The organism is Novosphingobium sp. PhB55, assembly GCF_004368805.1.
GTDB lineage: Bacteria > Pseudomonadota > Alphaproteobacteria > Sphingomonadales > Sphingomonadaceae > Novosphingobium.
The window spans coordinates 173,015-285,507 of sequence record NZ_SODQ01000006.1; the positions used below are offsets into that span (position 1 = coordinate 173,015).

107 protein-coding genes, 2 tRNA genes, 1 pseudogene and 1 riboswitch (2 of these 111 running past the window's edge) are annotated in these 112,493 nt (G+C 65.8%); of the genes and pseudogenes, 65 read left to right on the forward strand and 45 right to left on the reverse strand.

What is annotated here, in order from left to right; genetic code table 11:
* The 5 genes from EDF57_RS16105 to EDF57_RS16125 all read left to right on the forward strand — a co-directional run.
* Positions 1-299: the final stretch of an SPOR domain-containing protein gene (locus EDF57_RS16105; RefSeq protein WP_243841125.1), read on the forward strand. It extends 745 nt beyond the left edge of the window; 299 of the gene's 1,044 nt are visible here — the last part of the coding sequence; its start codon lies beyond the left edge, outside the window; the stop codon is at positions 297-299.
* Positions 300-458: 159 nt separating this feature from the next.
* Complete coding sequence (locus EDF57_RS16110; RefSeq protein ID WP_243841099.1) at positions 459-1,676, forward strand: DUF418 domain-containing protein; 1,218 nt, start codon at positions 459-461, stop codon at positions 1,674-1,676.
* 70 nt (positions 1,677-1,746) lie between these two features.
* Positions 1,747-1,941: a ferredoxin gene (locus tag EDF57_RS16115; protein WP_132264026.1), complete on the forward strand. Its 195-nt coding sequence runs from the start codon at positions 1,747-1,749 to the stop codon at positions 1,939-1,941.
* Between the two features lie 114 nt (positions 1,942-2,055).
* The gene (gene bfr, locus EDF57_RS16120) at positions 2,056-2,541 is read left to right on the forward strand and encodes a bacterioferritin (RefSeq protein WP_132262021.1); all 486 of its coding nucleotides are present in this window, start codon (positions 2,056-2,058) and stop codon (positions 2,539-2,541) included.
* A 23-nt stretch (positions 2,542-2,564) separates the two neighbouring features.
* Positions 2,565-3,623 (forward strand): nitronate monooxygenase, encoded by a 1,059-nt coding sequence (locus tag EDF57_RS16125; RefSeq protein ID WP_134095017.1) that lies wholly within the window; start codon positions 2,565-2,567, stop codon positions 3,621-3,623.
* Here EDF57_RS16125 and EDF57_RS16130 read toward each other — a convergent pair.
* A complete protein-coding gene (locus tag EDF57_RS16130; protein ID WP_243841100.1) occupies positions 3,610-5,757 on the reverse strand; it encodes a S9 family peptidase in 2,148 nt (715 codons plus the stop codon). The genes EDF57_RS16125 and EDF57_RS16130 overlap by 14 nt on opposite strands.
* 117 nt (positions 5,758-5,874) lie before the next feature.
* On the opposite strand from EDF57_RS16130, the gene EDF57_RS16135 reads away from it, so the two are divergent.
* On the forward strand, positions 5,875-7,029 hold the full coding sequence (locus tag EDF57_RS16135; protein WP_132262018.1) for an AI-2E family transporter: 1,155 nt from the start codon (positions 5,875-5,877) through the stop codon (positions 7,027-7,029).
* Between the two features lie 56 nt (positions 7,030-7,085).
* Here the strand turns inward: EDF57_RS16135 and der are convergent, their stop codons facing one another.
* Positions 7,086-8,462, reverse strand: a complete 1,377-nt coding sequence (der, locus tag EDF57_RS16140; protein ID WP_132262016.1) for a ribosome biogenesis GTPase Der — start codon at positions 8,460-8,462, stop codon at positions 7,086-7,088.
* Positions 8,463-8,640: 178 nt separating this feature from the next.
* On the opposite strand from der, the gene EDF57_RS16145 reads away from it, so the two are divergent.
* Positions 8,641-9,297 (forward strand): CHAP domain-containing protein, encoded by a 657-nt coding sequence (locus tag EDF57_RS16145; protein ID WP_134095183.1) that lies wholly within the window; start codon positions 8,641-8,643, stop codon positions 9,295-9,297.
* A gap of 104 nt (positions 9,298-9,401) precedes the next feature.
* Here the strand turns inward: EDF57_RS16145 and EDF57_RS16150 are convergent, their stop codons facing one another.
* Complete coding sequence (locus EDF57_RS16150; protein ID WP_134095018.1) at positions 9,402-9,689, reverse strand: DUF3297 family protein; 288 nt, start codon at positions 9,687-9,689, stop codon at positions 9,402-9,404.
* Between the two features lie 88 nt (positions 9,690-9,777).
* Here EDF57_RS16150 and EDF57_RS16155 point away from each other — a divergent pair.
* The 5 genes from EDF57_RS16155 to EDF57_RS16175 all read left to right on the forward strand — a co-directional run bounded on the left by EDF57_RS16155 (position 9,778) and on the right by EDF57_RS16175 (position 14,331).
* Positions 9,778-9,852 (forward strand) — tRNA-Val (locus tag EDF57_RS16155).
* A gap of 120 nt (positions 9,853-9,972) precedes the next feature.
* Positions 9,973-11,280, forward strand: coding sequence for a serine--tRNA ligase (serS, locus tag EDF57_RS16160; RefSeq protein WP_134095019.1), 1,308 nt, complete (start codon positions 9,973-9,975; stop codon positions 11,278-11,280).
* Positions 11,281-11,336: 56 nt separating this feature from the next.
* Entirely contained in the window at positions 11,337-12,101 is a 765-nt protein-coding gene (gene surE / locus EDF57_RS16165) for a 5'/3'-nucleotidase SurE (RefSeq protein WP_132262009.1), read from the forward strand.
* Positions 12,098-13,252, forward strand: coding sequence for a LysM peptidoglycan-binding domain-containing M23 family metallopeptidase (locus EDF57_RS16170; protein ID WP_134095020.1), 1,155 nt, complete (start codon positions 12,098-12,100; stop codon positions 13,250-13,252). The genes surE and EDF57_RS16170 overlap by 4 nt, the downstream gene beginning before the upstream one ends.
* Before the next feature lie 11 nt (positions 13,253-13,263).
* Positions 13,264-14,331 (forward strand): potassium channel family protein, encoded by a 1,068-nt coding sequence (locus EDF57_RS16175; protein WP_134095021.1) that lies wholly within the window; start codon positions 13,264-13,266, stop codon positions 14,329-14,331.
* Here EDF57_RS16175 and EDF57_RS16180 read toward each other — a convergent pair.
* Positions 14,323-14,715 (reverse strand): DUF1761 domain-containing protein, encoded by a 393-nt coding sequence (locus tag EDF57_RS16180; protein ID WP_132262004.1) that lies wholly within the window; start codon positions 14,713-14,715, stop codon positions 14,323-14,325. The genes EDF57_RS16175 and EDF57_RS16180 overlap by 9 nt on opposite strands.
* Positions 14,716-14,873: 158 nt before the next feature.
* On the opposite strand from EDF57_RS16180, the gene rimO reads away from it, so the two are divergent.
* The 3 genes from rimO (at position 14,874) to EDF57_RS16195 (ending at position 17,809) form a co-directional block, all read left to right on the forward strand.
* On the forward strand, positions 14,874-16,256 hold the full coding sequence (gene rimO, locus EDF57_RS16185) for a 30S ribosomal protein S12 methylthiotransferase RimO (protein ID WP_132262002.1): 1,383 nt from the start codon (positions 14,874-14,876) through the stop codon (positions 16,254-16,256).
* Positions 16,257-16,486: 230 nt separating this feature from the next.
* Positions 16,487-17,248, forward strand: a complete 762-nt coding sequence (locus EDF57_RS16190) for a molybdopterin-binding protein (protein WP_134095022.1) — start codon at positions 16,487-16,489, stop codon at positions 17,246-17,248.
* 3 nt (positions 17,249-17,251) lie between these two features.
* Positions 17,252-17,809 carry a hypothetical protein gene (locus EDF57_RS16195; RefSeq protein WP_134095023.1) on the forward strand — a complete coding sequence of 186 codons (558 nt, stop codon included), beginning with the start codon at positions 17,252-17,254 and terminating at the stop codon, positions 17,807-17,809.
* Positions 17,810-17,855: 46 nt separating this feature from the next.
* Here the strand turns inward: EDF57_RS16195 and EDF57_RS16200 are convergent, their stop codons facing one another.
* From EDF57_RS16200 to rplK, 3 genes are all read right to left on the reverse strand, one after another.
* Positions 17,856-18,704 carry a TauD/TfdA family dioxygenase gene (locus EDF57_RS16200; RefSeq protein ID WP_132261996.1) on the reverse strand — a complete coding sequence of 283 codons (849 nt, stop codon included), beginning with the start codon at positions 18,702-18,704 and terminating at the stop codon, positions 17,856-17,858.
* A 175-nt stretch (positions 18,705-18,879) separates the two neighbouring features.
* Complete coding sequence (gene rplA / locus EDF57_RS16205) at positions 18,880-19,581, reverse strand: 50S ribosomal protein L1 (RefSeq protein ID WP_132261994.1); 702 nt, start codon at positions 19,579-19,581, stop codon at positions 18,880-18,882.
* Positions 19,582-19,585: 4 nt separating this feature from the next.
* On the reverse strand, positions 19,586-20,017 hold the full coding sequence (rplK, locus tag EDF57_RS16210; RefSeq protein ID WP_021232774.1) for a 50S ribosomal protein L11: 432 nt from the start codon (positions 20,015-20,017) through the stop codon (positions 19,586-19,588).
* 250 nt (positions 20,018-20,267) lie between these two features.
* On the opposite strand from rplK, the gene EDF57_RS16215 reads away from it, so the two are divergent.
* Positions 20,268-20,981: a GNAT family N-acetyltransferase gene (locus EDF57_RS16215; protein WP_134095024.1), complete on the forward strand. Its 714-nt coding sequence runs from the start codon at positions 20,268-20,270 to the stop codon at positions 20,979-20,981.
* A 90-nt stretch (positions 20,982-21,071) separates the two neighbouring features.
* Here the strand turns inward: EDF57_RS16215 and nusG are convergent, their stop codons facing one another.
* From nusG to EDF57_RS16235, 4 genes are all read right to left on the reverse strand, one after another.
* Positions 21,072-21,608 carry a transcription termination/antitermination protein NusG gene (gene nusG, locus EDF57_RS16220; RefSeq protein WP_132261990.1) on the reverse strand — a complete coding sequence of 179 codons (537 nt, stop codon included), beginning with the start codon at positions 21,606-21,608 and terminating at the stop codon, positions 21,072-21,074.
* 30 nt (positions 21,609-21,638) lie between these two features.
* Entirely contained in the window at positions 21,639-21,833 is a 195-nt protein-coding gene (gene secE / locus EDF57_RS16225) for a preprotein translocase subunit SecE (RefSeq protein ID WP_086493495.1), read from the reverse strand.
* 184 nt (positions 21,834-22,017) lie between these two features.
* Complete coding sequence (locus EDF57_RS16230) at positions 22,018-23,547, reverse strand: hypothetical protein (protein WP_243841101.1); 1,530 nt, start codon at positions 23,545-23,547, stop codon at positions 22,018-22,020.
* Positions 23,548-23,800: 253 nt separating this feature from the next.
* Positions 23,801-23,876, reverse strand: a tRNA-Trp gene (locus tag EDF57_RS16235).
* Between the two features lie 222 nt (positions 23,877-24,098).
* Here EDF57_RS16235 and aat point away from each other — a divergent pair.
* On the forward strand, positions 24,099-24,935 hold the full coding sequence (aat, locus tag EDF57_RS16240; protein WP_208324887.1) for a leucyl/phenylalanyl-tRNA--protein transferase: 837 nt from the start codon (positions 24,099-24,101) through the stop codon (positions 24,933-24,935).
* Positions 24,936-24,970: 35 nt separating this feature from the next.
* Here the strand turns inward: aat and EDF57_RS26290 are convergent.
* From EDF57_RS26290 to EDF57_RS16260, 4 genes and pseudogenes are all read right to left on the reverse strand, one after another.
* A pseudogene (locus EDF57_RS26290) lies at positions 24,971-25,399 on the reverse strand (DUF2155 domain-containing protein); the annotation flags it as partial.
* 14 nt (positions 25,400-25,413) lie between these two features.
* Complete coding sequence (locus tag EDF57_RS16250; RefSeq protein WP_132261988.1) at positions 25,414-25,821, reverse strand: NADH:ubiquinone oxidoreductase subunit NDUFA12; 408 nt, start codon at positions 25,819-25,821, stop codon at positions 25,414-25,416.
* 52 nt (positions 25,822-25,873) lie between these two features.
* The gene (locus EDF57_RS16255; protein ID WP_243841102.1) at positions 25,874-26,392 is read right to left on the reverse strand and encodes a DUF192 domain-containing protein; all 519 of its coding nucleotides are present in this window, start codon (positions 26,390-26,392) and stop codon (positions 25,874-25,876) included.
* The gene (locus tag EDF57_RS16260) at positions 26,393-26,938 is read right to left on the reverse strand and encodes a RecX family transcriptional regulator (RefSeq protein ID WP_134095025.1); all 546 of its coding nucleotides are present in this window, start codon (positions 26,936-26,938) and stop codon (positions 26,393-26,395) included.
* A 151-nt stretch (positions 26,939-27,089) separates the two neighbouring features.
* Between EDF57_RS16260 and EDF57_RS16265 the strand changes: the two genes are divergently transcribed.
* Complete coding sequence (locus EDF57_RS16265; RefSeq protein WP_132261984.1) at positions 27,090-28,850, forward strand: fatty acyl-AMP ligase; 1,761 nt, start codon at positions 27,090-27,092, stop codon at positions 28,848-28,850.
* A gap of 111 nt (positions 28,851-28,961) precedes the next feature.
* On the opposite strand, the gene EDF57_RS16270 is transcribed toward EDF57_RS16265, so the two are convergent.
* The 5 genes from EDF57_RS16270 to EDF57_RS16290 form a co-directional block, all read right to left on the reverse strand.
* Positions 28,962-30,248: an MFS transporter gene (locus tag EDF57_RS16270; RefSeq protein WP_134095026.1), complete on the reverse strand. Its 1,287-nt coding sequence runs from the start codon at positions 30,246-30,248 to the stop codon at positions 28,962-28,964.
* A gap of 80 nt (positions 30,249-30,328) precedes the next feature.
* Positions 30,329-30,790 carry a DUF2721 domain-containing protein gene (locus tag EDF57_RS16275; protein ID WP_243654022.1) on the reverse strand — a complete coding sequence of 154 codons (462 nt, stop codon included), beginning with the start codon at positions 30,788-30,790 and terminating at the stop codon, positions 30,329-30,331.
* Between the two features lie 3 nt (positions 30,791-30,793).
* On the reverse strand, positions 30,794-31,609 hold the full coding sequence (locus EDF57_RS16280) for a class I mannose-6-phosphate isomerase (protein ID WP_134095027.1): 816 nt from the start codon (positions 31,607-31,609) through the stop codon (positions 30,794-30,796).
* A 10-nt stretch (positions 31,610-31,619) separates the two neighbouring features.
* Positions 31,620-32,669, reverse strand: coding sequence for a sugar phosphate nucleotidyltransferase (locus tag EDF57_RS16285; protein ID WP_134095028.1), 1,050 nt, complete (start codon positions 32,667-32,669; stop codon positions 31,620-31,622).
* A 161-nt stretch (positions 32,670-32,830) separates the two neighbouring features.
* A complete protein-coding gene (locus EDF57_RS16290; protein WP_134095029.1) occupies positions 32,831-33,685 on the reverse strand; it encodes a TonB family protein in 855 nt (284 codons plus the stop codon).
* 138 nt (positions 33,686-33,823) lie between these two features.
* Here EDF57_RS16290 and EDF57_RS16295 point away from each other — a divergent pair, with 138 nt between their 5' ends.
* Positions 33,824-34,546: a dienelactone hydrolase family protein gene (locus EDF57_RS16295; protein ID WP_134095030.1), complete on the forward strand. Its 723-nt coding sequence runs from the start codon at positions 33,824-33,826 to the stop codon at positions 34,544-34,546.
* A 12-nt stretch (positions 34,547-34,558) separates the two neighbouring features.
* Here the strand turns inward: EDF57_RS16295 and EDF57_RS16300 are convergent, their stop codons facing one another.
* Positions 34,559-35,611 carry an aminoglycoside phosphotransferase family protein gene (locus EDF57_RS16300; RefSeq protein ID WP_134095031.1) on the reverse strand — a complete coding sequence of 351 codons (1,053 nt, stop codon included), beginning with the start codon at positions 35,609-35,611 and terminating at the stop codon, positions 34,559-34,561.
* Between the two features lie 141 nt (positions 35,612-35,752).
* Here EDF57_RS16300 and EDF57_RS16305 point away from each other — a divergent pair, with 141 nt between their 5' ends.
* The 5 genes from EDF57_RS16305 to EDF57_RS16325 all read left to right on the forward strand — a co-directional run bounded on the left by EDF57_RS16305 (position 35,753) and on the right by EDF57_RS16325 (position 40,334).
* A complete protein-coding gene (locus tag EDF57_RS16305) occupies positions 35,753-36,967 on the forward strand; it encodes a CoA transferase (protein ID WP_134095032.1) in 1,215 nt (404 codons plus the stop codon).
* Between the two features lie 2 nt (positions 36,968-36,969).
* Positions 36,970-37,368, forward strand: a complete 399-nt coding sequence (locus tag EDF57_RS16310) for a zinc ribbon domain-containing protein (protein ID WP_243841103.1) — start codon at positions 36,970-36,972, stop codon at positions 37,366-37,368.
* On the forward strand, positions 37,365-38,549 hold the full coding sequence (locus tag EDF57_RS16315; RefSeq protein ID WP_134095034.1) for a thiolase family protein: 1,185 nt from the start codon (positions 37,365-37,367) through the stop codon (positions 38,547-38,549). Before EDF57_RS16310 ends, EDF57_RS16315 begins: the two co-directional genes overlap by 4 nt.
* 81 nt (positions 38,550-38,630) lie before the next feature.
* Positions 38,631-39,830 carry an amidohydrolase family protein gene (locus EDF57_RS16320; RefSeq protein ID WP_134095035.1) on the forward strand — a complete coding sequence of 400 codons (1,200 nt, stop codon included), beginning with the start codon at positions 38,631-38,633 and terminating at the stop codon, positions 39,828-39,830.
* A gap of 93 nt (positions 39,831-39,923) precedes the next feature.
* Complete coding sequence (locus tag EDF57_RS16325; protein ID WP_134095036.1) at positions 39,924-40,334, forward strand: GNAT family acetyltransferase; 411 nt, start codon at positions 39,924-39,926, stop codon at positions 40,332-40,334.
* 41 nt (positions 40,335-40,375) lie between these two features.
* Here EDF57_RS16325 and EDF57_RS16330 read toward each other — a convergent pair whose 3' ends face one another.
* From EDF57_RS16330 to EDF57_RS16345, 4 genes are all read right to left on the reverse strand, one after another.
* Positions 40,376-41,428 carry a phosphotransferase family protein gene (locus EDF57_RS16330; protein ID WP_134095037.1) on the reverse strand — a complete coding sequence of 351 codons (1,053 nt, stop codon included), beginning with the start codon at positions 41,426-41,428 and terminating at the stop codon, positions 40,376-40,378.
* A 127-nt stretch (positions 41,429-41,555) separates the two neighbouring features.
* The gene (locus tag EDF57_RS16335) at positions 41,556-42,392 is read right to left on the reverse strand and encodes a helix-turn-helix domain-containing protein (RefSeq protein WP_134095038.1); all 837 of its coding nucleotides are present in this window, start codon (positions 42,390-42,392) and stop codon (positions 41,556-41,558) included.
* Positions 42,393-42,482: 90 nt separating this feature from the next.
* Positions 42,483-44,027 (reverse strand): class I adenylate-forming enzyme family protein, encoded by a 1,545-nt coding sequence (locus EDF57_RS16340; protein WP_166675298.1) that lies wholly within the window; start codon positions 44,025-44,027, stop codon positions 42,483-42,485.
* 140 nt (positions 44,028-44,167) lie between these two features.
* Positions 44,168-45,556 (reverse strand): helix-turn-helix transcriptional regulator, encoded by a 1,389-nt coding sequence (locus EDF57_RS16345; protein ID WP_134095040.1) that lies wholly within the window; start codon positions 45,554-45,556, stop codon positions 44,168-44,170.
* A 149-nt stretch (positions 45,557-45,705) separates the two neighbouring features.
* On the opposite strand from EDF57_RS16345, the gene EDF57_RS16350 reads away from it, so the two are divergent.
* The 4 genes from EDF57_RS16350 (at position 45,706) to EDF57_RS16360 (ending at position 51,027) form a co-directional block, all read left to right on the forward strand.
* On the forward strand, positions 45,706-47,298 hold the full coding sequence (locus EDF57_RS16350) for an isocitrate lyase (protein ID WP_134095041.1): 1,593 nt from the start codon (positions 45,706-45,708) through the stop codon (positions 47,296-47,298).
* A gap of 148 nt (positions 47,299-47,446) precedes the next feature.
* Positions 47,447-47,617 (forward strand): hypothetical protein, encoded by a 171-nt coding sequence (locus EDF57_RS25540; protein WP_165921310.1) that lies wholly within the window; start codon positions 47,447-47,449, stop codon positions 47,615-47,617.
* 348 nt (positions 47,618-47,965) lie between these two features.
* Positions 47,966-50,035, forward strand: coding sequence for an EAL domain-containing protein (locus tag EDF57_RS16355; protein WP_243841104.1), 2,070 nt, complete (start codon positions 47,966-47,968; stop codon positions 50,033-50,035).
* A gap of 62 nt (positions 50,036-50,097) precedes the next feature.
* Positions 50,098-51,027, forward strand: coding sequence for a 1-phosphofructokinase family hexose kinase (locus EDF57_RS16360; protein ID WP_134095043.1), 930 nt, complete (start codon positions 50,098-50,100; stop codon positions 51,025-51,027).
* 45 nt (positions 51,028-51,072) lie between these two features.
* On the opposite strand, the gene EDF57_RS16365 is transcribed toward EDF57_RS16360, so the two are convergent.
* Entirely contained in the window at positions 51,073-51,744 is a 672-nt protein-coding gene (locus tag EDF57_RS16365; protein ID WP_134095044.1) for a TetR/AcrR family transcriptional regulator, read from the reverse strand.
* 134 nt (positions 51,745-51,878) lie between these two features.
* Here EDF57_RS16365 and EDF57_RS16370 point away from each other — a divergent pair, with 134 nt between their 5' ends.
* Together EDF57_RS16370 and EDF57_RS16375 are read left to right on the forward strand one after the other, a co-directional pair.
* Positions 51,879-52,205: a 2Fe-2S iron-sulfur cluster-binding protein gene (locus EDF57_RS16370; protein ID WP_132261947.1), complete on the forward strand. Its 327-nt coding sequence runs from the start codon at positions 51,879-51,881 to the stop codon at positions 52,203-52,205.
* 21 nt (positions 52,206-52,226) lie between these two features.
* The gene (locus tag EDF57_RS16375) at positions 52,227-53,486 is read left to right on the forward strand and encodes a cytochrome P450 (RefSeq protein WP_134095045.1); all 1,260 of its coding nucleotides are present in this window, start codon (positions 52,227-52,229) and stop codon (positions 53,484-53,486) included.
* A gap of 107 nt (positions 53,487-53,593) precedes the next feature.
* Here the strand turns inward: EDF57_RS16375 and EDF57_RS16380 are convergent, their stop codons facing one another.
* Positions 53,594-54,004 (reverse strand): hypothetical protein, encoded by a 411-nt coding sequence (locus EDF57_RS16380; RefSeq protein ID WP_134095046.1) that lies wholly within the window; start codon positions 54,002-54,004, stop codon positions 53,594-53,596.
* Here EDF57_RS16380 and EDF57_RS16385 point away from each other — a divergent pair.
* The gene (locus tag EDF57_RS16385) at positions 53,972-55,312 is read left to right on the forward strand and encodes an MATE family efflux transporter (RefSeq protein WP_243841105.1); all 1,341 of its coding nucleotides are present in this window, start codon (positions 53,972-53,974) and stop codon (positions 55,310-55,312) included. The genes EDF57_RS16380 and EDF57_RS16385 overlap by 33 nt on opposite strands.
* An 87-nt stretch (positions 55,313-55,399) precedes the next feature.
* Here the strand turns inward: EDF57_RS16385 and EDF57_RS16390 are convergent, their stop codons facing one another.
* From EDF57_RS16390 to EDF57_RS16400, 3 genes are read right to left on the reverse strand one after another with little or no spacing between them, the layout of a single operon-like run.
* A complete protein-coding gene (locus EDF57_RS16390) occupies positions 55,400-56,968 on the reverse strand; it encodes a DHA2 family efflux MFS transporter permease subunit (protein WP_132261942.1) in 1,569 nt (522 codons plus the stop codon).
* A complete protein-coding gene (locus EDF57_RS16395) occupies positions 56,968-58,107 on the reverse strand; it encodes an HlyD family efflux transporter periplasmic adaptor subunit (protein ID WP_132261940.1) in 1,140 nt (379 codons plus the stop codon). Before EDF57_RS16395 ends, EDF57_RS16390 begins: the two co-directional genes overlap by 1 nt.
* Positions 58,107-59,588 carry an efflux transporter outer membrane subunit gene (locus EDF57_RS16400; protein ID WP_134095047.1) on the reverse strand — a complete coding sequence of 494 codons (1,482 nt, stop codon included), beginning with the start codon at positions 59,586-59,588 and terminating at the stop codon, positions 58,107-58,109. The genes EDF57_RS16395 and EDF57_RS16400 overlap by 1 nt, the downstream gene beginning before the upstream one ends.
* A gap of 78 nt (positions 59,589-59,666) precedes the next feature.
* On the opposite strand from EDF57_RS16400, the gene EDF57_RS16405 reads away from it, so the two are divergent.
* The 7 genes from EDF57_RS16405 (at position 59,667) to EDF57_RS16435 (ending at position 66,835) form a co-directional block, all read left to right on the forward strand.
* Positions 59,667-60,272, forward strand: coding sequence for a TetR/AcrR family transcriptional regulator (locus tag EDF57_RS16405; protein WP_243841106.1), 606 nt, complete (start codon positions 59,667-59,669; stop codon positions 60,270-60,272).
* An 85-nt stretch (positions 60,273-60,357) separates the two neighbouring features.
* Complete coding sequence (locus EDF57_RS16410; RefSeq protein WP_132261934.1) at positions 60,358-60,861, forward strand: asparaginase domain-containing protein; 504 nt, start codon at positions 60,358-60,360, stop codon at positions 60,859-60,861.
* Positions 60,862-61,126: 265 nt separating this feature from the next.
* On the forward strand, positions 61,127-62,584 hold the full coding sequence (locus EDF57_RS16415) for a PAS domain S-box protein (protein WP_243841107.1): 1,458 nt from the start codon (positions 61,127-61,129) through the stop codon (positions 62,582-62,584).
* Positions 62,577-63,056 carry a response regulator gene (locus tag EDF57_RS16420; protein WP_134095048.1) on the forward strand — a complete coding sequence of 160 codons (480 nt, stop codon included), beginning with the start codon at positions 62,577-62,579 and terminating at the stop codon, positions 63,054-63,056. The genes EDF57_RS16415 and EDF57_RS16420 overlap by 8 nt, the downstream gene beginning before the upstream one ends.
* 91 nt (positions 63,057-63,147) lie before the next feature.
* Complete coding sequence (locus tag EDF57_RS16425) at positions 63,148-64,914, forward strand: GGDEF domain-containing response regulator (protein ID WP_134095049.1); 1,767 nt, start codon at positions 63,148-63,150, stop codon at positions 64,912-64,914.
* 184 nt (positions 64,915-65,098) lie between these two features.
* The gene (locus EDF57_RS16430; RefSeq protein WP_132261928.1) at positions 65,099-65,614 is read left to right on the forward strand and encodes a nitroreductase/quinone reductase family protein; all 516 of its coding nucleotides are present in this window, start codon (positions 65,099-65,101) and stop codon (positions 65,612-65,614) included.
* A gap of 48 nt (positions 65,615-65,662) precedes the next feature.
* Positions 65,663-66,835: a MaoC family dehydratase N-terminal domain-containing protein gene (locus EDF57_RS16435; RefSeq protein WP_134095050.1), complete on the forward strand. Its 1,173-nt coding sequence runs from the start codon at positions 65,663-65,665 to the stop codon at positions 66,833-66,835.
* Positions 66,836-66,875: 40 nt separating this feature from the next.
* Here EDF57_RS16435 and EDF57_RS16440 read toward each other — a convergent pair whose 3' ends face one another.
* Positions 66,876-67,721, reverse strand: a complete 846-nt coding sequence (locus tag EDF57_RS16440; protein WP_134095051.1) for a PhzF family phenazine biosynthesis protein — start codon at positions 67,719-67,721, stop codon at positions 66,876-66,878.
* A gap of 174 nt (positions 67,722-67,895) precedes the next feature.
* Between EDF57_RS16440 and EDF57_RS16445 the strand changes: the two genes are divergently transcribed.
* Positions 67,896-68,306, forward strand: coding sequence for a glycine zipper 2TM domain-containing protein (locus EDF57_RS16445; RefSeq protein WP_134095052.1), 411 nt, complete (start codon positions 67,896-67,898; stop codon positions 68,304-68,306).
* A gap of 82 nt (positions 68,307-68,388) precedes the next feature.
* Here the strand turns inward: EDF57_RS16445 and EDF57_RS16450 are convergent, their stop codons facing one another.
* Complete coding sequence (locus EDF57_RS16450) at positions 68,389-69,153, reverse strand: GGDEF domain-containing protein (protein ID WP_134095053.1); 765 nt, start codon at positions 69,151-69,153, stop codon at positions 68,389-68,391.
* Between the two features lie 269 nt (positions 69,154-69,422).
* On the opposite strand from EDF57_RS16450, the gene EDF57_RS16455 reads away from it, so the two are divergent.
* The 6 genes from EDF57_RS16455 (at position 69,423) to EDF57_RS16480 (ending at position 74,953) form a co-directional block, all read left to right on the forward strand.
* Positions 69,423-69,755, forward strand: coding sequence for a glycine zipper 2TM domain-containing protein (locus EDF57_RS16455; RefSeq protein ID WP_132261918.1), 333 nt, complete (start codon positions 69,423-69,425; stop codon positions 69,753-69,755).
* Between the two features lie 121 nt (positions 69,756-69,876).
* Complete coding sequence (locus EDF57_RS16460) at positions 69,877-70,662, forward strand: sulfotransferase family 2 domain-containing protein (protein WP_134095054.1); 786 nt, start codon at positions 69,877-69,879, stop codon at positions 70,660-70,662.
* A 225-nt stretch (positions 70,663-70,887) separates the two neighbouring features.
* Positions 70,888-71,625 carry an SDR family oxidoreductase gene (locus EDF57_RS16465; RefSeq protein WP_134095189.1) on the forward strand — a complete coding sequence of 246 codons (738 nt, stop codon included), beginning with the start codon at positions 70,888-70,890 and terminating at the stop codon, positions 71,623-71,625.
* Positions 71,626-71,723: 98 nt separating this feature from the next.
* Positions 71,724-72,971, forward strand: a complete 1,248-nt coding sequence (locus EDF57_RS16470) for a cyclopropane-fatty-acyl-phospholipid synthase family protein (protein ID WP_134095055.1) — start codon at positions 71,724-71,726, stop codon at positions 72,969-72,971.
* A gap of 88 nt (positions 72,972-73,059) precedes the next feature.
* Positions 73,060-74,280, forward strand: a complete 1,221-nt coding sequence (locus tag EDF57_RS16475; protein WP_134095056.1) for an argininosuccinate synthase — start codon at positions 73,060-73,062, stop codon at positions 74,278-74,280.
* A gap of 202 nt (positions 74,281-74,482) precedes the next feature.
* Complete coding sequence (locus EDF57_RS16480; RefSeq protein WP_134095057.1) at positions 74,483-74,953, forward strand: septal ring lytic transglycosylase RlpA family protein; 471 nt, start codon at positions 74,483-74,485, stop codon at positions 74,951-74,953.
* A gap of 112 nt (positions 74,954-75,065) precedes the next feature.
* Here the strand turns inward: EDF57_RS16480 and EDF57_RS16485 are convergent, their stop codons facing one another.
* The 4 genes from EDF57_RS16485 to uvrA form a co-directional block, all read right to left on the reverse strand.
* Positions 75,066-75,965, reverse strand: a complete 900-nt coding sequence (locus EDF57_RS16485; protein WP_134095058.1) for a hypothetical protein — start codon at positions 75,963-75,965, stop codon at positions 75,066-75,068.
* A 426-nt stretch (positions 75,966-76,391) separates the two neighbouring features.
* On the reverse strand, positions 76,392-76,904 hold the full coding sequence (locus EDF57_RS16490; protein ID WP_134095059.1) for a hypothetical protein: 513 nt from the start codon (positions 76,902-76,904) through the stop codon (positions 76,392-76,394).
* Positions 76,894-77,856 carry a hypothetical protein gene (locus EDF57_RS16495; RefSeq protein ID WP_134095060.1) on the reverse strand — a complete coding sequence of 321 codons (963 nt, stop codon included), beginning with the start codon at positions 77,854-77,856 and terminating at the stop codon, positions 76,894-76,896. Before EDF57_RS16495 ends, EDF57_RS16490 begins: the two co-directional genes overlap by 11 nt.
* A gap of 481 nt (positions 77,857-78,337) precedes the next feature.
* Positions 78,338-81,247 carry an excinuclease ABC subunit UvrA gene (gene uvrA / locus EDF57_RS16500; RefSeq protein ID WP_134095061.1) on the reverse strand — a complete coding sequence of 970 codons (2,910 nt, stop codon included), beginning with the start codon at positions 81,245-81,247 and terminating at the stop codon, positions 78,338-78,340.
* A gap of 499 nt (positions 81,248-81,746) precedes the next feature.
* On the opposite strand from uvrA, the gene EDF57_RS16505 reads away from it, so the two are divergent.
* The 5 genes from EDF57_RS16505 to EDF57_RS16525 all read left to right on the forward strand — a co-directional run bounded on the left by EDF57_RS16505 (position 81,747) and on the right by EDF57_RS16525 (position 85,924).
* On the forward strand, positions 81,747-82,148 hold the full coding sequence (locus EDF57_RS16505) for a UrcA family protein (protein ID WP_166675299.1): 402 nt from the start codon (positions 81,747-81,749) through the stop codon (positions 82,146-82,148).
* Between the two features lie 196 nt (positions 82,149-82,344).
* Positions 82,345-82,806, forward strand: coding sequence for a hypothetical protein (locus EDF57_RS16510; protein ID WP_134095063.1), 462 nt, complete (start codon positions 82,345-82,347; stop codon positions 82,804-82,806).
* A gap of 217 nt (positions 82,807-83,023) precedes the next feature.
* Positions 83,024-83,680 carry a TRIC cation channel family protein gene (locus EDF57_RS16515; protein WP_134095064.1) on the forward strand — a complete coding sequence of 219 codons (657 nt, stop codon included), beginning with the start codon at positions 83,024-83,026 and terminating at the stop codon, positions 83,678-83,680.
* Between the two features lie 67 nt (positions 83,681-83,747).
* The gene (locus EDF57_RS16520; RefSeq protein ID WP_134095065.1) at positions 83,748-84,215 is read left to right on the forward strand and encodes an SRPBCC family protein; all 468 of its coding nucleotides are present in this window, start codon (positions 83,748-83,750) and stop codon (positions 84,213-84,215) included.
* Between the two features lie 47 nt (positions 84,216-84,262).
* Positions 84,263-85,924 (forward strand): M28 family metallopeptidase, encoded by a 1,662-nt coding sequence (locus EDF57_RS16525; RefSeq protein WP_134095066.1) that lies wholly within the window; start codon positions 84,263-84,265, stop codon positions 85,922-85,924.
* 1 nt (position 85,925) lies between these two features.
* Here EDF57_RS16525 and EDF57_RS16530 read toward each other — a convergent pair whose 3' ends face one another.
* On the reverse strand, positions 85,926-87,488 hold the full coding sequence (locus EDF57_RS16530; RefSeq protein WP_134095067.1) for an AarF/UbiB family protein: 1,563 nt from the start codon (positions 87,486-87,488) through the stop codon (positions 85,926-85,928).
* A gap of 119 nt (positions 87,489-87,607) precedes the next feature.
* Between EDF57_RS16530 and EDF57_RS16535 the strand changes: the two genes are divergently transcribed.
* Positions 87,608-88,192, forward strand: a complete 585-nt coding sequence (locus EDF57_RS16535) for a septal ring lytic transglycosylase RlpA family protein (protein WP_132261890.1) — start codon at positions 87,608-87,610, stop codon at positions 88,190-88,192.
* Positions 88,193-88,234: 42 nt separating this feature from the next.
* Here the strand turns inward: EDF57_RS16535 and EDF57_RS16540 are convergent, their stop codons facing one another.
* Positions 88,235-88,684 carry a globin domain-containing protein gene (locus EDF57_RS16540; protein WP_134095068.1) on the reverse strand — a complete coding sequence of 150 codons (450 nt, stop codon included), beginning with the start codon at positions 88,682-88,684 and terminating at the stop codon, positions 88,235-88,237.
* Between the two features lie 95 nt (positions 88,685-88,779).
* Between EDF57_RS16540 and EDF57_RS16545 the strand changes: the two genes are divergently transcribed.
* The 3 genes from EDF57_RS16545 to EDF57_RS16550 all read left to right on the forward strand — a co-directional run bounded on the left by EDF57_RS16545 (position 88,780) and on the right by EDF57_RS16550 (position 91,949).
* Positions 88,780-89,205: an Rrf2 family transcriptional regulator gene (locus EDF57_RS16545; RefSeq protein ID WP_134095069.1), complete on the forward strand. Its 426-nt coding sequence runs from the start codon at positions 88,780-88,782 to the stop codon at positions 89,203-89,205.
* A gap of 111 nt (positions 89,206-89,316) precedes the next feature.
* Positions 89,317-89,475: a hypothetical protein gene (locus EDF57_RS25545; protein WP_165921306.1), complete on the forward strand. Its 159-nt coding sequence runs from the start codon at positions 89,317-89,319 to the stop codon at positions 89,473-89,475.
* Positions 89,476-89,765: 290 nt separating this feature from the next.
* On the forward strand, positions 89,766-91,949 hold the full coding sequence (locus EDF57_RS16550) for a M3 family metallopeptidase (protein WP_134095070.1): 2,184 nt from the start codon (positions 89,766-89,768) through the stop codon (positions 91,947-91,949).
* Positions 91,950-92,081: 132 nt separating this feature from the next.
* On the opposite strand, the gene EDF57_RS16555 is transcribed toward EDF57_RS16550, so the two are convergent.
* The 5 genes from EDF57_RS16555 to EDF57_RS16575 all read right to left on the reverse strand — a co-directional run bounded on the left by EDF57_RS16555 (position 92,082) and on the right by EDF57_RS16575 (position 97,151).
* On the reverse strand, positions 92,082-92,291 hold the full coding sequence (locus tag EDF57_RS16555) for a hypothetical protein (protein ID WP_132261883.1): 210 nt from the start codon (positions 92,289-92,291) through the stop codon (positions 92,082-92,084).
* 234 nt (positions 92,292-92,525) lie between these two features.
* Positions 92,526-93,305 (reverse strand): ABC transporter ATP-binding protein, encoded by a 780-nt coding sequence (locus tag EDF57_RS16560; protein WP_132261881.1) that lies wholly within the window; start codon positions 93,303-93,305, stop codon positions 92,526-92,528.
* The gene (locus EDF57_RS16565) at positions 93,302-94,270 is read right to left on the reverse strand and encodes an iron ABC transporter permease (protein WP_132261879.1); all 969 of its coding nucleotides are present in this window, start codon (positions 94,268-94,270) and stop codon (positions 93,302-93,304) included. Before EDF57_RS16565 ends, EDF57_RS16560 begins: the two co-directional genes overlap by 4 nt.
* Positions 94,267-95,334 (reverse strand): ABC transporter substrate-binding protein, encoded by a 1,068-nt coding sequence (locus EDF57_RS16570; protein WP_134095071.1) that lies wholly within the window; start codon positions 95,332-95,334, stop codon positions 94,267-94,269. The genes EDF57_RS16565 and EDF57_RS16570 overlap by 4 nt, the downstream gene beginning before the upstream one ends.
* Positions 95,331-97,151, reverse strand: coding sequence for a TonB-dependent receptor (locus EDF57_RS16575; RefSeq protein ID WP_134095072.1), 1,821 nt, complete (start codon positions 97,149-97,151; stop codon positions 95,331-95,333). Before EDF57_RS16575 ends, EDF57_RS16570 begins: the two co-directional genes overlap by 4 nt.
* A 98-nt stretch (positions 97,152-97,249) precedes the next feature.
* Positions 97,250-97,426: riboswitch (cobalamin riboswitch) on the reverse strand.
* A gap of 271 nt (positions 97,427-97,697) precedes the next feature.
* Between EDF57_RS16575 and EDF57_RS16580 the strand changes: the two genes are divergently transcribed.
* Positions 97,698-98,879 (forward strand): cell wall hydrolase, encoded by a 1,182-nt coding sequence (locus EDF57_RS16580; RefSeq protein ID WP_243841108.1) that lies wholly within the window; start codon positions 97,698-97,700, stop codon positions 98,877-98,879.
* A 167-nt stretch (positions 98,880-99,046) separates the two neighbouring features.
* On the forward strand, positions 99,047-99,403 hold the full coding sequence (locus EDF57_RS16585; RefSeq protein ID WP_134095074.1) for a hypothetical protein: 357 nt from the start codon (positions 99,047-99,049) through the stop codon (positions 99,401-99,403).
* 53 nt (positions 99,404-99,456) lie between these two features.
* Here the strand turns inward: EDF57_RS16585 and EDF57_RS16590 are convergent, their stop codons facing one another.
* The gene (locus EDF57_RS16590; RefSeq protein WP_243841109.1) at positions 99,457-99,858 is read right to left on the reverse strand and encodes a diacylglycerol kinase family protein; all 402 of its coding nucleotides are present in this window, start codon (positions 99,856-99,858) and stop codon (positions 99,457-99,459) included.
* 562 nt (positions 99,859-100,420) lie between these two features.
* Between EDF57_RS16590 and mdh the strand changes: the two genes are divergently transcribed.
* The 9 genes from mdh to EDF57_RS16635 all read left to right on the forward strand — a co-directional run bounded on the left by mdh (position 100,421) and on the right by EDF57_RS16635 (position 112,462).
* Positions 100,421-101,383 carry a malate dehydrogenase gene (mdh, locus tag EDF57_RS16595; RefSeq protein ID WP_132261870.1) on the forward strand — a complete coding sequence of 321 codons (963 nt, stop codon included), beginning with the start codon at positions 100,421-100,423 and terminating at the stop codon, positions 101,381-101,383.
* 167 nt (positions 101,384-101,550) lie between these two features.
* Positions 101,551-102,441: a succinate--CoA ligase subunit alpha gene (sucD, locus tag EDF57_RS16600; protein WP_132261868.1), complete on the forward strand. Its 891-nt coding sequence runs from the start codon at positions 101,551-101,553 to the stop codon at positions 102,439-102,441.
* A 185-nt stretch (positions 102,442-102,626) separates the two neighbouring features.
* A complete protein-coding gene (locus tag EDF57_RS16605; RefSeq protein ID WP_134095076.1) occupies positions 102,627-105,476 on the forward strand; it encodes a 2-oxoglutarate dehydrogenase E1 component in 2,850 nt (949 codons plus the stop codon).
* Positions 105,477-105,484: 8 nt separating this feature from the next.
* Positions 105,485-106,717, forward strand: a complete 1,233-nt coding sequence (gene odhB, locus EDF57_RS16610; RefSeq protein ID WP_134095077.1) for a 2-oxoglutarate dehydrogenase complex dihydrolipoyllysine-residue succinyltransferase — start codon at positions 105,485-105,487, stop codon at positions 106,715-106,717.
* A gap of 121 nt (positions 106,718-106,838) precedes the next feature.
* Positions 106,839-108,239, forward strand: a complete 1,401-nt coding sequence (gene lpdA / locus EDF57_RS16615; protein ID WP_134095078.1) for a dihydrolipoyl dehydrogenase — start codon at positions 106,839-106,841, stop codon at positions 108,237-108,239.
* Positions 108,240-108,468: 229 nt separating this feature from the next.
* Complete coding sequence (locus EDF57_RS16620) at positions 108,469-108,903, forward strand: hypothetical protein (RefSeq protein WP_134095079.1); 435 nt, start codon at positions 108,469-108,471, stop codon at positions 108,901-108,903.
* A 21-nt stretch (positions 108,904-108,924) separates the two neighbouring features.
* A complete protein-coding gene (locus EDF57_RS16625) occupies positions 108,925-109,701 on the forward strand; it encodes a TorF family putative porin (RefSeq protein WP_134095080.1) in 777 nt (258 codons plus the stop codon).
* A 107-nt stretch (positions 109,702-109,808) separates the two neighbouring features.
* On the forward strand, positions 109,809-111,347 hold the full coding sequence (locus tag EDF57_RS16630; RefSeq protein WP_243841110.1) for a DUF4403 family protein: 1,539 nt from the start codon (positions 109,809-109,811) through the stop codon (positions 111,345-111,347).
* Positions 111,348-111,526: 179 nt separating this feature from the next.
* Entirely contained in the window at positions 111,527-112,462 is a 936-nt protein-coding gene (locus tag EDF57_RS16635; RefSeq protein WP_134095081.1) for a zinc-binding alcohol dehydrogenase family protein, read from the forward strand.
* 26 nt (positions 112,463-112,488) lie between these two features.
* Here EDF57_RS16635 and EDF57_RS16640 read toward each other — a convergent pair whose 3' ends face one another.
* Positions 112,489-112,493, reverse strand: the 3' portion of a protein-coding gene (locus tag EDF57_RS16640; RefSeq protein WP_134095082.1) for a hypothetical protein. 1,648 nt of this gene lie beyond the right edge of the window; the window shows 5 of its 1,653 coding nt (coding positions 1,649-1,653); the start codon falls outside the window, past its right edge — the gene reads right to left on this strand; the stop codon is at positions 112,489-112,491.

The following is a 112,493-nucleotide window of genomic DNA, read 5'->3' on the forward strand; positions in this document are numbered from 1 at the left end:
CCGCTCCCCCGCCTGCGCCGAAACCTGTGGAACCGAAAGCCGCGCCGCGCCCTGCTCCGGCCGCGGCGAGCGGCGGCATCTGGCGCCTCCAACTCGGCGCCTTCGGCGTTCCCGGGAATGCGGAGAAGCTCTGGGCCTCCTTGTCGAAGCGCCCGGAAATGACGGGAAGCAAGCGCCAGCTCGTACCGGCCGGAAAGCTCACCAAGCTCTATGCCGCGGGCTTCGCCAGCAAGGCGCAGGCCGACCGCGCCTGCGGCGCGCTCAAAGCCTCCGGTCACGAATGCATCGTCACCTCGTAGTCATACCCCTACTTTGCAGGTCGTCGTGGACGCGCCACGGCTGATCGCCTAGTCTTCCTCTCAGGGAGACCAGGAATGCTGAAAGCCATCGCGGGCCGGAGTGCCCGGGCAGGTGCACGCGCGTCGATGCCACGGCCGCCGTCCGGGACAGGCGGCCGATTGGCCTCGCTCGACCTGGTGCGCGGCATTGCCGTCATGGGGATCCTCACCATCAACATATCCGGCTTCGCCGGACCCAGCCTCGGCGCGCTGACGCCCGATTTTCCCGGCCACGCCAGCATGGCCGACGAAGCCGCATGGGCCGTCGGCTTCCTGTTCTTCGAAGGCAAGATGCGCGCGCTCTTCGCCATGCTGTTCGGCGCGGGCATCGCCCTCCAGTGCGAACGCATGGACGCAGCCGGGCGCGAGGGCGACGTGCTGCAGGTCCGCCGCCTGGCCTGGCTCATGGTGTTCGGCACATTGCACTACTGGCTGCTGTGGTGGGGGGACATCCTGTTCGTCTACGGCTGCTGCGGCATAGCCGTGCTGTTCGTTCGCCGCCTGCCCTGCCCTTTGTTGCTGGGCCTGGCGGCGGGCGTGATCGTCACGGCCACCGTGATCGACTTATGGTCCATGCTTCCGCTGGTGCGCGCGGAAGAAGCCTTGCGAATCGGCACGGCTACGGCCGGCCAGCACCGCGAGGTGCTGGCGCGCCTGGACCTCTACAATGCCAACGACTTCGCCCAGGCGCAGCTTTACCACGGCGGTTTCCTGGACATCGCACTCGGCAAGCTGCGCGGCGACCCGTTCTGGCTTTTCACCATGACGGCCCACGCCTGGAGCGAAGTCCTGCCGCTGATGCTGGTCGGCGTCGTTTTGATGCGCAGCGGCTTCTTCAGCGGCGATTGGCCGGAGCCGTGGATGCGGCGGCTTCGGATCGGCGCGACGGCGGCCGGCCTGGCGCTTACCGTGCTGGTGCTCGCCTGGGCCTGGCCGCGCCATTTTCCGCCGATCGCGATGGCCATGCTGCTGGGCGCGGGACTCTGGCCCGCCCACCTGCTGACGGCTCTTGGTTACGCCGCAGCGATCGTATGGGCCACGCCGCGCCTGCTCGAAACCCGCGCGGGCCTGCGGATCATCGCGGCCGGGCAAGTGGCCTTCACCAATTACATCGGCACCAGCCTACTCATGTGTGCACTGTTCTACGGATGGGGCCTGGGCTTGTTCGGAAAGCTCGGCCCGGCAGACCAGTGGGCGCTGGTTCTTATCGGCTGGATGGTGATGCTGGCGTGGAGCGAACCCTGGCTGAGTCGCTATCGCAGAGGCCCTTTGGAACTGCTCTGGCGATCCCTGGTAGAACAAAAACGCCTTAAAAATCGCCGTAAGGCAATGGCTTGATAGGAAGTTGAAGAACGCTATTGCGATCCATTTGCAGTTGCATATTATGGTCCTCAAGAGGATTCGCACCATGTACGTTTGCATCTGCAATGCCATTCGTGAGACCGACCTGCGCACCGTAGCCCGCTGCTGCCGCGGCGATGCCACCGCGCTTTACGGTGCTCTCGGACATGCGCCGCAGTGCGGACAGTGCCTGGACGAAGCCGAAGACATTATCGCCGAGGAATCGGCAAGCGCCGACGCGCCCCTGAGCGCGGCAGCCTGACCCTGCAACAAGGCGGGTTACACCTGGCCTCGGCCGGGTGTTTTCGCGTGCCTGCTTGCCTTACAGGTCTGAAAGGGCCATAAACCCGCCCGAACAGATTCAGGAGCATCTCCCATGAAGGGCGACCAGCAGGTCATCGATTTTCTCAACAAGGCGCTCTTCAACGAGCTGACCGCGATCAACCAGTACTGGCTGCATTACCGCATGCTGGACAACTGGGGCATCAAGAAGCTCGCGGAATACGAACGCCACGAATCGATCGACGAAATGAAGCACGCCGACGTGCTGGCCGATCGTATCCTCTATCTCGAAGGTCTCCCGAACTTCCAGGCGCTGGGCAAGCTGCGCATCGGCGAAAGCGTCGAGGAAGTGCTCAAGGCTGACCTCGCCTTGGAATACGACGCGATTCCGCTGCTCAAGGACGCCATCGCCCACTGCGAGACCGTGCGTGACTTCGTCAGCCGCGAAATTTTCGCCCGCATCCTCGAAAGCGAGGAAGAGCACGTCGACTTCCTCGAAAAGCAGTTCGACATGATCGCCCGCATGGGCATCCAGAACTACTGCCAGCTGCAGAGCAAGCCGGCGGGCGAAGAAGAGTAAGCCCGGACGGCGCGCGAGCAGACATGGATTTTCTCGCGCGCCTCGGTCTCTCCCTTCCCCTGATACAGGCGCCGATGGCGGGCACTTCCACGCCCGCTCTCGCCGCCGACGTCTGCAACGCCGGGGCACTCGGCTCGCTCGCGCTAGGCGCCATCGGCCCCGATGAGGCACGACGGCAGATCGCGGACTTGCGCAGCCGCACGCAGCGGCCTTTCAATCTCAATCTCTTCGTTCACGAAACGCCCGCCGCCGAACCGGCGGTGGAAGCGGCATGGCTGGAGGCGCTCGCGCCCAGCTTTGCCGCCTTTGGCACAGCGCCGCCCGCGGGACTGGAGACCATCTACGAGAGCTTCGCCGGTAATGCCGCGATGCTCGAAGTTGTGCTGGGAGCGAAGCCCGCCGTGGTCAGCTGCCATTTCGGCCTGCCGGACGCCGCAACGATCCAAAAGCTCAAGCAGGCTGGCTGCCTGCTCGTCGGCAGCGTCACCAGTCTGGCGGAAGCCGAACTGTCGCGCAGCGCGGGGATCGACGTACTCGTGGCGCAAGGCTGGGAGGCCGGTGGCCATCGCGGCATGTTCGACCCCGCCGCGCCCGACGATCGGCTCGGCACTTTCGCGCTGGTCCGCCTGCTGGCCGCTTGGGGCAAGCTGCCCGTGGTCGCGGCTGGCGGCATCATGGACGGAGCGGGCATACGTGCCGCACTCGATCTCGGCGCGGTGGCCGCGCAGCTCGGCACGGCCTTCGTCGGCTGTCCGGAGAGCAACGCCGATGCCGGTTATCGCGCCCTGCTTGCTTCCGACGCGGCACGGCATACGGTGATGACGCGGGCGATCTCCGGCCGTCCGGCCCGGTGCCTTGCCAACCGCTTCACGGAACTCGGGGAGCGCGCGGACCTGCCGCCCGTCCCTGCCTATCCGCGCACCTATCACGCCGGTAAAGCGCTCAACACTGCCGCCAAGGCCCAGGGAGAACCCCTGTTCGGCGCGCAATGGGCGGGACAGGGCGCGCCGCTATCCCGCTCGATGCCGGCGGCGGAGCTGGTCGCCCAGCTCGCCGCCGAACTTTCCGCTACTCGCCCTTAGGCGCGCCGGCTTCCGGCGCGGCCGACTGCCCGTCGGTCCGATACTTGTCGAACCAGGCCAGGATCGCCGACGCCTTGGCTGCCGATTGCGAAGGCCGCGCGGCAATGCCGCCATGGCTGGCGCCCGGCACCTTGACGAGCGCGGTCGGCACCCCCCGGATCTGCAAGGCGGCGTAATACTGCTCCGCCTCGCTCACCGGGGTCCGGAAATCTTCCGAGCCCACCACCACCATCGTCGGCGTCTTGACGTTGCCCACCAGGCTCAGCGGCGAGCGGCGCCAGTACTCCATGGGGTCTTCCCAGGGCTTCTTGTCGAACCAGTAGCGCGAGGTGAACGGCGTGGCGTCCATCGTCAGCGCCTCGCTGATCCAGTTGATGACCGGCTTCTGCGTCACCGCCGCCTTGAACCGATCCGTCTTGCCGACGATCCAGGCCGTCAGCACGCCGCCGCCCGATCCGCCGGTGACGAAGAGGTTGTCCGGATCGGCCACCCCGTCGGCAATCGCCGCGTCGACCGAGGCCATGAGGTCGTCGTAATCGGTTCCCGGATAGGCCCGGTCGATCAGGTTGGCGAAGGCCTCGCCGTAGGACGTGCTGCCGCGCGGATTCGTATAGAGCACCGCGTAGCCGTGCGCCGCGTAGAGCTGGTAGTCGGTGGAGAAGCCCGGCGCATAAGCGGTGTTGGGGCCGCCATGGATTTCCAGGATCAGCGGCGCCTTCTGCCCTGCCGGCAGGCCCGGCGGCGTCACCAGCCAGGCGTCGATCGCGCGGCCGTCAGGCGCGGTCACCGCCAGCTTGCGCACGGGCGCCAGGGCCTTGGCGTCCATCCAGGTGCCGTTGAGGTCCGTCAGCTTGCGGCCGGTCCCGCCATTGCTGACCCAAAGGTCGGCAGGGCGCTGGGTTGTGCCGGAGGTATAGGCCACGCGGCCATTGGCGGAGACGCTGAACGCACCGCCCGTATAGGGCCGGTCGAAATGGTCTCCGGGGCTGAGCCCCTCGACCACGGTCTTCATCGAACCGTCCAGCCCGACGCGGGCCACATACGTCCTCGCATGATCGTCATACTGGATCATGATCGCGGAATTGCCGGACCAGTTCACCGCGTCGATCGAATGGTCGAACCCCTTGGTCAGCAGCCGCGATCCCGAACCGTCGCTGTTCATCAGGTAGAGGTCGGAATTCTCGTAGGACCGGTTGACGTCGTCATAGCCGAGGTAGGCGATATGCTTGCCGTCTGGCGAGACCATCGCGCCGGCATCGGGGCCGTTGCGGCTGGTCAGCGCCGTCACCGCACCGCTCGCGATGTCGAGCGCATAGACTTCGGAATTGTTGATGTCGCGCTGCCAGTTCTCGTGGCGGTTGGCGCTGAAGACCACGCGCTTGCCGTCCGGCGTCCACGACAGCGGGCCGCCGTCGTCGAAGTCTCCGAAAGTCAGCTGGCGCGGCGCGCCGCCGTCGGCCGATACGAGAAACAGGTGGTCGTAGCCGGGCTGGGCATAGCCGCCGCCGTCCGCACGGTATGTCACGCGGTCGATCACCTGCAGCGGCTCGGCCCATTGCGCGCCTTCGGGGCGCTGCGAGGGCTGCGCGCCCATCTTGGGCGCCTCTCCCGGAACCCGCATGGTATAGGCGATCTGGCGCCCGTCCGGCGACCAGGCCAGCGCGCCGGGGCTGTCAGGCAGCCCCGTCACTTTCACTTTGGCGTCGCCATCCAGCCAGAGCACGTAAAGCTGCGGCGCGCCCGTCCCGTCGCTGGAAACGAAGGCCAGGCGCTTGCCGTCCGGCGACCAGCGCGGCGAGAAATGGGCACCCGCCCCGGTCACGAGCGGCCGCTGCACGCCGCTTGCCGCATCGACCAGCCAGATCGAGGGTACGACCTTGTCGGTCATCACATCGGCCGCAGCCCGAACGTAGGCGATCCGGCTGCCGTCGGGCGAGATCTGCGGGTCGGTGACGCCCGAAAGCTTGAACAGGTCGTCAGGCGTGAAGCCGCGCTCCGGACCCTTGGAGGTCTTGGCGGCCTGTCCGGCCCCGGCTTCGTCCGCGGCGAAGGCCGAGGAGAGCGGAACGACGGCGCAGGAGAGCGCGAGAACGGCGGCGCGCAGGGCAAAGGCGCGCGAAAGGGTATGCGGCAAGATGGAATGCTCCTTCTCGAATGGGAGGATGCACCCTGTCTTGCCCAGACTTCGTGAAAAATCCAGTCACCTCGGCCGGCGACCTTGCCGCGGCGGGAATCATGCTAAGAGGCAGGCATGGAGCAACCGGAACGCCCCCCCTATACCATCGAGGACTACGGCTTCGGCGTTCTCGTCATCCTCGTTACCGCGGCCTTCGTCTGGCTGCTGCTGCCTTACTTCGGCGCCGTGCTCTGGGGCGTAGTGGCCGCGATCCTGTTTCAGCCGCTCACGGCGAAGCTGGCCACCCGGTTCGGCGGCCGCAAGAGCCTGGCGGCGGGCCTCATGCTGCTGCTGCTGCTCGCGCTCTTCATCATTCCCACCATCCTGCTCGGGGTCAGCCTCGTCCAGGAAGTCACGACGATCTACGAAAAGGTCCGCGGCGGCCAGATCGACATCCCGCACATGCTGGAGCAAGTCCGCGCCGCCCTGCCCGAATCGCTGGAGCGCCTGATCGACCGCTACGGCCTCACCGATTTCGAGAACCTGCGCCGCCAGTTCGGCGCCGGGATCGCCAACGGACTCCAAGGCCTTGCCGCCCGGCTCCTCTCGGTGGGACAGGGTGCGCTGAGCTTTCTCGCGGCCTTGGGCGTGATGCTCTACCTCACGTTCTTCCTGCTGCGCGACGGCGACCGCTATGGACGGTTGATCCGGGACGCCATGCCCTTGCGCCCGCACTTGCGCGACCGGCTGGTGAGCAATTTCGTGATCGTGGTGCGCGCGACGATGAAGGGGACGGTCGTGGTCGCCGTGGCGCAGGGCCTGGTCGGCGGCGTGATCTTCTCGCTGCTGGGGATCGACGGCTCGCTGCTCTGGGGCGTGATGATGGGCTTCTTCTCGTTACTGCCCGCCGTCGGCACCGGCCTCGTCTGGGTCCCCATGGCGGGCTATCTGCTGGCGACCGGCCACATGTGGCAAGGAGCGGTGCTGGCCTTCTGCGGCCTGTTCGTCATCGGCATGATCGACAATATCCTGCGTCCGATCCTGGTCGGCCGCGACACGCGCATGCCCGACTTCGTGGTGCTGATCGCCACTCTGGCCGGCCTGCAGATCTTCGGGCTCAACGGCTTCATCGTCGGCCCGGTGATCGCCGCGCTATTCATCGCCGTCTGGACGCTCATGCGCGAGATCAAGAACAGCGACGGCATGCTGGAGCCCGATGCCATCGAACAGCAGGAAGAGCGGGCGGAGGCGCCGGTTTCCGACGCCGAGGTGGCCGCGCACCCGTCCTGACACGCGAACGACGGTTCTGAAAAAGGCCGCTGGAGCAGTCTCCAGCGGCCTTTTCGTTACTTGGCGAAGGGGTTCTTCGGCATGCGCAGATTGAGACGGATCGGCACCGCATCGAACCCGAGTTCCCGGCGAATGCCGTTGATCAGGTAGCGGCGATAGCTTTCCGGCAGCAGGTCCAGACGCGTACCGAACAGTACGAAGCCCGGCGGGCGGGTCTTGGCCTGGGTGATGTAGCGCAGCTTGATGCGCTTGCCGCCCGGCGCCGGCGGCGGGTTGGCGGAGAGCGCATCGTCGAACCAGCGGTTGAGCGCGGCGGTCGGCACGCGCTTGCTCCAGGCCTCGCGAATCGAGAAGCCGGCGGCGATCAGCTCGTCCAGGCCCTTGCCGGTCCGTGCCGAAACGGCCAGCAGCGGCACGCCGCGAACTTGCGCCAGGCCGTCGTCGAGCGCCCCGCGAATGCCGTTGAACAGGGCCGAAGCGCCTTCGGCCACGTCCCACTTGTTGATCGCGATGATCAGCGCGCGGCCTTCTTCCAGCACCTTGGAGGCGATGGTGAGATCCTGGTGTTCCAGCCCGCGCGTGGCATCGAGCAGCAGCACCACCACTTCGGCGAAATCGATGGCATGGCGCGCATCGGCCACCGCCATGCGCTCCAGCTTTTCCGTCACGTTGGCACGCTTGCGCATGCCGGCCGTGTCGATCAGGCTGACCTGGCGGACTTCCTGCGTCTTGGGATCGGTCCACTCCCAGTCGACCGTGATCGAATCGCGCGTGATGCCCGCTTCCGGCCCGGTGAGCAGGCGATCCTCGCCCAGGATTCGATTGATCAGGGTAGACTTGCCGGCATTCGGGCGGCCGACGATGGCAAGCTTGAGAGGCCGGCGCAGCAGCGCTTCCTCGTCCACTTCCTCTTCGAATTCCGGCTCTTCGGGCTGAAGCGGATCGAGATGCGGCAGCAGCGACTCGAACAGATCCGCCATGCCCACGCCGTGCTCGGCCGAGAACGTGATCGGATCGCCAAGGCCCAGCGAATAGGCTTCAAGCACGCCGCCCTCGCCCGCGCGGCCCTCGGCCTTGTTGGCCAGAAGGACCACCGGCACCGGCGAAGCGCGCAGCCATTGGCCGATTTCCTCGTCCAGAGGCGTCAGCCCCGCGCGCGCGTCGACCACGAAGAGCGCCACGTCGGCCGTTTCCAGCGCAGCCTCGGTCTGCTTGCGCATGCGGCCGGGCAGAGTCTGGTCTTCTTCGTCTTCCCAACCCGCCGTGTCGACGATCTGGAATTTCAGGCCGAGCAACTCGGCATCGCCGAAGCGACGGTCACGCGTGACCCCCGGCTGATCGTCGACGAGCGCGAGCTTCTTGCCGACGAGCCGATTGAACAGCGTGGACTTGCCGACGTTGGGTCGGCCGATGATGATCACCTGAGGAAGCATGTTGATAACTCGATAAAGGATTCCGGCCCGTAGGGGAATTCCTTCGGAATGGAAACGCCTGCGTTCTCGCGGCGCGGTATTGAATAAAATAAGCCGGACGTCCGGGAACAAATTCCTAATTCGTCGTTAACCATGCCCTGAAGGAATCCCATAACCGTACCGGGCAGAATTGGAACACATGCAGGGTTACCGGATCGCAATCATACTGGGTCTGGCCGCCGCGACGATCGCGCCGGCCAGTGCCCGTTCCGCCATAGACGACGCCTTGGCGGGCGCAGATGACACCGTGGGCGCGGTGGCAAAGCCCGATTACCTGGAGTGCGTGCCTTATGCACGCCAGCTTTCCGGCATCCAGATCTTCGGCGATGCCCATACCTGGTGGAGCCAGGCCCAGGGCCGCTATGCCATCGGCCATACCCCGCGCATCGGCGCCGTCATGGCGATGGAGCCTTACGCCAATTCCCAGCTCGGCCATGTCGCCACGGTCAGCAAGGTCATCGATTCGCGCACGATCCTTGTGAGCCATGCCAACTGGTCCCCGATCGAGGGAAGCCGCGGCCGGATCGAGAAGAACGTCACCGTCCTCGACGTCTCGGCCCGGAACGACTGGAGCGAAGTGCGCGTGTGGTATGCGCCGATTCACAACCTCGGCAACACGCACTGGCCGGTTTCCGGCTTTATCTACAACGCGCGGCCCAATTCCGGTCCCGCAGGGGGCCAGGATCCAGCCCTGCAACGGCTGGACGACGTCTCGGCCGCGCCAGAGGCACCGAAGAAAAGGAAAAAGGGCCGCCGCAGCGACCCCATCGGCGAAATCATCGCCGGCCTCTACTGAGGCGCCCGGCCCGGCGGCCTGCCGAAACAGGCCGACCGTCCGGGTATAGCCCTATCGGGCCTTGCTGACCTCAGGCCCTGGCGGACCTCAGGCCCTTGCTGACCTCAGGCTTTGGCGACCGGCGCGTCTTCGCCGAGGTCTTCGTACCAGGCTTCCACCGGACCGGAGAGCTTGACCGTCAGGGGATTGCCCTTGCGATCCAGCGTCTTGCCGGCCTGAACGCGTACCCAGCCTTCGGAAATGCTGTATTCTTCCACATTGGTGCGCACGGTACCCTTGAAGCGGATACCGACGCCGCGCTGAAGCTTTGCCTCATCGAAGAACGGGCTCTTCGGGTTGATGGCGAGGTGATCGGGCGGCACGTCAGGGCCGTTCTGGGTCTCTTCAGTCATGCCCCGCGATTTAATTCCAGATGGGCGCTTGTCAATTCGATCCGACTCATCTAGAGGCGCGCTTCCGCAACGGACACAGTCCTTCTGCGGGCGCGTAGCTCAGTGGTAGAGCACACCCTTCACACGGGTGGGGTCGCAGGTTCAATCCCTGCCGCGCCCACCATCCCTTCTACGGGATGGCGTTTGCAAGGCGGACATTTTCCCCAAGATCACCATTTCTCGCAGGCCGAAACGAGCCTCTGGAATCTTGCGCCTGCGCGCATGAGGCGGCATAGCGCGCGCCATGCACGATATCCGCCTGATCCGCGAGAATCCCGAAGGATTCGACGCCGGCCTCGCCCGCCGTGGGGCTCTCCCCGTGGCTGCCGACATCCTCGCCCTCGACGAGCAGCGCCGCTCGGTGGCGACGCGCATGCAGGAAGGGCAGAACCGCCGCAACGAGGCATCGAAGGCGATCGGCAAGGCCATGGGCCAGGGCGACAGCGCCACGGCCGAAGTGCTGAAGGCCGAAGTCGCCCAGCTCAAGGACACCCTCCCGGCGCTCGAAGCCGAGGAGAAGGACCTCTCCGCCCAGCTTCACAATGCCCTGGCCGCCTTGCCCAACATCCCCGTCGCCGAAGTGCCGGACGGCGCGGACGAGAGCGAGAACGTCGAAGTCTCGAAATGGGGCACGCCGGGCACTTTCGCCTTCGAGCCCAAGGAACATGCCGATCTCGGCCCGGCACTCGGCCTCGATTTCGAGACCGGCGCCAAGATTTCCGGCGCGCGCTTCACGTTCCTGAAGGGCCAGATGGCGCGCCTGCACCGGGCGCTGGCGCAGTTCATGCTGGACACCCAGACCGCCTCCAACGGCTATATGGAATGCATCGTGCCGCTGCTGGTCAAGGACGAGGCCGTGTTCGGCACCGGCCAGCTTCCGAAGTTCTCCGAGGACCTGTTCCGGACCACGGACGGTCGCTGGCTCATCCCCACCGCCGAAGTCTCGCTGACCAATGCGGTCCAGGACGAGATCGTCGATACGGCCGCCCTGCCCCTGCGCATGACCGCCCTCACGCCCTGCTTCCGCTCGGAAGCGGGCGCTGCGGGCCGCGATACGCGCGGCTTCATCCGCCAGCACCAGTTCGAGAAAGTGGAACTCGTCACGATCTGCGCGCCCGAGCAGTCGGAAGCCGAGCACGAGCGCATGGTCGCGGCCGCCGAATCGATCCTCCAGGCGCTGGAACTGCCCTATCGTAAAGTGCTGCTCTGCACCGGCGACATGGGCGCGACGGCGCGCAAGACCTTCGACCTCGAGGTCTGGCTGCCCGGCCAGGCGGCCTACCGCGAGATCAGCTCGATCTCGAACTGCGGCGACTACCAGGCCCGCCGCATGAACGCGCGCTTCAAGCCGGAAGGTTCGAAGAAAACGGAGTTCCTGCACACACTCAACGGCTCGGGCCTCGCGGTCGGCCGTACGCTGGTGGCGGTTCTGGAGAACTACCAGCAGGAAGACGGCTCGGTGCGCGTTCCCGAAGCGCTCAAGCCCTGGATGGGCGGGATCGACAAGCTGACGGCCGGCCACGAAGCCGCTCTCGACTCGAAGCACACCTGAACTCCTCGTCGCCCTGAACCCGTTTCGGGGCGACGAATGAAAGCAGCAGAAAAATCATGCGTATCCTGCTCACCAATGACGACGGCATCAACGCCCCTGGTCTCTATGTCCTGGAAAAGATCGCCGCACAGCTTTCGGACGATATCTGGATCTGCGCGCCGAGCGAGGAACAGTCGGGCGCGGGCCATTCGCTGACGCTGGGCCGCCCGGTGCGCATGCGCGAGCATGCGCCCAAGCGCTTCTCGGTCACGGGCACGCCGACCGATTCGGTGACCCTGGGCCTCAAGAAAGCCCTGCCCGGCCCGCCGGACCTGATCCTTTCCGGCGTCAACCGCGGCGCCAACCTCGGTGACGACGTGACGTATTCGGGCACCGTCTCCGCGGCGATGGAAGGGGCCATGGCAGGCATTCCCTCGATCGCGCTCAGCCAGGTCTATGCGGGCGAAGGCCTCGGCAACAATGTCAGCTTCTCGGCGGCCGAGGAATGGGGCGCCAAAGTGCTGCGCCCCCTGCTGGACATGCCGTTCGCGCCGCGCACCCTCATCAACGTCAACTTCCCGCCCCTGGCCGGAGCTGACGTTAAGGGCATTCGCGTGGTCCGCCAGGGCTTCCACGACTATGCGCGCGGCTCGGTCGTGGAAGGCATGGACCCGCGTGGTTTCCCGTACTTCTGGTTCGGCCTGCACGGCATCGAGCACACGCCCGGCCACAACACCGATCTCGAAGCGATCTCCGAAGGCTATATCTCGGTGACCCCGCTCCAGATCGACCTCACGCATGACGCCGCGATAGCGCAGATCGCGAGCCGCTTCGAAGCATGATTCCCAAGTCCCTGTTCCTGCTTGCGGCGCTGGCGCTGCCGATCGCGCCTGCCGTCGCGGCACCGCGTGACGAGACCGTGCACGTCGTCGAATCGGGCGAGACGCTGAACGGCATCGCCAACCGCGCCGGCGTCTCTTCCGAGGCTCTGGCGAAAGCGAACGGCCTGAAAGCGCCCTACGTCGTCCGGCTGGGCCAGAAACTTGCCATTCCGCGCTCCCGGCCTGCGCCGGTGAAGACGGCGGCACCGAAACCGGACAATGCCGCGGCGCCAGCGCGCGCCTCCGGCGCCAGTGCGACGGCCAAGGCAGCAGCCGCAGCCAGTTCGACGGCGAAAGCCGCCATCGCCGCAGCGGGTCCGCCGGAGCAGGAAGCCGTGCACGTCGTCCAACCCGGCGAGACGCTGGGCGGCATCGCTGCCGCAGCGAAAGTTCCCCGCGTCCTGATCGCGGAAGCCAATGGTCTGCAGCCGCCCTATGCGGTGCGCTCCGGCCAGAAACTGCAGATCCCCCGCACGCGCCGGCATACGGTCAAGGCAGGCGACACCGGCTTTTCGATCTCGTACAAGTACGCGGTGCCCTGGGAGCAAGTCGCCCTGGCCAATGGTCTCGATCCGGCCGCGCCGGTCAAGCCAGGCCAGACGCTGCTGATCCCCACTTTGCTCGATCCGCCGTCCGCAAGCGGCGCTTCCGTGCCTGTCGCTGCGCCCACGTCTGCACCCACCGCCGCACCGCTGCTGGCCATCCCCGCTCCGCAGAGCACGCCGACCACCCGTAGCACGCGATTCGCCTGGCCTGTCAGCGGCCCGATCCGCCGCGGCTTCGCGACCGGCGCCAACCATCACGACGGCATCGACATCAAGGCCCCGGAAGCCACGATGGTCCGGGCCGCCGCGGCCGGCACCGTGCGTTTCGCGGGCATGGAAAAGGAGCAGTTCGGCAATCTCGTCGTGCTCGACCATGGCGACGGCTGGTTCACCGCCTACGCCTTCCTCAGCCGGGTGACCGTCAAGGAAGGCGCCAGGGTGGCGGCCGGAGAGCGCGTCGGGCTGGTCGGTAGCACCGGCCTTGCCAAGGGCAACGAGCTTCACTTCGAGGTGCGGCAGAACGGCAAGCCCGTCGATCCGCTGGACGAGTTGCCCAAGGCCCCCTAAGCTTGGGGGGCATGTCGAAGCGACACTCTGCTCGCGCCGTATTCAGGCCGCCTTCGTTCAAACCATTGCGTCGGTCGCTGGCGGTCCCGGTCTGGGCCGACGTGGCCTTGCGCCTGGGCGGTGCGTTCTTCCTGATCTTCGTGGTCATCATGGTTCACTGGAGCGACCGGGCCGGCCTCCACGATGTCCACGACGGGCAGGTCAGCTTCCTCGACGTCGTCTATTTCACGATGATCTCGATCACGACCACGGGCTTCGGCGACATAGCCCCCGTCAGCGACCGGGCGCGGCTGATAGAGGCGATCCTGGTCACGCCGATCCGGCTCGCCGTCATCACCATCTTCGTCGGCACGGCCTACAATTTCATCATCAAACGCAGCTGGGAGAGTTGGCGCATGAAGCGAATCCAGGAAAGGCTGGAGGACCACATCGTCGTGCTCGGCTTCGGCGTCAGTGGCTCGGAAGCGGTCAAGGAACTGGTCGAGCGCGGGATGGAACCGGCCTGCATCGTCGTGGTCGACCCGGTGGAGGCCCGTCTGGCTCACGCCGAGAAACTGGGCTGCAACGTGCTCCAGGGCGACGCCACGCGTGACGATATCCAGAACGCGGTCCGCGTGACGACGGCGCGGACGGTGCTGGTCTCTGCCGGGCGCGACGATACTTCGGTGCTGATCGTGCTCACCACCCGCCACCTCGCGCCCACAGTGCCCATCACGGTGGTCATTCGGGCCGACGACAACGAACTCCTCGCGCGGCAGGCCGGCGCCAACAACGTCATCAACCCGGTGCGCTTCACCGGCCTGCTCCTGGCAGGCTCGGCCGAGGGCCAGCACGTCGCGGACTATTTCTCCGACCTCGCCTCCGTGGCGGGCCGGGTGCAGCTGGTGGAACGGCCGGTGGCGCCTGAGGAGATCGGCCGACCGCTCGACCAGCTCGCCACGGGCGGCAAGGGGCTTCGCATCTACCGGGGAGAGCACACCATCGGCTTCTGGGAAGACGACGCCAGGATCCTGCAGCCCGGCGACATCGTGGTGGAAATCGCCCCCACCAAGGCTACCGACGAAGCCGGTTCAGCCTAGCACCCAGAACACCAGGCCCATCGCCAGATAGGCCACCAGCCAGAACAGGCAGTCCACCACGCGGCGCATCGGCTCGGTGCGCTGGCGAAGATGCGTCAGCCATACGGCGGGCATCACGAAGGCCACCGAGACGCCGCCCGTCTGCATGAAATAGAGCCAGGGCTTCGCGGCCAGCGTTTCCGCCCCGATCCGCGCGAAATTGTGGCCGAGCATGGCCGAAGACACCAGCATGACGAAGACGACCACGGCATAATTGGCCCCGCGCTGCGCGCGACCGGGAATCAGCTGCCGCCCGGTTCGGAACAGCGGACCGTGCCAGACAAGGCCCACCGCCACCGCAAGCGCCGCAGCCAGGAAGACCGCCAACCAGTTAACCGGACCCATCGACATCCCCTGTTTTCCAATAGCTTCTCTCTTGCAGGCCCGTGCCGAAGGCGCAAGACAAGTGCGCGTCGAAGGAAGGGATTCGCCTGCCACTCGGCCGGCACGATTCGTTTTTCGTGACTCTCGGGCGCAATAGGCGTATCGGGCGCGCCATCCCTATGGCTATTGAAATCCCCTCTCCGCCCAAGGTCGGCATGGTCAGCCTCGGCTGCCCCAAGGCGCTTGTCGACTCCGAACGCATCCTCACCCGCCTGCGCGCCGACGGCTATACGATGAGCCCGGACTATGCCGGGGCTGACGTCGTGCTCGTCAACACTTGCGGATTCCTCGATTCCGCGAAGGAAGAGAGCCTTTCCGCGATCGGCGAGGCCATTGCCGAAAACGGCCGCGTGATCGTCACCGGCTGCATGGGCAATGAGGCCGACGTGATCCGCGCCCGGTTCCCGGACGTGCTGGCCGTCACCGGCGCGCATCAGTACGAAGCCGTGGTCGAGGCCGTGCACGAAGCCGCGCCGCCCGAACTTTCGCCTTACGTCGATCTGATTCCCCAGATCTACGACGAAGCCGGCGTCAAGCTCACGCCGCGGCACTACAGCTATCTGAAGATCTCGGAAGGCTGCAACCACGCTTGCTCGTTCTGCATCATTCCCTCGCTGCGCGGGAAGCTGGCGAGCCGCCGCATCGACGCGGTGCTGCGCGAGGCGGAAAAGCTGGTCCAGGCCGGAACGCGCGAACTGCTGGTCATCAGCCAGGACACTTCGGCCTATGGCGTTGACGTGCGGCACGAGACGCGCATGTGGAAGGACCACGAGGTCCGCACGCACATGACGGACCTTGCCCGCGAACTCGGTCAGCTCAGCGATTCGCAGGGCCGCAAGCCCTGGGTCCGCCTGCACTACGTCTATCCCTATCCCCATGTCGACGCGGTGATTCCGCTTATGGCGGAAGGACTATTGACGCCTTACCTCGACATTCCGTTCCAGCACGCTGCGCCTTCGGTGCTCAAGTCGATGAAGCGACCTGCCAACGAGGCCAAGGTGCTCGACCGTCTGCGCAAGTGGCGCGAGATCTGCCCGGATATCGCGATTCGCTCCAGCTTCGTGGTCGGCTTCCCCGGTGAGACCGAGGCGGACTTCCAGTACCTGCTGGACTGGCTGGACGAGGCCCAGCTCGACCGCGTGGGTGCGTTCCGTTTCGAACCCGTCGAAGGCGCGAGCGCCAACGACCTGCCGAACGCCGTACCCGAAGAGGTCAAGGAAGAACGCTACGCTCGCATCATGGAGAAGACCGCCGCGATCAGCGCCGCCAAGCTTCAGGGCAAAGTTGGACGTATCCTCCCGGTCATCATCGATGAAGTCGGCGAAGTGGACGAGGACGGCGACATCGGTGCCACCGGCCGCTCGCAGGCCGACGCCCCTGAAATCGACGGCAATGTGTTTCTCCGCAATGCCGGAAAGAACCTGGAAGTCGGTGATATCGTTGATGTTCTTATCGAGGACGCCGACGAGCACGACCTCTACGGCGCCATCACCGAAGTCTGAGCGGGATCGGGCAGCAGTTGCACGCCTTGCAACGTTGCTCAATCTTTTCGCATTTGCAGCGAATCAGTGTCGGGAGCATATGGAACAGGCCTTTCAGGCATCCTCTCCCAAAAACTTTCGTAGGGCTGGTCCATCGGATCGGCCCTTTTTTTTGCGCATCTTCCAGGCGAAACGCCGTCCAGCGCCCCCATGTGCTGGCAGTCGGAGCCGCTTTGTCCTAGCCATGCTGCATGGCCGAATCGTTGCGAATCTATACCGCCGCCCTCGTCGTCATCGGTGACGAGATCCTTTCCGGTCGCACGCACGACAAGAACATCGCCCAAGTCGCCGCCTGGCTGCAGGTACAGGGGATCCGCCTCAAGGAAGTGCGCGTGGTCGCCGACGACACGGCCGCCATCGTCGAGGCCGTGAACACGCTGCGCGCGCGCAACGATTATCTCTTCACCACCGGCGGCATCGGACCGACCCATGACGACATCACCGTCGACGCCATCGCCGAAGCGCTGGGCGTGCCGGTGATCGTCCACCCGGAAGCCCGTGCGATCCTGGAAAGCTACTATGCCACGCGCGGGGGTCTGACGGATGCCCGCCTGCGCATGGCGCGCACGCCGGACGGCGCCAGCCTCATTCCGAATCGCTACACCGGCGCCCCCGGCATCCGCGCCGGAAACGTCTTTATCATGGCCGGCGTCCCCAGCATCACCGCCGGCATGCTCGACGCTCTTTCCGGCCAGCTTGAAGGCGGGGCTCCGCTGCTTTCAGAGACGGTCGGCTGCTGGGTGGGGGAGAGCGAAGTCGCCGAACTCCTGCGCGAAACCGAACGAACCCACGATGGCTGCCAGATCGGCTCCTATCCGTTCTGGGCCGAGGGCCGCACCGGCGCCAATTTCGTGATCCGCTCCGTCAACGCCCAGGATCTTGCCGCCTGCACGCGCGCTCTGTTGCAGGGCCTGGAAGCGATGGGACGTCCCGCGGTGCCCGGTGGCATTTGATCCATGGCATTCGAGACGGCCGTTGCGCTTGCCCTGATGGCGTCCTCCGCGCCAGTCGCCGTCCAGGCCCCAACGACGCTCGAAGCCTTCGAAGCCGCCCTGGGCCGCCATGACAGCGCCACGCTGGCGCTGGAGGAATGGTGCACCCTGCGCGGCTTTTCCGCCTCTGCGCGGGTAACGGCGCAGCTCGTGACCGGCAGCGACATCCCCCCGCCCCCCGACATCGAAAAGAAGCTGGCGCTGCAGCCCGGCGAGACGGCCGCTCTTCGCAACGTCCGGCTGAGCTGCGGTTCCCGGGTCCTGTCGGTGGCATGGAACTGGTACGTGCCCGAGCGCCTGACTGCGGACATGAACGAGGTGCTGCGCTCCAGCGACATGCCTTTCGGCAAGGCCGTGGCCGCCCTGCATTTCCGGCGCCTGCCGCTCTCGACGATTGCCGGCGCCGCTGCGAATTGCCCGGCAGGCACGATCTCCACCCATCGGGCCATGCTGGTGCTGCCGGACGAACGGCCGCTGGCCTATCTGGTGGAGTGTTACACCGCGGCCAATCTCCAACCCTGACGTCGCCCCGAACCCTGTCCAGCGCGACGCCCGACATCTTTCCGGATCAGGCCGCGACCGCCTCCGTCCCGGCAATCGAGGTTCGGTGCATCATGCGCCCGGTCGACTTGTCATAAGGGATCGCCCGGTGCATCGCGCCGGTATTGTCCCAGATGACGAAGTCGCCCTTGGTCCACTTGTGGCGCAGTGAGAACGCCGGCTGCGCCGCCCATTCCTGCAAGCGGATCAGCATGGCGCGGCCCGCCGGCACTTCCATGCCCACGATATGGTCGGCCGTAGTACCGATCACCATCGACTTGCGGCCGGACTCGTGAGTCCAGACCAGCGGATGTTCCTTGATCAGGCCAATCCCCAGAACCCGCTCGCGGTGCTTCTCGGGAATGGCATCGGCGATCGGGGAGAGGCTGGCGCGCACCGAGTGTACGGCCCGCAGCCCTTCCAATGCCTGCTTCTCTTCCTCCGGCAGCCCTTCGTAGGCGGCGTAAGTGCTGGCGAACTCCGTCTCTCCGCCGATGGCCGGGGCAATCCGGCACGACAGCAGCGTGGCGAATGGCGGAGGCATATCCACCGTGATCCCGTCCATGTGCCAGAAGAACGTCCCCAGCACATATTCGGGCTGCGGATTGATCTTCTCGTCCAGTGTGACCTGGTAGACGTTGTCGTCGTTCTGCTGGACGTTGTTCCGCGCCGTCAGCTTGACGGTCCCGCCCATCGCATCGGTGATGGCAAGCTGCTCGGCATCGGTAAGGTTGATCTCGGGAAAGACGACGACCGTGCGCTCTTCCACTTTCGCACGGATCGCGGCGGCCGCTTCGGGCGTGAAGATGTCTTCCCGGTCGTCCCACACGACACGCGAACCGATGTGTTCCTTGATGTCCTCGAATCGGATGGCCATGGCGGCACACTCTCCAGCTTATCGTTTTGAACAGTTGTTCAGCACGAAATACACCGGCCCGCCTCTCCGCGCAAGCGGGCGCGCGAGGCCGGGGATCGCCACAACGAAAAAGGGCCGGAGGTTTCCCTCCGGCCCTTCTATCCGTTTCGCATGATCCCGAAGGATCAGGTGCCTATCAGGCGCCGGCGATCTCGGTCGTGTCGATCTTCAGGCCGGGGCCCATCGACGACGAAAGCGAGATCTTGCGAACGTACTTGCCCTTGGAGCCCGAGGGCTTGGCCTTGACGATCGCATCGACGAACGCGCTGAAGTTGGTCAGCAGGTCGGCGTCCGAGAACGACATCTTGCCGATGCCGGCGTGGATGATGCCCTGCTTTTCGACGCGGAACTCGATCTGGCCGCCCTTGGCGTCCTTCACGGCCTGCGTGACGTTCGGGGTAACCGTGCCGAGCTTCGGGTTCGGCATCAGGCCCTTCGGACCCAGCAGCTTACCGAGACGGCCGACGACGCCCATCATGTCCGGGGTGGCAATGACGCGGTCGTAGTCGAGGTTGCCGGCCTGCATGTCGTCCATGAGGTCTTCCGCACCGACCTTGTCGGCGCCGGCGGCGAGCGCTTCCGCAGCCTTGTCGCCCTTGGCGAACACGGCGACGCGAACGGTCTTGCCGGTGCCGGCTGGAAGCGAAACCATGCCGCGAACCATCTGGTCGGCGTGACGCGGGTCAACGCCCAGGTTCATCGCGACTTCGACGGTTTCGTCGAACTTGGTCGTCTTCAGGTCGCGCAGCGTCTGCAGCGCGTCAGCGACGGGGTAGTGCTTGAGGTTGTCGCCGAGCTTTTCGGTCAGCGACTTCTGCTTCTTGGTCACCTTGGCCATGGAATCAGCCCTCCACCACTTCGAGGCCCATCGCGCGGGCCGAACCTTCGATGATCTTGGTGGCGGCATCAATGTCGTTGGCATTGAGGTCGGCCATCTTGACCTGGGCGATTTCGGCAAGCTGCGAGCGCTTGACGGTACCGGCGCTGATCTTGCCCGGCTCCTTGGAGCCCGACTTCAGGTTCACGGCCTTCTTGATGAGGAAGGTCGCCGGGGGGGTCTTGGTGACGAACGTGAAGCTGCGATCCGCATACACCGTGATGATGGTGGGGATCGGCATGCCCTTTTCGAGCTCCTGCGTGGCGGCATTGAACGCCTTGCAGAATTCCATGATGTTCACGCCGCGCTGACCCAGGGCAGGGCCGATCGGCGGGGACGGCGTGGCGCTGCCGGCCTTGACCTGCAGCTTGATGTAACCTTCGATCTTCTTGGCCATGTGGCCACTCCTTCACACTTTCGCACCTGCCGGGCAGATGCTCATGTTTAGCGGTTTTACGGGTGCCGGAGCATCCTCCCGCAGGGAATCGGGCGGCACGAGGCCAATCCGAAGGGCGCGCCCCTAAACCATATCGTTCGAAAAGGAAAGCGCCGGTTTCGGCAATTCGCCGCCCGATCTTGCTGGCGCCTGATCCTGCTGACGCCTGACCTTGCTGATGGCCGATCTTGCTCCCATAGGCTGCGACATCATGGCAGACAACGAACTCGACAATCTCATCTGGGCGGCACTGTCCGGTGAACAGGCCGGTTTCTCCATCGGCAACGACCGGGCAAAGCGCTTCCATCCCTCGATCGGCCCGCTTGCCGCACTTCGCGATCTTTCGCCGGAAAGCCTCGAAGCCTTTGGCGAACTGGTCCGCACCACCGGCCTCGCCGCACTCGGCCTTGTCGGCGTGGCCGAGGACCTCCCGGTTCCGGGCACCGAGATCCTTCGCAGCGCAGAGGGCGTGCAACTGCTGTTCGACGAAAGCAACGCCGCCGCCGTGGAGGAGATCGCCCGCGCCGAGAGCGATCCGCGCACCGTTCCGCTCGGCCAGAGCGACTACCCGGACATGCTGGAACTCGCGCTGCTGACCGAACCCGGCCCCTTTGCCGAGCGCACGGGCGACCTCGGTCGCTTCTGGGGCATTCGCGAGAACGGCCGCCTGCTGGCCATGGCCGGTCAGCGCGTACGCACGGCAGAGCATGTGGAAGTCAGCGGCGTCTGCACCCATCCCGACGGTCGCGGCAAGGGCTACGCCGCCCTGCTCTCTCGCCGCGTGGCCGGCGCGATTCGGGCTTCGGGACAGCGGCCCCTCCTCCACAGCTATGCCGATAACGAGACGGCCCTGGCGCTCTACGGCAGGCTGGGCTTCGCCGAACGCGCACGGGTTCGCTTCACGGTTTATGCGCCGCCAGGCTGAAACGGCGGCGCGTAGGCCAGATCGAAACCAGGCGGAGAAACGAAAAAGGCCGGGCGAGATGCCCGGCCTTTTTCGTTTTCTTACCGACGATTACTTGCTGAGTTCGACGTGTTCGAAGTCCAGCTCGACCGGGGTGGCGCGGCCGAAGATCGACACCGACACCTTGACCTTGTTCTTGTCGAAATCGAGTTCCTCGACGATGCCGTTGAAGCTGGCGAAGGGGCCATCGAGGACCTTCACCGAATCGCCGATCTCGTAATCGATGCTGACGGTCTTGCGCGGCGCGGCAGCGGCGGCTTCGGCGGCGCCGAAGTAACGAGCAGCCTCGGTCTCGCTGATTGCCTGCGGCTTGCCGCTGGAACCCAGGAAGCCGGTGACCTTCGGGGTGTTCTTGACGAGGTGGTAGACGTCGTCGTTCAGCGCGAGCTTGGCGAGCACATAGCCCGGCATGGTCTTGCGTTCGGTCTGAACCTTCTTGCCGCGCTTGACCTCAGTGATGGTCTCATGCGGAACCTGAACGTCCTCGACGAGCTGCGAAAGTCCCATCCGCTCGGCTTCCGAGAGGATGGATTCCTTTACCTTGTTCTCGAAGCCGGAATAAGCGTGGATGATGTACCAGCGGGCCATGGATCTCTCTTCGTAAGCTAGTTCAGGCGATCACAGCAGCGACAGGATCGAGCTGACGACCCAGCCGAACAGTGCGTCGATCCCCAGGAAGAACACCGCGAGAAAGACCGTCATGATGCCGACGAAGATTGCCGTCGTCACCGTCTCCTGGCGCGAAGGCCAGTAGATCTTGGAGGTTTCCGTACGCACCTGGCGGATGAATTCGCCGGGACTGGTCTTGGCCATGACTGTCGTTCTCGCGTCTCTTGCCTGCTGCCTGAGCAGAAAAATAAGTCTCGGCTTCCGGCTAGGGGCCATCGCCGCCCCGGCCGTGGCCGGGAGGGGCAGATGCGATCCTCATGTCGGAAGGAAACGCCGACTTAGCCCCGGCCCGCTCGATTTGCAAGGTCTGGCGAACCGCTCCGTAAACCTAGGACGAAGGGTCCGCGGGATCGGCCAGCCGGGCCAGGAACGAGTTCGGGCTGGAGTAGAGAATGCGCGCGCCGTCGGGCAGCGCCACCGGCTTGATCCGCCCGATATACCAGAGATACTCGGCATGGCGCGCAGGACCGAACTTGCGCAAGTCGATGTGCTGGCGCGGAGAATAGAGGATGCGCTGGCTCGGATCGGCAAAGCGGTAGGACAAGTCGCGCATAGAGAGCATGTGCACATTCGGCAGAGCGAAGTTGGAATTCTCCATCGCGCTGCGACGTACCACGGCATAGGAACCGAAGTGCTCGAACGGGCCGAACCGCCACTGGATACGCGGAATCGCCACGGCCGTGGCCACGCGGGCGCCTTCGGGCACCTGGTCGAGCGCGGCGATCAGCTGGCGGGCGGTCTGCGCGTCCTCGTACCAGACCACGGTCGTCACGGCCGTGCGGGACAGGAACAGCGAGGCCGCAGCCACGACCATCCAGCGCCGGATCGGCAGATCGATCGCAAGGCAGGCCACCAGCAGCGCCGTGGTGCTCAAACGGTAGTCAGCATAGTCGCCGCCGAAGATCTGGCGCGGCACCACGAGCGTCAGCATCAGCAGAATCAGCGCCGCCCAGCCGAAGCGTCCATCGATGCGCTTGCGCAGCAGCGCATAGCCCAGCGCCGCCAGCACGAGATCCAGGCTGATGATATCAAAGTAGAAATCGAAGCTGCGCATCGACTTGTAGAGGATGCCCCACTTGTAATCGAGCACGTAGCGCCCGTAGGACACCTTCGAATTCGCGCCCATGCCGATCAGCATCGGCAGCAGGGGGAAGATCAGCGGCCAGGGCTTGAGGAACGGGCGCCAGTCCAGCCAGCTGCTCCGGCGGCTCCATTCGTAGCCGAACAGGAGCACGCCCATCACTGCCCAGCCCGAAACGTGGCAAAGCCAGACCACGAAACCGATCGGCACCATGACCGCCCAGCGCCAGGGGCGGTCTTCCAGCTTCACCCAGAGGGCGAACGTGAACAGCCCCAGCGCCAGCGACAGTGAATAATTCAGAAAGCCCATCAGCAGCGAGGGCGACCAGATCATCGCGAAAGCCAGGATCGGCCCGACCCCGAGTTTGCGGCCCAGCGAACGGCAGGCCGCCACGATCGACAGGCCCGAAAGGAAGGGAATCATCGCCACGATGATTCGCCCGGCCTGTTCCAGCCCGAAGATCGGCGCCATCGGCACCATCAGCAGCTCGACGCCGAGATTGCCGGTCCATTCCCAGTTGAACACGAAATAGCGCGTCAGATAAGGGTCTGCGCCGTGGTCCAGCGCAACCTTGTAACCGGCCAGGTGCGAGGGATAATCCGTCATTTGCGGCGCCCAGGCGACCAGCGCCGGCAGGGCCGCAACAGCCGACAGGACAACGCCCAGGACAAGCGCCCTGTCCTGGCCCAGCAACTCGGCAAGGCGCTGCCAAAGGGCACGCCACCTGCCGTTGTTCAGTCCGATCTGTTCCGCCTGCGGTCGCGCGGTTCCGTGCATCAGCGCCTGTTTCTTTCTCGAGAAAGCCCCCGAACGTACTTGGCCGGAGCCGCCGATCGAAATCGTGCATGGGCTCGATTCGCCAAACGCGGCTGTCTAGTCGCAGCGACGCGAATGACAAGACCGCGTATGGGGCAGCACGCTATCGTGCTTTTCCGTTTATCGCAATTGCAGCATAATACGCGAAACGCCCGCCTCCGAAAATATCCGGAGCGGGCGCTTGGCAAGTGCCTCAACGCTTTTCGAAAAAAGCTGGCAGGAGTGCACGGACTCGAACCGTGGGCCCTCGGTTTTGGAGACCGATGCTCTACCAACTGAGCTACACTCCTGCGGGCGAAGGAGCCTCTAGAAGGAGAAGGAGAGGATTACAAGAGGGTTACAGGGCATGATGACAAGTTATTTCCCGCCCTTGCATTTTACGGGGCTGGGACCCCAGGTTACACGAGGATTCCCGGGATTTCGGGATGGGGGCAAAGCGCTCCGAACACGCGTTTTTCCGGTTGGCCCCGGATTTGGGATCGGCCTTCAGATCAGGAATTCACGGCAGGACCATGCACGCGCCCCGCTCACCCTCGATGATCGAGCCGGAACTCCTCATGCTCGCCTACCGCAGCGGGATCTTCCCCATGGCGGACAGCCGGGACGACCCGGAGATCTTCTGGATCGAGCCGCGTCTCCGCGCGATCCTGCCTCTCGGCGGATTCCACTTGTCCCACTCGCTGGCGAGGACGCTGCGCCGGGAGCGGTTTTCCGTAACCTGCAATGCGGCCTTCTCCGAAGTCATGGAAGCCTGCGCCGCACCGCGCCAGGTCGCTGAAAAGGCCGGCGAGGATGGTGAGGACGAAAGCGGCAGCTGGATCAGCCACCGCATCCAGGCCAGCTACGAAAACCTGCACTTCCTGGGGCACGCCCACTCGGTGGAGGTATGGCAGCACGATGTGGACGATCGCCGCCAACTGGTCGGGGGACTCTACGGCGTGGGATTCGACCGGGTGTTCTGCGGAGAAAGCATGTTCTCGCGCGCGACTGATTCGTCGAAAGTCGCGCTGGCCTATCTGGTCGCTTCGCTGCGCCGGGGCCGTGTCAGCCTGCTCGACTGCCAGTTCATGACGCCGCACCTGGCCTCGTTAGGTGCCGTGGAAATGCCGCAGAAGCGCTACCTGACGCTTCTCCAGGAGGCTCAGTCCTCGGGCGCGGCTTCGGGAATGGCCGCGGGCGCCGGCGCGGCGGACGATGTCGCACCGGGCGAAGGGGCCGCTGCAGACGAAGAGGCCGGGGCGCTGGCGCTGCCCGTGGCCTTTGCAGCGCTCCTGGCGGAAGGCGCCGAAGACGGCAGCGCTTCCTCGCCGGGGAAGTTCATCGCGCAGCTCTTGACCCAGACGTCGTAGACCGGGTGCTCGACGACGTTGAGCGCGGGCGAATTCTTGAACAGCCAGCCCGAGAAGACCTTGTGCCATCCCAGCTTCTCGGCCGCGCTGCGGCGCTCTTCGACGAAGGCCTGGACGAAGGCGCCCTCTTCCTGCGGCTGCTCCCAGGGAAGCGACTTCTCGCAAGTGGCCACCTTGACGACGAGGTTGCCTATACGGCGTGCCTCGCCCGGCTTCATGACCAGGTCCTGCGTGAGGTTGTTGCGCTTGTTGAGCACGCCGAGCGTGACGACGCGGTCCTTGTTCGGCGTACCGATCTGCTGCCCCTTGGCAGCCTGCGCCGGCCCCGCCTGCATCCCGGCGATCGCATCGGGAACGCTGGTGTCCTGCACTTCAGGCGCCGGCTCCCCCTTGCCGCATCCTGCAAGGAGCGACAGGACGAGCGCCGGCGCAAAAGCGACGGTCCGGCCGAAAGGAGCCCGCATCACCGCAGCGCCCCTCAGGCTTCCGGAGACCAGGCCTCGTAATCGCCGGTGGCGGGGGCACGCTTGCCGCCCCGCTCCAGCGCGCCCTGCGGGCGATAGGCGGTTGCGGTGCCGGTGGCGTTCGGGGTGTAGTCCACTTCCCAAATGCGCGCGGGAGCCAGGTGGCTTTCCGGCACGCCGTCATAGGAGTGATGCAGCCAGCCGTGCCATTCGGACGGCACGTTGCTGGCGTCGTTGGCGCCCGCATAGATCACCCAGCGGCGCTCGTACCCTTCGGTAGTCCGCACTTTGTCGGACTTCGAACGGAAGTACTTGTTGCCCTGCGCGTCGGTGCCGACGTGCTCGCCATTGCGCGAGCTCCAGAGCGAGGTGCCAATGGTGGCGCCGTCCCACCAGGTGAAGATCTTGGACAGGATTCCCATGAGCCGCGCGTTAGCGCTGTTCGCAGCCGATGCCAAGGGCCTTGCCGTCAACTTAAGGCGCTTTCCACGAGACCTCGTCGCCCGGCGCGATCCCCAACTGCGCCGCACGCCCCCCGTTCAGCTCGAGCACGGCGATCACCGGACCCGCGGAAGGCAGCGGCGTTTCGTCGTAAGGCCTGGCATTCGCGGCGATGTTCAAGATGCGGTGATCCGGCCCGATAAAGAGCAGATCGAGCGGAATCACCGTGTTACGCATCCAGAAGGCGGCCGGAGCCGGTGCCTTGCGGGGGAAGATCATGCCCTCGTCCACGCCCATTTCGGTGCGGAACATCAGCCCCTTGGCCTGCTCGGCCTCGCTGCGGGCCACTTCGACTTCGAAACCATGCGCCTTGCCCGAGACGCGAACGACCAGGGGAATCACCGGCAGGCCGGAAACCGGATGGATCGCCGTCTTGGTCTGAACGGCGCCGGCAGCCTCGCCCGCGCTCCGGGAGCACCCCGTCGCTGACAGGACCACGCCGGAAACCAGCATGCAGGCAAACAAGGCAGGCAGTTGGCGGATCGGACGCACTCAATAGTCTCCCGTGTCGGATTCGGCCCATTGCTCCGCATCCTCGGCATCGGAGGCATCGACGATACGCCGGGCAATGTCGAGCCGGTGCCCTGCCCGCAGCATCGCCGCCAGATGCTTTTCGCGCAGCGGCCGGTCCGGCGCCTCGGCCGCGAAAGGGCCGAAGCGCCGACGCCGCGCCAGCACCAGCGCCGCACGCCGCTCCGCCGCGGCATCGGGCCGCACTTCCGCGCGCAAGTCCTCCTCCAACCCGGCATGGCCCAGCGCCTCGCCCACCCGGCGCGCGCCATAACCGCGCCGCAACAGGCTGCCGGCCTTCATCCGCGCCCAGACCGCGTCGTCGACATAGCCCTTCTCTACGAAGCGGCCGATCATCGCCTCCAGATCGGGCCGCCCTTCCCCATCCCAGCCCCGTTCGCGGAGCTTGCGCTGCAGATAATCGCGCAGCTTCCCTTGCGTCGTGGCGAAACGCGCGACATAGGCCAGCGCCAATTCTTCCAGGCGGGCCTCGGTCAGGGGTTGCGGATTGCGACGGTTCTCGGACATCTTGCCCTATTCGTGCCACAGTCGGCTCGGATTGGGGAGAGCGCACGGAACCACGTCGTGCGGAATTGCTATGTCCGGTTCAGGTAAGACCGGATAATAGCGCGGGGTTCCGGTGAGAATAAACGGTATAACAACAACGGGTTAGAACGAAATGAACGACACCATCAACGTGGTGCCGCGAGCGAGCGAAGCACTTGTCGCCACCCCGAACCAGGATGCGCTTGCCCGCCGCTTTGCCGATTTCGACACCTTCGGCGATGCGCTGGACTATGCGGCGCAGGGTCAGCGCGGCTTCAATTTCCACGATCCGCGCGGCACGCTGAAACACGTCTATCCGTTCAGCGAACTGCGTACGGATTCGATCAAGGTGGCCCATGCGCTGATCGCGCGCGGCGTGAAGCCGAACGATCGCGTGGCCCTGATCGCGGAAACCGGCGCCGATTTCGCATCGCTTTTCTGCGGCGTGGTCTATGCGGGCGCCTGGCCCGTTCCCCTGCCGCTGCCCACCAGCTTCGGCGGCAAGGACAACTATATCGAGCAACTCTCGGTCCAGCTTTCCAGCTCGGACCCGATGCTCTTGGTCGGTCCGGACGAAATCGCCGAAATGACCGCCAAGGCCGCCGAGCGCCAGGGCTGCGACCATGCCACCTGGGCCGACTTCGCAGCAAAGGACGCGCCGGTCGTGGCGCTTCCCAAGGCCAGCCCGGACGACATCTGCTATCTGCAGTACTCCAGCGGCTCGACCCGCTTCCCCCACGGCGTGGCGGTCACGCACCGTTCGCTCATGTCGAACCTGGCCGCGCATAGCCACGGCATGGAACTGGCCGAAGGCGACCGCTGCATTTCGTGGCTGCCCTGGTACCATGACATGGGCCTGGTCGGCTGCTTCCTCTCGCTGATCGCCAACCAGGTCTCGGGCGACTACCTCAAGACGGAAGATTTCGCCCGCCGCCCGCTGGCATGGCTGGACATGATCACCCGCAACGAAGGCACGTCGATCTCGTATTCGCCCACGTTCGGCTACGACATCTGTGCCCGCCGCATCTCCAGCCAGAGCCCGGTCTCCGATCGCTTCGACCTGTCGCGCTGGCGCCTCGCCGGCAACGGCGCGGACATGATTCGTCCCGACGTGATGCAGAGCTTCGTGAACGCCTTTGCCGACGCGGGCTTCAAGGCTTCGGCCTTCCTGCCCAGCTACGGCCTGGCCGAAGCGACCCTGGCCGTGACCATCATGCCGCCGGGCGAAGGCATCCGCGTGGAACTGGTCGAGGAAGAACGCCTTTCGGGCAGCCCGCGCGACCTCAGTCGCCCGGCCCGCTACCGCGCGATCGTCAACTGCGGCAAGCCCGTGCTCGACATGGAAGTCGTGATCCGCGGCGAAAACGGCGAAAGCCTCTCGGACCACCAGATCGGCAAGGTCTGGTGCCGCGGCACCAGCGTGATGCACTCCTACTTCCGCGACCCCGAAGCGACCGAGGCCTGCCTCGTCGACGGATGGCTGGACACGGGCGACATGGGCTACATGGCCGATGGCTACCTGTTCATCGTCGGCCGGGCGAAGGACATGATCATCATCAACGGCAAGAACCACTGGCCCCAGGACATCGAATGGGCCGTGGAACAGCTGCCGGGCTTCAACCATGGTGACATCGCCGCCTTCTCGGTGGAAATGGACAATGGCGAAGAAGCGCCCGCCGTGCTGGTCCATTGCCGCGTTTCCGATCCGGTGAAGCGCGTGGAACTGCGCGACTTGATCCGCGACAAGGTGCGCTCGATCACCGGCATGAACTGCGTGGTGGAACTCGTTCCGCCCAAGAGCCTGCCCCGCACCAGTTCGGGCAAGCTCAGCCGCGCCAAGGCCAAGAAGCTCTACCTTTCGGGTGAAATCGAGCCCTTCAAGCTCGCCGCCTGAAGCCGGGGTTCAGCAATCGATCGAAGGGCCGGGAAGCGCATGCGTTTTCCGGCCCTTCTCGTTTCAGCCCGTCATCTGCTCAGCGCCTGTCCCGGGATCCGCGCCTTTCCGTCAGCGCGTCGTCATTCGGTCGCCTGAGCCGAGGTCCTCTCGGTCTGCCTCCGCCCAATTCGGATAAGCCGGAAGCGTGACGAGCAACGACCCACCCAGCAGGCATCCCACGGTTCCCGCCCAAAGAAAGGGCTCATAGCCCCCGAAGCCGTCGTAGATCGCCCCTGCCACGAGCGGCCCCAGTCCCGAAGCCAGGGCCACCAGCGCCGACATCAGCCCATAGATCGCGCCGAAATGGCGCATTCCGGCATAGCCGACCGTGAGATAGGCGCAGATCTGCATCTTGGTGCCTGCCGCGTAGCCGTTGACCAGCAAGGCGAAGACGATCGCCACGGTGGAATTCATCGCTACTGTCAGCAGGAAGAAAGTCACCGCGGTGACTCCCACCGTCAGCCCCCCGATCCAGTTGGGCCGGTAGCGGTCGAGCAGCGCCCCGGTCGCGAGCTTGCCGACGATGCCTGCCACGCCGGTCAATGAAGTAAGCCAGGCCGCGCTGCCTCGGCTGATGCCCGATTCGGTGAGGATCGGGAAAAGATGAATGCTGAGGCCGATCGTCAGCAGCATGATCACGAACGTCGAGATCGCCACTTGCCAGAGCGGCCGGCTGCGCAGCGCTTCCTGCCGCGTAAGCCCTGGCAGATGCGCGCTCGACCGAGGGCCGGGCGCCTTGCCGCTGCGTGTCGCGCGGTCGTGTGCGTCATAGAGAAACAGGAAGCAAAGCAGCAGCGAAACGCCGCCCCAGCCCAGTCCGAACCAGACGAAGGCCCCTCGCCAGCCCACTTCCTCGATCAGGAAGTTGCCCAGGGGCGGAACGATCGCCTGCGCCAGGGCCGTGCCAGAAACCGTGCAACCGAGCGCAAGCCCCCGGCCGCGCGTGAACACTCCGGCAACGGCAGCGGTCCAGATCGTCGACTTGATCGTGGTGATGAGAAGCCCGAAGACCAGCCACAGGGCAATCCACTGCGCCTGCGACCCATTGGCCAATGCAAAGGCGCAAGTCGAGCCCATGACGGCCACGATCCCCGGCAGCGCCAGCCGCCGCGAGCCGACCCGATCGATCAGGACCCCGTAGAACGGCGAAAGCACGGCACTGGTAAACGTGGCGATTCCCGGCCCCGCCGAAAGCAACGACCGGCTCCATCCGAACTCGCGCGAGAGCGGCTCCATGAACAGACCGGTCCCCGCAAGCAGCACGGAGAGGAAGGAAAACCCGATAGAGGCGGCCAGGACAAGGGTCCAGCCCGTCTTCCATTCCTGGGCCTGCGTCGGCTCTTTCGGCTCTTCCACGGCGTCTCTCCCTCGCCCTCCAGACTAGAGGGATCGGAAAAAACGCCAATCGCCAGGACGATAACCCTCGCCGCGGCGAGTCAGATCTTGCGGTGCAGTTCCAGATAATCGCGCGGAATGCTCAGCGCTTCCTTGGCGACCTGGGTTTCGCGCAGGAACAGCAGCAAGGCCACCAGCAGGAGCACGATCGAGGCTAGGAAGATGATCGCCGCTGCGCCGTGCATGTCCAGTCCCGCCAGCCCCTGAAGGAACAGCACGGCGACAGTCGTGCCGATGCACAGACCCGACAGCACCATGAAGCGGATGGCATTGGTGATGATCGAGATGCGCTTGTCTACCAGTCTGATCTCCAGCACGACCATGTCGTGTTCCGCGCCATCCGTCTGGTTATGGCGCTCCTGAAGATAGCGCGCACGGTCCACCACCCGGCCGAGCCGAGTGGACAGGATGTTCAGGATATTGCCTATGGCCACAAGCACGAAAACCGGCGTGAGGGCCAATTGAATGGTCTGGACGATCATGGCGTTGTCTGTTGTGAACACGCCTCAGCCTGCACAGGCCCTCGCCAGAAGGCAAACGCCGTCTTCCGGAAATTCCACAAGATCCAGCGACTTTGCCAGCGCGCAGCCACCCGGAGCGATCAAATCGCCGGCGACCGTGAATGTGCCCTCGCGCGGAATGACCAGAAGGGCATCGGGATAACGCGCGGCGATCTCGGCGGTCGGCCGTCCGTGGACCTGGTCGAGCAGGAACAGCGGGCCGTCCACCAGCACGGCACTGCCTTCGGCCGGAACGCGCTTGTGCCAGCGCGCCAGGTCATAGACCTCGCCCTTGGCGACGGCCATGCCGTCATCAAGATGAAGTTCGCGCGGCCGGCCATAGTCATAGAGCCGGTACGTGATGTCGCTGTTCTGCTGCACTTCGATCAGGCTGACGCCCACGCCGATGGCATGAACGGTATTGGCCGGGATGTAGAAGAAGTCCCCCGGCAGCACTTCGTGCCAGGTCATGAGTTCCTCGATCGAGCCGTCGAGAGAGGACTCGCGCATCTTGTCCGCGCCGATGGGGGCATCGAAGCCGATCCCCAGCGTGGCGCCGGGCTCTGCATCGACGATCAGCCAGCACTCTTCCTTGCCCTGCCGTCCCAGACCCTTTGCCTCAGTCTGCGCATCGGTGGGATGGACCTGCACGGAGAGCTTCTCGCTGGTGAAGATGTACTTCACCAGCAAGTCCGGCAGCCCGGCCGGAGGCTCGAACCAGATCTCTCCGATCCGCGCGCCCTCGGGCGCCTTGAACGGCGCCGGCAGCACATCCTTGCCCCAGGGCTTTTCAACCTGGCGGATCGGCAGTGCAGCAGTCATCGATAGTTCCTTACTGGTTCACGGCTCCGGAGAGCTTTCCGACCTTTTGCACACCGTCAACGGTCGTGACCAGCACATCGTTGCCGTCGATGACGACGATCACGTTTTCCAGCCCGATCACCGACACCCGCGGCCCGTCACTGTCGACCAGCACGTTGCGGCAATCGACCATCTCGACCGCGCCGCTGCCGCGTACGGAATTGCCGTGTTCGTCCCGCGCGAGCGCATCGTGCAGGGCCTGCCAGTTGCCGATGTCCGACCATTCCATGTCGGCCGGCACCAATGCGGCACGGCGGGTATTTTCCATGACCGCATAGTCCACCGAATCGCTTTCGACTTCAGCGAAAATGGCGGCGTCCGGGTGGAAGCGGTGGCCGTCCTCCGCGCCCTTCTCGACCGCTTCGCGCACTTTCGCCGCGATCTGCGGACGATGCGCGGCAAGCTCAGCCATGAAGTCGCCCACGCGGAAAGCGAAGATGCCTCCATTCCAGGCGTAGTTTCCTTCCGCAAGGAATGCCCTGGCGCGCTCGATATCCGGCTTCTCGACGAACTGGGCGGTACGGAAGGCCATCTCATGGCCTTCGATAGCCTCGCCGCGCTTGAGATAGCCGAAGCCCGTTTCCGGTGCCGTGGCTTCGATGCCGAAGGAGACCAACCAGCCTTCGGTGGCCAGCTGGGCGGCAGCGCAGGCCGCCTTTACGAAGACTTCGGGCCGGCCGATGTGGTGGTCGCTGGGGCAGACCAGCATCACGGCATCATCCGGCAAGCGGCAGGCGGCCAGCGCGATGGCCGCCGCGGTATTGCGCGCTGCCGGCTCAACGATCACCGAAGCGCCTTCGACGCCGCGAAGCTGGGCCTCGACATGTTCGAGATGCCGGGTCCCCGTGACCACGACCGGCGCCGAAAATCCACCGGCCGCAGGACAACGGGCAACGGTCGCCTCGAAAAGCGTGGAATCGCCCACCAGCGGCAGGAAAGGCTTTGGCATGGCAGCGCGGCTGCGCGGCCAGAGCCGGGTGCCACTGCCGCCGCAGAGAATGACGGGTACGATTTCGGGCATGAGGCTCGCAGTGTGAAAGGGGAGGGAATTTTCCGGCGCGCTATTAGCCGCACCTTCGACCAATGCAACAGGATCGATCCAGTCAGACTTCATCATTCACTCCTGCACGGGCGTATTCGGGCTTTGCCGCAAGCACGCCTTTTTGAACCGCGATCGATCGATCATGACCCATGCCGAACGTTAGCGCGAAGCCCGGCGCTCGTCTTCGCATAACGAGACCAACTGGACCAACACTGCGCCGCATGGAAAGATCCCCCGTTATATTCGCTTACGGCGGTCTTGAGGAACCATCGCTGCCGCCATCCATAATCCGCCTCGACCGGATTGCCGCTGGCGTCCTGCGCCGGTTTGAAGCGGAAACGCTCCGCCGCGAGCCGGCAGGTTATGCGATCGGCTTCGGCATCCGGGCTGGCCTGGACCACCCGGCACCCTTTCACCCGGCCATCCGTACCGACCCGAAGCGCGACGACGACTTGCGTTCCCAGGCGCAGGTCCCTGCTCTTGCGGGGATAGTCGCTGGCGGAATTGATGTCTCCGGCGATCTTCACCGGTTTGGTGGCAATTCCCCCGCCGCCTCCGGTTCCAGCACCGCTTGCCCCGGAACCGGGGCCAGCCCCGGCGCCCGAACCTCCCGTGCCGGCGCCTTCCAGTCCGGCGCCCGAAGCGTTCTGCGTCCCTTGACCGACCACCTGCGGCGCCTGGGTTGGCTTGACGGTCACGGCCGCCTTGGGAGCCGTCACGGCACGAGGTTCTGCGCGCTTGGCGGGCGCCCCGGCCGCGCCCTCTTCCCGGACGCGCGAGGTATGCGATGCCGGCGTCGTCGCCGGACTCGGGGGTGCGGAAGGCGGATCGAGCGGAACGTCGAACGTCCGGGTCAGCGACCCCATGATCGTCGTGGCCAATTGCGGCGTAAAAGCGCGGATCAGCACGAGGATCACCGCAATGTGGAGCGCCGCCACCAGCAGGATCGCCGCCAGCCGCGTTCGCCGCCCCGGCTCAAGATCGGCTCCGCTCATGCCGGTGGGATGCCACGGCGTTCAACGCCCTGACAACCCCGGCGAGCGTTTTGACAAGCCGGCGAAGATCGGGGCATTCTCCTTTGCGAACAACAATTCGCCCCGCCGACAAAGCTGGGCGTCGGGAGAGGAAACGACATGGGCTTCGAGGCAACGCAATGTCATCACGAGGGCACGGCGATGAACGGGCGCCTGACGAGGAGCTTGGGTTTGCCCAATGGCGGCACTGTCCTGATGTTTCCGGGCGCCACCGGCCCCAGCCCGAGTTTCGATGCGGCCATGGAGGAACTGGCCGATGCGGGCTATCTCGTGGTTCATGCCAATGTCTATGGCGAGGAGGTGGACATGGCCTCTTCGCAAACGGCAGGCCAGGGATTCGCGGCGCTCATGGCGGAACCGGCGCGGCTTCGCGGCCGGGTCCTGGCCTGGTTCGAACATGTTCGCGAGCTTGACGGAGTCGATCCATACCGCATGGCCGCGCTCGGATACTGCTTCGGTGGCAAGTGCGTTCTCGAACTCGCGCGCAGCGGGGCGGCCGTGCGGGCAGTGTCGAGTTTTCACGGGTTGCTGACCACCCATGCACCGGCGCAACCCGGGATCGTCAGTGCCCGCGTCGCAGTGTGGACCGGCGGCGACGATCCCTACGCGCCAAGGCCGGACGCGGACGCACTCCAGGCGGAAATGGATGCCGCGGGGGTCGACTACCAATTCACTCTTTTCGCCAAGGCGCGGCACGCCTTCATGGACCCCAACCACGACGGCTTCGCACCGGGCATCGTCTACGACCGGACGGCACACCGGATCGCCTGGGCAGGCACGCGGGCGCTCCTGTCGGAGACCATCGGCGGCCAGCCTGGTTAGCGCTGGAAAGTTCTACAGCCCCAACAGGGCATGGCTCTCGTGCCGTGCCACGGCTTTCCCGAGGCGATCGACGAACTCGACGATGATCGGCGGATCGACCCTTCGGGTGATGGACCAAAGATAGAATCCATAGATCGCCGCTTCCCGGTACTGGAGCCAGGCCTCGTCCTCGTCAGGCATGGTCAGGCCATGGCCGCGCATCATCGCCAGATATTCGCGGAGCAGTCGCCGTTCCTCGGCCTCGGCCAGCGCAGGGGGCAGTACGGCATTGATGTGATAGGCCACGTCCAGCGCCCAGCCGCCGCGCTGGAGCAATTGCCAGTCGATCAGCCCCATGCCCCCGTTCCAACGAAACACGTTCCCCGCATGAGCATCGCCATGAACAAGGAACTGCGGCCGTGACGCATCGCGCGCGGCCAGCGCCTTCAACGCCGCAATCAGACGCGGGGCATCGCGCACCGAACGCGGAAGGCCGTCTCCGCGCGGCCCGTCTAGAAGTTCCTGCAGGGTCTCGGGCGTAACATAGCGCATTTCGGCCAGTTGCGAGAGACGTGGGCGGATCCAGGTGAACTCCGTCAACACCGCGCTGCGAGCATGGAGATGCGCGATCTGGCCCAGGCTGGACAGCGCGTCGCCTGCCGAGAAGCTGTCGAGCGCGGAGCAGAACACCGCCCCCTGGACGATGAGATCGCGCATCACGGTCACCGCCTGCTGCCGCTCGCGATCGATCACGGTGGCGATGCAATCAGGCACGGTGCAATCGACGAGCTGGGCCAGCCTGCCGTAGAAATCGGCCTCGAGCACGCAAGTCGGCCCGCCCCGCGCCGTCATCTCGTCCACATCGAGCAAGCCTTTGAGGCAATAGGCGCCCTGCCCGCCGTCCTCGAATGTCACGGTAAAGCGGACTTTGGTGGCAACGGTGCGGATCACTTCCACCGCCTGGGCGCTGCGTACGGTCCGCCCCAGAACCTGGGTCAGCCACGCGGGCGCAAGTGCGGCCGCCAGCGTGGCCGGTACTTCGGCCGAGACCAGTCGGGGTGCTTCGCGTGTAAGAGCATCCGGCATGTCCTGTTCTCCCGCTGCCGGTCGAGTCCGGCTTGTCCAATTCTCTATTTCGGTACATAATTCGCAATAGAGAATTTATCGCGCCTGCGAAGTCCGGTCCAGTCGAGTCTGGCAGGGCGCGATGTCGGGAGAGTTGCAACGATGGGCAGGCCGCTGGAAGGCATCAAGGTCGTAGAAGTGGCGATGTGGGCTTTCGTGCCGGCATGCGGCGGAATGCTCGCCGACCTGGGCGCGGAAGTGATCAAGATCGAGCCGCCGAGCGGTGATCCGCTGCGCGGCCTCAAGATCGTCTCTCTCGGTGGCGGGGAAAGCGCGTTCGATTACTCCTGGGAGAGCTACAATCGCGGCAAACGCTCGGTAACGCTCGATCTCAAGCAGGAGGCTGGGCGCGCCGTGCTCGACCGGCTGCTGGAGGGGGCCGACGTGTTCCTCACCAACTTGCTCCCCCCGGCGCGCCGGTCCATGCGAATCGATGCGGAAACGCTGCGCGCCGCTTTTCCCAACCTGATCTATGCCAGCGGCAGCGCGCTTGGCCCCAACGGACCGGAGAGCGACAAGGGCGGCTATGATGCCATCACGTTCTGGGCGCGCGGCGGCATTGCCTCCTCGCTCACGGGGGAGGATGCCGTGCAACCTGTCGGCCCGCCTGGACCGGCCTTCGGCGATACCCTGTCCGGCGCCATGCTGGCCGGCGGAGTCTGCGCCGCGATCGCCCGGCGCGCGCTTACGGGCGAAGCGGGCGAAGTGGACGTTTCGCTGCTAGGCGCAGCGCTGTGGTCGCAGCAGCGGTCGATCTGCCAGGCCACCGCAGATGGCTTGCGCAAGTTCGCCCGGCCCGATCCGGCGCGGCCGCACAATGTGCTCGTCGCCAATTATCGCACGAGCGATGGGCGCTTCGTGGCGCTCTGCATGCTGCAGGCGGATCGCTACTGGGCGCGGTTCTGCGACGTGGCAGGCCGACCGGACCTGGCCGAAGACCTGCGCTTCGCCAACAGTGCGGCCAGACGCGAGAATCTGACGGACTGCCTTGCCGCCATGACCGCCCTCTTCGCTTCCAGACCGCTGGCGGAATGGAAGGAAATTCTCGCCCGGCAGGACGGCCAGTGGGACGTGGTGCAGGACGTGGGCGAAATCGCTGACGACCTGCAGGTCCAGGCAAACGGCTATCTCAAGCAGGTTCCCGCAGGCGATGGCATGAGCCTGCCGATGGTCTCGGTACCCATCCTGTTCGAAGGGGCGCCGCTGCCCTCCACCCGCTCGCCCGAACTGGGCGCCGACAGCGACACTGTCCTGGCTGGCCTCGGCTACGGCGAGGACGAGATCATCGACCTCAAGGTCCAGGGCGTGGTGTTCTGAGCGTGGCACCAAAGCTCCCCCGCCTCGAACCGGATACCGCCTTTTTCTGGACTTCGGGTGCCGATGGCAAACTGCGCATCCAGCACTGCGCCGATTGCGGGCAGTGGCAGCACCCGCCTCTGCCCCGCTGCGCCTCCTGCGGCAGCGAGGCGGTCTCACCGGAGCCGGTCTCAGGCAGAGGACGCATCGCCAGCTATACCGTCAACCGGGAGGCCTGGCTGCCCGATATGGCCGTTCCCTTCGTCTTCGCCGCGGTCGAACTGGCCGAACAGGCGGGGCTCTACGTCTTCACCAACCTCAAGGCCCCGATCGAGGAGGCACGGCGCGGGCTTCCGGTGACAGTCGCTTTCGAGCAGCAGGACGATGTCTGGCTGCCGATGTTCCGGCCGGAGGCGTCGTGATCCCGCTTCCCGAGAAGAGCGTCTGCATAACCGGCGCGGCCCAATCCGAAGTCGCGCGGCCATCGCAGCGCAGCGCCTTGCAACTCACCGCCGATGCCTGCCTTGCCGCCATTGCCGACGCCGGGCTGTCCGTTGCGGAGATCGACGGGATCGCCACTTATCCCGGCAAGTCCGCGGAAGGCGGCGGCATTGCCCCGGTCAGCCCCTCGGAAGCCGCCGAAGTTCTGGGCATCACGCCGCGCTGGATCCTCGCCTCCTCCGAAGGCTTCAGCCACATGGCGCCGATATTCAACGCCGTGACCGCAATCGCCTGCGGCCTGGCGCGCCATGTCGTGGTGTTTCGCACCGTCGCCCAGGCCAGCGCCCGGCGGCAGGCCCGCGCCTCCACGCTTCTGTCCGGCGGCAGGGACCGCGTGGAGGGCAACAATGCCTGGACCGTCCCATTCGACGCCGTTTCGCCCGTCAACACTTTCGCGCTCTATGCCCAGGCCTATTTCGACCGTTATGGCGCCAACGAAGCGCAGCTTGGCGCCATCGCCGTAACCAGCCGCGCTCATGCGGCGCTCAATCCCGCCGCCATATACCGCGAGCCGATCACGCTGGACGATTACCTCGCCTCGCGCGTGGTTTCTTCGCCGCTCCGGCTCTACGACTGCGATGCCCATGTCGACGGCGCTACCGCGCTGGTGCTCTCGCACCGCGATGCCGCCGCCGACTTGCGCAATCCACCTCTCCATGTCGAGGCCATGGGCATGGCGGTCGGGGGCCTGTGGACCGGACGGCATGAAGGCGACTTCACCAGCCTGCCCGCCGCCCATCGCGCCGGCGAAATGCTGTGGTCCCGCACCGACCTGACGCCGGACCGGATCGACTGCGCGCAGATCTACGACGGCTTCTCGATCTTCGTCTGGCTGTGGCTGGAGGCGTTGGGGCTGGTGCCAAGCGGAGAGGCCTGCCGGTTCACCGAAGGCGGTTCGCGGATCGGACTGGGCGGAGAACTGCCGCTCAACACCGGAGGCGGCCAGCTCTCCGCCGGGCGACTCCATGGCTATGGCCATATCCATGAAGCCTGCGTGCAACTCTGGCAGCGCGGCGGCGAACGGCAGGTAGCCGGTGCCCGCAACGCGATCGTTTCCAACGGGGGCTACGGATACGGCGCGATGCTCCTGCGACGGGACTGACGGGGCTGGCGATACTTGACTCTTAAGTTCGTTATATCGATACTTCATTCACAATAACGAATTCATGAGAGGAGTTGGGAGATGAGCGAGGCTGATCCAGCCATCGGCGCCAAGGCCGTGACCCATTGGCCTTACGGCCCGATCTTCGACGCCGATGCCCACATCGATCCGCCGCATGACATGTGGAAGGACTACCTCCCCACGCACCTCAAGGACCGCGCACCGTTCATCGAGCATGGCGAGGACGGAGACTACATCTGCTTCGAGGGCAATCGCCGGCCTTTCATGATGATCAACAACCAGGCGGGGCGCGAAGGACAGAACTTCAAGATGAAGGGCCGCCTTGCCGACCAGCGCAAGGTCTGGGATCCGGCCACGCGGCTTGCCGACATGGACGCCGACGGCATGGATGCCGCGCTGCTGTTCGGCGGCGGCCCGCTCGGCTCGTTCGACAACGAACTCTACATCGCCAGCTATGAAGCCTACCAGAACTGGGTGCTGGACTTCTGCTCCGCCGCGCCGGAGCGCCTCTTCCCCGTGGGCTACGTGCCGATGCGTGACGTGGACGAGACGGTGGAACATGTCCGCCGCCTGGCGGGCAAGGGCTTCCGGGCGATCAACCTTCCCGCCTTCCCGCAGAACCCCGATGCCTGGAACACCAGTTCGGGCGTTGCGGCGCTGAAATCCGGGCAGGTCTCCGCGCTAACCGGCGACCCCAGGGGGAGCCTGCAATATTACCAGCCGGAGTTCGACCGCCTCTGGGCCGCGCTCTGCGACCATGACCTTGTTGCCACGTTCCACCTCGGTGCGCGCGTTCCCCGCTTCGGGGAGAAGCAGTTCTTCCTGCCCGACATGCCGATGAGTAAGCTGGCCATGGCCGAGCCGATCGGCATCCTCATCTACAACGGCGTCTTCGACCGCTTCCCCGCGCTGCGGGTAGGATCGATGGAAAGCGGCGTGGGCTGGTTCGCATGGTATGCCGAATACAACGACCGGACCTGGGAGAAGCAACGTTTCTGGACCGAATCGCCCCTGAAGAACCCGCCAAGCTGGTACATGAATCGAAACCTGTTCGGCTCGTTCATCCAGGACCGGGCAGGCATTCTCAACCGCGACCTGCCGGGCGGACGCAACATCATGTGGTCCTCGGACTATCCCCATTCCGAAACAACCTTCCCCCGCTCGCGCGAGGTGATCCTGCGCGACTTCGAAGGTGTCCCGGAAGCGGATGTGCGGGCCATCGTCCATGACAACTGCCGGCGAATGCTGGCGCTTTCCTGAACGCTGGCGCGCGGGTCACCGGCGGTTCCCTCCTGCCGCTCGAACGGTCATAAGGGGCTTCGGCCGCTCTTGGCCGGCCGACGAGGAGCAGCCATGGAAATTCGGCCATACCGCGATGAGGACTTCTCCGGTGTGAAAGCCCTGTGGGAAGAGGCCTTCCCTCACGATCCGCCTGCGAACCGGGCGGAAATCGCCATTCCCGCGAAACTTGCCGTGCAAGGCGAACTGCTGTTCGTGGCCTGTGACGGTGAGAGCGTTACCGGCACCGTCATGGCCGGTTACGACGGGCATCGGGGATGGCTCTACTCGGTCGCGGTGCGCGGTGACAGCCGGCGCAGCGGCCTTGGCACCCGGCTTGTCCGCCATGCCGAGCAAGCCTTGCTGGCGATGGATTGCGCGAAGATAAACCTTCAGGTCAGGTCGACGAACGCGGCCGTAGTGGCCTTCTACGAGGCCCTCGGCTACGCGGTGGAGGACCGCATCAGTCTGGGCAAGCGGTTCTGACCCTGCCGACGCGCGGCGCCCGAAGACGGGCGCCGGACACCTTACGCGGCATGCACTTTCAGCCGCCGCGCCATGGCTGCCTCATCCATGATCCGGGTGCCGCGCAAATGGCCGAGGCGGATACCGGTGCAGGTCATCTTGAACCTGGCGAAATCCTCGTACCATTCGAGATCGGCCGCCGACTTGCCGGTAAGCTCTTCCCAGAGCACGACGGTTTCCTCGCGGCTGCCCATGCCTTCCAGCGGCGCGCCGTAAGTCGAGCCGGGACCATGCATGGTGTCGGCAATGACGCAAAACCAGGCCAAATCGTGAAGCGCGCCGCCCAGCGAAGGCTGCTCCCAATCCATGACGGCCACCACATCGAAGTTCGCGTCGAACATCATGTTGCCGATCCGCGCATCGCCCCAGACCAGGCCTTCGGGCCGGTTGGCCGGCCACAACGATCGCAACCGGTCCAGCGCCTCGGTGAGCACTGGAAGCGGCTCGACTTCCTGCAGCCAGCGGGCGAAGCGCAAGTATTTGTTCCACTCCTGCTCCAGCCCCCGCTCGCCCGCAGGTCCTGCCAGGAAATCCAGTCCCGCCAGCGGCACCCGCTGAACGGCAGCGAGTTGCTCCACGGCATTGCGCCAGAGCACGCGGCGCTGCTCCGGCGCCGCATCCCTGAGCCAACCCTCGCGCGCGTAAGGGGGGATCGAAACCGGCACTTGCCCGGACTTGCGCTCCATCACGAAGAACGGTCTGCCAAGCAGCGCCGCGTCTTCCTCGAACCAGAGCGGCCGGGCGACGCGCACGCTTTCGCCGCGCGCCAGGGTGTCCATCACCCGGTACTGCTGCACGAACAGGTCATCGGGAAAGACCGTGAAGCCGCCCGGCTTGATCCGGACGACGCAGCCCTGCTCCCGCGCCCGGCCCTGCTCGATCCAGCGTGCATCGAACAGGATCGTCTCGTGGCTTTGCCCCGCACCCCGCGGATAGGCGAGATTGTGGACTTCGACATCGCTCGCATCGGGCAACTTGCCGGCAAGCCATTCCGCCAGGAGGGTTCCCAGCTCCGCAAGGTCACGGGTTTCCGGCGCGACGATCACGTCCGACATCCAGCACTCTCCCCAATCGCTAAATTCTAAATAGCGAATTTATTTTCGCTAAAATTGATAGAGCGACAGGGGAAGAGGGTCAAGCGCCGGAACGGCCCTGCCTCGATGATACCGCCGGGACGGAAGCTCAGCTTTCTTCGGGTTGACCGATCAGGAACCGGGAAATGCGCGCGCAGGCATCGGCAAGCGCCCCCCCTGCCCGGCGCGCCTCGGCCCCGGTCATGGAGCCATTGAAACCGGCCAGGACAAGCGAGATCGAGACGCGGTCGCGAGCGTCGTAGATCGGGGCCATGATCGCCATGAGCGGGTAAGCGCGCGCGTCTTCCAGTTCCGTCTGCGGCACGACTGGCGGATCCTCCAGCCCCGATGTCGAGATCTCTGCTGTGCGTGAACTGTCGGCGCGGCGGATCAGCGCAATGAAACCGTGCTCGCGAACGAAGGCCATGCCGCCATGAAGCTGTTCCAGTTGCTCGGCCGAGGGCGACGGATTGATGCGGACTTGCGCCGCATCGGCCTCGCGCGGGTTGCGGGCGAAGAACGAAGTCGCCTGAACCCAGCGCAGCGGCATGCGCGTGCCCAGCGGGACCGGATAGCCGACATGGCTGGCCGAGGCGGCCCGTTCGCGCAAGTGGATCGTGTCGCCTTCCAGGAAGTAGGCGCCGCAGACCACGTCGAAATCGTCCGCCAGCTTGCGCATTTCCGGCTGCGCGACCTGGAGCGGCGAGAAGTGCTCCGCCGCCGTGCGCCCGATGGCCGCGAGCGCCGGGCCGAGCACGTAAGTCTTGTCGCTGGTGCGGTAGAGATAGCCCACGTCGACCAGCCCGGTCAGCAGGGCATGGCAGGTGGCCCGGCTCAGCTTCAATGCGCGCACCAGGTCGGTCAGGGCGAAGGACTGGCGCGGGTGATCGGCGATGAAATTGAGGATGGCGGCCATGCGGGCGACGCCGGGAGAGGAACGCGACATGGGCACTTTCGCTATTTCGAATTGCCTGTCGGGTTATTGGGCGTGAGAGCCTTCGTCAATGCCTACGAGCCCTCCCCCGGGGCGGGGGGCCTAGACGGCGTTCTCGCTCAGCCGCTCCGCCACGATCCGGGCGATCTCTTTGCGGGCGACCTTGTTGGAATGGAGCAACGGCACCTCGTCCCGCGCCAGTTCCACCCACGCCCGCGGGACCTTGTAGCCGGAAAGGCTGCCGCGCAGCCTGGCCTCTATCGCGGCCATATCGAGCACCGCGCCATCGCGCGGCACCAGCGCCGCCACGAGCAGCGCGCCGCGCTCCCGGTCCGGCAGGCCGACGACATAGGCGCTGTGCACGCCGTCGAGCGCCTGCAGTTCCATCTCCACTTCCGCAGGCGAAACGTTCGAACCGGAAACCTTGATCATGTCCCCGCCGCGCCCGACGAAATGGATACGGCGGCCGTCCGCACGATCCTCGACAAGGCAGAGGTCGCCAGTGCGCAGATAGCCGTCCGGCGTATAGTGTTCGGCGCGGTCGATCTTGTGGAGTCCGGTCGCGACGGCAGGTCCGCGCACCTGCATCTCGCCGATCTCGCCATCGCCGACCGCACGGCCATCCTCGTCGGCAATGCGGATGTCATAGCCGGGCGCGAAGTGGTCCATCGGCGCGCAGACCGGGCGGCCTGGCACCCGGAACTCGTCCCCCCAGCCATAAGGACCAAGCGTTTCGCTCATGCCCAAGCCCCACCACGGCTGCGGCCCCTTGATCCGTTCGAGATCCTCCTCCGCAAGCACCGAACCCATGGCGAAGCGGCTGTTGCTGAGCGTCCGCTCGGTACAAGTGGTGACGGCGCCGCGCTCCCATCCGGGCAGCAGGTACAACATCAGCCCGCCCACCCAGAACATCGGCAATTGCGCCGGGCGTTCCTCGCCCGCCTGCACGCCCAGCATCTCCGCCAGCCAATGGCTGCGCGCCATGACCGCACCGTGGAGATGGCGCACGCCCTTGGGCAGCGCCATCGAGCCGGACGTGTAGATCTCGATCATCTGGTCCGTCGGGTGAACTTCGGATTCGACCTCGAGCAGCAGGTCTTCGCCCAGTTCCGCCCCCGCATCGGTCAGCCACCCCATAGCCTCGGCGGCGGCGGGCAGGCCCTCGCCGCTGGAGACGATCCAGCGCAAGTAGGGCACGCGCGGCAGGCGCAGCGCGCCGCATGCCTGCCCGATGAGTTCGGGCAATGCCTCGGTGAGCCGGGCCACGAGGTCCTTGCCGAGCATGGTGCGCTGGACGATCAGGCCCTGTACGTCGCTCTGGCGCAGCACGCGGACCAGTTCGCCTGCGCGGAGCATCGTGCTGATCGGCACCGCGACTGCGCCGATACGGGCAATGGCCGCAAGCGCGATGGCAAAGCCCGGACCATTGCCGAAGATGAAGCCGACGCGCGCGCCCTTCCCCACTCCGCGCGCCAACAGCCCGCGCGCGAACGCGGCGGACTGGCGGTCAAGATCCGCGAAAGTGACGCTTTCCCGGCCGGCTTCGGTCTCCAGCGTGATCGCTACGGCATCGCCATGAGATGCAGCGGCGAAGCGGATCAGTTCGGGAAAGGTCCGGGCCGCACCCGGCGTGCCTGCGCTGCTCAATGCACTCATCCTCTCGCCGGGTTCTTGCCCTGTGAGGCTCGATCCTGCTTCGAGGGGGCCGCTTTCGCAACTCTTGCCGCCTCGCCATCGCCCCGGCGGAATCGTCACATTCGCGAATTACAATTCGCAATTGCGAAATATTAGCTTTCCGAGAAAGTATAGGGCTGTGCGGCGCGGCGATAGTCGTCGGCGAGCACATCGCGGCCGATCGGCGGCACCGAGCGGGCCGCACAATCGGCGCGCTGGCAGAGGCGGCAAGTGACGCCGATGGGCGTTGCGCCTGCTTCCGGCTCACCTCCATAAACCAGCTTATCCGCTTCTTCTGCCGCGCAGGCGAGGGCCACCGCGCGGGTGACTTTCATGCGGCCGTGACGCCCCTCACCCGAAGTGACGGTGCGCGCGATCGAGAAGAAGCGCTGGCCGTCCGGCAGTTCCAGCCACTGCGTGCGCACCTCGCCCGGCCAGCGGAACACCTGATGCACCGACCACAAAGGGCAGCCGCCGCCATGTGCAGCAAAGGGGAAGCCCGCGCCGTCCAGCCGCTTGGAGACATTGCCCGCCTCGTCCACGCGCAGGAAGAAGAACGGCACGCGCTCCTCACCCGGCCGGTGCAGCGTGGTGAGGCGATGGGCGACTTGCTCGAAACTGGTGCCGAACAGCGCGCAGAGCGCCTCGATATCGTAACGCCGCGCCTCCGCCGCGCGGGCGAACCGGGCGTAAGGCATCAGGATCGCTGCTGCCGCGTAACCGGCCAGCGCGCGGCGCACCAGCGTCGCCGTGGTGGCCTGCACGAAAGCTGCCGCGCGCACGACTGCAACGATATCGCTGCGCATCGCGGTATGCGCGATATGCGTGGCGATCTGGAACGCACGGCTTGAGGCCCCGAGCGTATCGTCGATCAGGAGCTGCTGGTTGTGCCGGTCGAAACGGCGCAGCGAATCGACCATGACGTCCGGCGGCAGGAAGCGCACGCGCACGCCCTTAGCGGCGAGCCATGCAGTGGCCCCGCCCGCCTGCTCGATCTCGGCGGCCAGTTCCTCCGCCCGCAGATCGATGGCGTGGAAGTAGTTGCGCGAAGCCCCGAGGAAGCGCTGCGCCTCGCGCACCGGCTCGTTCTCTTCGGCGGCGGGGCCGGAGGCGCGCTGCTCAGCCAGGGCCTGGCTTTCGCGGGTATAGGCACCGTGAAGCCGCAACAACGCCTCCGAAATGCCCGGAAAGCTCATGGCGAGGTCAGCGATTTCCAGCGATGGCAAGTCGATATCGGCGAACAGCGGATCGCGCAGCACATCCCCCACGCGGCGGGCATAGTCCTCGCCATCATCCCCGGCGATATCGGCGATGTCGAGCCGGTAGGTCCGCGCCAGACGCAACAGCATGTCCGCCGTCACCGGGCGCTGATTACGTTCCAGCAGCGCGACATAGCTGGGCGAAATCTCCAGATCCTCCGCCATCGCCTGCTGGGTAAGGCCCAATTCGCGGCGCAGACGGCGCAACCGGGGGCCGAGGTAGAGAGGTCGTGATTCCGCCATGACTTCCGCAGTTTGTCATGCCTGCACATCTTTACAAGGAATATCTGTAAAGTTTGACAACCGGACTTCGCAGCCCGTTCCGCACCGCACAAATCGGGATTAGCTCCAGGCCATCGCCCAATCACATTTTTCGACGGGGACTTTTGGCAGTGACCTACCAGAGCAAGATCACCGAAGCCGGCCAGACCATCGGCACCGAGCCCAATTGGAACGGCATCGAGCCGGAATCGGTCGCACGCATGCGCCTGCAGAACCGCTTCCGCACCGGGCTCGACATAGCCCGTTATACCGCGCGCATCATGCGTGAGGACATGGCCGCCTATGACCGCGACCCCGCCAACTACACCCAGTCGCTGGGCTGCTGGCACGGGTTCATCGGTCAGCAGAAGATGATCTCCATCAAGAAGCACTTCGGCACGACCAAGGGCCGCTACCTCTACCTCTCGGGCTGGATGGTCGCGGCGCTGCGCAGCGAGTTCGGACCCCTGCCCGACCAGTCGATGCACGAAAAGACTTCGGTTCCTGCGCTGGTCGAGGAACTCTACACGTTCCTGCGCCAGGCAGACGCCCGCGAAATGGGCATGCTGTTCCGCGATCTGGACAAGGCGCGCGAGTCGGGTGACGAGGTCGAAGCCAAGCGCCTTGAGCACGCGATCGACAACCACGAAACCCATGTCGTGCCGATCGTCGCCGATATCGACGCGGGCTTCGGCAATGCCGAGGCGACCTACCTGCTCGCCAGGAAGTTCATCGAGGCCGGCGCCTGCTGCATCCAGATCGAGAACCAGGTCTCGGACGAGAAGCAGTGCGGCCATCAGGACGGCAAAGTCACCGTCCCGCATGAGGACTTCATCGCGAAGATCCGCGCCGTCCGCTACGCCTTCATGGAACTGGGCGTGGACGAGGGCCTGATCGTGGCGCGCACAGACTCGCTGGGCGCGGGGCTGACCAAGCAGATCGCCTTCACCCGCGAGCCGGGCGACATCGGCGACCGCTACAACAGCTACCTCGACTGCGAGGAGATCGCAGCGGGCGATGTCGGCCACGGCGAAGTTCTCATCACCCGCGACGGCAAGCTGATGCGCCCGAAGCGGCTGCCCTCGAACCTCTACCAGTTCCGCAGCGGAACAGGCGAGGACCGCTGCGTGCTCGACTGCATCCACGCTTTGGAAAACGGCGCGGACTTGCTGTGGATCGAAACCGAAAAGCCGCACATCGGCCAGATCGGCGGAATGGTCAGCCGCATCCGCGAGGTGATCCCGAACGCGAAGCTGGTCTACAACAACTCGCCCAGCTTCAACTGGACGCTGAACTTCCGCCAACAGGTCTTCGATGCCTGGGCCGCGGAAGGCCGCGACACCAGCGCCTATGACCGGGCGAAGCTGATGAGCGTGGACTACGACGGCACCGAACTCGGCGCCGAAGCCGACGAGCGCATCCGCACCTTCCAGAAGGACGCAGCGCGCGAGGCGGGAGTCTTCCACCACCTCATCACCCTGCCGACCTACCACACCGCTGCGTTGTCGACCGACAATCTGGCGAAGGAGTACTTCGGCGAGGCGGGCATGCTCGGCTACGTCAAGGGCGTCCAGCGTCAGGAAATCCGCCAGGGCATCGCCTGCGTGAAGCACCAGAACATGGCCGGATCCGACATCGGCGACGACCATAAGGAATACTTCGCCGGCGAGGCCGCCCTCAAGGCCGGCGGCACGCACAACACGATGAACCAGTTCGCTGCCTGAGGCAGCGGGGGAACCAATTCGCTGCCTGAGGCAGCGGAGGGAACCAGTCCGCTGCCTGAGAGCGCGAAGAAACGAACTTCGAGAACGCCCGAGGACAGTCCTCGGGCGGATGGGGAAAGCCCCAGTGAAGCAAGGAAAGGAAGGTACTATGACCACCATGACCGCCGAACCGGCCCGCGCCCGCGCGGTGCTTTCGAACCAGGACTTCAAGCTGCTGCAGGAAGCCGTGCTCTATTACATGCGCGCGCATGAGGACGATCCGGTCAGTTCGACTTACTCGAACCTCTACCATCGCCTCGGAAGCGCTACGCGGCGCTGACCAGTCAAGGCGCAGCGCCACACGGCGCTGACCAACCAAGGCGCAGCGCCATGCGGCGCTGACGCAGCCACCGGAACGCCGGCGATGATAACGCCGGCGGCCAGAACGACCGGTCCTGCCAGGACCGGATAACCTCTCAAGCGCTTTCCTGGGGAGGAAGGCCAGGCCCGTCGCACCCCGGTGCGGCGGGTTTCTTTTGTGGTTAATTTCCTTTTCCGCGCGGCACTTCCTGTCGGCGCAAGAGCAGCACGATTGCGTTGGCGGAAAAATTAACGTCCTGTGTTATAACCCGAATCCGGGTTCGGGCTCGCTTGCTGGTTATGGAAAGTGCGGAAAGAGTACGAGGCCTTGGAAGGCGAAGCGCCACCTGAAACGCTCGATGCCGCGCTCGCGGCAGCCGACCGCGCGGAAAAACGCCTGCGCGAGGCTATCGAAGTGCTGCCGCAAGGCGTCGTCTTCCTCGACGAGGACGGGCGCTACATCCTGTGGAACCGCAAGTACGAGGAAATCTACTGCCGTTCCGCAGACCTGCTGGAGCCCGGCGCCCGCCTGGCCGATACCTTGCGGGTCGGCGTCGCGCGCGGTGACTATCCCGAGGCCGAGGGCCGCGAGGAGGAATGGCTCGCCGATCGCCTGCGGTTGATGCAGGAACCCGATGCCCGGCACGAACAGCGCCTCTCCAACGGCCGCTGCATCCTCATCGAGGAGCGCCGGACCGAAGATGGCGGTTCCATCGGCCTGCGCGTGGACATCACCGATCTCAAGCAACAGGAAGAGAGCTTCCGGCTGCTGTTCGATCGCAATCCCCTGGCCATGCTGGTCCACGATCCCGAAAGCGGCCTGATCGTGAATGCCAATGCCTCCGCCTGCCGCCTGCTGGGCTACGCACAGGAGGAACTGAACGGCCTCGCCACGCGCCGCCTCTTCGCGGCGCAGGCCTGGGCGATCGCCGCACCGATGCTCGATGCCGATCTGGCGACCAGCAACGCGAACTGGCAGATGCTGCGCCGGGACGGGGGCCGGGTGGAAACCCATGTCTCCACTCACGCCTCGACACTCGACGGCCGGCAGGTGACGATCGCCTCGATCTTCGACGTGACCGAACGCTGCCGCATCGAGCGCCGCATGGAATACATGGCGCGGCACGACGAGCTGACCGGGCTGGCGAACCGCTCGCATTGCCGCGAGACCTTGCGCGAACTGCTTCACGGCGCCGTCCCGGCAGGAACGGTGACTCTGGCGCTGATCGATCTCGACAACTTCAAGTCCGTGAACGACACTTATGGCTACCGCTTCGGCGATGCCCTGCTGATCGATGCCGCGCTGCGCATGCGGGACCTCATGCCGCCCGGCGCCCTGCTCTGCCGGATCGCCGGAGACGAATTCGCCATCATCTTCCGCAAGTCCAGCCTGACGCAGGCCGAACTGGTCATCAAGGCGATCATCGCCGTGCTCTGCGAACCCTTCCATGTCCACGGCAACACCCTGCATGTCGGCGCCACGGCCGGCATGGCCGGCGCTCCGTTCGACAGTGGCGATCACGAGACGCTGATGCGCTATGCCAATCTGGCGCTCTACGCCGCTAAGACCGAGCGACGCGGCAGTTGCCGAAGTTTCGAAGTGGCAATGGACGAGGCCGCGCAGGCCAGGAGCCGGTTGGAGACGGACTTGCGCAAGGCCGTGCGCGACGATGAACTGGAAGTCCATTACCAGCCCTTGCTCAACCTGGAGACCGGCGCCATCGAGTGCTGCGAGGCCCTGCTGCGCTGGAACCACGCAGAACGCGGGCAAGTCTCTCCCGAAGTCTTCGTGCCGCTGGCGGAAGAACTCGGCCTGATCGACAAGCTCGGCCGTTTCGTGCTGCAGACCGCCTGCCGCGAAGCGACCCGCTGGCCGGAGTCCGTGCGGCTTTCGGTCAATGTCTCACCCGTGCAGTTCCGCAACGGCAATCTGCTCAGCACCGTCATCAACGCGCTGTCCGGTTCAGGCCTCGGCGCGGAACGGCTCGAACTGGAAATCACCGAAGCCGTGCTGATGGAGCACGGCCCCCGCCCCGCCGCGATTATCCGCAACTTGCGGGCCTTCGGCATCGGCATCTCGCTCGACGACTTCGGCACGGGCTATTCGTCGCTCAGCTACCTGCTCAACTACCCCTTCACCAAGATCAAGATCGACAAGTCGTTCATTCTCAACCTCCATGAGGAAGCCAGTTCGCGGGCGGTGATCCGCGCGGTGATCGGGCTCGGTCGCAGCCTGGGGCTGACGGTGGCGGCGGAAGGGATCGAGAGCGACGTGGAGCGGGAATACTTGCGCGCAGAGGGCTGCACCCAGGGCCAGGGCTTCCTGTTCGGACGGCCCCAGCCGGGATCCATGCTGCAATTCCCCGGCGCCCAGCCGGATGCGCTGGACCCGGTCTAGCGCCGGCCCGCGATCGCGGGCATGAAGCGCTGCAAGAGACCGGCCGACCAGGAGCTGCCTTGATGAAGAGCATCGCCACGCTGACGATGAACCCGACGATCGACATCTCCTACGATGTCGGCAAAGTGCAGCACACCCACAAGATGCGCACCGACAACGAGCACTATGCTCCGGGAGGCGGCGGCATCAACGTGGCGCGGGTCTTCGTGCGGCTCGGCGGTCATGCGCGGTGCTTCTATCTTTCGGGCGGGGCCACCGGACCGGCGCTGGACGGGTTGATCGACCTGCATCAGCTTGTCCGTACGCGCATCGCCATCGAAGGTCCGACCCGGATCGCCGCCGACATTCTCGAACACGATACCGGCAAGGAATATCGCTTCACGCCCGCCGGCCCGCAAGTCAGCGAAAGCGAATGGCAGGACTGCCTCGACCAACTCGCCGAAGCCGACTGCGACGTGCTGGTGATGAGCGGATCGCTGCCGCCCGGCGTGCCCGACGACTACTATGCCCGCGTTGCCCGGCTGATGCGCAAGCGGGGATGCGACGTCGTGCTCGACAGTTCCGGAAAGGCGCTGGAGGCGGGGATCGCGGAAGGCGGATTGCTGCTGGTCAAGCCCAGCCAGGGCGAGTTGCAGCAGTATGCCGGCCGCAAGCTGGAGGATGTCGATGCCATCGGCGCGGCCGCCATGGAGATCGTCGAGGCGGGCAAGGCGCGGCTCGTCGCCGTGACGATGGGCCATGAAGGCGCGGTGCTGGCGCGGGCCGAAGGACCGGTGTTCCTGCCCGCGCTCAAGATCGACGCCGCCAGCGCGGTTGGCGCCGGCGACAGTTTCGTGGCCGCCATGGTCCACGCCCTGTGCCGGGGGGGCGACGAGCTGGAGGCTTTCCGCCGCGGCATGGCGGCAGGCTCGGCGGCGGTGCTGCGTGCGGGCACGGACCTGGCGCGGCCCGACGACATCGAGCAGATGCTGGAACGCATCGCCCCGCTCTAACCGGCCGCCCACACCCGGCAGCGATACCTGGCAGGCGTCAGCCCGTCAGGCGACGATGGCCCTTTGGCAGAAGTCCCAGATCGCCCCGGCCAGCGCCTCGCGCTCGGCAAGATCAGGCTCGCCGCCTTCCTCCTGGAGCAGGACGGTGTGCACGGTGGTGGAAACGAGGTTGTAAATCAGCCGCGCCTGCAATTGCGGTTCGGCGGGGCGGAACTCTCCCTTCTCGATACCGGCGGCGACATGGCCGGCCATGAGATCCAGCAAGGGCTGGAGCGCGGCCTGAAGCTCCGCCGGGCGCGACTGGGCCAGCCGCAAGTGTTCGCGGCTGAGCGCTGCGCTGCGCAGATGGGCGCCGCTCTCCACCGAATCGCCCTGGCCGAGCTGGCCGACGACGATGCTCGACACGATCAGCCGCAGGGCCTCCATCGGGCTTTCCACCTGCCGCGTCATTTCGCCGAACTGGAGCGCGGCCGAGCGCAGCGACGAATCGAAGACCGCCAGCACCAGGTCGTCCTTGCCCTGAAAACGCTCGTAAAAAGCGCGCCGTGCCAGGCGGGTGCGGGAAAGGACGGCGCGGATCGTCAGCCCTTCGAGACCCGCTTCGTCGAGCAGATTGTAGGCCGCGGTCACCAGCAGCCGCGTGCGATCCTGCTCGCCGTCGTCGAAAGCGGCGAAGGGCGTGTCGGAAGGGGCGGGGATCGGAAGCGATGATGCCATCCGCCATGGACTAGGCGCTCCGCCCCGCGCGGTCCAGCCAGTGCTTTCATTTGACCCCCTTCGAAGACCGCGCTACACGCCGTGAGAACAGCGTTCTCAGAAATGCGTCAACAGCCGAAGGACAGGAGAGTTCGATGCCCAAGGTCACTTACGTCGATCATGAAGGACACGCGTCCGACGTGGACGTCGAGGTCGGCGACAACGTCATGCATGGCGCCGTCTACAACGGGATCGAGGGGATTACCGGCGAGTGCGGCGGTGGGCTCTCCTGCGCTACCTGCCACTGCTATATCGACGCGGACTGGGTCGACACCGTTGGCGCCCCCTCCTCCCAGGCCGAAGAGGAACTGCTGGAATCGGCAGCGGCCGAAGTGCGTCCCAGCAGCCGGCTCTCGTGCCAGATCGAGATGACATCCGCGCTGGACGGCCTCGTCGTCCACATGCCCGAACATCAATTCTGAACCGCCAGGCAGGAGAGACCGATGCCCATCGACGCCGCCAACCCGGTTCCCCCCAGCTTCCCGCGCCACGTCGGCATGGACCAGGTGCCGGACCATGTCCCGGCAGAGCTGATCCGCCAGTCCGGCCTGACGTTCGGCCCCGAATTCCTCGCCGGCCCGCACGATTTCATGGCCGCGCTGCACGAGAAGCAGCCCCCGATCTATTACGACGTGAGCCCGATGGGCAACATGTGGCACCTCACCAAGCATGAGGACGCCCTGTTCGGCCTGCGCCATCCGGATATCTTCTCGAACGAAGGGGCCACGCCCTTCCCGCGCGATCCGAACGACTACTTCTACTTCATCCCGATCGAGATCGATCCGCCCCACCACCGCAAGTACCGCAACATCGTGGATCCGGTGTTCAGCCCCAAGGGCGTGCTCAAGCTGGAAGAGCTGATCCGCAGGCGCTCGAACGACCTGATCGACGAGATCGAGGCCAAAGTCGCGGCCGGGGGCACTTGCGAATTCACCGAGGATTTCGGCCGCCCGCTGCCGGTCTCGGTATTCCTCGATATCATGGGCCTTCCCCAGGCCATGCGCGACACTTTCGTCGAATGGGCGATGGAACTGCTCCATTCGAACGACCGCGCGATCATGGGCCAGGCGATGGCGAAGATCGGCGCCTATCTCAAGGAAGCCATCGCCGAGAAGAAGGCCAATCCGGACGACGGCGTGGTCAGCCTGATCGCCCATGCCGAGCCGGACGGCGTGCCGCTCTCCGAAAAGGAGATCTTCGGCTTCGTCTGCTTCCTGTTCATTGGCGGGCTCGACACGGTGTTCGCCACGCTCAACAACATCTGGCTCTGGCTGGCGCAGAACCCCGAACAGCGCCAGGAGATCATCGACCGCCCGCAGGACATCGACCGGATCGTCGAGGAACTTCTGCGACGCTGGTCGGTCACTTTCTCCGGACGCGTGCTCGACAAGGACTACGAGATGCGCGGCGTGCAGATGAAGAAGGGCGACCGTGTCACCTTCATCCTGCCCGCCTGCAATTTCGATCCCGAAGTCTTCCCCGATCCGAAGACCGTGGACTTCGACCGGCCTCGCAAGACGATCCTGGCCTTCACCGTCGGGGTACACAGCTGCATGGGCGGACATCTCGCCCGCCTGGAAGTGAAGATCGCGCTGCAGGAATGGCTGAGGCGCGTGCCCCAGTTCGAACTGCAGCCGGGAACGCACATCGAGTACCGCCCCGGCGGGGTGATCGGACCGGAAGCCGTGCCGCTGGTCTGGTAGCCGCCGCCCGCCTGCCGCATCGTCTTTGCTGCAAGGCCCTTGCGCCCGTTCCGCACGCGCCCCGTCGATCCCTGGTGGTTGTGGCCAAACAGCATCGGTTGGGACATTCAATAAGTCCCGATGCAATTCCGCTTTGAGATCGCGCGAAATTGTTGCAGAGTGCTTGGTGAAAGGCCGCTTGCGGCTTTACCGGTGTTGGGAGAGAGCGCGCCGGGTAGGAAGTTTACTTTCTGTCCGGCGCGCCGATTCTTCGCAAACGCAACATCATCTCGATCAACGGTTTTAGCGCACTTGAACTGCTTCAAGCAGAGCAGGTCGCGCACCGTTGTATCCGTGCCATCCTTCCAGTTAGCAGGTGCAGCAAAGCCCTGCCATCCTCCCGACGCAGCCGGATCGTCCCGATTCGCATCCTGCGATTCGCCGGCGCGATTGCCGGATCCAGGGCCCTCGGATAAGCGCAGAGGCATTCCAACCGCGAGAATGCCTTGAACCTTCGCCTCTCCCTGCGTGCCGACCATCAGGCGCGATTGCTCTGGTCGATCGCCCTGCCGGCGATGCTCACCAACGTCGCCACCGCGCTGTTCGGGCTGGCAGACATGTGGGCCATCGGGCGCCTGGGCGACGCGCCGGCGCAAGGCGCCGTGGAACTCGGCGCGAAGTACATGATGGCCATGCTCAACGTGTTCAACTTCCTGCGGACCAGCACGGTCGCCCTCACGGCGCAGGGTGCGGGACGCGGGGATCGCACCGCTTCCGCCGAGACGCTGGCGCGCGCCATGGCGGCGGCGATGGCCATCGGCGCGCTGCTGCTCTGCCTCATGCCCCTGGCGATCCCACTGGGGCTGGACCTGCTCGAGGCCAAGGGCACCCTGCGAGAGAGCGCCCGGCACTACATCGAAATCCGTTACTGGGCCGGTCCGCTCTGGCTGGGCAATTGCGTGCTGGTGGGCTGGCTGATCGGACAGAGACTGGTGCGCCATGTCCTGATGGTCGAAATCGCGACGAACGCCGTGCACATCGCGCTGGACCTGTTCCTCGTGCTCGTGGCGAAGTGGGGAGTTGCGGGCGTGGCCACTGCAACGCTGACCTCGGAACTGTTCAAGTTCGCCGTGCTTGCCGCGCTCGTGCTGCGCCGTCCCGAAGCACGCGCCGCCTTTTCCTCGGTGCGACGACGCGCGACATGGCGGCGCGCCGAACTGGCGCGGCTCTTCGCCCTCAATCGCGACCTGTTCCTGCGCACCCTGCTGCTCACCGCCGCCCTGCTCGCCTTCGCCCGAACCGGCGCGCAGGCCGGCCCGGTGACTCTGGCGGCGAACGGCATCCTGTTCCAGCTCTTCATGCTGGCAACGCTCCTGCTCGACGGCTTCGAAAGCGCCGCCCAAGTGCTCTGCGGAGAGGCTCTGGGTGCCGGTGACGCCCGGCGCTTCAGGGCCACGGTCCGCTCGGCGCTGCTTTGGGGCGGCGTGATGGGCCTGGTCCTGACCCTGGCCTATGCTTTCGGCGGAGCGTGGCTGGCTTCGGCCTTCAACACCGACCCGGCGGTGATCGCCGCCACCGCCGCATATGCGCCGTGGCTTACCGCGATGCCGCTGCTGGGCGTCTCGGCCTATGTGTTCGACGGGATCTTCGTGGGCGCCGGATGGACGCGGGCGATGATGGGGACGATGCTGGCGGCCATGGCGGTCTACGGCCTCTTGCTCTGGCTGCTCCACCCCTTCGGCAATCACGGCCTCTGGGCGGCGTTCACCTTGTTCTTCGTGCTGCGCGCGATCGGTCAGGCCCTGACGCTGCCGCGCCTGACCCGGCGCAGTTTCGCCGCGGACTGACACTGGCTCCCCCGGAAAAGAGAAAGCCGCCGACGCCGGAGGAGGAGTGGCATCGGCGGCTCGCTTGGCTTCAGGCAGGACGAGGGATCAGTGCCCGCCGGAAGCCGGCTTCGCACCGCGCGGGGGTCGCGGGGCGATCCAGATAGTGCATGCGGCGATGAACAGCAGCACGGCACAAAGCGCGAAGACATGCACCGTGCCCAGCGCCGTGCCCTGTGCCGCCACGAGATTGGCCAGCGTCTGGCGCGCCTGCTCCATGGAGAAGCCGGCGTTCTGCAACTGGGTCATGGTCTGCTGCGCACCGTTCATCGAGGCGGCCATGTCGGCGCCGTTGGCGCGTCCCATGTCCTCCCAGGTGGTGGTCACCAGCGCCGTGGCGATGGCGCTGGCCAGAGTGCGCCCGAAGTTGGCGATGCCGGCCGCGCCCGCCGTCTCGTCCGGCCGCACCGAGGCCAGGCTGATCGTGGTCAGCGGGACCATGAACAGCGAGACGCCGACACCCTGCACCAGCTGCGGCCAGGCGATGGTCCAGAACGGCACTTCGGTCGACCAGCTCGTACGGAAGATCGCGCAGATGCCGATCCAGGAAATGCCCAGGAACACCAGCATGCGCGGATCGAAGCGCTGCATCAGCTTGGGCACGAAGGGCGATGCGAACACCGCGAGCACGCCGGAGAAGGCCATCGCCTCGCCCGCCTGCGTCGCGGTATAGCCCATGGAAGTCTGGAGCCACTGCGGGATCACCACGACCGAGGCGAAGTAAGTGCCAAAGGCGATGGTGAGCGAGAATGTCGCCGCCGAGAAGCCGCGGTGCCGGAAGACCTTGAGGTCCACCACGGGATGTTCCTCGGTCAGTTCCCAGATCACGAAAGCGATGAAGAAGATCACCGCGATCACCGCCAGCGCGACGATGAAGGGCGAACCGAACCAGTCATGCTCGCGCCCAAGGTCCAGCATCATCTGGAAGGAAGCGACCCAGGCGATCAGCAGGGCCAGGCCCACGACATCGATCGGCAGCTTCCGCGTGGGCGTCTCGACCCCGCGCAGCATCGTGAACAGGCCGAAGAAGACCAGCGCCACGATCGGCACGTTGATGAAGAAGATCCACTCCCACGACCAGTTGTCGGAGATGTAGCCGCCGACGATCGGCCCCGCGATCGGCGCGGTAACGACCGTCATCGCCCACATGGCCATGGCGCGCGGATGCATGTGCTTGGGGAAGATGCGCAGCAGCAGCGTCTGCGTCAGCGGCATCAGCGGGCCGCCGCAGAAGCCCTGCCCCAGACGGAACAGCACCAGCAGCGGGAAAGTATGCGCGATACCGCAAAGCGCGGAAAACACGCCGAACCCGATCAGCGACATCAGGAACACCCGCAAGCTGCCGAAGCGCCCCGCGAGCCAGCCCGTGAGCGGCACGCAGATCGCTTCGGCAACCGCGTAGGAAGTGATCGCCCAGGTGCCGTTCGAGACCGAGACGCCAAGTCCGCCCGAAATGTGCGGGATCGAAACGTTGGCGATCGTCATGTCCAGCACGACGACGAAGTTGGCCATCGCCAGCAGGAAGCCGGCGATGAGCAGTTTCGCACCCGTGAAGGTGGTGCTGTCGGCGGCTCCCGTGCTTCCGGCCCCTGCCGCGGCGGGGGAAGCGCCGGCCATCAGTTGGCGTCCGTCAGTTCGATCTCGGCATCCATCGAGAGACCGATGCGCAGCGGGTGCTGCTGCAGTTCCTTGGCGTCAAGCTCGATGCGGACCGGCAGGCGCTGCACCACCTTGATCCAGTTGCCCGTCGCGTTCTGCGCCGGAATCAGCGAGAAGGCCGAGCCGGTGCCGCCCGCGAAGCCGATGACCTTGCCGTGATAGACCACGTCGCTGCCGTAGAAGTCGGCCTTGAGCGTGGCGTTCTGGCCGGGACGGACCTTGCCGAGCTGGGTTTCCTTGAAATTGGCATCGACATAGAGGTGGCCGACCGGAACCACGGTCATCGCCACGCCGCCGGCCTGGACCTTCTGGCCGACCTGGATGGCGCGCTTGGCGATCACGCCGTCGATCGGCGCGCGCACGATGGTGCGTTCGAGATCGAGCCGTGCCTGGTCCAGCTTGGCCTGGGCCTGGCGGATTTCCGGGGCCGTGGTGTCGGTGGTGCCCTTGGTCAGGGCGACCGAGGCTTCTTCCTGGCGGCGTGCGCTGACCGCCGAAGCCTGCATCTGGGCCAGCATGGCACGCGCCTCGCTGGCCGATGCCTGCGCCGCGGCAAGCTGCTGGCGGGCCGTGGTCAGTTCATCGCCGGAGACGGCGCCACTACCCACGAGCGCCTGGCGGCGGGCAAAGTCGGTCTTGGCCTTGGTCAAGGTCGCCTCGGCCGAAGCGACGCTGGCCTTGGCGGAATTGATTTGCGCATCGCTGGCGTCTGCCGTGGCGCCCAGCGCCCGGTTCTGGGCGAGGGACTGGCCGTAGCGGCGCTGCGCGGCGGCGAATTCGGCCTCTGCCTGCGCTAGGGCGATGCGCTGGTCGGAATCCTCGATGCGGAACAGCAACTGGCCCTTGCGGACGGGCTGGGTGTCAGTGACGAGCACTTCCACCACGCGGCCCGAGGTCAGCGGGGTCACCTGCGCATTGTCGCCGCCGACATAGGCGTTGTCGGTCGAGACCGACCGGCTGCCGACGAACAGGTCGTAGGCGAAATAGAGCACGCCAACCGCGGCCACGCCGATGGCGAGGCCGATCAGCAGCGGCTTGCGCCGGTTCTTGCCCAGCACGCTCCCGGAGCCGTGCTCATTGTTCTGGTCGTCACTCATTACTCGGGAGCCTTCTTGCTTGAATTGTCTTCGTAACCGCCGCCCAGCGCGCGCTTGAGCGCGACTTCGCTGGCGAGGGTCCGGAAATGGGCATCGACGGCCGCCTGCCGCGCATCGAGCGCGGTGGTCTCGGCGCTCAGCGCGTCGAGGTAGTTGCCCAGACCGCCCTTGTAGCGCTTCATGGCGATGTCGTAGGCGCGGGCCGACTTGTCCCGGGCGTCAGCCGAGGCCTGTTCCTGCTCGGCCGCGGCATTGCGCGAAGCCAGCGTATCGGCAACGTCCTGAAGCGCGCCGATCACTGCGGCGTTGTAGTCCGCCACCGCCAGATCGTAGGCGCCGCGCACTTTAGTATATTCGCCCTTGAGGCGCCCACCCTGGAAGATCGGCAGGCTGATCGCGCCGCCGGCGTTACCGTAAGTCGAACCGCTCTTGAACAAGTTCGAAAGGCCGAGCGACTGCAGGCCGAACAGCCCGCTGATCGAGATATCGGGCAGGAACGCGGCCTTGGCCGCGTCGATACGCTTGCCCGCGCCTTCCGCACGCAGGCGGGCGGCGACGATGTCGGGACGGCGGCCGACCAGGCCGATGCCCGCATCCGCCGGCACCGGCGTGACCGGCAGACTGGCGATCGCAGTCGGCGCGATGGCGAGGCCGCGGTCCGGTCCGGCACCGAGCAGCGCCGCAAGCGCATGGCGGCGCAGCAGGATCTGCTCGCTATTGGCCGACAGCGCGGCACGGGCCGAAGCTGCGAGCGATTCGGACTGGCGCAGCGGCAGTTCGCTGTCGAGCCCCTGCTGGTTGCGCTGGTCGCTGAGCGTGACCATCGACTGGCGCGCGTTCACCGCTTCCTTCAGCGCTTCCCCGCGCGCCACCAGGCGGGCGAGATCGAAGTAGGAAGACACCACGTTCGAGGAGAGCATCAGCTCGGCCTGATGAGCGTCGGCCTCGGCGGCCTTCTGCTCGGACGTCGCAGCGGCCAGCATCTTGCGGTACTTGCCCCAGAGGTCGAGGTCGAAATCGCCCGAAAGCGCGAGATCGCCGGTGCTTTTCCAGCCCTTGGGAACGAAGTCGGCCGGGATGCCGTTGTTATAGCTCTGCTTGGCCGCCCCGGCAGAGCCTTGCCCGTTCACCGTGGGCAGCGTGGAAGCCCCCGCCACCAGCGCGGCACCGCGCGCCTGAAGGATACGCGCCTGCGCCTCGGCTACGTCGGGTGAATTGGCCAGCGCCTCCGCCACCAGGGCGTCCAGCTGGGGGTCGCCATAAGCGGTCCACCACCGCTGCTGCGGCCAGGCGGCATCGGCGGAGGTATTCGGCGCCCCATCGCGGAAGGACTGGGCGCTCAGAGACCTGGAGCTGTCCAGGGTTGCAGGAGCCCGCATCTGCGGCTTCGGCCCAAGGTCGGGCACGGCGCAGGCGGACAGCGAAAGGCCTACGGCTAGCATCGAAGCCGCCGCGACTCGGGGGATAGTGATCGTACTCATCAGTACAGTTTTTATCGGAGTCCGGCTTGCGCCTGTCAATGGAAAAGTGTACTGCCTGGTACCACTATGACAGAGAATTTGGGCAAGAGAGAACTCAACAAGGCCAGGAAAAGGGCAGCCATCGTGGATGTGGCGACGCGTTCGTTCTTCGAGCGAGGCTATGCCGCCACCACGATGTCTTCGATCGCCGATGAACTGGGCGGCTCGAAGGCCACCCTCTGGGCGCACTTCGGCTCCAAGGAAGAGCTGTTCGCAGCCGTGGTGGACAACAAGGTCGACAGCTTCTCGCAGGACGTGAACGAAGTGCTCGCCGGGCAGACTTTTTCGTTCCCGGCCCTGCGACGGGCATGCCTGCGCTTCATCGACTGCCTGCTGCGCGAGAATTCGGTACAACTGTTCCGCCTCGTCATGAGCGAAGGCGAGCGCTTTCCCGAGATCAATGAGATGTTCTACGAACGCGGTCCCTCGCGTTTTCGCGGCTGCGTCACCGAATTCTATGCGACGACGTTCACCCCGGAAGAGGCCGAGCGGCTGACGCAAGTGACGGTCTCGGCGATGGTCGGCTATCGTTCGGACATTCTCATGCGCCCGAAGCGCCCCACCCTGAAGGAACGCGAGGCTTTCGTGGACACTCTGATCGGTGTGGTCGACTGGCCCCGCCGCCCCTGCCCGCAAGCGGCCTGAGCGGACGGCTAAAGAGCAGGCTCAAGGGCAGGTCCGGTGGCAGTAAAACCTTGACCCGAAGCTGCCGGCAGAGGAAATGGCGCGGATGGACAAGGCCCCCGCACTCTCTCCGATCCTCGTCGTCACCACTGGCGGCACGTTCGACAAGCAGTATTTCGACGCGCTCAGCGAATACCAGATCGCCGAAAGCGTGATCGAGAAGCTGCTAAAAGTCGCGCGCGTCGCCCATCCGGTGCGCGTGGTGGAGCTGATGCGCAAGGACAGTCTGGAACTGACCGACGAGGACCGTGCGGCCATCCGCGCCATCGTCGCGTCCGCGCCCGAGGCCCATGTGGTCATCACCCACGGCACCGACACGATGACGGACACTGCCAGGGTTCTGGCAGACGTACCCGGCAAGACCACCGTGCTCACCGGCGCGCTCGCCCCGGCCCGCTTTGCCGAAAGCGACGCGACCTTCAATCTCGGCATGGCCTTCGCCTGCTGCCAGTCCGCGCCCGAAGGCGTGTGGATCACGATGAACGGTTCGGTCTTCAACGGCCTCCAGGTCCGCAAGGACCGCGATGCCGGGAAGTTCGTCGCCCTGTAAACAGGCGTTTGGTGCGCATTCGGAAGCGCGCCTGAGGTGAAGCCGTAGTTCCAGGCGCCCCATTCGCGCCGATCCCTTGCCTCTCAAAATAAGCAGAAATCCGGAAACCTTCCTTCGTCAGACGCAAAGGGCCTGCCGCCTAGACGGAAACCCGGAAGGCCGATCGCCGCGTCGTCGAACGAACGCACACGACCTCCCGGTCGCACGGTAACGCCGCTTCCCCTTCCGGGAAGTCCCGGTGTCTTACGCTGCGAAGGGAGCTGTCGTGACGATTGCGCTTCAGGATCAGGCCGATGTCCACATCGCGCTCGGCCATGCACCGATCGGTGCGATGATCATCGATCAGGCCGGCGTCATTTCCTGGGCGAACCCGGCGCTTGCCGCGATCCTGGGCGAGTCCGATCCCGCCGCCCTGCGCCTCACCCTGGCCTTCGCCTGGCTGCCCGAGGACGATGCCGAAATCCTGCGGCAGATGCTGGAGGTGTTTTTCGCCGCCCCCCTGGAGGCCCGCCCCCCGTGGAGCCGCGCGGTCGCCATCCAGGGACTGGAAAGCAATCCGCAAACGGTCGAAGTGACGCTGGCCCCCTGCCCCGGCGACTTCGGCGCGCGCGCGATACTCTATTTCCAGAGCCTCACGCGCCAGGTCATCGCCGAGAAGCGCTTCTCGCAGATCTTCGAGAACCTGCCCCTCGGCGCGCTCGTCGTCGATACCCGCCAGCGCATCGTCCAGGTCAATTCCGCCCTCTCCGCCGAGTTCGGCTATCCGCGCGAGGAACTGGTCGGCCAGCCGCTGGAGACGCTGCTGCCCGCGCGCTACCGCGAACTCCACCGCGAGCACGTCGAGGGCTATGTCGCCGCCCCGGCCTCGCGCATGATGGGCTCCGGCCGCGACCTCACGGGGTTGCACCGCTCCGGACAGGAGATCCCGGTCGAGATCGCGCTGACCAAGCTCGAAAACGGCGCCCAGCCGATGTTCATGGCCATCGTCAGCGACATCTCGTCGCGCAAGCGGGCCGAGACAGCACTCCAGCAGACCAATTCGCAACTTGAGGAATTCACTTATGTGGCCAGCCACGATCTGCGCTCTCCGCTGCGGGGCATAGCCGACCTCGTCACCTGGATCCGCGAAGACCTGAGCGGCGTGGCGCTGCCCGAGGACGTCCAGCACAATTTCGACCGCATATCCCTGCGCATCGCCCGGGCCGAGCAGATGATCGACGACCTGCTCGACTATGCCCGCGCCGGCGTGCGCGACCGGCACATGGAGACGATCTCCCCCGCGGAACTGGTCGACGAAGCGCTGGGTCTCGCCCTCGTGCCGGACAGCTTCATGGTGGAGATCGACATGAACGGCAGCGACATCACCGCGCCCCGCGCGCCGCTGGCGACATCCTTGCGCAATCTCATCGGCAATGCCGTCAAGCACCATGGCGGGCGCTCGGGCCGGATCCGCATCGCCATGCGCGAGGAAGGCCGCTTCTCGGTTTTCACGATCGACGACGACGGCAAGGGCATCACCCCGGGCAACGAGGAGCGCATCTTCAAGCTGTTTCATCGGGCCTCGCCGGGTACGAGCGGCGACGGCGTCGGCCTCGCCTTCACCCGGCGCATGATCAATGCCCACGGCGGGATGGTGACCGTATGCTCGCCCGGCGCGCTCGGCGGCGCCACGTTCGAGATCCACTGGCCCCGCATCCTGCTGAAGGAATACGAGGATGAGTGAACGCCCGGGAGACAGCGCGGGCCGGGACCAGGCCACTCCCAGCCGCTCCGCCCTGTTCGACTATACCGTTCTGGTGGTGGATGATGATGACGTCGCGCTCGAAGGGGTGCTGCGCAGCTTCCGGCGGCACGGCGTGCCCTGCCGCAGCCAGACGGCGGGCGATGGGTGCGAGGCGCTGCAGATCCTGCGCGGACAGCATCCGGCCAAGCGGCTCGGCACGCCGGTGATCGTGCTGCTCGATCTCAACATGCCGAACATGGACGGCTTCCAGTTTCTGGAAACCCTGCGCGCCGATCCGGCGCTGCAGCGCACGGTCGTGTTCATCCTCAGCACCAGTTCGCGCGATCAGGACCGGTCGCGCGCCTACGACGAACACGTCGCCGGCTACATGGTGAAGTCCGCCGTCGGGCCGCAATTCGCCCAGCTCGCCCATTTCATAACGCAATACGCGACGACCCAGAACCTGCCCTGAAGCAGGCCCGATCCAGCCGAAAAACCCAGCGGGCAAAAAGCCCCAAGCCAGCCTCACGGTCGCCCAACCCAACCCGAAGGACCTGACGACGATGGAATATTTTCACAACGGCAAGACCGAAATCCAGGCCCTCGTGGTGGACGATGACGATGTCGACCGGGAACGCCTGATCCGCATGCTTCAGCGCGGCCCCCGTTCGATCAACGTGATAGAGGCCAGCTCGCAGGCGGAAGCCCTGCAGATCATCCGCCATGCCGAACCCTCGCTGGACATCGTCTTCCTCGATTTCGGCCTCTCGGACGGTGACGGTCGCGACCTCGTGCCGACGATCCGCGCCGAAGTGGACCAAGACTGCCCGATCGTGGCCGTAACCGGCAATGTCGATGAGCAAGTGGCGGCAGATTCGATCAAGGCCGGCATGACCGAATATCTCACCAAGCGCGCGCTCTCGCCCGAACGCGTCGCCGCATCGGTGGAAGAAGGCATTGCCTGGCGCAAATATCGGCAGGACTTGCGCCGCACCGAGGAAGAGCTGACCCATCGCAGCCTGCACGATCCGCTGACCGACCTGCCCAACCGCACGCTGCTGTTCGACCGGCTCGGCCAGGCTTGCGCCCGTGCGCGCCGCAACGGTTCCTCATTCGCCGTGATGATGATCGACCTCGACCGGTTCAAGGAGATCAACGACAGCTTCGGCCATGCCGCCGGCGACGTGGTGCTCACCACCATCGCCCGCCGCCTGCGCGGCCACTTGCGCGAAGTGGACACGGTCGCGCGCCTCGGCGGCGACGAATTCGCGCTGCTCCTGCAGGACGTGCCGGACTACGACACCGCAACCGGGCTGGCCGGCAAGCTGGCCCGGGTGATCGAGCAGCCGATCGTTCACGAAAACCGCATTCTCCACGTCGGCGCCTCGATCGGCATCGCCATGTGCCCGCAGCGCGGCTATGCGCCCACCGGCCTGCTCTCGGCAGCGGACGATGCGATGTATGCGGCCAAGCGCGGGATCGACAAGCTCGTCACCAGCCGCGAAAACCTGCCCGCGTCTCCCGCCTTCGATCCCAAGGACATGCTGGAGGAAATCGACCAGGCCATCGCGCACGACGCTCTGGAATGGCACTGGCAGCCGAAAGTGGACTTGCGTGACGGGCGCGTGCTGGGCTTCGAGGCACTCGTCCGCTGGCGCCATCCGCGCAGCGGCAATATTCCCGCAGACCAGCTCATCCGCACCGTGGAGCAATCTCCCTTGCTGGAGACCTTCACCAACCAGTGCCTGGACACCGTGCTCTCGCAGTTTGCGCGCATCCAGGACAAAGTGGACGGCGCCACGATCGCCATCAACGTCTCCGCCCGCATGCTGGAGCGCCCGACTTTCGTGGACAGCGTGGTCGAGCTGATCGAATGCCACCGCATAGCGCCCGAGCGGGTCACGCTGGAGCTGACCGAAACCGCGCTCATCACCAACCCTTCGCAGGCCAAGCGGGTGATCGAGCGGCTGCACGAGCACAAGATCCCGCTCTCCATCGATGACTTCGGCGCCGGGTTCACCTCCTTCGGTTACTTGCGCGATTTCGCGATCAGCGAAATCAAGATCGACCGCTCGTTCATCTCGCGCTTCACCGAGAGCCGCTTCGACCAGTCGCTGGTCAACAGCCTGGTGGTGCTCTGCGAAAGCCTGGGCATTCCGCTGGTGGCAGAGGGCGTGGAGACGCCGGAAACGCAGGAGCTGCTGGTCTCGCTCGGCTGCAATGCCGGGCAAGGCTACGGCATCTGCAAGCCGATGCCCTATGACGACGTGCTCGACTGGATGGACACCTGGCGCAGCCAGGCGCCGATGATCCGGCAGGTCAACGCCTGAAGACGTGAGAACCTGAGGACCTGAGGGCCTGAGGGCCGGATGCCCGCACCGCTGCCCGGTCGCAGCGGGGCGGGCAGACGCTCACACTACGCCCCGGTGATACCTCCACGCCCAGGCCCATCACTGCTGGACCCTGCCCGCGCCTTTCGCGATCCTGCGCCGCGAACAAGGAGAGGCACGCGTCATGAGCGACGAATCGGCAGCGGCAATCAGTGCCGTGCGGCGTGACTGGGTAACCGAGCACCGCGACATGTATTTGCAGTCAGGCGGCGTGCAGGGTCACATCATGGACATCACGCCGGTCGGCGGCCGCGCCTTCGCGACGCATTGCCTGGTCAAGTATGTCGGGCGCAAGAGCGGCAAGGTCTTCATAACCCCGCTCTGCTACGCCGATATCGGCGGCGAAGTGGTGATCTGCGGCTCCAAGGGCGGAGCGGATACCCATCCGCAGTGGTACCTCAACCTGGTCGACAGCCCCGACGTCGAATTCCAGATCGCCACCCAGGCCTTCAAGGGCACCTGGCGAGAACCGGAAGGTGCGGAACGGCAGAAAGTCTGGGACTTCTTCGTAGACTGCCATCCCTTCTACGCCGCCTACCAGACCTCCACCGAGCGGGTACTCCCGCTGGTGCTGATGAAGGCCGCCACGGAAATCCCGGTGTTCAAGGCCGAGGACGCCACCGGCACGCGCACCACCTGACCCTCCCCAATCATACCCCAGGGCCACATTTTCAGGACTTCCAAAGCGATGACCACCACCACGGGCACGATCGACTTCACCGACATCGACCAGTACCTCGGCAAGACCATGGACTTCTCGCCCATGCGCGAGCCTGTCGCCAACAATGACATCCGGCGCTGGGTCCATGCGATGCACTATGCCAACCTGCTGCACTTCGACCCCGCGACCTTCGAAGCCAGCCGCTGGGGCCGCCTCGTCGCGCCGCAGAGCTTCGCCATCGCCACGGACGACGGCCACGGCGCCGCTCCGGCCTGCGTCGGCTGCATCCCCAATTCGCACTTGCTGTTCGGCGGCGACGAATGGTGGTTCTACGGACCGCGCATCGAGGCCGGGGACGTGGTGACCAACACCCGCGTTCCCTTCGACTACAAGGTCAAAGAAACCGGCTTCGGCCCCACCTGCTTCCAGCGGGGCGACAACAACTATTCGAACCAGAAGGGCGAGGAAATTGCCCGGCAACGCTCCACGGCGATCCGGTATCTCGCCCATGCCGGCGGCGATTCGGTGAAGACCGAGGAATTCGACGAACCCGAATGGACCGACGAGGCCATCGCCGCGCTGGAGGACCGAAAGTTCGCGTGGGTGAAGATGCTCCACGACCTGGGCCACAAGGAGCGTTGGTGGGATGACGTCGCCGTGGGCGACCAGCTTCCCGAACGCGTCTTCGGCCCGCACTCGATCGCCAGCTTCGCCACCGAATGGCGCGCCTATATCGTCAACACCTGGGGGACGATGAACTTGCGCAAGAACGACCTGGAAGCGCTGGGCTTCACGCGCGAGATGGCCGGCTACGAGAACGACCCCGACATGATGCTGATTAACCCGGCGCTCACCGACGGCGCCTATTACGGCCCCTCGCGCGGGCACCTGTTCCCCAAATATGCCCGCCGCATCGGCATGCCGCGCGGCTATGGCTACGGCGCCTCGATGGGATCGTGGGTGACGGACTTCCTGTCAGGCTGGGCGGGCGAACACGGCATGGTCGTCCACTCCATCGCCAATTACCGCGGCCCCGCGCTCACCGGCGACGTGACGATCCAGACGGCCGAAGTAACCGAAAAATCGGTCGACGCGGAAGGGCGCCACCTCGTTCACGTCAAGCACCTGATGACCAATCAGAACGGCAAGACCATGTGCACCGGCACTGCAGAGGTCGCCCTGCCCAAGAAACCGGGCTGAACCGAATGTCGTCCCGGATCCGATCCGGGACGACGCAGCCTCAGAACGGGCCCGGCATCGCTCCCCCTGCCGATACCGTGGCCACCCTGCCCGCGATCCAGATCGCGCCGTCGGTGTCCTGGCGGCAATGGACATAGCCGTCCGCGCCGGTCATGCGCCCTTGCGCCGCGACATAGGCCCCGTTCGCCAGACCGCCTGCGAAGAGATATTGCGCCACGGCCGCATTGAGGCTGCCGGTCACCGGATCCTCGCAAAGGCGGCCACTCGCATCCGCGAAGAAAGCACGCAGTTCCCACTGGGGCCCGCCATCCGCCGCACGCGGACCGAGCAAGGCGACATCGGTATGCAGCGGCGCGCGCGCTGCCGGCTCCGCGGCAAGCACCGCATCGTCCGAAGCCATGTGCAGCACCTTCCAGCCCGGCCCGTTTGCGGCGTGGACGCCGGCAACGACGTCTCGCTCGTTCACACCGCACAGCCGGATCGTCTCGGCTAGATCCCCCGCGTCCAGCGCGCCGGATCGCAGCAGCGGCGGCGCGCGGAACGCCAGCATCCCGCTTTCCTGCCGCACATCGACAAGGCCGATCCCGCATTCCTGCACGATCGTGCCGGCCTGCTTCGGCACCCCGCCGGCTGCCAGCCAGGCATGGGCGGTTCCCAGGGTCGGATGGCCTGCAAAGGGCAGTTCCCCGGCCGGGTAGAAGATCCGTACCCGGTAGTCCGCGCCGGGATCGGTGGGCGGCAACAGGAAGGTCGTTTCCGAAAAGCCCAGCCAGCGCGTGATCCGCAGCATGTCCGCCGCTTCCAGCCCCTCGCCGCCATGCACGACCGCCAGCGGATTTCCCGTGAGCGGACCGGCCGCGAAAACGTCGACCAGATCGAGTTGCATCTTTCGTTTCCTTCTTGTTTCCGGCTACTTGGCGCTAATCCTGCAGCTCTGCAGCGACAAGTGGCCCGAAACGGCTCTCAGGGTTTTTCCCGTGGTTCATTCAGGGTTTTGGAGCAAGGGTCCATTCGGATCGTTATGCCGTTACAGAATTGCATTTCCAGGAAGGAAACCCCGATGAAGAAGACCCTGATGGCGCTGACCATGGCCGCCCTGGTGCTGCCCATGGCCACCCCCGCGGCGGCCCAGATGTGGCGCAACGACGATCGTCATGACAGCCGCGACCGTCACGACGGCCGTTATGACAATCGCGGCCGCAACGACCGCGATCGCTACGATTCGCGTGGCCGCTACCGCGAACCGCATCGCATGAGCCGCAACGATCGCGCCTGGCGCGGCCGCGATGGGCGCTACTATTGCAAGCGCGACAATGGCACGACCGGCCTGATCATCGGCGCTGGCGCCGGTGCGCTGGCCGGCCATGAGATTGCCGGCAATGGCGACCAGACGCTCGGCACGATCATCGGCGGCGTCGCCGGCGGCCTGCTCGGTCGCCAGATCGATAAGGGCGACGTGAAGTGCCGTTGAGCTGACGCGCTCGGCTCTGTCGCGAAAAGGCGCGCCGTCCCTGCGGACGGCGCGCCTTTTTCGTTTACGGTTCCAGCGGCTGTCAGCCCTGTATGGAGACCAGCCTCAGATGGTTCTCGATGGCCGGTTCCGGCGCCGAAACGGTGCAGTTGCGACCCTGCCTCTTGGCATCGTACAGTGCCTCGTCCGCCCGCCGCATGACTTCCGGCAGAGACAGCCCATGCGTGGCCGAAACGCCAAGACTGAGCGTGGGCACGACTTTGCCGCCCGCGAATGTCGAGACGGCCAAGTCCGCCACGGTGCGGCGCAGGCGCTCTGCCGCGGCATGGGCCTCGCGGCCGTTGCGGGCCTGCAGGAACAGGCCGAATTCCTCTCCGCCAAGCCGTCCGCACAGATCGCCGGCGCGCAAGTTGGACTGGATGGCATCGCCGATCGCCACCAGCACGCGGTCTCCCACGCCGTGGCCGAACCCGTCGTTGATCTGTTTGAAATGGTCGACGTCCGCCACGATCAGCCAGCCATCGCGGTCCGCCATGGCGTCGCGAGTCATCTCGATGAACACGTCGCGGTTGGTAAGGCCGGTCATCCCGTCCACCCGCGCCGTGCGCTCCAGCCGCTTGAAAGCCTGGGCCAGTTCGTCATGAAGCGCGGAAATCCGGGCCTGCTGGCGCAAGAGCACGATGCAGACCGGCGCGGACACGGCGAGCGCCACCATCACCCCCAGCACGACGAGCTGCACCGGCATGGCGAAACCAGGCACCAGAGCCACGACCTGCAGCAGCAGCGACGTCGCAGCCACTGACAGGCCGGTCCCGGCAGCGACATTGCGCAAGCCCTGGCTCTTCATGAAAACGAAACCCCAAACCCGTTGAACCCCGCAACTTTGTTAGACCATGATAGTTAACAGTTTGCTGATTTGGCGCCGACGTTGGTTAACTTTTTCCATGCCCGGCCGCGAGAGAGAAATGGCTTGACCAGTACCTAAGCCGTTCGTCGCGCGCGGCCTTCGCTTCGGCGCGTATCTCGCTGCGTGCAATAATGTTCATCGCAGGTTCTGGCGCGCAATGGAATTCGGGACGCCGGTCGTACAAGACATTCAACAAAGAAGGATTTCAGATGCGTAAAGCCATCGCAGCCGCCGCCCTGGCCGCTCTCACCATTCCCGCCACTTTCGCCGTTACCGAAGTGGCCGTCGCCCGCGATCACGGCCCGCGCTATCACCGCACCGACAACGGTGTCCGCTACTGGCGCGGTAACGATGGCCGCTATCGCTGCAAGAAGTCGAACGGCACCACCGGCCTGCTGATCGGCGGCGTTGCCGGCGCCCTGGCCGGTCGCGCCATCGACACCCGCGGCGATCGCGCCACCGGTACCGTGCTCGGCGCTGCCGGCGGCGCCCTGCTCGGCCGTCAGATCGACCGCAACAACTCGCGCCCCCGCTGCCGCTGATAGGGCGTTAATCCCTGAAAAACCACGACGCGCCGCCCCTCCGGACGGCGCGTCGCACGGGTGCCACGACTGAAATATTTCGAAATCGCAGGGCGACGGCAAGGCCCTAAGCCCCCGCCACATGGCACCAGAGCTTGAACGGACTACCGGTACCACCGGCGTCAACCGCATCGTCGCATCGGCCTTTGGCGTAAAGCTGGTCAGCGACGTTCCCGAACGGCTTTGCCGCCACGGACTACGCCCCTGGATCGACGGCAAACGCCGCCGCCGGATCGACCGTATCCGTGCCAGCCGCCTCCTGTTCATCCACGTTCCCAAGAACGCCGGCACTTCGATCTGCGACCGCCTTTACGGCGCCCAGATGAAGCATTGCTCCGCACTCTACTACGCCAGGGTCGCGCCCGATCTGCTGGCCCTGCCGAGCTTCGCGCTTGTCCGCGATCCGGTCGATCGCTTCCTGTCCGCCTTCCGCTATGCCCGCGCGGGAGGGACTCGCCACCGCACGATTTCCGAGCCGTTCCGCGGCCGCTACGGTAGCTTCCGCAGCATCGACGATGCCATCGAACACCTCGCATCGGCGCGGTCTCCTTTCGATGTCGATCACGTCTTCCGTCCCCAAAGCTGGTACCTTCTCGACGCCAGGGGCCGTCCGGCGGTGGACCGGCTGATCCCCTATGAGCGGATCGGCGAAATCGGTCGGCGGTTGGGGCGCGAGGAACTGGACTCTCTGCCCGAGTGGAACCGCAGCGGCGAAACGGGCGAACGGCCCACGGCGAGGCAACTCGACTTTCTATGCCGGTTCTATGAGGCGGATTTCGCCCTACGCCTTCAAGCCGTAACGGGCATTGCGGCGCCGCAGCGCACCGCCGGCCGCGCTCCCGCCCCGGTTCCCTCGCTGGCGGGCTGAAGGGTCTTGGAGAGCGGATACGTACAGAACCGCTCACAAGCCTTTCCTACAGGCCCAGTCTGTGCTCCTATGCACGCCGATGACCGCCTGCCTGCCCCCCCCTTGCCGTCCTGCCTTTCTCCGCACCGGACCGACCGTCGAGGGGGCCGCAGGAACTTCGCCTGAACCGTGTAAACCGTGTCAACCTGTCACGACGGCGGCCCTTCATTGAGCGAGCGGCCGACCATGCTGGTAACCGGCGGCGCCAAGCGAATCGGCGCCGCGATCGCCCGCAGGTTCGGAGCGGCTGGCTGGCATGTCGTCATCCACTACGGCCATTCGCGCGACCAGGCCGAAGCGCTCGCCGCGCAATTGCCCTCCGCCGAAGTGGTCAGCTGCGAACTGGACGACTGGGACGCCGGACCTGCGATGATCCGGGACCTCGCCAGCCGCTTTCCCGACTGGCGCGTTTTGGTCAATTGCGCGGGAATGTTCGACCTCGACACGGCGCAGGCGCTCGATCCCGCGACGTTCGACAAGGCCATGCGCGTGAACGCGGGAACGCCGGCCCGGCTGGCTCAGGCCTTCCTTGCCAGCGCGCGCTCCGCCGGCGGCCGGCGGGTCATCCACGTCACCGACCAGAAGCTGCTCAACCCGAACCCGGACTTCTTCTCCTACACGATGAGCAAGCACGCGCTCGCCGCCACGATCCCGATGCTGTCGATGGCGCGCCCGCAGGCCGAGGACAGGATCTACGGCCTGGCGCCGGGCGCCATACTCGCCAGCCACGACCAGACCGAAGCCGAAGCCGAAGTCTCGCACCGCATGAACCTGCTCGGCCGCAAGACCACGGCCGAGGACGTCGCTTCCGCGGCCCTGTTCCTGTCGGATGGCTGGCTGGAAAGCGGCGAGACGCTCTATGTCGATTCCGGCCAGCACCTTCTCGCGCAGCCGCGCGATGTCCTCTTCCTCGCCCGCCAGTGAAAGACACCTGGCGGACGTGAACCTGACTCGTCCTCGCTTGCGCAGATCGCACGCGAAACCCTCTTGCACCGGGCCTGAGCGCCCTTCACAAATGGTTGATGGCAATGGGAATTCTTGATCACTTCCTCCAGCGCGGCGTCCGCAAGGGTGTCCTGGAGGTCGTCCGCCCCGATGGCAGCGTCAAACGCTTCGGCACGTCCACCCCCGGCTTTCCCGAAGTCCGCATCCGCTTCACCGACGCGAAGGGCGAACGGCGCATCCTCACCGATCCCCGCCTTGGCGCAGCGGAAGCCTTCATGGATGGCCAGCTCGTCATCGAGCAAGGCGACATCATGGAGATGGTCGAACTGATCCGCGCCAATGCGAAATGGGACAAGGGCGGCGAACTGCATGAACATACGCCGTTCAAGAAGCTGAAGGGCAAAGTCGTCACGCTGGTCGACGGCATCAACAAGGCCGCGAGCGCCAAGAAGAACATCGCTCACCACTACGACATCGGCAACGATCTCTATAACCTGTTCCTCGACATCGAGCACATGCAGTATTCCTGCGCCTACTGGCCGGAACCCGGCATCACGCTCGAACAGGCGCAGACGGCGAAGCTGGCGCATATCGCCGCCAAGCTCGCGCTTGAACCCGGCCAGCGGGTGCTCGACATCGGCTGCGGCTGGGGCGGGATGGCGATCTACCTCGCAAAGCATGCTGGTGTCTCGGTACTTGGCATCACCCTCAGTGAGGAACAGCTTGCCCTCGCCCGCGAGCGTGCCGAACAGGCCGGCGTGGCGGACAAGGTCACTTTCGAACTCGTCGACTACCGCGATCTGGCCGCGCGCGGCGCGAAGTTCGACCGGATCGTCTCGGTCGGCATGTTCGAACATGTCGGGCAGGCGCAGTTCAGCCAGTTCTTCAAGGCCGTCGGCAACCTCCTCACCGACGACGGCGTCATGCTGCTGCACACCATCGGCCGCATGGGCGGCCCGGGTGCGACCGATGCCTTCACGCGCAAGTATATCTTCCCCGGCGGCTACATCCCCGCGCTCAGCGAGACCGTGGCAGCCAGCGAGAAGTTCCGCCTGATCGCCACCGATGTCGAGAACCTGCGCCTGCATTACGCGCTGACCCTGCGCGAATGGTACAAGCGCTGCGTCGCCAACAAGGAAGCCATCGTCAATCTGATGGACGAGCGCTTCTACCGGATGTGGATCTTCTACCTGGCGGGCGCCACCGCGGCCTTCGAAAGCGGCGGCATGTGCAATTACCAGATCCAGTATTCGCGCAGCCGTCTCGCCCTGCCGCTCACGCGGGACTACATCGCCGCGAACGAAACCGCACTGCTCGCCGGATAGCCCCGGGCCTTTCCTTCATTGCGCAGAGGGGCGCGTGCTGATAGGCGCGCGTCCCGAATCCACTGCCCTTTCTGCGGAGCCCGCGCCCATGTCCGACAGCATCAAGAAGGTCGTCCTCGCCTACTCCGGCGGCCTCGACACCAGCGTCATCCTGAAGTGGCTTCAGGTAACCTACAATTGCGAAGTCGTGACCTTCACGGCAGACCTGGGCCAGGGCGAGGAACTCGAACCCGCGCGCGCCAAGGCCAAGCTGATGGGCCTGCCTGACGAAAACATCTACATCGACGACCTGCGCGAGGAATTCGTGCGCGACTTCGTGTTCCCGATGATGCGCGCCAATGCCCGCTACGAAGGCGACTATCTCCTCGGCACCTCGATCGCTCGCCCGCTGATCTCCAAGCGCCTCATCGAAATCGCGCACGCGACCGGCGCCGACGCGGTTGCGCATGGTGCGACCGGCAAGGGCAACGACCAGGTTCGCTTCGAACTCTCGGCCTATGCCCTCGACCCGAACATCAAGGTCATCGCCCCCTGGCGCGAGTGGGACCTGACCAGCCGCACCGCCCTGATCGCCTGGGCCGAGCAGCACCAGATCCCCGTCCCCAAGGACAAGCGCGGCGAAAGCCCCTTCTCCACCGACGCGAACCTCCTCCACACTTCGTCCGAAGGCAAAGTGCTGGAAGATCCGTGGGAAGAGACCCCGGACTACGTCTACTCGCGCACCGTCAATCCGGAAGACGCGCCGGACGCGCCGGAATACATCACCATCGACTTCGAGAAGGGTGACGGCGTCGCTCTCAACGGCGTCGCGATGAGCCCCGCCTCGCTGCTGACCGCGCTCAACGAACTCGGCCGCAAGCACGGCATCGGCCGCCTCGACCTCGTCGAGAACCGCTTCGTCGGCATGAAGTCGCGCGGGATGTATGAGACGCCGGGCGGCGAGATCTACGCCCGCGCCCATCGCGGCATCGAGCAGATCACGCTCGACCGCGGCGCCGCGCACCTCAAGGACGAGCTGATGCCGAAGTATGCAGAGCTCATCTACAACGGCTTCTGGTTCGCACCGGAGCGCGAGATGCTTCAGGCCGCCATCGACCACTCGCAGCTGCGCGTGAACGGCACCGTTCGCCTCAAGCTCTACAAGGGCAATGCCTCGGTCGTCGGCCGCAAGTCGCCGGACTCGCTCTACTCCGAACGCCACGTCACGTTCGAGGACGATGCCGGCGCTTACGACCAGAAGGACGCTGCCGGTTTCATCAAGCTGAACGCCCTGCGACTCCGTCTCCTGGCCCAGCGCGACGCCAAGTAAGACCTGGGATTCGGCCTTCCGAATCCTTTCAATGCGTTAACGACATAGGGCGGCCCGTTGCGAAAGAGCGACGGGCCGCTTTTGCATGGGTCCCCTTGGCGACGAACTGCCTGTAGGACTCCTCCGCATGACGGGGAAGCACAACCAACCGCATAAAGCCCACCGAATTGCTCGGATCGGCTTTGCTCTTGCCACCGCTGCCATGCTGGTAGCTCCGGCCTCCTCGGCGGTTGCCGAGTCGAAGCTGGCGCCCGCAAAGGTGGTCGAGGCCCCGGCTTCTGCCGCCGTCATCCCTGCCCCCGCCATGCCCGCTCCCGTCGCCGCGCTTCCGCAGTCGCTTGAGCAGGATACGCAGGAATTCGAGGATATTCGCGGCGGCACCGCCAGCTTCTACGGCCACTCGCTTCGGGGAGCCCGCACCGCCAGCGGCGAGCGCTTCAACCCGGACGAACTGACCGCCGCACACCCTTCGCTGCCCTTCGGCACGCAAGTGCGCGTCACTAACGCCATGACCGGCGATTCCGTGATGGTCCGCATCAACGACCGCGGCCCATTCCATTCCAACCGCGTGATCGACCTCTCCGAGGCCGCCGCCAAGGAAATCGGCATCGCGCGCATGGGCTCCGGCAAAGTCGAGCTGGCCGTTCTTTCCGACGGTTCCGACAACGACTGATCCCGCCCGGCCGATACCGCCGACCAATGCTCCGAAGAAGCGCAGGCGCTCTGAAAAAGGGTAGGCCGACGCGGTAACGGAGGGGGTGGGGAAGCACCGCGCCGGCCTTCATTCACAATAACATCGTACCGCCTGCCGGGTTCCCGGACGAGCCGAACATTCTTCGCCGCCCCCGCACCCAGGCCCCCGTATCGGCCCGAGGTTGACACGGTTGACACGGTCCAGAGACCGAAAACGCACCCCCGGGCCTGGCCCCGTCCCCCGGCCTTCCGTCCAGCGACTTGAACTCAAGCGGCCCCTCCTGCCCGCCATCGCGCTCGCCCTCGCCGCCCTCGCCGCCCGAGACGCCGCACACCGCATCGACCGCCGCGAAAGCCCGGTCCTGCCAGACATCCCACGCCGCCCCCGCCAGCGACCGCCAGGCGCCCAAACCCTCGTCCGGCTCGTCCTCCGGCCCGGCCTCGCCCGCCGCCACCGCGCCCAGCCACGCCTCGTAAGCCGCCTCGGCATAAGGCTCGGCCATGCGATCGACATAGACCGCGCGCGCCACCGGCAGGACCGGATCGGGCCGCGACGCCGGCCGCGTCGCCGCCAGAGCCCGCGAACCCGCATCGGCCGAGCAGACCATGTCCGCCTCCGGAGCCTCGCCCGCCAGCAGCGCCAGCACCTCGTCGAACCGCCCGGCGAGATCCTCCACCCCCTCGCCCGAGACATCCGCCCCCGCCGCCCGGTCGAGCCGCGCCAGATGCGCCAGGAGCAACCGCGTATCGAACCGCCGCCGCACCGCCACCTGCTCGCCGTGATAGAACACCGGCTCCTCGACGCCATCGAGCGCCCGCGTCGCCAGCACTTCCTCGACATGCCGCCGCGCCAGCGCCAGCGCTGCCTCCCACCCCTGCCCGAAGACCCGGTCCCGCCGCCGCAACACATAAGCCGACTGCCGCGACATCCCTACCCGCGCCGCCGCCGCCCGCACGTCGCCCTTCTCGGAGAGATGATCGAGAAACCGCACCTTCCGCGCGGGCGTCCACCCGTTGTCGGAGCCTGTCGCCGAGGCGGAGTGCCTTGAAGAGGAACCGGCAGAAGAAGGACAAGTACGAGGGCCATCGCCCTCGCGCTCCCCGAATGCATCCGCCGCGCCCCACCGATCTGGAGCGGACGCCTTGAGAGCGTCGAACGAGGCGTCATCATTCGGCCACACGCCGGGATCGCCCTCGCCCTCACACCGGAGGCGCGCAAATCTCTCCCCCGGCAACCCGATATCCCGAGACGCCGGTATCCACCCCCGCCCGGCGGAAGTGGGATAGGAAGAGTTCGATCGGTCGGACATGGTTCACCCCCGGAATTGGAGCCAAAGCCCCGGCACGGTCGCGCCGGGATGAACCGGATCATTTATCGCATGTCTGGGGTTGTAGGAAAGTGGAATCCCAAAAACCACTTAGTTGTCAATTCGACTATTCAGTATCCCTAGCATATTAGAAAAATCTATTACTGACCAACAAGATCTAACAGACATTGATAACAAAAAATAAAGCCAAAATCCCGACACCAAGATTGACGTTTTTTCATTAATGAACGTTACATTTATTCCACCAACTGCCATAATTGAGATATAAACAACAGTTATCATTATCACCAAAAGTGACAATTGATAACCATATACATAATCTTCAAGGGGGCGATCATCATTCAATATTTTATCGCGAAACTTCTTGTCATTAATAACTGAGGACCCCCTTGCGGTCCAAGCTACGGACATGCTGACTAAAATCGATGCCGCAGGAAACAATGCCTTGGAAGCAAATTGAAATCCATCAACCTTAAGAAGAAGTACCGCCGTAACTGCAACCGCAGCATCAACAAAAATCCAACGACTGATAAGCAATGACAGCCCGGTTCGCCCCCGAGCTTGACGGCTAATCAACCACCTCCAAAATGTTTCAATCTCCATTAAATCGCCGCATACGATTGTAAGTGTCCCTCAAAGTGTGAAGCATAATCTCAAAGGGCGAAATTTTTTCGTTCGACCACATAAATTCACCGAACAATGGAGTTCCGCGGAGAAATACTTTTTTTAAGCGAGACTGCGGCTCTGCCCTCACCATCGCACTAGCCGCTTCACCAACTGACGCGACTCCCCTCGTCAGTTCTTCGAGGACTTGCCGATTTAGGTCATCGCCTTTAACTTCGACGGTCGTTTCTTTTCCGCCAACCAATTCGTTAAATTCTTCTGCGGGACGTTGTATAAGGCGGGATACATCAAAAGCATTTTCATATCGAGCAGTGAAACTAAACCTGACTACTTTATGAGCTGAAAATAAACTTTCAACAAAACTTTCGGGATCAGGAATGACCTCTACATATATTGTATATCCGGATTCCGCCGGAACGCCGCTCGCGTTTAGAAGTTGCTCCAATTTCGCCGCGATTTCGCTTGGATTGAGCGATACTCCGCTTTTCTTCAAAATCCCACAAGCTTGCGTCTTTTTATCAAATACACCCCAAGTAAATGGAGCAGTTTCACTATCTGCCTCGAAAAATGCGTGTCTTACATCATCAAATTGCGGGGCGTTAACCGACTGCACTCGCCCAAGCTGGAAGACAACTCCACCATCCTCAATATTCTCCGGCGCGCCTATATGCCACTCGACATTTCGACGGACAAATGCGCTCGGGCGCTTCATGATCGCTATACTGATCACCTCGGCCTGAGTGCGCTCAATCTCAAATAACTCTGATTGCGCCAGACGTTCGCATTGAATGCGAAGCACATGAAAGCGATTGCTAGCCATAACCCCCCTGAAAGCCCCACCGTTATACGCCCAATGATTGATGGTACGGCGCTGTATGCGGTTCTCAACAGAAATTAGATTTAGAAAAATACAAAGACTGTCATTTTTCAATTAGAAGCACGATACCCTGCGTTACCTTAGCCCTGCCTTCGCATCCGCGCGCGAAGCCCCTTCTTGGGTGCCTCATCCACCAAACCGGCACTCTAAGAAACATTTACGCGGAGCAAGGCTTTCAACAACCCAACATAGCCTCGTCATTGCGAGCGTAGCGAAGCAATCCAGGGCGGCTTTGCGCGACTCTGGATTGCTTCGCTACGCTCGCAATGACGATTTCAGGGGGAGGCTTTGAGGCGAGGTTTCACGCGGGAGCGGCTCGCGCTCGATCTGCAAGGTCTTCACACAGAGGCGCAGAGGGGCATTTCTGCACCACTCTTTTGCGTCTCTGCGTGCTTTAAATGAGGAAGCGGCGTCCCGCTGTCGCAGGGTTGCAATAGGGGCCGGGCCTGCCTGACAGTTCTGTCCAATAGGCCAGCGGTCCCGGATCAAGTCCGGGACGACGGATTTAACGGCGGCGCAACTACAGACAGCGCTTCTACTTCGCCCAGCTGGAAAGCAGCGGCTTCAGATAGTGCCCGGTGAAGGACGCCTTCACTTTGACGATATCCTCCGGCGTGCCCTCGGCGATGACCTGGCCGCCGCGGACGCCGCCTTCGGGGCCCATGTCGATGATCCAGTCGGCGGTCTTGATGACGTCGAGGTTGTGCTCGATCACCACGACCGAATTGCCCTGCTCGACCAGGCGGTGGAGCACTTCGAGGAGCTTGCGCACGTCCTCGAAATGGAGGCCGGTGGTGGGCTCGTCGAGGATGTAGAGCGTCTGCCCGGTGGAGCGGCGGGCGAGTTCCTTGGCGAGCTTGACGCGCTGCGCCTCGCCGCCCGACAGCGTGGTGGCCTGCTGGCCCACCTTGACGTAGCCGAGGCCGACTTCGTTCAGCATGTGCATCTTGTCGCGGATAGGGGGCACGGCCTTGAAGAACTCTTCCGCGTCCTCGATCGTCATGTCGAGCACGTCGGCGATGGAGTGGCCCTTGAACTTCACTTCCAGCGTTTCGCGGTTGTAGCGCTTGCCGTGGCATTCCTCGCAGGTGACGTAGACGTCGGGCAGGAAGTGCATCTCGATCTTGATCAGGCCGTCGCCCTGGCACGCCTCGCAGCGGCCGCCCTTGACGTTGAAGCTGAAGCGCCCGGCCTTGTAGCCGCGCGCCTGGGATTCCGACAGGCCCGCGAACCAGTCGCGGATCTGGGTGAAGGCGCCGGTATACGTGGCGGGGTTGGAGCGCGGGGTGCGGCCGATCGGGGACTGGTCGATCTCGATCACCTTGTCGCAGTTTTCGAGGCCGGTGATGCGGTCGTGCGCGCCTGCCACCACGCGCGCGCCGTTGAGCTGGCGCGAGGCGCCGGCCTGCAGGGTGTCGATGGTGAGCGAGCTTTTGCCCGAGCCGGACACGCCGGTGACGCAGCAGAACGTGCCGAGCGGGAACGCCGCCGTGACGCCCCGCAGGTTGTTGGCGCGGGCGTTCTCGACCACGATCTTCTTGCCGTTGCCCTTGCGGCGCTCGGTCGGCACCTCGATCTTGCGGGTGCCGTTGAGGTAGGCGGCGGTGAGGCTGTTCTTGCTCTTGAGCACTTGCTTCAGCGTGCCTTCGGCCACGACTTCGCCGCCGTGGACACCGGCGCCGGGGCCGAGGTCGACGATATGGTCGGCGGTGCGGATGGCGTCCTCGTCATGCTCGACGACGATCACGGTATTGCCCAGGTCGCGCAGGCGCTTCAGCGTTTCCAGCAGCATGTCGTTGTCGCGCTGGTGGAGGCCGATCGAGGGTTCATCGAGCACGTAGAGCACGCCCGACAGCCCCGAGCCGATCTGGCTGGCCAGGCGGATGCGCTGGCTCTCGCCGCCCGAGAGGGTGCCGCTGGTGCGGTCGAGGTTGAGGTAATCGAGCCCGACGTTGTTGAGGAAGCCCAGCCGCTCGTTGATTTCCTTGAGGATGGCCTTGGCGATCTGCTGCTGCTGGCTGGTGAGTTTGCCCTCAAGCTCCCCGAACCATGCGAACCCGTCCGACACGGAAAGGCGCGCGGCATCGGCGATGTCGCTGCCGGCGATCTTCACCGAGAGCGCCTCGGGCTTGAGGCGCTTGCCCTCGCACGTTTCGCAGGGCTGCGCGGTCTGGAACTTGGACAGCTCCTCGCGCATCCAGGCGCTGTCGGTCTGGATCATGCGGCGGTTAAGGTTGCCGATCACGCCTTCGAACGGCTTGTTGACGGTGTATTCCTTGCGCCCGTCCTTGAAGGTGAGCGGCACGGCCTTGCCCGCGGTGCCGTAGAGGATGACGATCTTCACCTCGGGCGAGAGCGCGTCCCACGGCGTGGTAAGGTCGAACCCGAAGTGCGCGGCCAGGCTGGAGAGCACCTGCATGTAGTAAGGCGAAGGCGGGTTGGACTTGGCCCAGGGCACGATCGCGCCCTGCTTGAGGCTGAGATGCTCGTTCGGCACCACCAGCTGCGGGTCGAACAGCAGCTTCTCACCCAGGCCATCGCAGGCCGGGCACGCACCCTGCGGCGCGTTGAACGAGAACAGGCGCGGTTCGATCTCCTCGATCGTGAAGCCGCTGACCGGGCAGGCGAACTTCTCGGAGAAGACGATGCGGTTGGGCGGCAGGCCGGTGCCCTTGAGCGTCTTCTTGCTGCCCTTCCCCTCGTCCTCACGGCCCGGCACCACACCGTCGGCAAGGTCGATATAGGCCAGCCCCTCGGCCAGCTTGAGCGCCTGTTCGAAGCTGTCGGCAAGGCGGGTCTGGATGCCGTCCTTAACGGCGATGCGGTCCACCACGACTTCGATGTCGTGCTTGTACTTCTTGTCGAGCGCGGGGGCGTCTTCGATGGCGTAGAGTTCGCCGTCGATGCGCACGCGGGTGTAGCCCGCCTTCTGCCACTCGGCGAGTTCCTTGCGGTACTCGCCCTTGCGGCCGCGCACGACGGGGGCGAGCAGGTAGGCGCGGGTGCCCTCGGGCAGTTCCATCACCCGGTCTACCATGTTGGAGACGGTCTGCGCCTCGATCGGCAGGCCCGTGGCGGGCGAATAGGGAATGCCCACGCGCGCCCAGAGCAGGCGCATGTAGTCCCAGATCTCGGTCACCGTCGCCACGGTGGAGCGCGGGTTGCGGCTGGTGGTCTTCTGCTCGATCGAGATGGCGGGGCTGAGGCCGTCGATATGCTCGACATCCGGCTTCTGCATCATCTCCAGGAACTGGCGTGCATAAGCCGAGAGGCTCTCGACATAGCGACGCTGCCCCTCGGCATAGATCGTGTCGAAAGCGAGGCTGGATTTCCCCGAGCCGGAAAGCCCGGTGATGACGATCAGCTTCTCGCGCGGAAGCTCGATGTCGAAGCCCTTGAGGTTGTGCTCGCGCGCACCGCGCACCGTGATGTGGGAGAGACTCATGGAGGTGACGTGTTCCAGATTTGTTCGCAAAGCGCAAGCAGCCGCGACCAGAGCTTTTGCTGCAGGGACGGGACCTCATGTGGGAACCGGCTGCCGGATTGCAACGGTTTGCCCTGCGCATCGCGGCGGCCGCCCGGCCGGCGATGTCATCCGTCGGCCGAACTATGCCGTTCGACGATCCGACCCAATGGATGACTTGAATACGACGAGGTTAAGAGTAATAGAGAAGTTGCCCGGTAATAATAACCGACTCACCTTTTGCCGCATGGTCAACAAGACATACAAGTAAATGTCCAGACATTGCTCAAAAGCCAAGGCGGGATCGAAGGGGCAAGACTAAAGTATATACATGTTCAATGGAGTCGACACACTCCCCGCGACGTTACCGTTGTTTGGGAACGACTTTTCTCATCGATTGAGGTCGCGTTGCAGTTCGCGTTTCGCGGGCCGTGGGGGCTTGCGTGCGGAGATCTGCACTCTTGAGCAACAGGAGAATGCAATGACCAGGATTCACACCGCTTTCGCCGCCATCGGCATGCTGTTCGTGGCGACCTCGGGGCTTGTCGCCCCGGCCCTTGCCGACGTGGTCGTCAAGGACGGCTCGCTCCGCGACGTTCCGCATCGTGAGGTGCGTTACGGCGACCTCAACCTCGATACCCAGGCGGGTATCGATACGCTCAATACCCGGCTGGAAGTTGCCGTTCGCGCCGTTTGCGGACCGATGCTGACCCATCAACTTGAAGAAGTGGCGTCGGTCCACGACTGCCGCGATGCCTCGCTCGACCGAGCCTTTGCGGCCCGCGATGAAATGATGGCGACGCGGATGGCCGCCCGCGAAAACCCAGGCCAGCTGGCGGCAGCCACCCCCAGCCTCGCCGTCGTGGCGCGCCGGGGGAAGTAGGCACACCTTAGTCTCGGACTCCGCCGAGGAAGCCGCCGACGGGAAAGTTCCTGTCGGCGGCTTCTTTTTGCCGCCATCCGGCGCACGCCTCGCGCGCCTCATCGTGCGCGCCTGCCGCTCGTCGCATATCGAATTGCCTCCGGCCCCGCGCCTCGCCAGGGATCGCCTGGATCATCCAGGGACGGAGACGAGAACAATGAGGGGCCGCAAGACGGGTACGCGTATCCTGCTGGCGCTGGGCACGCTGGCGCTTTGTGCGCCGGGCTTTTCGGGTACCGCGCGGGCCGACGATCCCAACGACCGCATGAGCGCCGAGGACATTGCCCGCGACGCCGCGATCATCCGCAAGCTCAATCGTGACCAGCTAGACTATGTGCGCAAGCGCGATGCGCAATACGCTTCCGGCTGGAAAGCCTATCGTGCGCGCCAGGGCGGCGGGGACGAGCAGGACGACGAGGCGACCGGGCAATATGCACGCGGCGACTATGCCGGCGACGAGGACGGCGAGCCTTATGCGCGCCGGGACGAACGCCGGGCCTCTTCCAGCCCTTCGCGCGCTTATGCCCAGGCCCGCCGCGACTACGAGGCCGATCTGGCGCAGTGGCGCCGCGACGTCTCGGCCTGCCGCGCGGGCGACTATTCGCGCTGCGAGCGCTGACACATACCAGGGACCGGCGCCGAAACACCGTTTCGGTCGCCGTGCCGTCATCGTCCCCTGCCTGAGCGCGCCTTCTTAAGCGCCCTTCCTTGAGCAATGGCCCAGCCGTGTTAGACTTGCCGTGAGAAGACCGCGCACGGCATGGCGGGCGCACACTCCCAGGGGGCAGTCATGATGCCGACAGACGCTGCGGATTTCCTGTGATCGGCCGCTGCCCGTGACGCCTGCGGCACCCGCCAACGCCCGCATCCGCGACAGGATGCTGACCGCCGTCGACCTCGCCGCCACTTTCGTGCTCGCGGCCGAATGCGCGCTGACCGGGGTGCAGGCCGATCTCGACCTCTTCGGCATCCTGGTGCTGGCATTCGTCGGTTCCGTCGGCGGCGGCGTGATCCGCGATCTCCTGCTGGGCGAACATCCCCCGGCGCCGCTGCGCGACTGGCGCTATGCCGCCCTTGCCCTGGCCGCGACCGCGGGGGTGATCGCGGCATCCGTGATGCTGGGGCCGGTGGCGAATGTCACCCCGCCGCTCGCCATCGACATGTTCGAGGGCGTGGGCCTGGCGCTCGCCGCCGTGGCCGGCACCCGCAAGTGCCTGGACTACGGCCTGGACGGCGCGCCGGTCGTCGTGATCGCCACGATCAACGGATGCGGCGGCGGCATCCTGCGCGACGTGCTGATTGCGCGGGTCCCGCATGTCCTGCATGAAGACTTCTACGCCACGGCCGTGCTGGCGGGCGCGACGCTGATGGTGGTCCTGATCCAGCGCTTCGGCCTGCGCCGGGACGCTGCCGGCATCGTCGCCGGCATCGCCATCTTCTCATTGCGCGCGGCGGCGCTGCTGGAGGCCTGGCGCCTGCCGCATCTGCGTTAGGACAGGCCCGGAAGACCCCGCCGAGCCGGCGGAATGCGCCGGAAAGGCGCTGCATGGGAGACGAGTCATGATACCGAAGTTCACCGTTCGGGGCCGGATCGCCAGGCCCGTCGCGGACGTATTCGAGGCCGTTGCCGATCCTGCCGTTCTGTCCGAGTTCTTCACCACCGGCGGCGCCAGGGGGCGGCTGGAGACAGGCGCCGTCGTCACCTGGGACTTCCACGACTTTCCCGGCGCCTTCCCGGTCCATGTCGTCGAAGCCGAACCGCCCCGCCACATCCTCCTGCGTTGGGGCGGGGACGAGGCCGCCGTTCTGGCCGATGCCGAGGGCGAGCACCGCACCCTCGTCACCCTGGCCTTCGAGCCGCTCGAGGATGGCCGCACGCTCGTGCAGATCAGCGAGGAAGGATGGTCGGAAACGCCGGAGGGGCTCAAGGCGTCCTATGGAAATTGCGAAGGCTGGACGGGCATGCTGGCGGCGATGAAGGCCTGGCTGGAACACGGCGTCCGCCTGCGGGAGGGGTTCTACAAGTAGCCCGGCGCCGCTTGCCTCTCCCGTCCCGCGCCCTAAAAGCGCAGGACATGAACAAGCCTCTCCTCGCGCTCTCCACCGCGCTGCTCGCTGCCGTGTCCCATCCCGCCATCGCCCGGGAGGCCATCGATGCCGACCGGATCGTCGCCGATGTCAAGACGCTCGCATCCGATACTTTCGAGGGCCGCGCGCCCGGCACGGTGGGCGAGGAAAGGACCATCGGCTACCTGATCGCGCGCTTCCAGGACATCGGCCTCCAGCCCGCCGGACCTGACGGACAGTGGGTCCAGAAAGTGCCGCTGCTCCACACCCGCCTTGCCGCGCCGAAGACGCTGGCGTTCTCCGGGCCGAAGGGTGCCATGCCGGTGACCGTCGCCAAGGACATCTACATCTCCACCGTCCGCCCCGACGACTCCGCGCGCATCGCGGGCGCGCCGGTGGTCTTCGTCGGCTACGGCGTGAACGCGCCGGAGCGTGGCTGGGACGACTTCAAGGGCATGGACCTCAAGGGCAAGGTCGTGGTCTTCCTCATCAACGATCCGGACTTCCACGCAAAGAAGGGCGAGCCCGCCGCCGGCAAGTTCGGCGACCGGACGATGACCTACTACGGCCGCTGGACCTACAAGTTCGAGGAAGCCGCAAGGCAGGGTGCGGTCGGCGCGCTGATCGTCCACGAGACGGAGGGCGCCGGCTATGGCTGGAACGTCGTCACCAGCCCCGGCGGCGAGAACTACGATATCGTGCGGAGCCCCGACAAGCTCACCAGCCTGGCGCTGCAGGGCTGGCTCTCGGGCGAGGCGGCCAACCGCCTGTTCGGCTCCGCCGGGCTGGACCTCGCCAAGCTCTCGGCCGCCGCGCGCCGCCCGGACTTCAAGCCGGTGCCGCTGAAAGGCGTGACCTTCGATGCGGACGTGCCCGTCGCGCATGAAGAAGTCATGAGCCACAACGTGCTGGCCCAGATCCCCGGCACCACGCGCAAGGACGAAGTGGTGATGTTCGGTGCCCACTGGGACGCCTACGGCAAGGGCGCGCCCGACGCGCAGGGCCGCATCTACCGTGCCGGCGCCAATGACGACGGCGTCGGCATCGCCGCCCTCTTCGACATCGCCCGCGTCATGAAGAGCGAGCCCGCCCCGCAGCGCAGCGTCGTCTTCGCGGCCTGGACGGCGGAGGAGCGCGGTCTGCTCGGCTCGGAATTCTATGCCGCCAGCCCGGTCTTCCCGATGGAGAAGACCGTCGCCAACCTCACCATCGACGTGCTCCAGACGGCGGGCGCCGCCAAGGACGTGACGCTGATCGGCAAGGGCCAGGATACCCTGGAGGACGACATGGCCCGCGTCGCCGCAGCCCAGGGCCGCCGCGTCACCCCGGAAGGCCTGCCGGAGCGCGGCCTGTTCTACCGCGCGGACCATTTCTCCTTCGCGAAGCGCGGCGTGCCGGTCATGCTGATGATGGGCATTGCCGGGGCCTCCGACCTCAAGCAGGGCGGCGTCAAGGCGGGCCAGGCCTGGATCGATGCCTATACCGGCCAGTGCTACCACCAGGCCTGCGACGCCTGGTCGCCCGAGTGGAAGATGGAAGGCGCCGTGCAGGACGTCGAACTCGTCCGCACGATCGGCACGGACCTCGCCAATTCCGACAAGTGGCCGCAGTGGAAGGCCGGCTCGGAATTCAAGGCCGCGCGCGACAAGTCCGAAGCGGCCCGCCGATAATTCAGGTCCAGTGAACGAGCAGGTCGGCGGCGGCGTGGATCACCACGGCGCCGCCGATCAGCCATCCGGCCCGGCTCACCGCTCTGGCCGTGCCCCCCTCTCGCCCGGAGTCTCGGCCGGATTCCCGTGCAGGCGGTGACGATGCCTCCATCCGGACCGTGGCCGCGCGCAGAAAGCGCGGGGCTTCCTCGGCCACGCGCGAGAGTTCGAGCAGCGCCGTCTCCAGCTTGTCCGGCGCGGCAAGACGCGACAGCCGCGAAGCGACCAGCCGCCCGCGCATCCGGCCCAGCGCTTCGGACAAGTCGAAGTCCGGCGCGATCCCGGAAAGCACGCCGTCCATCGTCACCATGGCCTTGAAGATCAGCACCAGGTCGGGCGGCAGCACCAGCCCCTCCTGCCGCAGCAACGGGAAGAAATCCGCCACCATCGCATTGAGCACGAGCGCCCCGGTGCCGTGCCGCGACACCAGCCGTTCGGAGGCACGCAGCAGCTTTTCGCGCGGGACTTCGCCGTCCTGCGACCAGGTGGCCAGCATGTCCGCCACGCCGCCGGGGTCGCCGCTGCGCAGCGCCAGGATGAACGTCAGGAATTCGTGCTGCCGCCGCGGGCTGACGAAGCCGACCGAGCCCAGGTCCAGCAGCGCCAGTCCGTCACCGCCGGGCACTTGCGGCGGCAGGCAGAGCAGATTGCCCGGATGCGGATCGGCATGGAAGCGGCCGTTGACCAGCACCATCTCCAGCACCAGTTCCGCCCCCAGCGCGGCGATGCGGGAGGGATCGATCCCCGCCGCCTTCAGCACGGCCGGATCGCGCGGGGCGATGCCTTCGATATAGTCCATCACCAGCACCTGCGCGCCCGTCCACTCCCAGTGGATGCGCGGCACGGTGATCCGCTCCAGCGAAGCGAGGTCGGCGCGCAGCAAGTCGGCATTGCGCCCCTCGGCCGTGAAATCGAGTTCGTCCAGGATCTCGCGGCCAAGTTGCTCGATCATCGCCGCGGGCTTCATCCGGCGCACGGCGGCGCTGCGCGCTTCGGCCAGCGCGCCGAGGTGGCGCATGAGCCGCAAGTCCGCCTCCATCCGCGCGCGAATGCCCGGGCGGCGGATCTTCACCACCACTTCGGTGCCGTCGTGCAGCCGCGCCCGGTGCACTTGCGCGATCGAGGCGGCGGCCAGCGGCTCGGTGTCGAACCGGGCAAAGACGCTCTCCGGCGGCCCGCCCAGCGCCGCTTCCACTTCGCCGCGCAGCGTCTCGAAGGGCAAGCGCGGCGCATCGCTCTGCAATTGTTCGAAAGCGGCGATCCAAGGATCGGGCAGCAGGTCGCGCCGCGTCGCCAGGATCTGGCCGAGCTTCACGTAAGTCGGGCCGAGCGCTTCCAGCGCCTTGCGGGTGCGCGTGGGCAAGTCCCGCGGTTCCGCGCTCTCCTGCGCATCATCGCCCTCTTTCCCGTCGCCACCGATCCCGAGCCGGACCGCCAGCGAGTCCAGCCCGAAGCGGGCGATCACGGCCGAGACTTCCGCCATGCGGCCCCGATCGCGTGCGGCAACGGCTATCGACTTGAACATGCGTCACTCCTTCAGCGGGAGACAACCAGCCTCAAGGCCCGGAAGTTCCGTCGCCATCTCACTGGCCCTCACGCCGGGAGGCATGGACAGCGCCGCCCCGGGAAAGCTAGGAAGCCCGCATGAGCGAGAGTTTAACGGGGGTGCTCAAGCCCGCATTCGCAATCGTCCTCACCGCGGCCCTGGCGGCCTGCGGCGGCGGCACGAAGTTCCGGCCGGTCAGCGACGCGCCGGTGCGCATCGGCCCGCCCTACAAGGTCCGAGGAAATACTTATACGCCCGCCGCCCAGCCCGGCTACGACGTGCTGGGCTATGCCACCTGGTACGGCAGCGAATCCGGTAACCGCGCCGCCAATGGCGAGCGCTTCCGCCCGGACTGGATCACGGCCGCGCATACCACCCTGCCGCTTCCGAGCTATGTCGAAGTGACCGCCCTCGATACCGGCCGCCGCATCCTGGTACGCGTCAACGACCGCGGCCCTTTCGGCGAAAGCGCCCGCGTCATCGACCTTTCGCGGGGCGCCGCCGAAGCGCTGGGGGTGCGAAACAAGGGCAAGGCCGCCGTGCGCGTGCGTGTGGTGGAACCGGCGGAAAAGGACCGTGCCGCCCTGCGCAAGGGCAAGGCGGCGAAGGAACTGCCGCCGGTCTCGCCCACGGCGCTGGCAAACCTCCAGTCGCAGTTCGAGACGGGCGTGGGCACGCGCTGAAGCGGGATGCTTCGCGGAACCGGTGCCCTGCCCCCCTGAAGGTCAGGCCTCTTCCAGTTCCGCGTAAGCCGCGGTTTCCTTGCCGATCAGGATATCGGCCAGGAACCAGTAAGCCTCTCCCCAGGCCGCCAGCACCTCGTCGGTCGCCGCCGCGCCCAGGACGTCGCGGATGGCGGGCAGCAGCGCTTCGGCCACAGGCGGGTAATGCTCCGCCTTCACGCCGGTATCGACATGGCGCTGCACCATGCGCGCGACCGCTCCGGTCAGGTTCTGCAGCTTGTCCACGTTCTGCGCATAGCCGAGGATCGCGGCGGCCAGGCGGCGCGGCTGCTCGCCGGAATCCTGCGCGGCCTGGTCGAACATGGCGCGGACCTCCTCGTTACGGAACAGCCGCTCGTACATGCGGGTGGTGATTTCCACCCCGTGCTGCTGAAGCGCGGGTGCAGTCGCCTTGATCGTGGCGACGGTCTGTTCGCTGAGCGGAGCGGCCATTTCGATTCGTCCTCTTAAATGATGCACAATGGATGCATCTATACGCCGATCCAAAAAGATGTAAATGAGGAGCATCATTTTTCCGGAGACCCGCCTTGCGCCTTACCGCGCACACCGACTACGCCTTGCGCATCCTGCTCCACGCTGCGGTCGATCCCGCGGGGCTGTTCTCGATCGCCGAAGTGGCGCAGGCCCACGCGATCTCGCGCAACCATGCGATGAAAGTGGTGAACCTGCTGGGCAATGCCGGCCTGCTGGAAACGGTGCGCGGCCGAAACGGCGGTTTTCGCCTGGGCCGTCCCGCGCACGCGATCACGCTGGGCGAAGTGGTCCGGCTCACCGAGCCGAACATGAGCCCCGCCGATTGCGGGAACTGCCTGCTCCAGGGCGCCTGCGGGCTGACGGCGATCCTGCGCCAGGCGATGGCGGCCTTCCTCGCCGAACTCGACGCCCACACTTTGGCGGATGCCGCTTCAGCGACCCGGCTGCCTTTCGGCCTTCTGGCGGATCGGGCAGGTTAACGCGCCCCGGCCTTCGCAGCACTCGCCACGCCATGGCGGTGCGACACCCCGCTTCCTTCGGGAACTTTTCACCCTGCAGCGGCGTTGCTCCTCGAAAGAGGAGAGCCTGAAATGAATATCGGAGCCGAAATTCCGTTTCGCCGCAGCCAGTTCGCGCGGAAGACGGGATCCTTGATCCTGGATCGCCAGCGCGAGGAACATCGCCGCGACCACGACGAAGGCACCGAACCCATGTTGGTGTGGACCAAAGGTCGCTTCCGGTCGAGCTGACCGGACCGATTCCCCCTGTCGGAGCGACCTGACGGCGCGCCGGAGCGCAACTTGATTGCGCTCCGGCGCGTATTCCTTTCCGCGAATAAACGTCGCATGCGTCATTTGCGCAATGGCGTTCCTGCCTGCGCTCCAGCCCTTGCACCCCTCGGTTTTCTCCGCTTCAACCCCGTGTGTTGACCACTTTTCGGCACCCGCCCGCGACCCCGCAGGGAGGCCTTCCCTGCTTATTTCGGGCTGCATCTTTCGAGCTGTATCTTTCGGGTTGCCGAAGCCAGGAGAAAAGACCGATGAAGACCCGGCTCATGGCCGCCGCCGCCCCGCTCGTGCTCGGCGCCGGCCTGCTTGGAGGATTTTCCGTGACGGCTGCCGCAAAGACAGACGCCAGGAGCGCCGCCACGGCGCCCGCCTATAACGGCCCCTTCGCCAAGCCCAGCGCCCTGCCGCTCCACGCGCCGGACTTCACCCAGTACAAGGACAGCGACTGGCAGCCCGCCATCGAAGCCGGCATCGCCGCCAAGCGCGCCGAGATCAAGGCCATCGCCGGCAGCAAGGCCAAGCCGACTTTCGAGAACACCATCGTCTCGATGGAGCGCGCCGGCACGCTGTACGACCGCGTCTACAACGTGTTCAGCCAGCTCACCTCGGCCAATACCAGCGATGCGCTGGATGCCATCGATACGGCCGTCAGCCCGCAGATTTCCGAGCTGAACGACGATATCTACCTTGACGATGCGCTCTTCGCCCGCGTCAAGGCCGTGCATGACAGCGCCTCAGGAAAGGCCCTGACCGGCGAGGACGCCATGCTGCTGGCGACCACTTACGACAAGTTCGTCCACCGCGGCGCCCTGCTCTCGGCCGCGCAGAAGGTCGAGCTGAAGGCGATGAACCTCGAAATCGCCAAGCTGGAAACCGCCTTCTCGCAGAAGCTGACCACGGCCACGGCCGCCAAGGCGCCGATCTTCGACACGGCCGCGCAGCTGGACGGCCTTTCGCAGGCCGAAATCGCCGCCGCCGGCAAGCTCGCCGCCGAAAAGGGCAATGCGGGCAAGTTCATGCTGGCGCTGGGCAACACCACCCAGCAGGCCGCGCTCGCCAGCCTCACCAACCGCGACAGCCGCAAGAAGCTCTGGGACGCGAGCATCAACCGCACCTCGGGCGGCGACGAATACGACACGACCGCCATGGTCACCCAGATGGCGACCCTGCGCGCGAAGAAGGCCAAACTGCTGGGCGCGCCCGACTTCGCGACGTACCAGATGTACGACCGCATGGTGAAGACGCCCGCCAAGGCGATGGAGTTCATGAAGGGCTTCGTCCCCGCGCTGCGCGCCACGCAGGACCGCGAAGCCGCCATGCTCGAAGCCGCCATGAAGGCAGAGGGCACCAAGGCCGGCGGCCAGAACGCCACGCTGGCACCGTGGGACTGGTCTTACTACGCCGAGAAGGTCCGCAAGGCGAAGTACGAACTCGACGAAAGCCAGATCAAGCCCTACTTCGAAGTCTGGCGCACGCTGGAAGACGGCGTGTTCTATGCCGCCAACCAGACTTACGGCCTGACCTTCAAGCGCCGCACCGACCTGCCGGTCTACCACCCGACCATGCGCGCCTACGAAGTGTTCGATGCCGACGGCAAGCAGCTGGCGATCTTCTATTACGATCCCTTCGCCCGCTCCAACAAGAAGGGCGGCGCCTGGATGAGCAACTTCGTCGAGCAATCATACCTGCTCGGTGAAAAGCCCGTCGTCAGCAACACCCTGAACATCGCCCCGCCCGCCGACGGCCAGCCCGCGCTCGCCAGCTTCGACGATGTGGAAACCATGTTCCACGAATTCGGTCACGCGCTTCACGGCTTCTTCGCCAGCCAGAAGTATCCCTCGCTCTCGGGCACGAACACCGCGCGCGACTTCGTGGAGTTCCCCAGCCAGTTCAACGAAAACTTCGCGACCATTCCGGCCGTGCTCAACCACTACGCCAAGCACTACCAGACCGGCGCGACGATCCCGGCCGACCTGATCGCCAAGATCAAGGCCGCGCACACCTTCAACCAGGGCCTCGGCCTGGGCGAGACGCTGTCGGCAGCGATGCTCGACATCCAGTGGCACCAGCTCTCGCCGGAAGAAGCCGCGCAGCCGCCGATGGCCTTCGAAGCCAAGGCACTGGCCGCCACCGGGCTCAACACCGACCTGATCCCGCCGCGCTACAAGACGCCGTACTTCCGCCATATCTGGGACAACGGCTATGCTGCGGGCTATTACTCGTACATCTGGACCGAGATGCTCGCTCACGACGGTTGGGACTGGGTGGAGAAGCACGGCGGCATGACGCGCGCCAATGGCGACCACATCCGCAAGACCTTCCTCGGCCAGGGCCACACGAAGGACTTCGCGCAGCTCTACCGCGACTTCACCGGGCATGACCCCGAAGTCGAACCGATGCTGGAAGCCCGCGGCCTGGCGCCGAAGGCTCAGTAAGGATCGGGTCCCGGGCAGGCGCTCGACGCGCCGGCCCTGCCCGAACGAAGCCGCCGCTCCGGAAACGGGGCGGCGGTCTTGCATGGAGCACGGTGAGCCGCGCCCGGCGGCACAGGCTCGGCCGGCCGCGCCTTACTTCGTGGCGTATTCGCCGGGCTGGGCATTGAAGTTCTCGCGCGCGAAGGCCCGCGCGGCGTTGGCCGTCTTGAACGCGCCGTCCTGAAGCGTGGCCGTCACCAGCGGATAGCCGCGCGAATTGTACCTCGTCGTTCTCACGGTAAGGCGGAAGGCCCCATCCTCATCCTTGGTGATGAGGAAAGGACGAGTGCTCGGATCGGTCATGGAATGAATCCCGTTTAGCCGTAGGCCCCCAAGGGCAGGAAAAGCGCTCTGGACGTTCTCGTCCGGCGCATCGCGGCATGCACGTCTCGGCGCATTCCGGCGTCATGAGGCTCGTAAGGGACAAGGGGGGAGCAATGGCTGCCCGATGGTCCGTCGCACGCGACGTCAGCGTGGACGGTGATAGACGATATTTGCGGAAAATGCAATTACAACCCGCAGCCGCATTCCCTCGCGCTAGAACTGCTGCCGGAAATCCACGGCGAGCGGCGCCGGGGCGCCGATCGAGAGGGCGCGTTCGCCGGGATCGCCCAGCCAGTGCGCGGGGCAGTTCCACACGCGGGTGATGACCTCGCGCGAGAGGGCCATTTCCGGCGGGCCTTCCGCCTCCACCCGGCCTTTCGCCAGCACCAGCACCTGGTCCGCATGGTTCATCGCCGTCGCCAGGTCGTGCAGCACCAGGACGACGCCGCGCCCCGCCCGCGCCTGCTGGCGAAAGCGGTGCATCAGCGCCGCACCATGGGCCAGGTCGAGGTTCGCGAAAGGCTCGTCCGCCAGCAGCCAGCCGGGCTGGGTCGCCAGGACGCGGGCCATCAGCGCCCGCGCGCGTTCGCCGCCGGACAGGGTCGAGACCGGGCGGTGGCGCAGTTCCTGAAGGTCCATGGCGGCGATGGCGTCCTCGATGGCGTCCTGCGTTTCGGCGGCGGGCGCACCGCGCCAGGGCAGGCGGCCGAGCGAGATCAGCACTTCCACCGAGACGTCCCAGGCCACTTCCGGCGTCTGGGGCAGATAGCCGATCCACTGCGCGCGCTGGGCCAGCGAGACCGCCGCCAGCGCCCGGCCGCCCATGACCGCCCTGCCCGCATCGGGCTTGAGCAATCCGGCGATCACCGAAAGCAGCGTCGATTTGCCCGCACCGTTGGGCCCGCAGATCGCCGTGATCATGCCGCGGCGGCAATTGAGGGATACCCCGTCGAGCCGCCCGGCGACCGTGACGTTGTCGGCGCCGAAGCTCATGCCACCATGCCCCGGCGCATCTTCAGCAGCAGGCGCAGGAAGAACGGCGCGCCCAGCAGGCTGAGCGCGATGCCCAGCCGCAGTTCGCCGCCGGACAGCGGCATGATCCGGCAGATGCAGTCCGCCACCAGCAGCAGCAGCGCCCCCGCCAGCGCCGAAGGCACGATCAGCGACGAGGGTTTGCGGTCGGTCATCGGGCGCACGAGGTGCGGCACCATCAGGCCGACGAAGCCGATGATGCCGGCTACCGCCACCCCCGAACCGACGACGAGGCCCACGCCCAGGATCAGCAGGGCCTGGAGCCGCAGCGGCTCCACGCCCAGCGAGCGCGCGGCCATTTCGCCCAGGGTCATCGCGTCGAGATCGCGTCCCGCCGCCAGGATGACGCCGATCCCGGCCAGCGTCAGCGGCGTGGCGATCCAGACCTCGCGCCAGGAGCGGTCGGCCAGCGAGCCCATCATCCAGGTGACGATCTCGCTCATGGCGAAAGGCGACGGCGTCAGGCTGATCGCCAGGCTCATCAGCGCGCCGGCGAGACTGGAGACCATGAGGCCGGCCAGGGTGAACAGCGCCACGCCGCCGCCGCGTCCCGCGATCAGCGCCAGCAGTGCCATGGCGCCGCCCGCGCCGATCAGCGCGAAGAGCGGCAGCATCCACGGCGCCGAAGCATAGCCGGTCCAGAAACTCAGCACGGCACCCAGCGCCGCGCCGGGCGCGATGCCGAACAGGCCGGGATCCGCCAGGGGGTTGCGCAAATACCCCTGCATGGCCGCACCCGCCGCGCCCAGCCCGGCGCCCAGCACCAGCGCCAGGACCGCGCGCGGCAGGCGAAGCTGAAGCAGGATGACCGAGGCGCTGTGCAGTTCCGGGGCGAAGGGATTGATCCACACCCGCCCGGCCAGCAGGGACAGCGGCACCGCGACGACGAGCGCGAGGACCAGCAGCAGGACGAAACGCAGGTTCATGGTCTTGCGGAAACGATCCGCCCGGTGGCTTTTGCGGGGGCCGATGCGGTGCCTGTTGCGGTGCCTGTCGCGGGGCCTGTCGCGGGGCCTGTCGCGGGGCCTGTTGCGGCGCGTGCCCCGTGGGCCGGCGTCATCTCCGTTTCCGCAAGCGCGCGGCGCGCGGCGGCCAGTTCGTCCAGCGCACGCGGGATGGTCGCCCCGCCGCACCAGAGAATGGAGCGGCTGAGCAGGAAACGCCGGGTACTGGTCAGCGCGGAGAGCGCCGGATGATGCAACATTCGGTCCTCCTCGGCGAGCGGATCGCCCACCGCGAAGACCACGCGCGGAGGGTCCGCCAGCACGTGCTCCAGAGGCAGGTAATCGGCCTGGGAAAGGCCCCGCGCGCCGGCAATATTCGTAAAGCCGGTGTGCTTCATCATGTCAACGATCAGGGTCTGGTCGCCCGCCACCAGTCCACCGGATTCCCACACTATTGCCGGAAGAAGCGCTGAGCCCGGCGGCGGCGCATCGCGGCGCACGGCGGCGTCGATGCGGGCCACCAGCCTTTCGCCCAGCGCGGCATGACCCGCCAGCCGTGCCAGCGTGCGGACCTGTTCGCGCGCGGCCCCCAGGTCCGACGCGATGGGCATCTTCACCAGCCGGTAGCCGAGGCGCCGGAATGCCGCCTCGCTCGCGGGGTCGAGGAACGCGCTGGCGACGACCACCCTGGGATGGATCGTCGCCACTTCCTCCACCGTCCCCGAGATCGCCCGGTACCGGCGCGCGCGGGCGATCGGCATCGAACTGCTCTCGGGATCCTGGCTATAGCTGGAGATCGCCAGCAACTGCCCCGGATCCGTCACTTCGGCCAGGATGGCGTCCGTGCAGGGGTTGAGCGAGACGATGGTGGGGCGCTCCGCCCCGCTTTCGCCGTGGCCCGGTACCGCGGGGGCGGCCTCGGTGGTGTCACCGCCCCCGCAGCCCGCCAGCGCCGCCGAGCCGGCCAGAGCCAGCACGACAAGGAACCGGCGGGCCTTGCGCCTGCCCCGTCCAACCGATGTCGTCAGGGCAGACGACAGGATCACATCTTCACCCGCACCCCGGCATAAGCCGCGCGGCCCGGGGTGCCATATGTCCGCACCACTTCGTAGTGCTCGTCGAACAGGTTCTCGACACGGCCGTAGACCTGGATGTTCTGCGTCACGTCGAAGGCGCCGCGCAGGCCGACGACGATATTGCCGCCGAGGTAGTAGGTATTGGCGATGTCGTCATAGCGACCGCCGCCCACGCGCAGGTCCGCACCGAGGCGGAAGCCGTCCGACCAGTGCTTGTCCAGGCTGGCATAGAGGTTCGTCTTGGGACGGCGAGCGAGACGCGTGCCGGTCACCTCGTTGGTAGCGTCGAGGTAAGTGGCCGAAAGGCTCATGTCGAAGCCTTCCCAGTCGCTCACCTGCATGCCCAGTTCCACGCCCTTCGCCCGCGCGCGGCCGACGTTGTAGTAGTTGAACGCGGTCAGGTCGTAGTCGATCAGGTTCTTCGTCTTGCGGTCGAAGTAAGTGACCGAGAACGTGCCGTGGCCTTGCGCAAAGGGCTGTTCCACGCCGACATCCCACGACTTCGACGTCTCGGGATCGAGCGCGCGGAAGCCGGAATTGGAATAGAGCTGGTAGAGCGACGGCGCCTTGAAGCCCTCTCCGTAGCTGGCGCGCAGGATCGGCGCTTCCTCGCTGCCGCCGATCACCCAGGCACCGTTGGCCGAGAAGGTGGTCTTGTGGCCGAAGTCCGAATTGTCGTCATAGCGCAGGCCGCCGTTCAGCGTCAGCCCGGTGACGGGGCGCAGGGTCAGCATGCCGAAGTAGCTGTCGATCGAGGTCGAATCCTTCGAGCCGTAATTGTCGGAGAACTTCTGCTTCTCCGTCTCGGCACCGACGAGAATGCTGGCCATGTCGATGGGGGTGTAGGAGACCTGACCCTCGAAACGGTCGGCGCGGCCATTGGTGGTATAGGGACCGAAGACGGCATCGTCCGAGATGCGGCGCGTATCGGTGAGGCCATAGCCCAGGCGCGCGCTGAGGCGGCCGTCCAGCTCCTTGTAGCGCAAGTTGGCATAGCCCACGGTGTCGCGCTTCATGCCCACGTTCAGGGCATCGGCGCCGGTGTTGTCGTAATCGTAATTGGCCTTGGTCCAGTACGTCCCGGCATCGGCGGTAAGACCGCTCACCAGCTCCACTTCGGCGCGGGCGTTGGCGCTCTTGCTCTCGAAGCCGTCCTTCTCCTGGCCGCCGAGGCGCTCGTCGAAAGCGGAGTAGCCGTCGCCCTTGAGCCAGTTGCCGCCCAGCGTCAGGCCCACCGGACCGACCTTGCCCGCCGCCGAGGCGCCGAGCTGCTTCTGGTCGCGCCAGCCGTATTCGGCTTGGCCGCGCGCGGTCCACTGCTCGGTCGGGCGCGCGGTGATGAGGTTGATGACGCCGCCGATCGCGCGGCTGCCCCAGAGCACGCCGGACGATCCGCGCACCACTTCGATGCGGTCGAACTGGCCGACGGTCAGGCTGCCGAAGTCGAAGCCGCCGCCCACGTCGCCGGGATCGTTGATGCGCACGCCGTCGATCAGCACGAGGCTCTGCGCGTTCTCGGCGCCGCGGATGAACACGCTGGCCGGCTGGCCGAAACCGCCCGACTGGGCAAAAGTCACACCCGGCAGGCGGGCCAGGATGTCGGTCGCGGTGACCGCCTGGGTGCGCTCGATATCCTCGCGGGTGATGACCGAGACGGACTGGCCGATCTCGCTGGTGGGGGTTTCGGTGCGCGTCGCGGTGACGACGATACTATCGATTGCGGCTTCATCCGCGAAAGCGGGGGTCGAGACGGCAAGGGCCGTCCCCAGCAGAAACAGGTACTTCACGCGTATTCCTCCAACCTGAACGACTTTGCCGTCCATGGCGGAGACGCGCGCTTTTCCTCATGCGCGTGCTCGCTGCATGCCGGGACACCCCGCCCGGCTGCGGAACGACCGTCAAAGGCAGGTCTCCTGGCTCCCGGATCTTCGCGCCGCCTGCCGCCTTCCCGGTGTGACCCAGTGGCATAGCGTGGCAGGGGCGCTCCCCGGTTACAGTTGCGGGGGCAGCTTCGGACTTGCGCCGAAATTCCCACCAGGGTTCCTTTTCACGAAACCCGGGGCCCGGCTCCGGGCCACCCATGACGTCGCGAGTGCCGATACTGGGCAGTGGGGGGATTGGCAAGCGGCGCAAAGGGCGGCGCGGCGGTATCGCCGGGGAAGATCGCAAACAAACTCTTAAGCGATTCAGCCTATCGCTGCCCGCTGTACCGCTTCGGGACGCGCCGATTTCCAGGGATGCCGCGCCCGGCAAAGCAGGTTAGGCGCAAGATGCGCGATGACCCGATGGAACGCGAAATCCGCGCTGGCCGACGATGCGCCGAAAGGACCCGAGTGACCGCTGCCGCCCTTCCTGCCTGCACCGAAACCTGGGAGCCGCGCCCGCGCGACTTCCAGGGCCATTTCGTGCGCGGCGGACGCAAGCGGCTGCAACGCAGGCGGCGGCGCTGGACGCTCGGCTCGGCCGCGCTCGTCGCCGTGGCCCTGCCTGCCTTCGCCGCGCCTTCCTTCGCCCCGGCCGAAGCCTGGGACCGCCTCACCGCCTCCGGGACGGAAACCGGCGGCGCCCCCGTTCTGCCCATGCCGTTCGAGCAGGCCGGCGCCAGCTTCCCCGGCTCTGCCTATTATTATCTCGAAGCCGAACAGCCCGTGCTCAAGATAGGCGAAGGCATCCATTCCGACGCGGATGACGGAACCGGCGGCCCCGGCCCGGTCGCCCGCGCCCTGCGGATCGACAATTCCGGGGTGGACCGCAGCCGCGCGCTCCAGTGCCTGACGGCGGCGATCTATTACGAAGCCGCCAGCGAGCCCGACGGCGGCCAGCGCGCCGTGGCCCAGGTCGTGCTCAACCGCGTGGCCCATCCGGCCTATCCCAAGACCGTCTGCGGCGTCGTCTATCAGGGTTCGGAGCGGCCGACCGGCTGCCAGTTCTCCTTCGCCTGCGACGGATCGCTGGCCCGCGCGCCGCAGCGCTTCTTCTGGCAGCGTGCCGAATCCGTCGCCCGCGCCGCGCTGTCCGGCGAAGTCTATACGCCGATCGGGCTGGCGACGCATTATCACACGATCCAGGTCAATCCCTACTGGGCCCCGAGCCTGCACTATCTGACCACGATCGGCGCCCATCGCTTCTATGCCTTCAACGGCGCCGCGGGCCGCCCTGCCGCGTTCCGCTTCGCCTATTTCGGCGGCGAGCCGCTGGCCGCCCCGCATCGCCGCGACGAGTCCGCCGCCTCGGCCCTCGCCACCGCCGCGCTGGACCCGCTGGCCGTGCAGCGCAGCTTCGGCACCGCCGAGGCGCTCCGCCCCGGGCAGGCCGCTGCGCCTTCGCCCGCCATGCCCTCCGCCACCCCTTCCACGGGTGCGGAGCGCGCGCCCGTCTATGCCAGCGACGTGCGGGAACGCGGGGGCGAGTCGCTCTACAAGGCCAGCAACTTGCCCGAGACCCAGGGCGTGCGCCCGGAATATGCCAATTCGGGCAAGTGGATCGCCCAGCCGCGTCAGGAGCAGGCCCGCTGACGGCAAGTTGGCGCCTTTAGCGATCCGGCGCTTTCATCAATTCGGCACGGGAACGACTGCAAGGTTTCAGCAACCATAGCCCCACACCAAGACTTAGCGGCTTCATCCTATAATACCGGGAGAGACGCCAAGCCCCCGAGCGTTTCCAACAAGAGGTTCGCTTTACCATGGCAATCCGCTTTTCCGCCGCCCGGGACGTCTCCTGCCCGGTGATGGTGCGAGCGCTGTGCCCGTCGGTTCCGCTCTGCGCGGTGAACGACAACGGCGCCGGCCTGCGCGGCGGCCTCCGCCGCGAGCCGGTCGCGACGGCGACCACGGACACGCCGCACCAGCGCATCCTGGCCGAAGCGCTGCGCCACTTCGCCCGCCATGGCCTGTCCGCCGCCGCCCACGCCCGCGCCCATGCCGCCGCCGCGCGCCTTGCGGGCAACGACGGCGAATGCACCCGCTGGATCGCCATCTGCCGCCAGCTCGACCGCCGCATGGCCGACGCCTTCGCCGGACGGATCGCCAGGAACGACTGAAACCGGCCAACCGCCTTCAGGCCCTGCCCCCCGCCTTCAGGCCCTGCCAGTCGCTAGAACAGGCGGGCCAGCAGCGGCGGTCCCAGGGTCAGCACCCCGATCAGGGCCGCGGCGATCGAAGCGACCAGCACGCCGCCGGCCCCCAGATCCTTGATCCGGCCAATGGCGGGGTCGAACTCCGGATGGATGCGGTCGCACAGCCCCTCGACCGCGGTGTTGAACGCCTCCGCCAGCCATACCAGCGCCATGGCCAGCACGAGCCAGCGCCAGTCGGCGGCGGAAATCTCCAGCCAGAACCCGGCGACCACCACGCCCAGCGAGGCCGCCAGGTGCAACCGGGCATTGTGCTCGTCCCGCACCAGCCAGCGCAGCCCGCGCCCCGCGAACAGGAAACTCCGCAGGCGCGCCCGCGGGCTGAAAGGGCTGGAGGTCGTCTTTCCGGGCGGTTTCAGCAAGCAAGTCAGTCCAGCGATTGCGCGACGAGGCCATGGCGGCCCGTCACGGAGGAGCGATCGGCACGAAGGCGGACAGTGTCCGCAACAGCGCGCCTCGGCAAGCGCCGCCCGCAGGATCTGCAAGCCGCAACATTTGGAAAAAGGCACGACACGGCCGGTACGCCTACGCTCCCTATAAGAAGCCATGCCGCGACCGCCCGCCCCTCATCCGGGCCGACTCGCACCCTGCGACGCTTGCCTGTCATCCGGACGTGCGAGACAGTGAGCCACCCTCGGGAGAGCATCCGGAGGATGCAATCTGCGCCCGGTCTGTTGCGTGAAACGTCCGCACCGCCCTGGCTCAGGGCGCCGTTTCCTGCGCATTTTCGCTCACTATTGCAATTGCGAACTATTATCAGTAAAAACTCGCCTGCCTGCCCTTCGCGCGGGCTTTTCCCGGTTGCAATGTCGGTTCGGGGGGCGTAGGCCGCCCTTCGTTGAACACCGGCACCTGCCTTAGCGGGACAAAGCAGGCCGCCTTTTCGTCCGTTGGTCCCGCCTTTGGGAAGGACAAGCAAGCATCATGGCTCGTAAGAAGATTGCCCTCATCGGCGCCGGCAACATCGGCGGCACTCTCGCGCACCTCGCCGCGCAGAAGGAACTGGGCGATATCGTCCTCTTCGACGTGGCTGAAGGCCTGCCCCAGGGCAAGGCTCTGGACCTGTCGCAGTGCGGCCCCGTTGAAGGCTTCGACGCCAAGATCACCGGCACCAACGACTATGCCGACATTGCCGGCGCAGACGTCATCATCGTCACCGCCGGTGTCGCCCGCAAGCCGGGCATGAGCCGCGACGACCTGCTGGGCATCAACCTCAAGGTGATGAAGTCGGTCGGCGAAGGCATCGCCGCCAACGCACCCGACGCTTTCGTGATCTGCATCACCAACCCGCTCGACGCGATGGTCTGGGCGCTGCGCGAGTTCTCGGGCCTGCCGCACAACAAGGTCGTCGGCATGGCCGGCGTGCTCGACTCGGCCCGCTTCTCGACCTTCCTCGCCTGGGAATTCGGCGTTTCGATCCGCGACGTGAACACGTTCGTGCTCGGCGGCCACGGCGACACCATGGTGCCGGTCGTGCAGTACTCGACCGTCAACGGCATTCCGGTTCCGGACCTCATCAAGCAGGGCCGCACCACCCAGGAAAAGATCGACGCGATCGTCCAGCGCACCCGTTCGGGCGGCGGCGAGATCGTCGGCCTGCTCAAGACCGGCTCGGCCTTCTACGCGCCGGCCGCCTCGGGCATCGCCATGGCCGAAGCCTACCTGAACGACCAGAAGCGCATCCTGCCGATCGCCGCTTATGTCGATGGCCAGTACGGCGTTGACGGTCTCTATGTCGGCGTGCCCGCCGTGATCGGCGCGAACGGCGTCGAAGAGATCATCGAAATCGAGCTGGACGGCGAAGCCAAGACCAACCTTCAGGTCTCGGTCGACGCGGTCAAGGAACTGCTGGTCGCCTGCAAGGGCATCGACAGCACTCTGGCCTGATCCAAGATAGACGCCCCGCCCGCCCCGTGGAACCACGGGGCGGGCGGGCTTCGGCCTATCCGGCCGTTGATTTTACGATCTGGACGGTTGCACTTCGCGGAATTTGCGCCAAGGCGCTTCCCAAGCCGGAATCGGCCTACACCAGGAACAGGAATTAGGATTCCCCTATGTCCATTCTCGTCAACAAGAACACCAAGGTCATTACCCAGGGTATGACCGGTGCCACCGGCACCTTCCACACCGAGCAGGCCCTTGCGTATGGTACGCAAATGGTCGCCGGCGTGACCCCCGGCAAGGGCGGCACGACCCACATCGGTCTGCCGAACTACAACACCGTCGCCGAAGCCAAGGCCGCGACCGGTGCGACCGCCACCTGCATCTACGTTCCGCCGCCGTTCGCGGCTGACTCGATCCTGGAAGCGATCGACGCCGAGATGGAACTGATCGTCGCGATCACCGAGGGTATCCCGGTTCTCGACATGGTCCGCGTGAAGCGCGCCCTCTCGGGCTCGAAGTCGCGCCTGATCGGTCCGAACTGCCCCGGCGTCCTGACCCCCGGCGAATGCAAGATCGGCATCATGCCCGGCAGCATCTTCTCCAAGGGTTCGGTGGGCGTCGTCTCGCGCTCGGGCACGCTGACCTATGAAGCCGTGTTCCAGACCACGAACGCCGGCCTCGGCCAGACCACCGCAGTCGGCATCGGCGGCGATCCGGTCAACGGCACCAACTTCATCGACGTCCTGGAACTGTTCCTGGCCGACGACGAGACCAAGTCGATCATCATGATCGGCGAAATCGGCGGCAGCGCCGAAGAAGAAGCGGCCCAGTTCCTCAAGGACGAAGCCAAGCGCGGCCGCAAGAAGCCCATGGCGGGCTTCATCGCCGGCCGTACGGCGCCTCCGGGCCGCCGCATGGGCCACGCCGGCGCGATCGTGTCGGGCGGCCAGGGCGGCGCCGAGGACAAGATCGCGGCGATGGAAGAAGCGGGCATCCGCGTCTCCGCCTCGCCGTCGCTCCTGGGTGAAACCCTTGTGGAAGTCCTCAAGGAACTCGCCTGACCCCAATCCCCCGCGGGCGGCGCGAATCTTCGGATTTGCGCCGCCCCGGGACCCACACGCGATCCGGCACGTTCGAGATGCCGGACGCCATGCGAACGAAACGGCCCCCTCTCCATCGGGACCATCGTTCCAGATCTAGCTTGGTAGCGCCGGCCGTTTTCCGGCGCGACAAAAGGTGACACCCGATGGGCGACGAAAGTTTCGACTTCACCCCCGATGATGCCCTCGACGGCCCGCAGGCCGGCCCGAGCTGGCAGCGCAAGAACTGGCCGCTCGTAGGAGCGGAGTTCGAGGACGACCTGACCCAGGGCCTCGACCCCAGCGCGCTCAAGGTCCAGATCGAGAAGGCAGCGGCAAAGGGCGGCCAGAAGGTCGACCAGTCCCGCATAGACGAAGCCGCGGCCGACGCAATCCGCGCCATGATGCTGATCCGCACATATCGCGTGCGCGGTCACCTGGCTGCCGATCTCGATCCGCTCGGCCTCAACCAGCGCCAGCTTCCCGCTGACCTCACGCCCGAATATCACGGCTTCGTAGGCGCCGCGCAGGACCGTTCGGTCTACGTCGGCGGCGCACTCGGCCTGGAGTGGACGACCGTTCGCGAGATCGTGCAGATCCTGCGCGCCAACTATTGCGGCAAGGTCGGCCTCGAGTACATGCACATCGCCGATGTCGAGGAACGCCGTTTCCTCCAGGAGCGCATGGAAGGGGCGAACAAGGAAATCGAGTTCACCCCCGAGGGCAAGAAGGCAATCCTCCAGGCCGTCGTGCGCGGCGAACAGTACGAGAAGTTCCTCGGCAAGAAGTACGTCGGCACCAAGCGCTTCGGCCTCGACGGCGGCGAAGCCATGATCCCGGCGCTCGAAGCCGTGATCAAGTACGGCGGCACGCTGGGCGTGAAGGAAATCGTGTACGGCATGGCCCACCGCGGCCGCCTGAACGTGCTCGCGAACGTCCTCGCCAAGCCCTACAAGGTGATCTTCCACGAATTCTCGGGCGGCACCGCCAACCCGGAAGACGTCGGCGGCTCGGGCGACGTGAAGTACCACCTCGGCACTTCGGCGGACCGCGAGTTCGACGGCATCAAGGTCCACATGAGCCTGATGCCCAACCCGTCGCACCTCGAAACCGTCGATCCGGTGGTGCTCGGCAAAGTCCGCGCCTACCAGACCATCGCCGACGACATCGGCGACGACATCGGCCCCGGCGCCAAGCACAAGCAGGTGCTGCCGGTCCTCATCCACGGTGACGCGGCCTTCGCCGGCCAGGGCATCATCTGGGAGTGCTTCGGCCTCTCGGGCGTGAAGGGCTACAACACCGGCGGTTGCATCCACTTCATCATCAACAACCAGATCGGCTTCACGACGAGCCCGCAGTTCGCGCGCAACTCGCCGTATCCGTCGGACGTGGCCAAGGGCGTCCAGGCGCCGATCCTGCACGTCAACGGCGACGATCCGGCTGCCGTGACCTTCGCCTGCAAGCTGGCGATCGACTATCGCCAGACGTTCGGCCGCGACATCGTGATCGACATGTGGTGCTATCGCCGCTTCGGCCACAACGAAGGCGACGAGCCCGGTTTCACGCAGCCGCTGATGTACCAGAAGATCCGCCAGCACCCGCCGGTCAGCAAGATCTATGGCGATCGCCTGAAGCAGGAAGGCGTCATCGACGACACGTTCCTGGCGCAGACGGAAGCGGACTTCACCGCCCACCTCGAAGACCAGTTCGAGGCGGCCAAGACCTACAAGGCCAACCAGGCCGACTGGTTCTCCGGCCAGTGGAGCGGCTTCCACAAGCCCGCCGACCCCGAAACCGCGCGCCGCAACGTCGATACCACGATCGAGAACAAGCTGTTCGACAGCCTCGGCCGTACCTTGACCACGGTTCCCGAAGGCCTGACCGTCCACAAGACGCTGGCCCGCGTGCTCTCGGCCAAGGAAGAGATGTTCAAGTCGGGCGAAGGCTTCGACTGGGCGACGGCGGAAGCGCTCGCTTTCGGCAGCCTCGTCACCGAGGGCTACAACGTGCGCCTCTCGGGCCAGGACTGCGAACGCGGCACCTTCTCGCAGCGTCACTCGGTCTGGGTCGACCAGACCGACGAGCGCAAATACACGCCGCTGACCACCCTGCCCCACGGCCGCTTCGAGGTTCTGAACTCGACGCTGTCGGAATACGGCGTGCTCGGCTTCGAGTACGGCTTCGCCAGTGCCGACCCCAAGACGCTGGTGCTCTGGGAAGCGCAGTTCGGTGATTTCGCCAACGGTGCGCAGATCATCATCGACCAGTACGTCGCCTCGGCCGAGTCCAAGTGGCTGCGCGCCAACGGCCTCGTCATGCTGCTGCCCCACGGCTACGAAGGCCAGGGGCCGGAGCACTCGTCGGCGCGTCTGGAACGGTACCTGCAGCTCTGCGCGCAGGACAACATCCAGGTCTGCAACATCACGACGCCCGCGAACTACTTCCACGTTCTGCGCCGTCAGATGCACCGTCCGTTCCGCAAGCCGCTGATCATCATGACCCCGAAGTCGCTGCTCCGCCACCCGCTGGCGAAGTCGGCCGCATCGGAGTTCACCGGCGGCACCTTCTCGCGCATCCTTTCCGATCCCAAGGGCTCGGAAGACGCCGCGACCAAGAAGGTCATCCTGTGCTCGGGCAAGGTCTTCTACGACCTGCTCGAAGCCCGCGATGCCGCCGAGATCGACGATACCCAGATCATCCGCATCGAGCAGCTCTACCCCTTCCCGGGCGAGCCGCTGGCCAAGCGCCTTGCGCGCATGCCGAACCTCGAAGAGGTCGTGTGGTGTCAGGAAGAACCGCAGAACAACGGTTCCTGGTTCTTCGTCGAATCGCAGATCGAGGCTGCCGCCAAGGAAGCCGGAGCGGCCCAGCCGCGTCCGCGCTACGCCGGACGCAATGCCTCGGCCTCGCCTGCCACCGGCCTCGCCAAGCGCCACGTTGCCGAACAGGCCGCGCTGGTTGCAGACGCGCTGCATCTTTCCGTTCGTTCCGAACTCCGTCGCAAGCAGAAGGCTTGAGATAAATCATGACCACCGAAGTCAAGGTCCCCGTCCTTGGGGAATCCGTCGCCGAAGCCACCATCGGCCAGTGGCTGAAGCAGCCCGGCGAAGCCGTTGCCGCTGACGAGCCCATTGCCAGCCTCGAAACCGACAAGGTCGCAATCGACGTCATGGCGCCCCACGCGGGCGTCATGGGCCAGCAGATCGCCAAGGAAGGCGATACCGTCGTCGTCGGCGCGCTGATCGCCACGATCGAGGAAGGCACCGGCGGAGCCGCCGCACCCAAGGCAGCAGCCGCTCCGGCCGCTGCTGCTCCGGCTCCGGCACCCGCTGCCGCCGCCGTCGCCCCGGCTGCTGCCGCGGCCGACGAAGGTTCGGCCGGTTCCTCGGTCCTCTCGCCGGCCGTGCGCCGCGCGATCCTGGAACACGGCATCGACCCGGCCACCATCAAGGGCACCGGCAAGGACGGCCGCATCACCAAGGACGACGTCCTCGAAGCGGCCAAGAACAAGCCCGCCTCGGCGCCTGTCTCGGCCTCGGCTGCCGCCGCTCCGGCCGCGCGCAGCGAGGAACGCGTCAAGATGACGCGCCTGCGCCAGACCATCGCCAAGCGCCTGAAGTCCGCACAGGACAACGCCGCGCTGCTCACCACCTTCAACGACGTCGACATGTCGGCCGTCATCGAGGCGCGTGAGAAGTACAAGGACGTGTTCCAGAAGAAGCACGGCATCAAGCTCGGCTTCATGTCGTTCTTCGCCAAGGCTTCGGTCCTGGCGCTCAAGGACATCCCGGCGGTCAACGCGCAGATCGACGGCGACCAGATCGTCTACCACGACTATGTGGATATCTCGATCGCGGTCTCGGCCCCGAACGGCCTGGTCGTTCCGGTCGTGAAGGACTGCGACAAGCTGGGCTTCGCCGGCATCGAGAAGGCGATCGCGAACTTCGGCAAGAAGGCCAAGGAAGGCACGCTGACCATGGCCGACATGGCCGGCGGCACCTTCACGATCTCCAACGGCGGCGTGTTCGGCGGCCTGATGTCGACCCCGATCATCAACCCCCCGCAGTCGGCCGTGCTCGGCCTGCACCGCATCGAGGACCGCGCCGTGGTTCGCAACGGTGAGATCGTGATCCGCCCGATGATGTACATCGCGCTGTCCTACGATCACCGCCTGATCGACGGCCGCGAAGCGGTCACCGCGCTCAAGACGATCAAGGAAGCGATCGAGGATCCCACCCGTCTCCTCATCGACCTCTGAGTTAAAAGCCCCGCCCGCCCCGAGAAACATCCGGACGGGCGGGGTTTTCACTTGAGCCGAAATGACTATTTTCCGCTCGTGCCCAAAATGTGCGAAGCACGAGCGTACGGAGGCCTGAACAATGGCTGATTACGATTACGACGTCCTTGTCATCGGTGCCGGCCCCGGCGGCTATGTCGCCGCGATCCGCGCCGCGCAGCTCGGTCTGAAGACTGCCTGCGCCGAAGGCCGCGAGACGCTGGGCGGCACTTGCCTCAACGTCGGCTGCATCCCCTCGAAGGCCCTGCTCCACGCTTCGGAATACTTCGAAGCGGCGAAGGAAGGCGGCTCGATGGCCAAGATGGGCATCAAGGTCACCCCCGAACTGGACCTCGACACCATGCAGGGCCAGCGCCTTGACGCGGTGAAGGGCCTGACCGGCGGCATCGAATTCCTGTTCAAGAAGAACAAGATCGACTGGCTGAAGGGCTACGCCCAGTTCAAGGACGCCCACAGCGTCGAAGTGGCCGGCAAGACCGTGACCGCCAAGAACATCGTGATCGCCACCGGCTCCTCGGTCACCCCGCTTCCGGGCGTGGAGATCGACAACGCGGGCGGCGTGGTGGTGGACTCCACCGGCGCGCTGGAACTTGCGGCCGTTCCCAAGAAGATGGTCGTCATCGGCGGCGGCGTGATCGGTCTGGAACTCGGTTCGGTCTGGCGCCGCCTCGGCGCGGAAGTGACCGTCGTCGAGTTCCTCGACCAGCTCCTGCCCGGCATGGACGGCGAAGTGCGCCGTGAAGCCGGCAAGATCTTCAAGAAGCAGGGCATGGCCCTGAAGCTCGGCACCAAGGTCACCGGCGTTTCGGTTGAAGGCAAGACCGCCAAGGTCACCGTCGAGCCCGCCAAGGGCGGTGACGCGGAAGTCATCGAAGCCGACGTCGTGCTCGTCTCGATCGGCCGCCGTCCCAACACCGAGGGCCTCGGCCTCGACAAGATCGGGCTGGAACTGAACCAGCGCGCCCAGATCGAGACCGACCACGACTTCGCGACCAAGGTCGACGGCGTCTGGGCCATCGGCGACGTGATCCCCGGCCCGATGCTCGCCCACAAGGCCGAGGACGAAGGCATCGCCGTGGCCGAGAACATCGCCGGCCTCACCGGCATCGTGAACCATGACGTGATCCCGGGCGTGGTCTACACCCAGCCGGAATTCGCGGGCGTCGGCCTCACCGAGGAAGCCGCCAAGGAACGCGGCGCCATCAAGGTCGGCAAGTTCCCGATGCTCGCCAACTCGCGCGCCAAGACCAACCACGAGCCCGACGGCTTCGTGAAGGTGATCGCCGATGCCGAGACCGACCGCGTCCTCGGCGTGTGGTGCATCGCCTCGGTGGCGGGCACGATGATCGGCCAGGCCGCGCAGGCCATGGAATTCGGCGCGACCTCGGAAGACATCGCCTACACCTGCCATGCGCACCCGACCCATTCGGAAGCGATCAAGGAAGCGGCCATGGCCGTGCTGGGCAAGCCGATCCACATCTGATCGGCCCCCACCTTCGAAGGCCAAGAAAGGCCGGCGGTGCGAAAGCATCGCCGGCCTTTTCGTTTCCAATCGTTTCGGAAACGCACCCTCGGCATCCAAGGACCGAGTGCGGCCAGACAGGGAACTTCAATCGCCAGAAACCAGCGGGACACGTTGGCCTGCTACCCCTCATGCTCAAGAATTAAGCAGAACATGCCTTGTTTTTAGGCACCATGAGAGGATGTAAGACGTGAGCCTCCTTGCCCTGACCGCCGCCGCCGCCCTCACCGCCGCTCCTGTCACGGCCCATAGTGTGCAGATCGACCACCACGGCGCCAGCTATGCGGTCGACTACGTCACGCACGTCGAAACCCGCTCCAAGGCCATCGGCATCTCGCCGCCCACCCGTCCCAGTTCGCGGCGCTGCATCGTCAGCGCGGACGTCTCGGTCGAGCGCCGCATCCAGCCTGCGGGCGGCGGCCGGGCGATCGCCACGCGCCTGCCGGAAACCCGCACGTTCACCCAGAACCATCCGGGCGACTGCCGTTCTGACGGCAAGGACGCGGCAAAGCTCGTTGCCGGCAAGTCCGACGCCATCGGCGCGCATGTCCGCAAACTCGCCTCGGCCGATCACCACGACACCCTGGCCGCCATCGACGCCGCCCGCGATTTCGCCGTGAACTGAAAACAGGCTACACGCCCGCGAATGAACCGTTATCTGATTCCGGCGGCCCTTTCGGCCGCCGCTGCCGCCACGATGGCCGCCTCCAGCGAGGCCCAGGCCCAGACTGCCTCCCCCACCTTCTCCCTCGAAGCCACCACCGACTTGCGCGAACGCGGCCTGAGTTGGAGCGACGGCAAGCCCGCCCTGTCAGCCGATGCCACCGTCCCCTTGTCCCAGAGCGTCACCCTCGACCTCGGTGCCGCAAGCCTGCGGGACAGCACGAGACATGGCGGCGCCGACATCGGCCTGACCGCGGCGCCGGAAATCTCGCTGCTGTCGCGCGGGGGCTGGACGCTGTCGGCAGGGGCCACAGGCCATGTCTTCGTAGGCGCCTCCGGCCTCAGCTACGGCGAATTGAACTCCACGCTGGCCTACGCCATCGGCCCGGCGCAACTGGCCTTCGGCGCCAGCTTCGCGCCCTCGCAGAAGGCCATCGGCGGCAGCGATCTCTACCTTGAGGGCAATGCCGCGCTGGGCGTTCCCGGCACGGCGCTTACCGTCTATGGCGGCGGCGGCTACAGCACCGGCGCGACCCGCGACGACGCCCTGGCGGCCGACCGCGTGCGCCGCCTGCGTCCGGGCGGCAGCTATTGGGACTACTATCTCGGCGTCGAGCACCAGATGGACCGGCTCGCGCTGGGCCTGCGCTATACCGGCACTTCGATCGGCGACGACCTGGCCGCCGGCAGCGGCACCGGCCGCTATCTCGATCGCGACACCGGCTCACGCCTGGCTGCCTACTTGCGCTTCACGCCCTGATCCGCTGACCCCGGCGCGCGAAAGCGCCGCGCCCGGTACCGATTGGAACCACGCCATGTCTCGGGTATTGTCCCAGTCCAAGGGGACATATCCGGGGCATCCACGCGATGAGGACAGGAAGAGCCCGCACAGCGGGCGGTGCGACCACGCTGACGCCGATCGTGCGAGCCATGGCGCTTGCCCTTTGCCTGCCGCTCGCGCTGGCGGGCTGCAAGCGCGGCATGGATGACAAGCCGCCGCCCCGGGCCAACGATGCGATCACCATCGAGCCTCAGGCCTCGCTCATCACCGTACCGATCCACGCCGACGTCACCGGACTTGCCGCCGCGCTGGAAAAGGAAATCCCCCGCCGGCTCTGGTCGATCGACCGCCCCGAAACGCCCTGCGTGCCCTCGAAGCGGGTGAAAGTGGTCTTCGTCAAGATCAAGACGCCCACGATCAAGTGCCGCATCGTCGGCGAAGTGAACCGCGGGCCGCTGCGCATGACGGGCAAGGGGCGCGACATCCTGCTCAGCATGCCGCTTCATGCCGTGGTGCGGGCCGAGGACATCGGCGGCGTGCTCAAGCGCGAGACCGCCACGGCCGACGCCAATGCCCATGCCACGATCCGGCTAAAGCTGGGATCGGACTGGACGCCGCGCGGCACCGTGGACATCCGCTATGACTGGACGAACGCACCCCACCTCGATTTCCTGGGCCAGCGCATCGAATTCACCGATCAGGCGGACAGCAAGCTCAAGCCGGTGATCGCCCGGCTGGAGCGCACCCTGCCCGGCCACCTGGCCCGTCTGGAACTGCGCCCCCAGATCGAGCGCGCCTGGGCCTCTGCCTTCACCTCGCTGCTGCTGAACGAGAAGAATCCGCCCGTATGGATGCGGGTGACGCCCGAGGAACTGCAGTACGGCGGCTACGAACTCCAGGGCAATCGCCTGCTGCTGCGGCTCGGCCTCAAGACACGGACGGAGACGTTCATCGGCGACCGGCCGGCAGACCCCACGCCGAAGCCCCTGCCCCCGGTGCGGCCGCTGGAAGACGAGGCCGGCAAGCTAGCCTTCTTCATTCCCGTCATTGCCGACTATCGCCAACTGGAGCCGGTGCTGATGCGCGCACTGCGCAAGCGCGCCCAGCGGCCTTTCGACGTGCCGCACCTCGGCCCGCTGATCGCGGATTTCCAGAAGGCGACGATCTACGGCACCAACGGCGGGCGCATTGCCGTGGGCGTCACGTTCAGCGCGCGCGACAAGGCCGGCCGCATGAAACCCGCGCACGGCACCGTCTGGATGACCGCCACCCCGGTCAACGCCGAGAATTCGCGCAAGGTGGACTTCGCCGACTTCCACGTCAGCGGCACCACCGACGCCGTGGGCGGAGACCTGTTGCTGCGGATCGCCAATGCTCCCGGCATGTCGGCCACGCTGGCGCTCGCCCTCGGCCAGAACTTCGAGCACGACTACCAGGAACTTCTCGGCAAGATCGCCCGCGCCATCGACGACAAGCGCGAAGGGGATTTCATGATCCGCGCGCAAGTCCGCCAGGCCCGCACCGGCCGGATCCAGGCCAGCGGCAAGGGGCTCTACCTGCCCGTGTCCGCCCAAGGCACCGCTTCGATCGTGCTGCGCCCGCAAGGCCATATCCCCAGGCCCTGACAGCGTCTCGATTCTGGACGGATCCGGGGGGATTTGCGCCAGAAAGGGACGGTTTCTCTTTACGACGCCCTTGACGTGCAAACGATTTTATACAGAGTTGTCTGACGAACCTAACGCAACCAGAAGAACACGGGGATCGCTTGCAGGCAGTACTTTGCTCCGGCCACGGAGGCAGCCCCTTGCTCACGTTCGGGGAAGCACCCGATCCGGACGTCGCGGCGGACATGGTCCTTATCCGCGTCGAACTCGTTTCCATCGAAGCCATCGATCTCGTCAAGCTGGCGCTCTACCGCCGCGGGCTGGTCGAGGTTCCCGGCTGCGGCGTCGTCGGCTGCCAGGCAAGCGGCACGATCGTGGCCGTCGGCACCGAAGTCAGCCGCTTCAGCGTCGGGGACCGCGTGGTGGCCTATCACGGCTGCGGCAGCCATGCCGAACTCTTCGCCGCTCCCGAAGCCTCGACCTGGCACTTGCCGGACGGGCTGGACCCGGGCATCGGCGCCGCCGCGCCCTTCACCCTGGCCGCCACGCACGACACGCTGAATGCACGCGGCCGGTTGCAGGCCGGCGAGACGATCCTCATCAACCACGTCACCAGCAGCCTGGGCATCATCGCCCTGCAACTGGCGCTGGCGGCCGGCGCGCGGGTGATCGGCATCGCCCGCGATCCGTTCTGCCACGAACGCCTGCGCAAGATCGGCCTGGTCGACATGCTCAGCGCGGGCCGGGACGACGTGATCGCCGGATGCCTGGAGCTGACCGAGGGCCGCGGCGTGGATTTCGTATTCGACGTCAGCGCGGGCGAGCGCTTTGCGCAGCTAGCGCGGCTGGTCGTGCCGGGCGGCCGCTATGCGGCGCTTTCGGCCACCGGGATGCTGACCGACATCGGCTACGGCATGGACGGCGCGGCGCCGGAACTCCATCGCCTGACGATCATGCCCGCCGCCCCGATGCGCGATCCCGAAGTCCACGCCCAGGTGGCGAGGATGCTGGAGCGCATCGCCGGCGGCGACCTGCTATTGCCGATCGAGCACGAATTCGCGCTCTGCGAGGCCGCCGAGGCCTATGAATTCATCCTCGGCGGGCGGCCGTTCGGGCACGTCGTCATGCGCCCCTGAGGGCCAGACCCCGTCAGGATGGATACTCAAA

What these genes read in the sequence shown, in the direction of transcription:
- der (WP_132262016.1), bottom strand. Translation starts at nt 8,462, where the DNA reads ATGCTTCCTCAGGTGATCATCATCGGCCGACCCAACGTCGGCAAGTCC.
- EDF57_RS16420 (WP_134095048.1), top strand. Translation starts at nt 62,577, where the DNA reads ATGAGTGAACGCCCGGGAGACAGCGCGGGCCGGGACCAGGCCACTCCC.
- EDF57_RS25545 (WP_165921306.1), top strand. Translation starts at nt 89,317, where the DNA reads ATGAATATCGGAGCCGAAATTCCGTTTCGCCGCAGCCAGTTCGCGCGG.
- EDF57_RS16290 (WP_134095029.1), bottom strand. Translation starts at nt 33,685, where the DNA reads ATGAGCGGAGCCGATCTTGAGCCGGGGCGGCGAACGCGGCTGGCGGCG.
- EDF57_RS16390 (WP_132261942.1), bottom strand. Translation starts at nt 56,968, where the DNA reads ATGGCCGGCGCTTCCCCCGCCGCGGCAGGGGCCGGAAGCACGGGAGCC.
- EDF57_RS16490 (WP_134095059.1), bottom strand. Translation starts at nt 76,904, where the DNA reads ATGGAGATTGAAACATTTTGGAGGTGGTTGATTAGCCGTCAAGCTCGG.
- odhB (WP_134095077.1), top strand. Translation starts at nt 105,485, where the DNA reads ATGACCACCGAAGTCAAGGTCCCCGTCCTTGGGGAATCCGTCGCCGAA.
- EDF57_RS16630 (WP_243841110.1), top strand. Translation starts at nt 109,809, where the DNA reads ATGAGGACAGGAAGAGCCCGCACAGCGGGCGGTGCGACCACGCTGACG.
- EDF57_RS16330 (WP_134095037.1), bottom strand. Translation starts at nt 41,428, where the DNA reads ATGTCGGACGTGATCGTCGCGCCGGAAACCCGTGACCTTGCGGAGCTG.
- serS (WP_134095019.1), top strand. Translation starts at nt 9,973, where the DNA reads ATGCACGATATCCGCCTGATCCGCGAGAATCCCGAAGGATTCGACGCC.
- surE (WP_132262009.1), top strand. Translation starts at nt 11,337, where the DNA reads ATGCGTATCCTGCTCACCAATGACGACGGCATCAACGCCCCTGGTCTC.
- EDF57_RS16460 (WP_134095054.1), top strand. Translation starts at nt 69,877, where the DNA reads ATGGCACCAGAGCTTGAACGGACTACCGGTACCACCGGCGTCAACCGC.
- EDF57_RS16135 (WP_132262018.1), top strand. Translation starts at nt 5,875, where the DNA reads ATGGAGCAACCGGAACGCCCCCCCTATACCATCGAGGACTACGGCTTC.
- EDF57_RS16215 (WP_134095024.1), top strand. Translation starts at nt 20,268, where the DNA reads ATGGCAGACAACGAACTCGACAATCTCATCTGGGCGGCACTGTCCGGT.
- EDF57_RS16535 (WP_132261890.1), top strand. Translation starts at nt 87,608, where the DNA reads ATGAGCGAGAGTTTAACGGGGGTGCTCAAGCCCGCATTCGCAATCGTC.
- EDF57_RS16325 (WP_134095036.1), top strand. Translation starts at nt 39,924, where the DNA reads ATGGAAATTCGGCCATACCGCGATGAGGACTTCTCCGGTGTGAAAGCC.
- EDF57_RS16510 (WP_134095063.1), top strand. Translation starts at nt 82,345, where the DNA reads ATGAGGGGCCGCAAGACGGGTACGCGTATCCTGCTGGCGCTGGGCACG.
- EDF57_RS16400 (WP_134095047.1), bottom strand. Translation starts at nt 59,588, where the DNA reads ATGAGTACGATCACTATCCCCCGAGTCGCGGCGGCTTCGATGCTAGCC.
- EDF57_RS16260 (WP_134095025.1), bottom strand. Translation starts at nt 26,938, where the DNA reads ATGTCCGAGAACCGTCGCAATCCGCAACCCCTGACCGAGGCCCGCCTG.
- EDF57_RS16170 (WP_134095020.1), top strand. Translation starts at nt 12,098, where the DNA reads ATGATTCCCAAGTCCCTGTTCCTGCTTGCGGCGCTGGCGCTGCCGATC.
- lpdA (WP_134095078.1), top strand. Translation starts at nt 106,839, where the DNA reads ATGGCTGATTACGATTACGACGTCCTTGTCATCGGTGCCGGCCCCGGC.
- rplK (WP_021232774.1), bottom strand. Translation starts at nt 20,017, where the DNA reads ATGGCCAAGAAGATCGAAGGTTACATCAAGCTGCAGGTCAAGGCCGGC.
- EDF57_RS16625 (WP_134095080.1), top strand. Translation starts at nt 108,925, where the DNA reads ATGAACCGTTATCTGATTCCGGCGGCCCTTTCGGCCGCCGCTGCCGCC.
- EDF57_RS16505 (WP_166675299.1), top strand. Translation starts at nt 81,747, where the DNA reads ATGACCAGGATTCACACCGCTTTCGCCGCCATCGGCATGCTGTTCGTG.
- sucD (WP_132261868.1), top strand. Translation starts at nt 101,551, where the DNA reads ATGTCCATTCTCGTCAACAAGAACACCAAGGTCATTACCCAGGGTATG.
- EDF57_RS16335 (WP_134095038.1), bottom strand. Translation starts at nt 42,392, where the DNA reads ATGTCGCGTTCCTCTCCCGGCGTCGCCCGCATGGCCGCCATCCTCAAT.
- EDF57_RS16320 (WP_134095035.1), top strand. Translation starts at nt 38,631, where the DNA reads ATGAGCGAGGCTGATCCAGCCATCGGCGCCAAGGCCGTGACCCATTGG.
- uvrA (WP_134095061.1), bottom strand. Translation starts at nt 81,247, where the DNA reads ATGAGTCTCTCCCACATCACGGTGCGCGGTGCGCGCGAGCACAACCTC.
- EDF57_RS16175 (WP_134095021.1), top strand. Translation starts at nt 13,264, where the DNA reads ATGTCGAAGCGACACTCTGCTCGCGCCGTATTCAGGCCGCCTTCGTTC.
- EDF57_RS16560 (WP_132261881.1), bottom strand. Translation starts at nt 93,305, where the DNA reads ATGAGCTTCGGCGCCGACAACGTCACGGTCGCCGGGCGGCTCGACGGG.
- EDF57_RS16380 (WP_134095046.1), bottom strand. Translation starts at nt 54,004, where the DNA reads ATGGTCGGCACGCAGGGAGAGGCGAAGGTTCAAGGCATTCTCGCGGTT.
- EDF57_RS16565 (WP_132261879.1), bottom strand. Translation starts at nt 94,270, where the DNA reads ATGAACCTGCGTTTCGTCCTGCTGCTGGTCCTCGCGCTCGTCGTCGCG.
- EDF57_RS16585 (WP_134095074.1), top strand. Translation starts at nt 99,047, where the DNA reads ATGGCAATCCGCTTTTCCGCCGCCCGGGACGTCTCCTGCCCGGTGATG.
- EDF57_RS16555 (WP_132261883.1), bottom strand. Translation starts at nt 92,291, where the DNA reads ATGACCGATCCGAGCACTCGTCCTTTCCTCATCACCAAGGATGAGGAT.
- EDF57_RS16525 (WP_134095066.1), top strand. Translation starts at nt 84,263, where the DNA reads ATGAACAAGCCTCTCCTCGCGCTCTCCACCGCGCTGCTCGCTGCCGTG.
- EDF57_RS16530 (WP_134095067.1), bottom strand. Translation starts at nt 87,488, where the DNA reads ATGTTCAAGTCGATAGCCGTTGCCGCACGCGATCGGGGCCGCATGGCG.
- EDF57_RS16470 (WP_134095055.1), top strand. Translation starts at nt 71,724, where the DNA reads ATGGCAATGGGAATTCTTGATCACTTCCTCCAGCGCGGCGTCCGCAAG.
- nusG (WP_132261990.1), bottom strand. Translation starts at nt 21,608, where the DNA reads ATGGCCCGCTGGTACATCATCCACGCTTATTCCGGCTTCGAGAACAAG.
- EDF57_RS16440 (WP_134095051.1), bottom strand. Translation starts at nt 67,721, where the DNA reads ATGCAACTCGATCTGGTCGACGTTTTCGCGGCCGGTCCGCTCACGGGA.
- EDF57_RS16540 (WP_134095068.1), bottom strand. Translation starts at nt 88,684, where the DNA reads ATGGCCGCTCCGCTCAGCGAACAGACCGTCGCCACGATCAAGGCGACT.
- EDF57_RS16365 (WP_134095044.1), bottom strand. Translation starts at nt 51,744, where the DNA reads ATGGCATCATCGCTTCCGATCCCCGCCCCTTCCGACACGCCCTTCGCC.
- EDF57_RS16115 (WP_132264026.1), top strand. Translation starts at nt 1,747, where the DNA reads ATGTACGTTTGCATCTGCAATGCCATTCGTGAGACCGACCTGCGCACC.
- EDF57_RS16605 (WP_134095076.1), top strand. Translation starts at nt 102,627, where the DNA reads ATGGGCGACGAAAGTTTCGACTTCACCCCCGATGATGCCCTCGACGGC.
- EDF57_RS16295 (WP_134095030.1), top strand. Translation starts at nt 33,824, where the DNA reads ATGGGCTTCGAGGCAACGCAATGTCATCACGAGGGCACGGCGATGAAC.
- EDF57_RS16250 (WP_132261988.1), bottom strand. Translation starts at nt 25,821, where the DNA reads ATGGGAATCCTGTCCAAGATCTTCACCTGGTGGGACGGCGCCACCATT.
- EDF57_RS16370 (WP_132261947.1), top strand. Translation starts at nt 51,879, where the DNA reads ATGCCCAAGGTCACTTACGTCGATCATGAAGGACACGCGTCCGACGTG.
- EDF57_RS16550 (WP_134095070.1), top strand. Translation starts at nt 89,766, where the DNA reads ATGAAGACCCGGCTCATGGCCGCCGCCGCCCCGCTCGTGCTCGGCGCC.
- EDF57_RS16465 (WP_134095189.1), top strand. Translation starts at nt 70,888, where the DNA reads ATGCTGGTAACCGGCGGCGCCAAGCGAATCGGCGCCGCGATCGCCCGC.
- EDF57_RS16190 (WP_134095022.1), top strand. Translation starts at nt 16,487, where the DNA reads ATGGCCGAATCGTTGCGAATCTATACCGCCGCCCTCGTCGTCATCGGT.
- EDF57_RS16475 (WP_134095056.1), top strand. Translation starts at nt 73,060, where the DNA reads ATGTCCGACAGCATCAAGAAGGTCGTCCTCGCCTACTCCGGCGGCCTC.
- EDF57_RS16450 (WP_134095053.1), bottom strand. Translation starts at nt 69,153, where the DNA reads ATGAAGAGCCAGGGCTTGCGCAATGTCGCTGCCGGGACCGGCCTGTCA.
- EDF57_RS16125 (WP_134095017.1), top strand. Translation starts at nt 2,565, where the DNA reads ATGGATTTTCTCGCGCGCCTCGGTCTCTCCCTTCCCCTGATACAGGCG.
- EDF57_RS16375 (WP_134095045.1), top strand. Translation starts at nt 52,227, where the DNA reads ATGCCCATCGACGCCGCCAACCCGGTTCCCCCCAGCTTCCCGCGCCAC.
- secE (WP_086493495.1), bottom strand. Translation starts at nt 21,833, where the DNA reads ATGGCCAAGACCAGTCCCGGCGAATTCATCCGCCAGGTGCGTACGGAA.
- EDF57_RS16285 (WP_134095028.1), bottom strand. Translation starts at nt 32,669, where the DNA reads ATGCCCGAAATCGTACCCGTCATTCTCTGCGGCGGCAGTGGCACCCGG.
- EDF57_RS16195 (WP_134095023.1), top strand. Translation starts at nt 17,252, where the DNA reads ATGGCATTCGAGACGGCCGTTGCGCTTGCCCTGATGGCGTCCTCCGCG.
- EDF57_RS16265 (WP_132261984.1), top strand. Translation starts at nt 27,090, where the DNA reads ATGAACGACACCATCAACGTGGTGCCGCGAGCGAGCGAAGCACTTGTC.
- EDF57_RS16425 (WP_134095049.1), top strand. Translation starts at nt 63,148, where the DNA reads ATGGAATATTTTCACAACGGCAAGACCGAAATCCAGGCCCTCGTGGTG.
- EDF57_RS16305 (WP_134095032.1), top strand. Translation starts at nt 35,753, where the DNA reads ATGGGCAGGCCGCTGGAAGGCATCAAGGTCGTAGAAGTGGCGATGTGG.
- EDF57_RS16395 (WP_132261940.1), bottom strand. Translation starts at nt 58,107, where the DNA reads ATGAGTGACGACCAGAACAATGAGCACGGCTCCGGGAGCGTGCTGGGC.
- bfr (WP_132262021.1), top strand. Translation starts at nt 2,056, where the DNA reads ATGAAGGGCGACCAGCAGGTCATCGATTTTCTCAACAAGGCGCTCTTC.
- EDF57_RS16150 (WP_134095018.1), bottom strand. Translation starts at nt 9,689, where the DNA reads ATGACTGAAGAGACCCAGAACGGCCCTGACGTGCCGCCCGATCACCTC.
- EDF57_RS16180 (WP_132262004.1), bottom strand. Translation starts at nt 14,715, where the DNA reads ATGGGTCCGGTTAACTGGTTGGCGGTCTTCCTGGCTGCGGCGCTTGCG.
- EDF57_RS25540 (WP_165921310.1), top strand. Translation starts at nt 47,447, where the DNA reads ATGACCACCATGACCGCCGAACCGGCCCGCGCCCGCGCGGTGCTTTCG.
- EDF57_RS16145 (WP_134095183.1), top strand. Translation starts at nt 8,641, where the DNA reads ATGCAGGGTTACCGGATCGCAATCATACTGGGTCTGGCCGCCGCGACG.
- EDF57_RS16480 (WP_134095057.1), top strand. Translation starts at nt 74,483, where the DNA reads ATGCTGGTAGCTCCGGCCTCCTCGGCGGTTGCCGAGTCGAAGCTGGCG.
- EDF57_RS16200 (WP_132261996.1), bottom strand. Translation starts at nt 18,704, where the DNA reads ATGGCCATCCGATTCGAGGACATCAAGGAACACATCGGTTCGCGTGTC.
- aat (WP_208324887.1), top strand. Translation starts at nt 24,099, where the DNA reads ATGCACGCGCCCCGCTCACCCTCGATGATCGAGCCGGAACTCCTCATG.
- EDF57_RS16410 (WP_132261934.1), top strand. Translation starts at nt 60,358, where the DNA reads ATGGACAAGGCCCCCGCACTCTCTCCGATCCTCGTCGTCACCACTGGC.
- EDF57_RS16345 (WP_134095040.1), bottom strand. Translation starts at nt 45,556, where the DNA reads ATGGCGGAATCACGACCTCTCTACCTCGGCCCCCGGTTGCGCCGTCTG.
- EDF57_RS16280 (WP_134095027.1), bottom strand. Translation starts at nt 31,609, where the DNA reads ATGACTGCTGCACTGCCGATCCGCCAGGTTGAAAAGCCCTGGGGCAAG.
- EDF57_RS16445 (WP_134095052.1), top strand. Translation starts at nt 67,896, where the DNA reads ATGAAGAAGACCCTGATGGCGCTGACCATGGCCGCCCTGGTGCTGCCC.
- EDF57_RS16430 (WP_132261928.1), top strand. Translation starts at nt 65,099, where the DNA reads ATGAGCGACGAATCGGCAGCGGCAATCAGTGCCGTGCGGCGTGACTGG.
- EDF57_RS16435 (WP_134095050.1), top strand. Translation starts at nt 65,663, where the DNA reads ATGACCACCACCACGGGCACGATCGACTTCACCGACATCGACCAGTAC.
- EDF57_RS16230 (WP_243841101.1), bottom strand. Translation starts at nt 23,547, where the DNA reads ATGCACGGAACCGCGCGACCGCAGGCGGAACAGATCGGACTGAACAAC.
- rimO (WP_132262002.1), top strand. Translation starts at nt 14,874, where the DNA reads ATGGCTATTGAAATCCCCTCTCCGCCCAAGGTCGGCATGGTCAGCCTC.
- EDF57_RS16455 (WP_132261918.1), top strand. Translation starts at nt 69,423, where the DNA reads ATGCGTAAAGCCATCGCAGCCGCCGCCCTGGCCGCTCTCACCATTCCC.
- EDF57_RS16300 (WP_134095031.1), bottom strand. Translation starts at nt 35,611, where the DNA reads ATGCCGGATGCTCTTACACGCGAAGCACCCCGACTGGTCTCGGCCGAA.
- EDF57_RS16520 (WP_134095065.1), top strand. Translation starts at nt 83,748, where the DNA reads ATGATACCGAAGTTCACCGTTCGGGGCCGGATCGCCAGGCCCGTCGCG.
- rplA (WP_132261994.1), bottom strand. Translation starts at nt 19,581, where the DNA reads ATGGCCAAGGTGACCAAGAAGCAGAAGTCGCTGACCGAAAAGCTCGGC.
- EDF57_RS16360 (WP_134095043.1), top strand. Translation starts at nt 50,098, where the DNA reads ATGAAGAGCATCGCCACGCTGACGATGAACCCGACGATCGACATCTCC.
- mdh (WP_132261870.1), top strand. Translation starts at nt 100,421, where the DNA reads ATGGCTCGTAAGAAGATTGCCCTCATCGGCGCCGGCAACATCGGCGGC.